Below are 115,343 nucleotides of genomic sequence, written 5' to 3' on the forward strand. Positions count from 1 at the left end.
CATGACAAATAACGTCTTAGTATTTATGCGCTACGCTGTTTGCAGGGCATAAATCGCTTGTTGACTAAATCTCAAATATGGCCGCTGCCACATCCAAGTCAATTGGTAAAAATGATGCTATAGGAATTTGCTTTTTTGCGATAGCGTTTTTTATGCAGTTTGATGGGTAATTGCTTGATATCGTTTTAGCTTTCTCATTCTTTTACGCTCACTTTCGACTCATTATTGACCTCGATTGATAGCATTTTAGCCCCGTATTCAGGCTGACACTCGTACCACATTTTCTCATTGGTTAGGGTAATTGCGGTTGATATCGAATAAGGCCAGAACTCTTTAGCATTACTAAAATTGGGTCAATGTTCTTATGTAGGAGTTAGCTAGATGTCACTTTGCCAACGACGAATGGGGCAATAGCTTTTAGCTAAACGAACAGCAGAAGTGTTAGTTAGGATCGGCATTGTTACAACAGTGACCGTTGACGGCATAGCCGCTCTTTCACATTAGACCCATAGGGATATGGGAAATGTCACTATGATGTCGGGAACATCATTGACCATGTGAACGTGGCATTTACACTTCCGTGTGCTGTAGATGCCGTCGCCGCTTTTCTAAGTGTTCGCTGTAATCGGTGAGTTCTTGCAACGTGCCCACAGGGCCATGAAATAATTTGCCAAACTCAGTGGTAAGTTTGAGCCAGTTATCATGGGGATATTTAATCTTGTCAGTAACTTGTCACTATTTCCACAGATGGGGCCACATTTATCTTTGCGAATGATTAGTCCTGTATCACCTAGCAGATCGCAAGCAGATCCTCAGCTAAAAGCATTATATTGATTAAGTCTGGATGGGTTTATTTTTCAAACTCTTGAAAATAATTATTTATTGTGTAAAGTAGCGACCCTTGTCATTTTGTAACAAAATGCTACAGAGTTAATGCTATCTTTGTCCAGTAATTGGATATCCCTTTGCGTATGTCGCCCGACACAGCTAACAGCAGTCTTGTTAGCTGTTTTTTTTGCCTAAAAATAATATTTGTTTGTTTTTTGCTCTACAGATCCAGAGGTTAACACTTAGCCTCTGGATAATTGCGGCTATGCTTAATCCAATAATAAGACGCGTGGAAAAGGGGCGTGAAATGAAGCGAGTATTAATTCGTTTGACCGGAAAAGTGCAAGGTGTGGGATGTCGGCATGCGACACTGACAAAGGCGAGGGCCTTAGGCGTGACAGGTTATGTGACCAATTGTAGTGATGGCAGTGTTGAGGTGTTAGCCCAAGGCAGTGATATTGCGGTGAATAATTTGATTGCCTGGTGCGAAGTGGGTGTGCCCTGCACCGAGGGACTCACAGTGACTGTGGGTGAAGATAAAGCCGATGATATCTACCTCGACTTTTCGATTGTGCAATCTTAGCTTGGTGTATTAGCCCGTTTTATTGCGAAATACACAGTGGAAAGTGCGAACAGGGATAGCCAGTTAACAACCTTGACTGCCATTGGCTATCCCACGTTTACATAATTAATACTGGACGGTTTGTGCCACTCCCGCATCTTGGCCAACGGGATTGCTCGGTTGTGCCATCTTACGAATTTGGATCACCATGCCCATTTCGGGATGATCTAAGTAATGGATTTCCTCACTCTTTACCCGACGATTTTGTTCGAGTGGGATCGCCATTAAATAAGGTGTCATCACCTTAGGCTGTGGAGTTGTGGCAGCCAAATCAGTATTTTCAACGGCCATTAATTTTCTGCCTTCTTTACGCAGATTTAAGGCGGTTTCGATATATAAATAATGATTTAAATAAATATTAAGCGTGCCATCTAGTTCCCAAACGGGTGATACCGTTGGTATGGGCATTGGGGTTCCGTCGGCATTTAACATGGGTTCGTTTAATGCTTGCTCCGCAATTTTGCGGCCATCGAAATGGTAGGTACCAGAGAAGTCTTTACCGGCAAATAAACGGATAGGCACTGCGCCACTCTTACTGCGCATAGGTTGTTGCCATGTCATATGCAATAGGCTGCGATTACCACGTTCCCTCGATAAACTACTGATGATGCTTGCAAATTGCCCTTTGCTGCTGGGGAGTAGTCGGGCATCAGCACCGGAGGACGTATTAGCCGTATTGTTGTTACCGATTTCCGATGGAATAGTCGATGGATAGCGGTATTCAGTGGCGGCTGTGTTTATCGCTGCAGGAGCCGATGTGCCATCGCTGTTGAAGTTATCCACAGTTGTGCCATCGGCGTTGAGTTGCTCTGCGCAGTGGCTATTGGCATCGGCATCAAACACGAGCGTGCAGGGGGGTGCTGCAGAACCCATAGGGGTGACAACTTGGGCAACAAGGGGAGAAATAAGGTCTATGGCATTATGGGTGTTGGTGGCAATGGGGGCATTTGGCCATTGCTCGGTTGTTTGGCTTTGGCGTTCAAACACATAGATTTCCACCTCGAACCAGGCTTCAGCGCGGGCAAGCTGGCTGTGTGAGAGCGCAATGAGTGTAGCGATAGAGACCGCGAGTTGACGTAACACTATTTATCTCCAAGACGATGTTGCGATTGATGTTGAGATAGTTGTTCGAGCAAGAGTTTGACTAAAGCGAGCCTATCCTTCGCCGTTTCAGCGGGAAGGCTGAACTTTAACTTATTCGGCCCTTCCATTCGATAGATTTGTGGCTGGCTTTGGAGTAATCCAATAATAAAGCCTGGGTCGATCACATGGTCATTGCTAAATTCGATACTACCACCCGTGGCATGCACTTCAATTTTGGTTGCGCCTAGGCGGGTTGCCTGATGCTTATAGAGGGTCATTTCCATCAGATTTTTAGTGGCCTCGGGCAGTAAACCAAAACGGTCGATAAGTTCGACCTTTAACTCGTCGAGCGCCGCCTCTGTTTCGCAGCCCGCGATCCGTTTATACAAGGATAGACGAATATTCACATCGCCCACATAAGCCTCTGGGAGTAGTGCTGGGATCCTCAGTTCTATTTCACATTGCTGATTCAGCATTTGCGCGAGCGACGGTTCTTTACCTTCTTTAAGTGCCTTGACCGCAGATTCAAGCATTTCCATATACAAGCTAAAGCCAATCTTAGAGATATGGCCGCTCTGCTCATCGCCTAAGAGTTCACCGGCGCCGCGGATCTCTAAATCTTGAGTGGCCAGCATAAAGCCTGCACCGAGATCTTCGAGGGCATCAATGGCTTCTAAGCGTTTACGCGCATCACTGGTCATACGTTTAGGGTGCGGCGTCATTAAATAGGCATAGGCCTGATGGTGCGAGCGCCCGACACGGCCACGCAGCTGATGCAATTGCGCTAGACCAAAGGTATCGGCGCGCTCAATAATAATAGTATTAGCACTGGGCACGTCGATACCAGTTTCGATAATAGTGGTACAGACTAAGACGTTGAATCTTTGATGGTAAAAATCTGACATCACCCGCTCAAGATCCCGCTCTCGCATTTGCCCATGGGCGACGACTACCCGGGCCTCGGGCAGTAAATCGATAATATCCTGGGCGCATTTTTCGATGGTTTCGACATTGTTATGCAGATAATACACTTGGCCACCACGGAGGATTTCCCGCAGTATGGCTTCGCGCACTGTGGCGAGATCGAATTCACGCACAAAGGTTTTGACGGCTAAGCGTTTGGCAGGCGGAGTGGCAATAATCGATAAATCACGCATGCCCGACATGGCCATGTTTAAGGTGCGCGGGATCGGCGTTGCCGTCAGGGTTAAAATATCCACATTGGCCCGCAACGCTTTGATTTTTTCCTTTTGGCGCACACCGAATCTGTGTTCTTCATCTATGATAAGCAAGCCTAAGTTTTCAAATTTCACTTGGGATTGCAGTAACTTATGTGTACCAATAACGATATCGACTTTGCCTTCTTCAAGTTGCTTAAGCACATGGTCTTGCTCTTTAGCCGTTCTAAAACGAGACATGACTTCGGTAACAACTGGCCAGTCGGCGAATCTGTCCTTAAAGTTTTCATAATGTTGCTGGGCAAGCAGTGTGGTCGGCACGAGGACAACCACTTGTTTGCCAGCATTGACGGCCACAAAGGCGGCGCGCATGGCCACTTCGGTTTTACCAAAGCCCACATCGCCGCACACCAATCTGTCCATGGCGGTTGGCGATTGCATATCCGCTAATACTGCATGAATGGCACTCTCTTGATCGACAGTCTCCTCAAAGGGGAAACCTTGGGCAAATTGGGCGTATTCCTCTTCGTCAATCGCGCAGCTTTCACCCGGACGAGCCTGACGCCGGGCATAAACGTCCAGCAACTCCGCCGCCACATCACGGATTTTTTCAATGGCTTTATTTTTTGCCTTGGCCCACGTCTCGTTGCCGAGTTTATTTAGGTGCGCATCGCCATCGGCCCCCATGCTGTAGCGACTAATAAGGTGCAGATTCGAGACGGGCACATAGAGTTTATCGCCCCCTGCGTATTCCAATTGCAGGTATTCCGCCACCAGACCGCCCGTATCTAAGGTGATAAGTCCTTGATACAAGGCCACTCCGTGCTCTAGGTGCACTATGGGCTGGCCTACTTTGAGTTCGGCGAGGTTTTTAATCAGGGCATCATTGCTGATCTGACGCTGTTTTTCCCGGCGGCGCTGCTGGGAAATGCGGTGTCCAAAAAGCTCGGTTTCACAAATAATGCTGACCGCATCCCTTGCATTGAGCTTAAGCAAACAGCCCCGTGATAGCGGCGAAACTATGAGTCCTAATTTAGCATCGCTTTGAATAAACTCATTAAAATGGCTAAATAAGGTGGGTTTAAGTTGGATTTTGCCTAAAAGTTCGAACAGAGCCTCACGCCGCCCTTCGGATTCGGCACTGAATAGAATGCGCGGTGCACTTTGAGCGTAATCCTGCAATGCCAATAGGGGTTGTTTTAATTTGTGATTGGCACTGATGTCGGGTAATAACTGGGCATCGATCATCGAGCCCTTATCGTCGATGGCTCCCAAACTGGGTGCAATAAACTGATAACGGGGCAGGGGTTTAAAGGCTGCAAATAACTCTTCTATCAGTAAATACAGCTCTTTAGGCGCAAGCAGTGGCCGCAAAGGATCGACACGTCTGTCTTGGTAGCGGGTTTCGACCTCCTGCAAATGGGCGCGAGCCGACTTTTCAATATCACCTAAGGTGACAAGCTGGGTGTCCTTGGGGAGGTAATCGAACAGGGTCGCAATGTCATCAAAAAATAGCGGCAGATAGTTTTCAATCCCCGCGGGCATCAGATTACGGCTCACCAATTGGTAAACGGATTCTGGCTCTTTGACTATGACTTCGAAACGGCGGCGGTATCTCTGCCTAAAACCTTCGATGGCGGCGCTGTCGGTGGGAAACTCTTTGGCCGGTAATAGGCGCACCGCATCGACAGGGGTGGACGAGCGCTGGGTTTCGGGATCGAAATGGCGAATGGTTTCCACTTCATCATCAAATAGCTCGATACGCAGCGGCATATTCACGCCCGTCGGGAAGATGTCTAAAATTGACCCGCGAATCGCAAACTCACCGTGCTCGTATACTTGCTCGACTAAGTGATAGCCTGTATCGGTTAAGTGTTGTCGTACATCTTGTAATTGATATTTATCGCCTTTTTTCAGCACAAAGACATTTGCACTCAAAAAGGATTTTGGCGGCAGTCGCATCATCAGGGTGCTGACTGGCACTATGACTACACTGTGTTCGGCCTGAGTGATCTGTGAGAGTGTCTCTAAACGCTGGGAGATCAGATCCTGATGGGGCGAAAAACTATCGTAGGGCAAGGTTTCCCTATCGGGGAATAAACGGACCTTAATACCATCGGCGCTCAGTAAATAGTTGAGTTCTGATTCTAGACTCAAGGCACTGGGCGTATCACTGCTGACGACAAGCGTTGTGCCTTTATGTTGGCGGACAACACTGGCCAGTGTTACGGCTTGGCAAACTCCCGCAATGCAGGACAGGGTTTGCACTTGAGTACTCTTTTTGACGACGGGTGGAGTTAAGGCTGAAATGTGAGTCATTGGTGTGGGATAAACGATTCATTCACAAAAAGTTGCAGACATTGTAGTGACTTAAAGGCCGAGGTGCCAGTGAAAAGTCTGTGCTTATTCGCGCCCATCCCTCGCTAATTTGCGAAGTTTTAGCTGCTTTTGTTGTACGGTAAGGCTGGCTTTAACCAGTTGCTCGACATCGGCGTCGAGGATCTTGCTAAATTCGAGGTCAATAAAATATTGCTCGGGTGCTGAGGGATTTGCGGCTTGATGAGTGCTATCCAGATGATTTGCCAAGACCTTTACAAAACATAAAATGGCGATCAATTCATCGTGAATAAAAAGCGTGGTTTTAAAATGCTCTCCAAGGGGAAGTGGGGTCGGGCTGATAAGCCTTATGCCACTGCCGCCAAATTGGCAGCCAAGCAATTTATCCCCATCTTGCACTTCTTTCTCGAGCACATGTTGTAGCACTAAGTCCACTTTGCGGGATTGCAACTTTAAAAAGTCCACCACGACCTTAGCTTCATTATCTAAATGGCGCAGTTGTAGCAGACAACTGGCCTCGAGTTCCTTGACTTCACTTAGCAGTTGTATTCCAAGGGATTGCATTGATCTTAATGCGATTTCACTGGGTAAAGGTTGATTTTGTGGCCAAGGGCTTAGGTAAGCCGTGAAGGGGTGAGGCACACTAAAATAGGGATTAGAGTCAGTGAACAAGGCTTGCCTCTTTATTTATAGGACTTAAACCCCTATTATCGTGCCCATCTTTATGATTTAGCAAGTTCATCACACAGGACGCAGCCCTCTTTCAATGGATCTACGATTTCCCTTCTACGTTGGTTACCGCTATTGGCGGGCCAGAAAGGCAAATGCCTTTGCTTCTTTCATTACAATATTTGCCGTGTCAGGCATTTTTTTAGGCGTGGCGGCACTTATTGTGGTCAGTTCGGTGATGAATGGTCTGGAGGGGCAATTAAAAGAGCGTATTCTCGGCGCTGTTCCTCAGTTAACTATTTATACTGAGGCGCCCTTAAGCGATTGGACGGTCCAAGCGACGGCACTGAAGACGCTACCGAGTGTGAAGGGCGTGACCCCCAGTGTGTCGACCCAAGCTATGGTGCAATCGGCCGCGAATATTCGCGCGGTGCAGGTCTTTGGGATCTTTCCCGAGCTTGCGCAAACCTTGTCTGCGGTCGCTAAGCATACTTATTCTGGCGCCTTTGATGAGCTGACGAGCGGACAATATAAAGTGATTTTAGGGGCAGAGCTTGCCCGTCAACTCAAGGTGAGCCCTGGGGATACCGTTAGATTATTGAGCGGCGATGGTGTGGTTTACTCGCCACTTGGGCCTGTACCGAGCCAACGTAAGTTTTTGGTCTCGGGTATCTTTGAAATGGGCTCACAGGTCGATGCGGGCGTGGCCTATATCCATTATCAGGATGCGAAACGCCTAATGCGTCAACCGAGCGATGAGATCAATCAACTTAGGCTCTATTTAGACGACTCTTTCACTGCCCCCGCCTTAGCGCCTAAAGTGCAGGATATACTCGCTAAACAAGGGATTAAGGCGACGACCAGCGATTGGCGCGACACCTATGGGCATTTATTTAGCGCAGTGAAAATGGAAAAAAACATGATGTCACTGATGCTGAGTTTAATTGTGGCCGTGGCCGCCTTTAACATTGTTTCGGCCCTAGTGATGATGGTGGTCGATAAAACCACCGATGTGGCGGTACTTAAGACGCAGGGGCTGACAACGGCCTCGGTGATGGGGATCTTTGTGGTTCAAGGTTCGCTCAATGCCGTATTAGGATTAGTGCTGGGCTTAGGTGTCGGCATTCTACTGACGCTCAATCTCAATGGCATAATGTCGAGCTTAGGTATTTCTATTTTAGGGGCAGGGCAAGTGTTACCCGTGAAGCTGGAGTTAGTGCAATTGTCGGCCATAGTGATAGGCACTTTAGCGGTAACTTTGTTGGCAACCCTCTATCCGGCGCTGCGCGCGGCCAGAGTGCAACCTGCCACGGCGCTACGATACGAATAATTGGATCTGGTTTAACTCGCCAAACCCTATTCCCAGAATTGATAGAGAGAATTTGAATGCAAGACGTGTTACTGCAAGTACAGAGTGTCAGTAAGAGTTATCACGACGGCGCCGTGACCACCCAAGTATTATCGAATGTGGATTTACAGGTGTTTAAGGGCGAACAGTTGGCGATTGTCGGCAGCTCGGGCTCGGGTAAGAGTACGCTACTGCATATTATGGGCACATTAGATGAGCCTACATCGGGTAAGGTGTTGCTGCTGGGTGAAGATTTGTACCGCGTCAGCAGTGCGCGTCAGGCGCAGATCCGTAATCAAGATTTAGGTTTTATTTATCAGTTCCACCACTTACTACCTGAATTTACCGCGCTGGAAAACGTGGCTATGCCTGCTTTTATCCAAGGCAAAGATCGCAAGCAAGCACTCGCCGATGCACAAGTCCTGTTAGAGCGGGTCGGGTTAGGTCATCGCATGACCCATCTTCCGGCGGAACTCTCGGGCGGTGAACGTCAACGGGTGGCGATCGCGCGGGCCCTGATCAATCAGCCTAAGTTGGTGCTTGCCGATGAACCTACGGGAAACTTAGATGCCAACAGTGGTGATGCTGTGTATGAACTTATCCGCGAGTTAGCCAATCAACTCGGCACGGCCTTTGTGGTAGTGACCCATGATCACAAACTGGCTGGGCGTATGGACAGACAATTGATGATGAAAAACGGTTACCTGCAATTAGCGGCGGAAACCCAAGTATGAAAGGACCGTTAGCCCTATCCATTGGTTGGCGTTTTTACCGTGCCCGTCAATCAAATAGTTTTATTAGCTTTATCTCCTTCGCTTCGACCGCAGGCATTGCCCTCGGCGTGGCGGTATTGATCGTCGTATTGTCGGCAATGAATGGCTTTGAGCGTGAGTTAGAGCAACGATTTCTTGGCGTAGTACCGCAGGCGGATATTGTTGGGGTGGACGCGCCGATTAGCGATTGGCAAAACGTTGTCAAAGATGCCGAACAGATTGAGGGTATTCGCGGCGCGGCGCCTTTTATTCGTATGCAAGGATTAGTGCAAAAGCCCGGTGGGTTTCAAGGCTTATCCGTGGTGGGGATTGAGCTGGAAGAAGAAATGAAGGTCTCAGCCCTGTCACAATTTATGAGTGATGAAAGCTGGCAGAGTTTAGGTCAGGATGCGAATAATATTGTCCTTGGCAAGAGCTTATTGAAAAAGCTAGGGCTTAAACTGGGGAATACAGTAGCACTCTATGTGCAGGACTCAGATCCAGATGCGGCGGGGAGTCTACGCGCGGCAAAAAGCCATAGATTTGTGGTGTCCGGCATTTATTCCCTCGGGGGAGAGCTTGAGTTAACGACCGCCTATATTCCAATGCGCTATGCAGCGCAGATCCTAAATATGCATAGCGGTGTGACGGGCGTGCGTATTAGTGTCGATAAAGTGTTTGAGGCGCCAGCCAAAGTGCGTGAACTGGGTTATGCGCAAAAGCAGTCGGTGTATATTAGCGACTGGACTCGTACTCAAGGGCATTTATATCAAGATATTCAACTGGTTCGCACCGTGATGTACTTGGTTCTCGTGTTAGTTATTGGTGTGGCTTGCTTCAATATTGTCTCCACCTTAGTCATGGCAGTGCGGGATAAAGCCTCTGAAATTGCTATTTTAATGACTATGGGCCTGAGCCGTTTGGCCGTGATGGGCATTTTTATGGTGCAGGGCGCCTTAAACGGGCTGCTCGGTTGTGGTCTTGGCGGCATTATTGGTATCAGCATGGCGCTGAATCTAAGTGATATCGCCAGTGCCATTGAGCGGTTATTCAGTATTGAGCTATTGTCAGCGGATGTATACTTTGTCGACTTTCTTCCCTCTGAATTGCATGGCTCGGATGCGGTGCTCGTAATTGCCATGGCATTTATGATGAGCTTGATTGCAACCTTATATCCAGCGTTGAAGGCCAGTCAAATTGCGCCAGCACAAGCCTTAGCGGGTAGGTAGTATGCTTTACAGCTAGGTAGTGTGCTTTAGCGAGTAGCATTGTTAGAGCGGGATAGTGACTAATAGTCTGATTGCTAAACAAAAGGCCAGTGACTTCTTAAAGAAGTCACTGGCCTTTTTAATCTTGGCGACTAAATGAAGATGGCGATGAAATTAACGCTTTAAACCTTCATTCAATAGTGGACGCATGATCTTTACTAATTCAGTGGTCACTTTAGGTGAGCCAGCAACGATATTACCTGAAACCAAATAGTTATGGTTGCCAGTAAAGTCAGTCACAGTACCGCCCGCTTCGCGGCAGATAAGATCGCCAGCGGCGATATCCCAAGGCTTTAAGCCGATTTCGAAGAAACCGTCTAAACGGCCAGCAGCAACATAGGCTAAATCTAAGGCGGCGGAACCTGCGCGACGTAAGTCAGCACATTGGCCGAAGACTTCGCCAAAAATAGCCATATAAGTTTCAGTGTGTTGGCGTGCTTTAAATGGGAAACCCGTGCCGATAATGGTTGGGGTTAATTCATTTACATTCGTGACGCGGATCCTAAAATCGTTGAGTTTTGCACCCTTACCACGGATAGCGGTAAAGAGTTCTTCACGGACAGGATCGTAAACAACGGCAACTTCAGTCTTGCCCTTGTATTGCAGTGCAATGGAAACAGAGAAGTGGGGAATGCCTCTAACAAAGTTGTTAGTGCCATCCAGAGGATCGACTATCCAAATATAGTCTTTGTTTTCACCGCGGTTTTCACCTTTCTCTTCACCCACAATTGTATGATCTGGATAAGATTTACGAATTTGGTACGTAATAGCCGCTTCTGCTTCCTTGTCTACACTGGTAACAAAATCATTGATACCTTTGGCACTGACTTCAACTCGGTCAAGTTCAGTGTAGGCGCGCATAATAGTTTGGCCGGCCGCGCGGGCAGCGCGAACAGCAATCGTCAGCATCGGATGCATTGCAATCCCCTGGATGTTAAAGAACGTTAAAATAGCGGGCGGCATTATACTCGATTTGATTGTTATATCAAATACCGATTTTCATATAAGCATTCGCCCACGCCTGTGATAATATTCGCCCCCAGTGTTTTATGAATTAAATTAAGTTGTTTCATGCTAAGTAATATTCGTGTGGTTTTAGTGGGGACATCGCACCCCGGCAATATAGGTTCCACCGCCAGAGCGATGAAGACTATGGGTTTATCAACCCTGTACCTTGCCGAACCTCGTTGTGAGGTTGATGGTCAATCCATTGCATTAGCCGCTGGTGCCTCCGACATTTTGAAACACTTAGTCAAAGTTGATTCACTCGCCGAAGCCATTGCCGATTGCAGTTTGGTGATTGCCACGAGTGCGCGCAGCCGAACCTTAGATTGGCCCATGCTTGACCCGCGAGAGGCAGGGCAGAAACTGGTCAGCGAAAGCCTAAGTGGCCCTGTTGCCATAGTGTTTGGCCGCGAGAATCACGGCTTAAGTAATGAAGAACTGCAGCAATGTACTTACCATGTTGCGATTCCCGCCAACCCAGAGTACAGCTCACTTAACCTTGCGCAAGCGGTGCAAATTATCTGTTACGAGACTCGGGTTGCCCATTTAGCACAAACAGAAGCTATAGCTGAGCCGACAGAATATCCCTTAGCTGCGGATCAAGAGCGTTTCTTCGTTCACCTCGAAAGTACGCTGTTATCAACGGGTTTTATTATTAAAAATCACCCGGGACAAGTAATGACAAAACTGCGCCGATTATTCAGTCGAGCGCGGATTGAGAGCCAGGAGATGAATATCCTTCGGGGAATATTGACCTCCATCGACAAAGTGGTCGGTGATAAACACAAATAGCCCAGTGCTTATCTGGCAAATAATAACGGGCAAACAATAATCAGTGCGAAGGATTGAGTGATGGGTGTGATAGCTAGGCTAAAAGAAGATATTGAATCTATATATCACCGTGATCCCGCGGCGCGTAGCGCCTTTGAGATCTTAATTAACTATCCGGGAATGCATGCCATTTGGCTGCACCGGATAAGCCATAAGTTATGGAAGTGCGATTGGCGTTTAACGGCCCGTTGTTTATCGACGTTTTCCCGTTGGTTGACTGGGGTTGAGATCCATCCCGGGGCAACCATAGGACATAGATTCTTCATTGACCACGGTATGGGAGTGGTGATTGGTGAAACCGCCGAAATTGGCGATGATTGCACCCTTTACCACGGCGTTACACTGGGTGGTACCACCTGGCAGGCGGGAAAACGTCACCCGACTTTAGCCAATAATGTGGTGGTTGGCGCGGGCGCTAAGATCCTCGGCCCTATTACTATGCACGATGGCGCCCGTGTGGGGTCAAATTCTGTGGTGGTCAAAGATGTGCCAAAGGACACGACTGTCGTTGGCATTCCTGGTCGCGTGGTGGCAACCCCGTCACCTCAGTCAAAGGAAAAGTCCGAGCGCCGCAGTGCGATGGCGAAAAAATACGGTTTCGATGCCTATGCCGTTTCGCCCGATAATCCCGATCCAGTCGCGAACGCCATTGGGCAAATGCTAGATCATATGCATTTGATGGACTCGAAAGTGCAGGATTTATGTCAAGCTATTCAACGTTTAGGCGGTGATGTGTGTACCGAAAAACTGCCGGAATTGGATGTGGGCGAGTTTAATGATGCCGAAAAAGCGGCGGCAGTGAAGCGTCAGAACAGCCACGATGAGTTTGATCCGGGGATCTAATGCATCCTAGTTTGAGGTTAAGTGACTGCACCCAAACAGAATAACTTGGCGGGTGCATCTCAACCCAAGATTTTGGTATTTTTTGCCGCAGCACTAAAGTTTCGTATTTTTTGTCGCTGCACTATTGTTGTCGCTGCACTAACTAACAGTGCAGTGTGACTATTTTGTGAGCCTTAGGGATATGCATTCGGTTTTCGCGGACCTTATCGTGCGATAGATCTCGATATCGGCTTTAGTGTGCCGATTAATTGCCGCTTTGGCATTGAATCTTAGGGCAGAAAAAGGTTAAATACCCCACCAAGATGAAAGGGTATTGGTTCGCACTACACTCATATACTTGAGTGTTTTAGTAGGTTTTATACTTGACTGATTTACTCGGGTATGTTGAAATAACCCCATACCTGTTTGGGAGCTATGGTAGTTATGAAACTTACATCAAAAGGTCGTTATGCAGTAACCGCTATGCTTGACGTGGCAATTCACTCGGCATCGGGACCGGTTCCCTTGGCGGATATCTCTGAAAGACAAGGGATTTCGCTTTCCTATCTGGAACAACTCTTCGCTAAGTTAAGAAAGCATGGTTTAGTCGCTAGTGTTCGCGGACCCGGTGGTGGTTATCGCTTAGGGCTAGAAGCCAACGATATTTCAGTCGGCATGGTTGTCCATGCGGTTGACGAGTCTGTCGATGCGACTCGTTGCCAAGGATTAGGCAATTGTCAGAGTGGAACTCGCTGCTTAACGCACTCGCTTTGGGGCGATTTAAGCAAACAAATTTCAGATTTTTTAAACGGTATCAGTCTTGCGGGCTTGATGCAGAAGCGGGATGTACAGTTTATCTCACTTAAGCAAGACACTATGCAAAAGGAACAAAGAGTCAGTTTGTAGGCTCCTTGTTATACGATAAAAATTATTTTTGTACGTTGTATGTAGCCTCGGCAGAGACTGCTCAGTACGGAGTGTGTTATGAAGCTTCCTATCTATTTAGATTATGCCGCCACCACGCCTGTCGATCCGAGAGTCGCGGAAAAAATGTTCCAATATATGACTATGGACGGCATCTTTGGCAACCCCGCCTCCCGCTCACATCGCTATGGCTGGCAAGCTGAAGAAGCGGTGGATATCGCTCGCAACCAAGTGGCTGACTTAATTAATGCCGATCACCGTGAAATCGTGTTTACGTCTGGCGCAACTGAGTCAAACAACCTAGCAATCAAAGGCGTTGCGCATTTCTATAGTAAGAAAGGCAAACACATCATCACCAGCAAGACCGAACACAAAGCTGTGCTCGATACCTGTCGTCAACTCGAGCGTGAAGGCTTTGAAGTGACGTATTTGGAGCCAGCGGCAAACGGTATCATTCCGATGGAACGTTTAGCAGCGGCCATGCGTGATGACACTATTCTTGTCAGCATTATGCATGTCAACAACGAAATTGGCGTGATCCACGATGTGGATGCCATCGGTGAGCTATGCCGCTCAAAGGGCATTATTTTCCATATGGATGCGGCGCAAAGCGCGGGTAAACTGCCTATCGACGTGCAAGCTACTAAAGTGGATTTGATCTCGATTTCTGGCCACAAGATGTATGGCCCAAAAGGGATTGGCGCTTTGTATGTTCGCCGTAAACCTCGCATTCGCTTAGAAGCGCAAATGCACGGTGGTGGCCATGAGCGTGGTATGCGTAGCGGTACTTTGCCGACGCACCAAATCGTGGGCTTAGGTGAAGCCGCCGCGATTGCCAAAGCTGAAATGGCCTCCGATGATGCGCGTATCGGCGCATTGCGTGACAAATTATGGAATGGCATCAAACATATTGAAGAAACCTATATCAATGGCGATATGACACAGCGTGTGAGCGGTAGTCTTAACGTCAGCTTCAACTATGTTGAAGGTGAGTCATTGATGATGGCCTTAAAAGATTTAGCGGTTTCATCGGGTTCAGCCTGTACTTCGGCGAGCTTAGAGCCTAGCTACGTATTACGTGCACTGGGTTTAAACGATGAAATGGCCCATAGCTCGATTCGTTTCTCAATCGGCCGTTTCACAACGGAAGAAGAAATCGATCACGCTATCGAAGTTATTACTCAATCTATTGATAAATTAAGAGAAATGTCTCCATTGTGGGAGATGTTTAAAGATGGCATCGACCTGAACCAAGTTCAGTGGGCCCATCATTAATTCGACCATTTACGATAGATAATTTTGGAGCAGTACCATGGCTTACAGTGAAAAAGTGATAGATCATTATGAGAACCCACGTAACGTTGGTTCTTTCGACAAAAACGACCCTTCAGTCGTCACGGGTATGGTGGGAGCACCTGCCTGTGGTGACGTGATGAAACTGCAGCTGAAAATCGGCGCCGACGGTATTATCGAAGACGCTAAGTTTAAAACCTACGGTTGTGGTAGTGCGATTGCCTCTAGCTCACTGGTTACCGAGTGGGTGAAAGGGAAAACAATCGAGCAAGCGGCGGCGATTAAAAACACCGATATCGCTGAGGAATTAGCCTTACCACCGGTAAAAATCCATTGTTCTATTTTGGCGGAAGATGCCATTAAAGCGGCGATAGACGAGTATAAATCGAAGCAAGCTAAGTAACATCTGGAGTTAAGATGGCGATTACTATGACCCCAGCGGCAGCGGATCGTGTCAGATCTTTCTTAGCAAATCGAGGCAAGGGCATTGGCCTGCGCCTCGGCTTAAAGACTTCTGGCTGTTCTGGTATGGCTTATGTACTTGAGTTTGTTGATGCGCTGAATGATGACGATGAAGTCTTCGATGTGGATGGTGTCAAAATCATCATCGATGCGAAGAGCTTTATTTATCTGCAGGGTATCGAGCTGGATTTTATTAAGGAAGGCCTGAACGAAGGTTTCCAATTTAACAATCCTAACGCAAAAGGTGAGTGCGGTTGCGGTGAGAGTTTCACTGTTTAATTGCCGAATTGACGCATGAATTATTTCGAGCTATTTAAATTTTCCCCCGCCTTCGATATTGACACCGCTGTGCTTGCAGAACGCTATCGCGAACTGCAACGGGCGGTGCATCCCGATAAGTTTGCCAATGATACCGAGCAGCAAAAATTACTGTCGGTGCAACGTACTGCCCAAGTGAATGACGGTTATCAAACTTTAAAAGATCCCATTCGCCGCGCCGAGCATATGTTGGCGCTGCGTGGTATCGATTTAAGTCATGAAACCACCACAGTGAAAGATACCGCTTTTTTGATGCAGCAGATGGAATGGCGTGAAGCCCTAGAAGATATTCGCCATAGTGCCGATCCCCAAGAGAGCATCGATGAGCTGTATCAATCCTTTGCGCAGTATCGCGCTAAACTCACCCAGATTTTGACTCAACTGCTCCATAGCGGTAAAGACGAAGATGGCTTGTTAGCGGCAGATCAAGTTCGCAAACTCAAATTTATGGCAAAATTACACGACGAGTTGACCAGAGCCGAAGACGCTCTGTTAGATTAATTTTCGTGTTGATGTTATTTAGCCGACTCAGTTTTAACGGAGTCGGCGTTACTAAGTTGGATAAATATGGCCCTTTTGCAGATAGCTGAGCCCGGTCAAAGTGCCGCGCCACACCAACATAGACTTGCCGTTGGCATTGATTTAGGTACCACAAATTCGTTGGTCGCCGCGGTTCGAAGTGGCGAAACGGCAACCCTGCCGGACGAAGATGGACAGCATTCATTACCTTCCATCGTGCGTTATACCCAAGACACAGTCGAAGTCGGCGCCCTTGCGGCCCAAAGTTCGGCGCAGGATCCGCAAAACACTATCGTTTCGGTGAAGCGTTTTATGGGACGCAGTCTTGCGGATATCCAAGCGGGCGAACAATCATTCCCCTACGAGTTTGCCGAAAGCGAAAACGGTTTACCTTTATTTGTGACGCCGCAAGGCCAAGTGAATCCCGTACAAGTGTCGGCGGAGATTTTACGTCCGCTGATCGCCCGCGCTGAAAAAACCTTAGGCGGCGAACTGCAAGGTGTGGTGATAACCGTCCCCGCGTATTTCGACGATGCCCAGCGTCAAGGCACCAAAGATGCCGCATCTTTGCTGGGTGTTAAAGTTCTGCGTTTATTAAACGAACCCACAGCGGCTGCGATTGCCTATGGCTTAGATTCGAAGCAAGAGGGCGTAATTGCCATCTATGACTTAGGCGGTGGGACCTTCGATATTTCAATTTTGCGCTTGAATCGCGGCGTATTTGAAGTATTGGGCACAGGTGGTGATTCGGCCCTTGGTGGCGATGATTTCGACCATTTATTGCAAGCGCATATGCAACAGGTTTGGCAGCTTAGCGACATCGACTCACAATTAAGCCGTCAGCTGTTGATTGAATCACGTCGAGTCAAAGAAGCCTTAACGGATGCTGCAGAAACTGAAGCAAAAGTGATCCTTGCCGATGGCACTGAACTCACGCAAATCGTTACTAAAGCTGAATTTGATGCCATGATTTCGGCGTTGGTAAAGAAGACCATTGCCAGTTGTCGACGTACCCTAAGGGATGCGGGCGTAACGGCTGATGAAGTGTTAGAAACCGTGATGGTCGGCGGTTCAACCCGCGTGCCTTTGGTACGTGAACAAGTCGAAGCATTTTTTGGTAAACCACCGCTGACATCTATTGATCCCGACCGTGTTGTCGCCATTGGCGCGGCCATTCAAGCCGACATTTTGGTGGGCAATAAACCCGAATCTGATTTGTTATTGCTCGATGTGATCCCGTTGTCCCTAGGGATTGAAACCATGGGCGGTTTAGTGGAAAAAGTGGTTTCTCGCAACACCACGATTCCAGTAGCTCGCGCCCAAGAGTTTACCACCTTTAAGGATGGTCAAACTGCCATGGCCTTCCATGTGGTGCAGGGCGAGCGTGAGTTAGTCGATGATTGTCGCTCACTCGCACGCTTTACGCTTAAAGGCATTCCCCCGTTAGCTGCGGGTGCAGCGCATATTCGGGTCACCTTCCAAGTGGATGCCGATGGTTTACTCAGCGTGACCGCGATGGAGAAATCCACCGGTGTGCAGTCGAGTATTCAAGTTAAGCCCTCTTTTGGTTTATCGGATACCGAAATTGCCACTATGCTGAAGGATTCGATGAAGCATGCGAAAGAGGATATCGGTCGTCGTATGCTGGCCGAGCAGCAAGTGGAGGCGGCGAGGGTACTCGAGTCTTTACACGCCGCGTTAGCTAAGGATGGCGACTTGTTAACTGCCGATGAGCGTGGACAAATCGATGCGACTATGGCCAATGTGGCACAAGTGGCCGCGGGCGATGATGCCGATGCCATTAAACTCGCGATTGAACAACTGGATGAGCAAACCCAAGATTTTGCTGCCAGACGTATGGATAATTCTATTCGAGTGGCCTTCAAAGGCCAGTCAATTGACAACATATAGGTGATGTGATGCCCCAATTAGTCTTTCTTCCCCACGCAGAGTTGTGTCCTGACGGTGCAGTAGTGGAGGCGAATGTTGGTGAGACCATTCTTGATGTGGCGCTGCGTAATGGCATCAATATTGAGCATGCCTGTGAAAAGTCCTGTGCCTGCACGACTTGCCATTGTATTGTGCGTGAAGGTTTTGATGAGTTAGAACCCAGTGATGAACTCGAAGATGATATGCTGGACAAAGCTTGGGGGCTTGAGCCCGAGAGCCGTTTATCCTGTCAGGCAAAAGTGGTTGATGCTGATATGGTAATTGAAATCCCTAAATACACAGTTAATATGGTTAGCGAAGGAAATTAATCTCCTATATCGCTGATTTTATCGTCAAAAACCAGTCCAAGTGACTGGTTTTTGACTTATGGTGTAGCGCAATTGCACAGACCATAGTCGCTGTGATTGATTTATCCCGGCGCAGGCGTATTATGCGCTCAAAATGAAATGGTTGTCGGAGACCAGAATGAGAATCGCGATCCTATCGCAAGGGCCTGAGCTATATTCAACTAAGCGACTCGTTGAAGCTGCGACATTAGCTGGTCATGAAGTACAAGTGATCAATCCGCTTGAATGTTATATGAATATCAATATGCGTCAGTCGAGTATTCATATTGGCGGCCAAGAATTGCCGCCATTCGATGCGGTGATCCCACGCATTGGCGCTTCTATTACTTTCTATGGCTCGGCTGTGCTACGCCAATTTGAAATGATGGGCGTGTATGTGCTCAATGATTCCGTTGGGATTTCGCGCTCGCGGGATAAATTGCGATCTATGCAGTTGATGTCCCGCCGTGGAATTGGTTTGCCTATTACCGGTTTTGCCAATAAACCCAGTGATATCCCGGACTTAATCGATATGGTGGGTGGTGCTCCTCTAGTCATCAAATTACTCGAAGGCACCCAAGGCATTGGTGTGGTATTAGCCGAGACCCGTAAAGCGGCTGAGAGTGTGATTGAGGCCTTTATGGGCCTGAAAGCCAACATTATGGTGCAGGAATATATTAAAGAAGCCAATGGCGCCGATATCCGCTGTTTTGTGCTGGGCGATAAAGTGATTGCGGCGATGAAACGTCAAGCTATGCCCGGCGAGTTTCGTTCTAATTTGCACCGGGGTGGCACGGCAAGCTTAGTCAAACTCACGCCCGAAGAGCGTTCGGTCGCGATCCGCGCGGCAAAAACGATGGGATTGAATGTCGCAGGGGTGGATTTGCTACGTTCTAATCATGGTCCTGTTGTTATGGAGGTCAACTCATCCCCAGGGCTTGAGGGCATTGAAGGGGCAACCACTAAAGATGTAGCGGGTGCCATCATTGAGTTTGTTGAAAAAAATGTGTCTAAAGTGAAGAAAATCACCCAAGCACAGGGATAGGTTATTTTAGGTTTTCACTGTATTGATTACACTCAGATCGCATAGGGGGGAACAATGAAATTAAAATGGATAGATTCCTTGGATATTGCATTGGAATTACTCGAGAAACATCCCGATGTTGACCCCCATAAACTGCATTTCACTGAGTTATATGAATGGGTGTTAGCCTTAAATGATTTTGATGATGACCCAAAGCATTGTAATGAACGTATTTTGGAAGCGATTCAGCAATGTTGGATCGAAGAGAAGTAGCGCGCAATCTTGGTTAAGTCATCTTGTCCAAGGGGTAATACAAGAGAGTGATTTATGTCACGTTTCGGGTTGATTGAAATGAGATTTTTGCGAGAGTTTGATCGTTATCAAATTCATTTCGAGTGAATAACGTACCTTGTTACTCATTGGTTAAGTTCGTTCATTGCTTAACTTATTTTTCGCTACCGCAAGGATGTTCACATGAAACTTTTGCTTGTATTGCTATTTACCCTATTACCTACAATGGCTTGGGCACATCCGGGGCATGGCGGCGTAGGTTTATTTCATCACCTACTCGATTTTGCACCTGCAATTATTTTAGTTGCGCTGTTGGCATGGGCCGGTGTGTGGGCTAAAAACAGAAAGTAATCTTTTCGGCATAAATTAGATTATTTTTATAACGCCAGCATAGGCTTAGCTTTATGCTGGCGTTTTTCGTGGGATCAAGCTGATTACAAATCAAGCCAATGTGCGCAATATCTCAGACTTATTTGCTATAAAGATAGGATTTAGTTTTGAAATTTCGTATAATCCGCGCGAATTTTTCAAACTTGCTGACAAAGGAAGCTAGTTATGGCGATCGAACGCACATTTTCTATTATCAAGCCTGATGCTGTTGCAAAAAACCACATCGGTGCTATCTACAATCGTTTTGAAACTGCTGGTCTTAAGATCGTTGCAGCTAAAATGTTACACCTGACTAAAGAACAAGCCGAAGGTTTCTATGCTGAGCATAGCGAGCGTGGCTTCTTTGGTGCTCTGGTTGCATTTATGACTTCTGGCCCAATCATGGTTCAAGTCTTAGAAGGCGAAAACGCTGTTTTAGCTCACCGTGAAATTTTAGGTGCAACTAACCCAGCTCAAGCGGCTCCTGGTACTATCCGCGCCGATTTCGCTGAAAGCATCGACGAAAACGCTGCACACGGTTCAGACGCTGTTGAATCTGCCGCCCGTGAAATTGCTTATTTCTTCAGTGCTGAAGAACTGTGTCCACGTACTCGTTAATCTGAGTACTAAGACTAAAGAAGGGAGCCTTATGGCTCCTTTTTTATTGCCTTGGGAAAGTTGATGGCAATCGGCGCTACCGACCCAGATAAAGTTAATGTTAGCGTGAATTATAATATACTGATTTGGTTGTAATTTTTATAGAGCGCAAAAATTTTTGTCATTTGACTTGAAATTCTACCTCCTGTCCTTATATCTGTTTTGGGATCGCTCGATGAGGCTCCCGATGTGAATTCTGTGCCGTAAGGACAGAAAGAGTAACAGGGCGAGACAGTATAAAAGTGTTTTCATTGTGAAAACCGTCCGCCGAATTTCCATATTGCTTAAGACAAGGATATGAATATGCGTAGCTATGATTTAACTCCACTTTACCGCAGTGCCATTGGTTTCGATCGTTTAGCACAGTTAGCGGAACATGCCGCAGCGAATAATGGTAACTCAGGTTATCCTCCCTATAACATTGAACTCCTTGGCGAAAATCGCTATCGGATCACTATGGCTGTCGCAGGGTTTTCGATGGAAGAACTTGAGATCAGCAGTGAAGGCGAAAAGTTATTGGTAAAAGGCAATAAAGCCGAAAGCCAAACCGAGCGTAAATACCTGTATCAAGGTATTGCCGAACGTGGGTTTGAGCGCACTTTCCAGTTAGCGGACTATGTCACCGTGCTGGGCGCAAGTTTAGAAAATGGTTTGCTGAACATTGACTTAGTGCGGGAGATCCCTGAAGCATTAAAACCACGCAAGATTGAGATCACTTCATCACGTTTATTAGATAACCAATCTTAATCGCTCGCGGATGGTTAATATGAAAAGGGGAGCTTAATGCTCCCCTTAATTTATGTTGATGTTTAACCTTAGGCTTTCATGGCTTTCTCGCCGCGGGCAAGGCCCACAACCCCCGAGCGTGACACTTCGACCACTTTAGTCACTTCACCCATGGCATGGATAAAGGCATCGAGTTTTTCGGTGGTGCCCACCAATTGGATGGTATAGAGATTGGCTGTGACATCGACGATTTGGCCGCGGAAGATATCAGCGGTGCGCTTAATTTCCTCCCTAAACTCACCTTGGGCACGGACCTTCACTAGGGCGAGTTCTCGCTCTATGTAGGCCGACTCTGTGATGTTGGATACCTTGAGCACATCGATCAATTTGTGCAGTTGTTTCTCGATTTGTTCGAGGACCATTTCATCGGCAACCACGGTAATATTAAGGCGTGACAGCGTATTATCATCGGTTGGGGCGACTGTCAGGCTTTCAATATTATAGCCACGTTGTGAAAATAGCCCGACAACACGTGAAAGGGCGCCGGATTGGTTTTCTAATAAAACAGATATAATTCGACGCATTAGCATTTCTCCGTCTTGCTGAGCCACATTTCATTCATCGCGCCACCACGGATCAACATTGGATACACGTGCTCTGTTTCATCTACCATGATGTCGATAAACACCAGTCTGTTCTTCATGGCGAGGGCTTCGGCCATCTTAGATTCAAGCTCGGCGGGATCGCTAATCGTCATGCCAACATGGCCATAGGCTTCGGCAATTTTGGCAAAATTAGGCACTGAATCCATATAGGAATGGGAATGGCGACCTGAGTAGATCATATCCTGCCATTGCTTTACCATCCCGAGGAAACGGTTGTTTAAGTTGATAATTTTAACTGGGATATCATATTGCAGAGCGGTTGATAGCTCTTGAATATTCATCTGGATTGAGCCATCTCCCGTGACACACACCACGGTTTCATCGGGCATGGCGAATTTTACGCCCATTGCCGCAGGCAAACCAAAGCCCATGGTGCCTAAACCCCCAGAGTTTATCCAGCGGCGCGGCTTATCGAAGGGATAGTAGAGCGCGGCAAACATTTGATGTTGGCCCACATCTGAGGCGACATAGGCATCGCCATTGGTGAGCTTGTATAAGGTTTCAATCACTTGCTGCGGCTTAATACGACCACTGTCTTTGTCATAGGCCAGAGATTGGCGAGCACGCCACTGGGCGATTTGCTGCCACCATTGGTTCAATGCTTCGGCGTCATTATGCTCATCGGATTCATCGAGGAGGGCTAGCATGCTGTCGAGCACACTGTCTGCGGAGCCGACAATGGGGATATCTACCCGTACGGTTTTGGAAATTGAAGACGGATCGATATCTATATGTAAAATAGTGGCGTTAGGGCAATATTTCTCGACATTATTGGTGGTTCTGTCATCGAAACGCACGCCAATCCCAAAGATTAAGTCGCAGTTATGCATGGTCATATTGGCTTCATATCGACCGTGCATACCAAGCATACCTAAGCTGTTTTTGTGGGTGCTAGGAAAAGCGCCAAGCCCCATTAAGGTGCTGACGACGGGGATGTTCAGTCTTTCTGCTAACTTAAGGATTTGTTTATCACTGCCAGAGATAATGGCGCCACCACCGACGTAGAGTACGGGCTTTTTCGCGGCGAGTAGGGCCTGTAACCCTCGGCGGATCTGGCCTTTATGCCCCGATGTGGTCGGATTATAGGAGCGCATTTTGACGCTATCAGGGTAAATATATTCGTGTAGCAGGGCCGGATTTAAACAATCCTTGGGTAGATCGACAACCACAGGACCGGGGCGACCAGTGGAGGCGATATAAAACGCTTTTTTAATGATCTCAGGGATTTGAGTCGGATCTTGTACTAAAAAGCTGTGTTTCACCACCGGGCGGGAGATGCCTATCATATCGCATTCTTGGAAGGCATCATTACCGATCAAATTGCTTGGAACCTGGCCAGACAAGACAACCAGTGGGATGGAATCCATATAAGCGGTGGCGATACCAGTAATGGCATTGGTGGCACCCGGACCTGAGGTGACTAATACCACGCCCACTTTACCCGTGGCGCGGGCATAGCCATCGGCCATATGTACGGCGGCTTGTTCATGGCGAACGAGTATATGTTCAATTCCGGGGATAAGGTGCAGGGCGTCGTAGATATCTAACACTGAGCCGCCAGGATAACCAAATATGTGCTTTACACCCTCGTCGATCAAGGATCGCACTATCATACTGGCGCCGGATAACTTTTCCATGTGGAAACTCCTATTGCTATAGTACCGTTACGGTAAACAGTATTGTGTTACAGCGACGGTAATCGCTCTAAAAATAAGCCTGAAGGGTAATTCAGACTCCGATTGCTGAACTTAGGCCATAAAGCGCTAAGTGACTCATCCCTTTGGATGCAGCAGCTGTTGCAATGAACAGATTTTCATCATATTCAAAAAAAACAACATATCAAGCCTTTTATGTAAAAAATAACCAACTTGAAACTTTTTCATCTTTGCATGACGAGGAACAAGCAGAAATAGCCAGGTAATTTAGAACGCTTGATAGTCTTATATTATATTTTTCATATTGTTAGATGCTTAAATAGCAAAAACGGCACTATAAGTGCCGTTTTTGCGTGGGATGCTAAATAAGTAGCGGCTTAATTAGTTGTTTGCCGTATCTTTTGGCTGTCTCTGGTGTTTTGGGCGATTAAATTGGCAAATCCCAACCAAGAGCACCGCACCTAACATCAATGCAGAGAAGGGCACGGCGGTGCCGTTATAAAACACCGCGAGTAAGGGGCCCGCAAGTGCGCCAAAGCCAAATCTTAGGGTTCCGATAACGGCGGTTGCTGTGCCTGTCTCTTGCTTAAACTTCATTAACACTATGGCATCGGCATTGACCGACATTATCCCTAGGCTTCCCATCAGGGGTATGAGCATAAGCACAGTAAAGTGATAGCTCATATCCAACAGGTTTACGGTTAATAAACCAACCCCTGCAATAGTCCCAAAGAAGGTCGAGACATGTAACATCCGCAGCGAACCATAGCGACTGACAATGCGGGTATTGATAATATTGGCTAGCATCAGGGCGCCAACATTGATGCTGAATAAAATGGCAAATAAGGACTTATCTAAGGAGAACACTTCCATATAAACAAAGGGGGAGGCGGTGAGATAGCAGAAAAATGCGAAGGAGGTCAACACTCCGCTGGCAATATTGAGTTTAACCCCGGGGCGGGAAAATACGGTCGCATAGGCCCCAAGAAAGGACTTTTGGCTGCGGGTATTGAGATCTTTATCACTGGGCATTTTCAGCAGAATTAGCACCAAAAATAATAGCAGCAAGGCATAGGCCGATTGAATGAAAAAAATCAGGTGCCATTCACCTAACTCTAAAATTAGGCTGCCAATACTCGGTGCGAGTAATGGGGCTAACATCATGATAAGGCTGACGTAAGACATGCCCTTAGCCGTGTTGTCGCCATAGACTTCTTTGATATAACCAGGCACAACGACTGTCGCAGCGGCACCGATAAAGGCTTGCAAAAAGCGCAGTACCAGAAATACTTCAACCTCCTGTGCTAATCCAATCAATAGGCTTATCAACATAAAGCCAGTCAGGCCCATAATGACCATAGGCCGGCGTCCAATACGGTCGGCTAATGGCCCAAAACACAACATACCTAGGGCATAACCGCCTAAATAGAGGCTTAAGGATTGCTGCACTGTCGTGATATCGGTGTGAAAGCTTTGCGCCAATGTCGCCATGGCGGGTAAATACATGTCGATAGCCAAAGGCGTGATCGCCACTATGGCGGCGAGCATAGGAATAAGCAGCGCGAGATGGGGAATAGGTCTGTTGCTAGTCGCAGAATGTGTTGGCTGTGATTGTGGGTCCACTGTTACCTCGGGTGGCGAAAGAATTGAAAGAGCCTGCTCTGTGTTGCGCCTTGTGTTCCAAATTGTACTAGGACAATCTACTCAATAGTCCATCCCCTTAAATAATTCGAATTTGCAATCCTTGTGACATTGCAAAGGGGTATTGGGATGGGGTTGAGTACAAAGAGGTGACTACTTCGATCAATATGTTGTGCATATTGCTAATGTATAACCAGCGTATATCACAAATGCATATCGCAGACGCATATCACGAAAGAGCTTAGGCAATAGCATAGTAAAGTGCTCGGACAAATAAACCAATCTTGATGACGGGATCTTTACACTTAAATTGTAACGAAAATAAATTTGGGCAAAAACTTTATGCCTTTATCGGCCTAGAACGTACCTCGGGCTTTATGATTTATGATGTGACTAACCCCTTCAATGTGCAATTTGTTGACTATGTGGTCAACCGTGACTTTGAGGTGGACTTCACCATAGATACTGACACTGGCGAAGTGAAAAGTGATGCGAGTTTAGCGGGGGGATTTAGGCCCAGAAGGGATGAAGTTTGTGAGTGCCGATAAGAGCCCGAATAGTCAGCCTTTATTAATCACAGGTAATGAAGTCAGCGGCACAACCAGTGCCTACCAGATTAAAGTGCAGTGATTATCAAGTGCAGTGATTATAAATTCAAAACGATCATAGATGTGGATTTCATAAGGTATGAGGTGTTGTTTACCTGTATCTAACTGCGATTAGTGTGAAACCAACGCCAGAGCACTTCTCTGGCGTTTTTATTGGTTGGTTTGAAACTGGTTGATCGCTAAAAATTACACCACTGAATAGGCATTTTGCATTAGGGTCTGGCAAGTCGATTCGATGCAATCTAATGCGTGTTGAAATTGGGCTTCATTTTCGGCGCCCCCTAGGCTTAAACGAATACAATTATCGTGACAGTTGAAGTCATCACCGTTGCGGATCAGCACGCCTTTGGCCGCGAGTGCAGTTACTAAATGATGGGCTTTCAGATCTTCAGGTAATTGCAACCAACCATTTAAGCCACGCCATCTCTGTGTTAACCCAAGGCGTTGCCCCATGGCGATGCAAAGGTTTTGCCGCTGACGCACTATGGCATCCCTATTGGCTGTGATCTGGCCCTTCTTAATCAGCAGGCAGGCAATTTCCACATTAAGGGGCGACACCATCCAGCACTGGCTGTGGATAGCCAATCGAATGGGGGCAATAAGGGCTTCTGGGACTAACATAAATCCTTGCCTTAAGCCTCCGGAGAACAACTTAGAGAGGCTTGAAATATAAATGACCCTTGGAATGTCTAAGTCCTTCGCCAATTGCCACAGCGGGGTATGCCATTCCTCGGGTAAGCAATAATTGACATCATCTTCAATAATATAAAATTGATATTGCTGGGCAAGATCTAGGAGTTTTAGCCTCTGTTCATCACTGTATTGGATGCAGGTGGGATTTTGATTATTGAGGGTGAGGTACACAAGCCGAGGTTGGTGAATTTGCACTAGAGCTTCAAAGCGTGCCAGTTCTAGGCCGTCAGTTGTGAGGGGGACACCAATGCTATTTATCCCTAATTGCTTCGCACAAATGCGCACCCCGGGATAACTATATTGCTCGTGCAATAACACATCGCCCTTAGATAACAAGGCGTTCAAGCAGGCGAAGATAGCCTGTTGACCGCCGTGGGTGAAGACAAGCTGCTCCACACTCTGCTCGATTCCCCGTTGATTGAGCCATTGGTGAAAAACCTGCTGGTGTTGATCCAATGGATTGGCGCGATAACCCAACAATTGGCTCAATTTAGTGGGATCTTTCGCTAATTGGCTAAGGCAATCACTTAGGGTACTGATTTGATCCGTAAGAGGTTGTTGGCAGGTCGCCATATTGAGCTGTGCATGGCCAAACTCTGTGACAGGGGAGGCATTGACATAGGTGCCATCGCCAATCCTCGCCTCTACATAACCCCGTTGCTCCGCGAGTGCGTAGGCGCGGGTGACAGTGCCAATCGTAATACCTAATGCATCGGCTAAGCGGCGTTGCGGCGGTAATTTGCAGCCGTGGGGCAAGTTTTTCTGCAAGATCCCTTGCTCTATCGCACTGACTAAGCGCTGATATTTAGGACCAGAAAAAGCGGTTAGGTCTGGTGTCCAAATTGTACCCATGACAATAAATCCATTGATCTCTAATATTCGCAGTATATTATTCATTGCATCGTTTCGTGTCAATTAATGTATGCATACAATTTTAAGGGTGACTATGGATTTTCAATTTTTATACCAAGCACAGCTCTGGACGTTAATGGCTTCTGCGGCATTGTTTTGCGCCACTATGACGATGACACCTGGGCCAAATAATATTTTGCTGGCCAGTTCAGGGGCGCATTTTGGTGTATTGCGAACTGTGCCCCATATTGCGGGGATCCGCTTAGGTTCAACCTCTTTGCATTTAGCCGTGCTCCTCGGGCTTGGCGCGCTGTTTGAAGCTTTACCCGTTTTACATCAAGTGCTTAAATATTTCGCCTTGGTTTATTTATTGTATTTAGCCTACCGCCTAGTGACCTCTCCGGTGAGCGCTGCCCATTTAGATGAGGGTCGCAAGCCGATGACTTTGATAGAAGCGGCCTTGTTTCAATGGATTAATCCTAAGTCTTGGATGTCGACTATTACTCTTTGTAGCGCATTCACATTAGGGGGCGATGGTTTTTGGTTGAGTGCATTGCTTGGCGTCGTCGTGTTTAATTTGGTTGGGTTTCCCGCTTCCTTTACATGGGTGTTTGTGGGCGCCGCGATCAGCAAAAAGTTGAATACAGATAAACGTCGCCGTGGTTTTAATTGGTTTATGGGGAGTTTATTGCTCGTCTCTTTACCGATGATTTTGCGTTAAGAGGGGGCTAACACCCTAAAAATATTATCGTAAACGGACTCGCGTAATGATTGGCTTTATGTCATAACCAACATAATATTGGTGGCTTTTTTACATGTTGGCCCTTAGGGTCTTCATTGTAGTGGTTATTGATACCCCCGAGGCTGGTTTTTCCTCGAGGCGAAGTATATGGAGGTTACCGCGTGAAGTTTCCCAGTTTAGACTCGGTCATGCCAGGTTTGGCGCAGATGCTGCAGTATGATAAGCAATGGCTTAGGGATGATGTGCGAGCGGGTTTATCGGTTGCCGCTGTGGCCTTGCCAGTGGCGATTGCCTATGCCCAATTAACGGGAGTGAATGCGGCGGTTGGACTCTATTCCTGTGTATTACCTATGCTGGTATATGCCCTTTTTGGGACTTCTAGGCAGCTGATTGTGGGCCCCGATGCGGCGACCTGTGCCGTGATCGCCGCCGTTGTGACACCGCTTGCCGCTGGCGACAGTATGAAGCACTGGCAACTCGTGATGACCATGACGGCGATGACGGGTTTTTGGTGTTTAATTGCGAGCCGTTTTAGGCTCGGTGTGTTAGCCGATTTTCTCTCTAAGCCGATTCTGATGGGACTGCTCAATGGGGTGGCGATCACTATTATTGTGGGGCAATTTTCTAAAATCTTTGGTTTTACCTTTGATGAACGCTACCTGATTGAGCGTCTTACTGGCGCACCTTCGTATCTGACTCAAACCCATTGGCCGACCCTATTGATGGGAGGGGTCACCCTATTAACCTATGGGTTAGTGAAGCGTTATCGCCCCCTCTGGCCCGCTTCAATGTGTGCGATGGCGATGGCGGCATTACTCGTATGGGGATTTAATCTTACGGCTTTTGATATCAATGTGGTGGGTGAGGTTCGCTCCGGCCTGCCATCGTTTCAAGCACCTGTGTTTGATTTAGGGATCACCCGTGAGCTTGTCGTACCTGCGCTTAACTTAGCCATGGTGAGCTTTGTGAGCATGATGCTGACGGCGCGGAGTTTTGCGGCTAAAAATGGCTATGATATCGATGTGGATAAAGAATTTAGAGCGCTCGGACTTGCCAATATTGCCTCGGCGTTATCCCAAGGTTTTGCGATCAGTGGTGCGGATTCCCGCACCGCAGTGAACGACGCCAATGGGGGAAAGAGCCAGTTGGTATCTATTATTGCGGCGGTCTTAATTGGATTGGTGGCCTTATTTTTTACTGCTCCATTGAAATATATTCCAAGCTCAGCCTTAGGCGTAGTGCTGGTCATTGCCTCAATCTCACTTATCGATATAAAAGCACTGTGGAATCTTAGGGTTCGGGACCGTTCAGCATTTTTATTGGCTTGTACTACCTTGTTTTCAGTGCTGTTTATTGGAGTAATCCCCGGTATAACCTTAGCGGTACTATTGGGATTATTTCAGTTTTTAGCGACGGTTATGCGCCCGACGGATCAAGTGCTTGGCTTAGATAATAAGGGGGTTATTCGCAGTGTCGACGATTCGGGTAAGGCTAAATCTGTTCCAGGAGTGTTTATCTATCGATTTAATTCACCGCTAACCTACTTTAATGCTACCTACTTTAAACGGCGTTTATTGGAAAGGTTTATCCGTGAACCTGAGCCTGTCGATTGTATTATTATCGATGCGGTACCTTGCTTTACCCACCTCGACTTGAGCGTGATGGCAATGTTGGCGGATTTACATCAACTGCTCAAAAAACGCGGTGTGCGTTTAGTGCTCGCAGGGCGAAAGCGCCAGATGCTAGGCTGGTTTGAACAGGCGGGGATGCAATCGGGTGAGGGAGGGATTTTAATCCGGCCCGATTTATATTTAGCCCTTAAAATGAACCAAAGCTATAAGCAAGCGTTAGCCGAAGGACAGGCTCCGGTGATACAAAAAGTCCCCGACGATTCAGTATTATTGCACAGCCATTTATAGGGTTGTTTTTGGCACAATTGCGCGCAGCTTAAGCTGCGCGTTTTTATTACAACACAATAATAGTATTAATCTTTTTGCAGTTTGTCTAAGGGGATAAGGCCATGGTAGCTGTAATAACCAAGGGGGCCTAAAAATAAGCTGAGTAGGCACCAGACACATTTTTTGCTGGTACTGAGTCGTGCAGGGCTCTTAAAGGCTCTCAGTGCAAATAAACAGTGCAGAATGAGTAAGCCAATAAGCATGGCAGTGATGTTAATATCCATATTATCCAACAGATTTATCCCTATGACCCATGACCTATGATTTAACCCTGAGTGATCTGGTTGCGGCTATTTTACCCAGATCGTCCACTTCTAAATAACTCACCTTACGCGATTATTTTACCGATTGCTACTGGGTAAAATAAAAATACCCTTTAAAACTTATTCACTTACATTACTACCTAACAAGCTTATCGGCGATTGGCCAGCTTCCCAGATCACATATTTGTTCATTGCTTGGGTAAATATTTCGCTGCTGGTGAGTTCAGTTAACCAAACCATAAGCCGCGGGTAGCTGAGATTGAGATCCCGCTTGGGATCCACGGCATTAAACTGGCGAATAAAAGGGACAATCGCATAATCCGCAAAACTTAACTGGTCATCTATCAAATACCTATGCCGATTAAGATGGATTTCAAGGGTGTTTAAAAATGCACTCGCAGACAGGAAATAATCGGTCTGCGATTGTGCTGGGTAGCGATCTGCGTATTTATATTTATCGAGCCAAGGTTTGAACTCGTGATCATTTTGATGGATAAGGTGTGCGATTAGCGTTTGTTCATCCACTGTTTGCCCAAGTAGAGGCGGGCAGGCATCTGCCTGTGGATGGGGTGATGACAGTGCCCAGCGCATGATCTCTAAACTTTCGCTGATCACTTGACCATCGCCGAGCACAAGTACAGGGACGGTTCCCTTAGGAGAGGCCTGAAGCAGAGCGTCGGGTTTGGCTTTCAGGGTAATTTCTCTGATCTCCACATTCCGTTGTCCTAGTAATAATCCTAAGCGGGCTCGTATAGCATAGGGACAACGGCGAAAAGTGTATAAGATTGGCAAGGGCATAGGTAAGGCTCGTATCGGTAAGCAACGCCATATTATGGAGCTAATGTCTGCAATAGTAACGGCTTATGGCGTGAAATGCTGCGAATAACAAGGATTTTTAGTTTGTGCTCGGTGATAAAAACATAATGACCTTAATTTTTATCAGTGTTTATTCGTCTGTGACTCAGGTAGAATTTCGCGCGATTTTACGACCTAGAGCAAAGCTTGTAGGTCATTCATAGATTTATGCACTGGAAATTAAGTTCCAGCCAGCAGATGAGGGTGTTATGTCTAAGGTTGTTGTGTGTGCGTTATATAAATTTGTTGCGCTGCCGCAGTTTGAAACGATCAGAGAGCCATTATTGGCTATGATGGAACAGGCGGAAATTAAAGGAACTTTACTGCTGGCCAGCGAAGGCATTAATGGCACAGTGGCGGGCTCACAGGCCTCGATCGAGGCGTTACTTGCATGGCTAAATGGCCAGAGTGGCTTAGACAACATTGTTTACAAGTTATCCTTCGACGATGAAATGCCCTTTTACCGCACTAAGGTCAAATTAAAAAAAGAAATCGTCACTATGGGTGTTGAAGGTATCGATCCCCTGAAAGTGGTGGGCACCTATGTTAAGCCAAAGGATTGGAATGCCTTGATTTCCGATCCCGAGGTGATCTTAGTCGATACCCGCAATGATTATGAAGTGCAAATTGGCACCTTTAAAAACGCCATCAACCCTGTGACCGAAACCTTCAGGGAATTTCCAGAATACGTGAAACAGAACTTAGATCCGGCCAAACATAAAAAGGTGGCCATGTTCTGTACTGGTGGTATTCGTTGTGAAAAATCAACGGCTTACTTAAAAGAACAAGGTTTTGAAGAGGTGTATCACCTCGAGGGCGGGATCCTTAAATATCTTGAAGAAGTGCAGCAGGAAGAAAGCCTGTGGGAAGGTGAGTGCTTCGTGTTTGATAACCGTGTTGCAGTCGATCATGATTTAAAGAAAGGGCAATACGATCAATGTAATGCTTGTCGCATGCCTATCACTGAAGCCGAAAAACAGAGCCCAGCTTATGTACAGGGCGTGAGTTGCCCACATTGTATCGACAAGATTTCCGATGAGCAGCGCAAGCGTTTTGTCGAGCGTGAACGTCAAGTCAATCTGGCTAAGTCACGTAACGAAGCGCATATAGGTAGCGATGTGAATCAAGTGATTGAAGCGCGCCGTGAGAAAAAAGAGGCGCAGCGACAGCTCGCCGCCCAAAAGAATAAAATGAAGCAAGCGGGTACGGTGTAACGAGGACACGGCCTAATGTGCTCTCACCCAAGGCGCGACTATCTCAGGCTTTGTCATTTTAAAAACGCGTGTCTGTGATGTATTGATAAAAATAGCCCGACTTGTTCGGGCTTTTTTATATCGAATTTATATCTTTAGCTTAAATTTATGATAACTTTCAACGCTTAGTGGTGTGAAACATCAGGGATCTATTTCCGGCAAGGTAGGCAAAACCCATGAGTATTTGGAAAGAGTTATACGATATATTCGATAAAGAGCGCAGCCGCTGGCAACAATCGAGCGCCAGTAAGCAAGTGATTGCCTTCGAGTTAAAGGCAAATTTAGGCTTTCTTGCCGATGCGCTCAGCAGTAACTTGCCCCAGACTGCCATGATTCAAGGACTGGAATGCACATTGTTTGAGGCAAAACTCAAAGAAGGTGTGACGCTTAGCCAGCTAAACCGACGAAAAGTGACATCGGCATTTATTGGCGAATTTGCCGAATTTGCGAAATATATTGGTAAAGAAAACGACTATCTAATCGAGAACGCCTATTCAAAAATCAAGTCGTTGCAAAAATTAGCCACGGCCCAGCCAGATAAAAATTACGATCGGAAGCTTAAATCTCTGTTCCGTTTTTTAGTGTTCTTAGTGGCTCACCTCGAAGAACGCCCCTTAAGTCGTCAAGCGGCCAGAAGGGCATAATGCTTGCCTTGGGTTGTGCTATTTTTTTACTCTCTGTCCATTGGTATCTATCACCACTTCACCGTCTTCCTTGGTAAAGGCGCCTAATTGGGGGTTAGGCAAAATATCCAATACCTGCTCCGAGGGACGACAGAGGCGGGTGCCTAATGGTGTAACGACTATGGGTCGATTAATTAGGATGGGGTACTCGAGCATAAAATCGATTAATTCACTGTCGCTAAATTTATCTTCGCTTAAGCCTAATGCTCCATAGGGCTCTACATTTTGCCGCAGTAAACTGCGCACTGAAATCCCCATATCCGCAATCAGTTGCAGCAGGGTTTGGCGATTTGGCGGAGTCTCAAGGTAGAGGATAATGGTTGGTTCAACCCCAGTATTGTGGATAAGGCCTAAGGTGTTGCGCGATGTGCCACAGGCCGGATTGTGGTAAATCCTGATGCTGCGGTGTTCTTCAAGACTGTGTTTTTCAAGATAGTTGTCAATGATATTGGCCATAATTTGTCTCTGAGAAAGAATCGCTTATCAATGTATCCATAGGCACTAATTAGATGATTAAGTGCCTATGGCCATAGATTAGAAGGAGAGGCGCAGTGCCAGTGCCGCTAGGGTGACAAATAGCACTGGTAGTGTCATCACTATGCCAACGCGGAAATAATAACCCCAAGTTATATTGATATTTTTCTGCGCTAGCACATGCAGCCATAGCAGCGTCGCTAAACTGCCGATGGGGGTGATTTTGGGGCCTAAATCGCTGCCGATGATATTGGCGTAGACCATGGCCTCTTTAATCACGCCAGTGGCCGTACTGCCATCAATAGAGAGCGCACCGACTAGCACGGTCGGCATGTTGTTCATAATGGACGATAAAAACGCGACTAAAAAGCCTGTGCCCATAGTGGCGACCCAAAGCCCTTGTTCTGCCAGGCTATTTAATACGCTTGATAGATAATCCGTTAAGCCTGCATTACGAAGACCATAAACCACCAAATACATACCCAGTGAAAACACCACTATCTGCCATGGCGCGCCGCGCAGTACCTTAGTGGTATCTATCGCATGGCCTTTTTTGGCGACTATAAACAGGATTAGGGCGCCCACGGCAGCGACTAAACTTACGGGCACGCCAAGGGGTTCTAAGCCAAAAAAGCCGACTAAGAGTAAGACTAAAACTCCCCAACCGGTTTTAAAGGTGTTGGGATCGCGGATAGCGGCCTTAGGTTCGCGCAATTTTTCTAAGTCGTAGGTGGCGGGAATATCTTTGCGAAAAAATAGCTGTAGCATGACTAAGCTGGCACCAATAGCGGCTATATCGACGGGCACCATCACGGCGGCATATTCGTTAAAACCTATCTTGAAAAAGTCCGCCGAAACGATATTGACTAAGTTAGAGACGATTAACGGTAGACTTGCGGTATCGGCAATAAAACCCGCCGCCATCACAAAGGCTAAGGTTGCTCCGGCGCTAAAGCCAAGTGCCAGTAACATCGCAATCACTATGGGGGTGAGGATCAACGCCGCGCCATCATTGGCGAATAAGGCGGCAACGGTAGCGCCGAGTAACACTATGTAAGTAAAGAGTAAACGGCCACTACCATTACCCCAACGGGCCACATGCAGCGCGGCCCATTCGAAAAATCCCGACTCATCCAATAATAAACTGATGATGATCACGGCGATAAAGGTGGCGGTCGCGTTCCAGACGATATTCCACACCACAGGAATATCCCCTAAGTGCACCACACCGAGCAGTAAGGCTAAAACGGCGCCCAAGGTAGCACTCCAACCTATACCTAATCCCTTAGGCTGCCATATCACTAACACTAGGGTGAGAACAAAAATTGCCCCTGCCAACCACATAAAACCTCCTAAAAGGGCAGCTACTGTCTGCCCTTAACCAAAAAAATGCCAGGAACGCGGTATGAATGTCGTTTGTCCCTTGGCTCAGTCGAATTATATTAATATATGAATTTCCATATATACTACCGCGAAAAAAATGCGAGTCAAACAACCGTTGGATGTTTATCGCCAAAACATCATTTCCATCACAACTTAAGGGATTGATCCCTAAGCATCAGCGAATCTACTACTCCTTGGCCGCTGTGAACGCCGCCCTCTGTAACCATGGCGGATTTGCTGCGAATTAAATAACCCGCATAGCTGGGGCAATCGGCATTTTCATTGACAGCGGGTAAGCCATCACAGTGAACGCTGAACATGCCAATTTCAGGGATCAAGTCATTGATAATTTGTATTTCACCGTTACGTATCACTAAGGCTGGTGTTGTTCTGGGTTGTGGATGTAAACGACGCATTAAGGACCATACTGGATATTGTGCGGGTTCAAGCTCGGCTAATTTGGGGAGAATATTGGACCCAAAAATACAATGACCGCCGCCTTCCCCTTGATTTTTCAATACCCAAGTATCTATTGGGTACTCGGCAATTAACTGGGGGCTCTCTGCGGTGACAGGGCGCATTTCACCGAGGAGTGACTTGACTATGCTGGCTTCTGGCAGGGTTAACCCAAACTGAGTCAAGGTCAGTTCATCCATAGAAGAGAGCAACATTTGTATCCTCTTACTGGTTGCCAACTGCTGGCCTAAGGTGGCATTGAGGGCGATGCGATGTTGTTCAAGTAATACCCGGATCCCCATCAGGGCTTGGTAGTCCCTGTTGCCATTGATGTCGACGGTTGCATAATCTGCAAATTGATAACCTGCACGCAGATAAACGGTATCAATAGTCCCCACGCCTTCGAGTCGCAGCCGATGTTTTGCGCCAGTGGTGAGTTGCCCTTGGAGCTCACTGAAGGTTCTGCGCAGTGTTTGTATTCCTTTTTGTTGCAGCGCGAGTTCGAGCAAATGCTGATCGAACACATTGTCTTCATTTTCTTGCACTACCATCAAAAATCTTGCCGGTCCTGAATCTTCAAATTCCTGTTTTATCTTAAAGGTTGCTGTTGCTATGCCGACGGATAATTGTTCAATAGCATGATTGTCAACAAGTTCCCCCATAGGCAGTTGATGCCATTGCTGCTGTAAATAGCGATGAAGTTGATGGGCCCGCTGACCAAAGGGGCCCATACCCGCCGCTATGCCATTAAATTCCACCAGTTTCGGCCCTAAGTCCCTATCGTCCATAAAGTCGCTACGCATAATAAGCAGTGGCATTCTTGGGGCTTTAGTGGCAGAGCCATGCAACTGCTGATGGGCCTTCAGTAGCGCGGAAAAGAAGGGATCACTTGCTGTGATGGGTTGAATTGCATCAACTAAAAAGGCATGTGCTTCAGAGACATAATGGATAAGTTTACCCAGTGGTTCTACCGCGGATGTTAGGTATTGATAGTGTTCTTTACTGATTAAACTTGGCGTTAGGGTAAATGGGGCATGGCGGGCAGAATATGCCGTTTCTTTAAAGGCCATAGCATGGGTTAGCGCCCATTCTATGGCATCATCTTTGGCTGTTAATGGCATAGTTAAACTCATGTTGATTCTCTTAAGTTGACAGCTTATCGGCAATACCTGTCATTGCATGTGTAGGATAGGGCCCTAAGGCACTCACTTTAAGGGCATATTGTGAGTGCCACATCGAACTAGATCATTATTTTGTGAGTTAGCTAAAGGCATAGTGATAAAGAAACCCCGCGCCCACAGCCATGCCTAAAATAACGCTGAGAAATGCGGCAATCATCTGACCTTTAAAGATAGCTTTGAGTAAAATGACTTCGGTCAAACTGGCCCCCGCACTCCCTATTATCAGGGCCATCACTGAGCCCATCGTCATCCCTTTTTGGATTAACGCAGCACTGAGCGGAATAACCGCTTCGGCGCGAATATAAAGTGGAATACCAATTAATGCCGCAATCGGGATCGCATATCATGTGGCTTCACCAGCATATTTAACGATTAACTCCGTTGGCATAAAACCGTAGATCATTGAACCCAATAGCACACCAATAAACAGATAGGGCAGCACTTGTTTGAAGTCCTTCCTCGTGGTGTGCCAAACCTTTATCCAGCGGCTCTGAGGCTTGTTTTTGGCTGCAGTTTGGGAAGGGCAACATGAGTTTGTAATGGATTTAGGTTGAGTAGAGCAACACGAGGTCACCGCGGGTGCGGTTTTACTATCACAACATGCGCTGGCAACGGGGGCTGGACTTACATCGCAACATGAAGTGACTGTGGCTGTCTGAGCATAGGCTTCTTGCCGCACATATTGTTCAAATCCGAGTTTTTCCAGCAAGTAACCTGCTATTACAGATACGCCCATAGAGACCGTAAAATAAAATAGCGCGATCTTAAACCCAAAGGTGACCACAAAAAGCCCGATAATCACCGGATTAAGTAATGGGCTGGCAAATAGGAATACCATCATAGGGCCAAATCCCGCACGGGCCCTGAGTAAACCTTTTAAGAATGGGATGGTGGAACAGGAGCAAAAGGGTGTGATAGCGCCAAGTAACGCTGCCACTATATAGCCTCGACCATGGCGGGAGCTCAATATGGATTGCACTTTTTGCGGGGTGATAAATTCTTGCAGCATACCGACGAGATAGCTTATGGCGAGAAATAACAAGGTTAGCTCAAACGCAAGAAAGACGAACATATTGGCCGTTTCTTTCAGCATAGTGATAGTTTCTGGAGTCATTTTTTATCTCTTTTGAAGTTATTTCGAATATTCCAGAATAATAGTGATTGAGTGGAGTTATTTCAATACTTAATTTCTGGAATTATGGAAATATATGATATGGAAATATGATGCGATCACCACATGACTTGTAGGCTAAGTTCCACCCTAAGCAGCTTGTCACTCACGTTGACGTCGCTTGGGAATAGGTATTTCTGGTATTATCGAATAAATTAACAATTGACTCTGAAATCACAGTACCGATATGAATACAGAAAATGCAGCTAAAGTATTGAAGGAGCTAGGGCATCCCACTCGTCTTGCCCTATTCAGAATATTGGTAAAAGGCGGCTATGGGGGGGTTGCCGTGGGGCAATTACAGGAAGCATTGCAGATCCCTGGCTCGACACTCTCGCACCATATTAGCGCTTTAATGTCCGCAGGAATTATCTCCCAGCGGCGTGAGGGCCGGGTGTTATACTGCGTACCTGACTATGAGTTATTACAGGGATTGGTGCATTTTTTACAGGATCAATGTTGTAGTGAACAATGAGCCGTTTATTAGGGGATGATAAATCCTTTGATATGGATATTTACATATATGATAATTCATATATAGTGACTGTATCTTGATGAAGGCCTATATCTTGATAATGGCACGATACACTGAAACCACGCGTGCGGTTTCTAAGTGTTGGGAGTTTGGCTCGTTCCAACTCGCTTACGCCTTGTTAAGTAAGGCGTTTAGTGTTGGTATGCAGCCAAAGCCAATAGCCGAACGAACCTTTACATTCTAAGGACTTTAATGATTAATCCGACTCAGTTTTTTAAATGTTTAGCCGATGAAACGCGCCTGCGTTGTTTGATGCTTATTCAGCAGGAAGGCGAGCTTTGCGTCTGTGAATTAACTGAAGCCTTGCAAGAGATCCAGCCTAAGATTTCACGGCATTTAGCCCAATTACGTAAATGCGGATTATTAGTCGATCGCCGTCAGGGACAATGGATTTTCTACCGGATCAGTAATGACTTACCCGAATGGAGTCAGTTAGTTTTGAGCGAAGTCACTAGTAAAAATACGGTATTCCTCGAAGAGAATATGCGCAATCTGTGTAAGATGGGCGGCCGTCCCGAGCGCACTAAAGCCTGCTGCTAGCGATTAACAGCAAAAAATTTAATCTAAAACATATGTTTTTTCATATGTTTTTGCATTCAAGGTACTTGCCGATACTAGGGTGGTGGGGTCATGTTGCAACTATTTTCCGATTTAGCGAGTTGGTTAACCTTTGGGGTGATGGGTCTTGCCCCCAATACTAAGCTTGCCGATGCGGTGCATTTTTTTATTGAAGATACCACTAAGATTTTTGCGCTCCTGCTGCTGATGATTTATGCCATCGCCTTAGTGAGGGCATCGCTCAATGTTGAGCGAGTGCGGGATTACTTAGCGGGTAAAAATCGCTTTATTGGGTATTTTATGGGCTCGGGCTTTGGCGCTGTGACCCCATTCTGCTCATGTTCGAGCATTCCGGTATTTTTAGGTTTTACCTCCGCGGGGATCCCCGTTGGGATCACTATGGCGTTTTTGATCACGTCACCGTTAATTAATGAAGTAGCCGTTCTGCTGCTGGTGAGTCTGTTGGGCTGGAAGTTCACTGTGATATACGTGTTGGTCGGTATGTCGGTGGGGATACTCGCGGGCGCCTTTTTAGACACGATCCGCGCCGAACGTTGGTTGCAGTCCTTTGCGGCAAAAGCTCTCGAACAAGGTCAGGCGCAGGCGAGTCAAAATAATAGTGAGGGTATGACATCATCCATGACCTTAACCGAGCGACATGAGTTTGCAAAAGGCGAGACCCTAGAGATTTTTGGTCGAGTGTGGAAATGGGTCATTATCGGGGTCGGGCTTGGCGCCGCGCTCCATGGCTTCGTCCCCGATGGTTGGATTGAAGCCCACCTTGGCGATGGTCAGTGGTGGTCGGTTCCTGCTGCGGTATTGATTGGTATTCCACTGTATTCCAATGCGACAGGGGTTATCCCTATCATGGAAAGCCTTATTACTAACGGTCTTCCTATCGGCACCACATTGGCATTTTGTATGGCTACAGTAGCTGCGAGTTTCCCCGAATTTATTTTACTAAAGCAGGTGATGCAATGGCGCTTACTGGCCATCGTTTTTGCCATTTTGTTGATTGCATTCACCCTGATAGGGTGGATATTTAATGCTATCAGTCCCATGTTATGAGGATTATAAAATGTTAAACATCAAAGTATTAGGTAGTGGTTGTACTAAGTGCACTAAAACCGCCGAGATCATTACCAGCATTGCGAATGAGAAGGGCATCAGTATTGCTCTGGTGAAGGAAACTAATCCCGAAGTCATTATGGGTTATAAGGTGATGAGCACACCCGCCGTGGTGATTGATGAAAAGCTCGTGCATTGGGGCTCAATTCCCCATAGAGACAAGATTGAATCCTGGTTGGTGGGATAACGCTTAATATCACATCCATTTGATATTTTGCCTTAACTAATGTGCATCAGCGCGGCTATATCGAACAGATAACGCTTTAATTTTAAAAATAATATAAAACACATACGCTAAAATTGAGTGTGAAGGAAACAGGAATGACAATCAAAATCGGGATCAACGGCTTTGGCCGTATGGGACGGTTAGCGCTGCGCGCCGCTTGGGGCTGGAATGACGTCGAATTTGTGCAAATTAACGATCCCGCAGGGGATGCGCCGACCTTAGCCCATCTGCTGACATTCGATTCTGTGCATGGCCGTTGGCAGCATGAAGCGAGCAGCGATGGCGATAACATCATTATCGATGGCAAGCGTATTTGTTGTACGCGCAATAAAACCATCGCCGAAACCGATTGGGCCGCCTGCGATGTGGTGATTGAAGCTTCGGGTAAAATGAAGACTAAAGCCGTGCTGCAAGCCTATTTAGATCAAGGTGTTAAACGCGTTGTGGTGACGGCGCCTGTTAAGGAAGAGGGTGTGTTAAACGTGGTCATGGGAGTGAATCATCAACTCTATGACAAAGCCATTCATCCGATTGTGACGGCGGCCTCCTGTACTACTAACTGTTTGGCGCCAATTGTTAAAGTGATCCACGAAAACCTCGGCATAGTGCACGGCTCGATGACGACCATTCATGATATTACCAACACTCAAACGATTTTAGATGCACCGCACAAAGATCTCCGCCGTGCGCGGGCCTGTGGTTTAAGCCTTATCCCTACGACAACAGGCTCAGCAACGGCCATTACCCATATTTTCCCTGAACTTAAGGGCAAGCTAAATGGCCATGCGGTGCGCGTACCTCTGGCAAATGCATCTTTAACCGATTGTGTATTTGAGGTGAGCCGTAAAACCACCGAGGTCGAGGTCAATCGCCTGTTAAAAGAGGCCGCAGAAGGGCCATTAAAAGGCATTTTAGGTTATGAGGAACGCCCATTAGTGTCGGTGGATTATAAAACCGATCCCCGTTCGAGCATTATCGATGCGCTATCGACCATGATCATCAATGGCACTCAGGTCAAACTCTACGCTTGGTATGATAACGAGTGGGGTTATGCCAATCGCACCGTCGAACTGGCCCGCATGGTCGGTTTAATGGATAAGGCATAAGCTTTCATATTTAAAGGGATACTATGGCTAAGCTGACAGGGTTCTTGTCCAACTTATCACCCGAAATTCGCCAGTATTTAATGATCACTGGCAATTATTGGGCCTTCACGTTTACCGACGGCGCACTGCGGATGTTAGTGGTGCTCCATTTTCATGGCTTAGGTTATAGCCCGCTGCAAATTGCCATGCTATTCCTCTTCTATGAAATTTTTGGAGTGGTAACGAACTTAGTCGGCGGCTGGCTAGGGGCGCGTCTAGGTTTGAATAAAACCATGAATATCGGGCTATTTATGCAGATTGTCGCCCTTAGCATGTTGCTCGTTCCCGCTGCCATGCTCACCGTTGCTTGGGTGATGGCGGCGCAGGCCTTGTCGGGTATCGCTAAAGATCTCAATAAAATGAGCGCTAAGAGCAGTATTAAGTTGTTAGTGCCTAAGGATGCCCAGGGTGAGTTGTATAAGTGGGTTGCTATGCTCACCGGCTCCAAAAATGCCCTAAAGGGCGCGGGGTTCTTCTTGGGCGGCGCCTTGCTGACGGTGTTTGGATTCCAGCAGGCCTTGCTGGGCATGGCGATGGGTCTATTGCTGGTGTGGGTTTTTAGTCTGTTAAGTTTGCGGCGCGATTTAGGTAAAGCCAAAAACAAACCTAAGTTTACCGAAATTTTCTCTAAAAGTTCGGCGGTAAATACGCTCTCTGCCGCGCGCATGTTTTTATTTGGCGCGCGGGATGTGTGGTTTGTGGTGGCTTTACCCGTTTATCTGTCCTCAAGCTTTGGTTGGGGCCATTGGTATGTTGGCGGCTTTCTCGCGCTCTGGGTGATAGGTTATGGCATAGTGCAAGCTTTGGCGCCCCGATTGACAGGGACAAAGCAGACGGGCAAAGGCCAAGCTAAGGTCCCTGATGGACGTAGTGCCCTAGCTTGGGCGGCGATATTGAGCATAGTGCCGGCAGGCATTGCACTGGCCATAAGTTATGATTTCCATGCCGCGAATATACTGATTTGGGGACTGATGCTCTTTGGCGCCTTATTTGCCATCAACTCTTCATTACATAGCTATCTTATCGTCAGTTATGCCGACGCGGACGGTGTGTCCTTAGATGTGGGTTTTTACTATATGGCGAATGCGATGGGGCGTTTGATTGGCACTGTACTGTCTGGCTGGGTATATCAAGCGTATGGCATGGCGGCTTGTCTGTGGATTTCGGCGGCATTTATTGGGTTAGCGGCACTGATCTCAATTAAACTACCAAGGCACTCTGTGGCTGGCACTTAGAGTTTGTGCTTAGTTCTTCTAACAGGTTATTTTATCTAATAAAAAAGACGCATTAGCGTCTTTTTTCATTGCATGGGCAGACTTGGCTGAATCATGTATGCCTAGGTATACATCATTCCTTATGCTGAGTTTTCTTGTCACTAGGAGGCTGCGCCGCTGACGATGGGTCTTGATTGGCCTCATCGTCAGCCTTGTCCGGCGCACTAGCTTGAGTCTCGCCGGTCTTAAGCTGCTTGTTCTTATCGTGCTGACCAAATTGCGGCAGCTTAAATTTTGCACTGTATTTCAATGCGGCAAGATTGCTGGCGATGACACCCAAGATCAAAATAATGATGATCCATACCTCTAAGGTTGACATATACAGCTCCTGTATTGAAAAACGGATTAAAGATTAATCAACCGCCAAACGTTGTTCACATTTGCGGATATCTTCTGGCGTATCAACTTCAATAGAGTCGAAGGCACTGATGGCGATTTTGATCCTATGGCCATACTCTAGTGCCCGTAGTTGCTCCAGCTTTTCCAGATCTTCGAGCCGGCCTAAGGGCAGGGCTGCAAAGGTCTGCACGAATTTACGGGTATAAGCATAAACCCCTAAATGCTTGTAAACCGGGTAGTCTTGGGTATCTCGGCCAAAGGGAATGCGGGCGCGGGAGAAATACAGCGCGTAATTGTTGTTATCGAACACCATCTTTACATGCATAGGGTCGTCAAGCTCGGCCTTGTTGACAATTTCAAAGCCTAAGGTCGCCATTTCAAACTCACCTGGGTGACGTTCGAACAGGCTGATCACTTGCTCTATGGACGTCGGATCGATAAGGGGTTGATCGCCCTGTAGATTGATCACTAAGTCATCATCCTTAAGCCCTAACTGAGTGATGGCATCATTGATACGATCCGTGCCCGATGCGGCATCTGGGCTGGTCATCACCACTTTGCCGCCAAAACCTTCAACGGCGCTCTTAATGCGCTCATCATCGGTAGCAACATAAATATTCGTCAGGCCTTTGGCTAGAGAGGCGCGCTCATACACATGTTGGATCATCGGCTTGCCGTTAATCGGGGCTAAGGGTTTGCCCGGGAAGCGGCTTGAACCGTAACGTGCCGGGATTAACAGAGTCACATTCATCGCATTTTCCTATTTTTTAATTTTGGTCAGTATAAAGAAAAAGGGCTCGCAAACGAGCCCTTGTCATATGCTTGAGAGCTTAAATGCGACGGAACAGAGCAGTCAACATTTCATCTGTGACTTTCTCTTCCCAACCCGCGCCATAAACGTTAGCCCATAATGGACCCATGCTCTTAGTCACGGCAACCATTTTAGCAATGGTTTCATCCGGCAGATCTTTACAGATGTTCTTCGGCAGAGTGATGTTATGTTTTTTCATCATCAGACGGAACTCTGCAACACCTTCTGGGTAGAATTCTTCTAACACATCAAAGGCGATACAGTTACCGATACCATGGTGGTAGCCGAGGATGTAAGACAGACCATAAGATACCGCATGGCATGCACCCACTTGGCTGTAAGCGATACTCATACCGCCCATAAATGACGCCATCATCAGCTTGTCGTCTTTTTCTGGGTGATCTTCTAAGTACACTTGGCGGCAAAGCTCCATGGCTTTTTCGGCGTATGACTTAGAGAATTCGTTTAAGAAAGTGCCTTCTAAGGATTCAACGCAGTGGATATAGCAATCCATACCTGTGTAGAACCATTGGTCAGTCTCAACACCATCGATTAACTCAGAATCCATGATGATTTGATCGAACACTGTGTAATCTGAGTTCAGGCCTAACTTACGCACTGGGCCACATAATACTGCGGTGCGTGACGCTTCGGCGCCGGTACCTGAAATCGTTGGAATACCGATATGGTGAACCGCTGGGTTTTTGATCAAATCCCAACCTTGGTACATGGCAGAGCCACCTGGGTTGGTCAGCATTAGGGATACCGCTTTGGCCACGTCCATAGTTGAACCGCCGCCGAGGCCGACAACACTGACAGGTAACTTGCCGTTAAAGGCTTGCACTTGTTCGGTCAGGGTATCGATTTGTATTGTGCTTGGCTCATCGTCAACGTTGACCCATATCAGCAGATCGTGGGCCTTAACAGGAACACGCGCTTCGAGTGGCTTGCCCTGGTGAACGTCATCGACTAAAAACACCACGAAATCATCGTCGGCTTTACGCTGGGCAGCTAAGACTTCGTCTAATTGGGCGAAGGAGCCACGGCCGAAGATCATCTTTTCAACTACTTTAAAATTCTTAAAACTCATTGCAAAACTCCCGTAGAATTATTGGGCAAATGCTTTTTTGATGTTTTCAATACGCTCGGCAATCTGAGCATCGGTCCAAGACAATTTAATGAGCATGGAAATGGTGCGGCTCATAATGGCATCAGATTTTGGCACAGAGATTTGAGTATAGTCAGGTCTGTCGGCGATTAATGTGATTGGTAACGCAGCAGATGCCTTAAGCTCCTGAATGTGTTTCCAGTTCTTCAGATAATGCCAGTTGTTCACATACCAGTAGAAGCAGCCGTCAACGCCATTTTCAGCCAGTTTTTTGCTGATCTCTTGGGTACGCGCTTCTGTGGGCAGCATAAAGGTTAAGAAGCCGGCTGAATCACCCTCTGGATCGGGGATTTCACGGAAGCTGACTTCAGGAATACTGGCCATCGCATCTTTAATGGCTTTTTTGTTTTTACGTTGAATATCGATAATGGTATCGAGTTTACGTAATTGGGCTAAACCTAAGGCCGCATTCATTTCAGAAATACGGAAGTTTAAGCCAATGATCGGGTGTGACTCTGCGCCGCGGTCTTTACCAATATGCTCGTGGCCGTGGTCGGAGAACATATGGGCGTTGTCATAGATTGCGGTGTTGTTGGTGATCACAGCGCCGCCTTCACCACAGGTGATGGTTTTGACTGAATCGAATGAGTAACAACCCACATCACCGATAGTGCCTAAGGCTTGGCCCTTGTAGCTGCCGCCGATGGCTTGGCAGGCATCTTCTAATAATACGAGATTGTGCTTAGCACAGACGGCTTTGATTTCGTCCATCTTGGCCATAGAGCCACACATGTGCACTAAGTTCACCGCTTTAGTGCGCGGAGTGATAGCGGCTTCAATGCCCTCTGGCGATAGACACAGGGTTTCATCGATTTCGGCAAAAATGGGGATAGCACCCGCCATAAAAATCGCTTCAACCGAGGCAACAAAGGTGAAAGGTGGCACGATAACTTCATCGCCAGCACCAATGCCTGCAGCCATCATGGCCGTTTGCAGCGCAGCAGTACCGCTTGATAACAGGTGGGCATGCTTAACGTTCATTTTCTCGCAGAGCAGTTGCTCCATATCGCGAGTCTTCCAGCGATCATTACGCATATGGTCGAAGTTATAACGGAAAGTAAAGCCATGCTCCATCACATCGGCGACTTCTTGTTTCTCTTCTGGACCAAATAATTCAAAACCGGGCATGGAAGGTATCTCCTTAGAATTTGTGGCGCATAGGTCGCGCTGCAATTAACTGGCGGATTATAACTGGGCTCATTATCCCTTGCGATGTTTTATTGATGAAAATTAATGGGGAAAAAGAAAAACCTACAGCCAGTGTAGGTTTTTTATGGGAAGCAATAGCGGCTTTGGTCGAATAATCAGCGGCAAAAGGGAATTAACGCTTATTCGCTAACCCTTGACTGCGATCGACGGTCACGTCTAAATCCGTTAACAAACCATTATCTATACCGTAGATCCAACCATGGACGGCGACTTCTTGGCCGCGATCCCACGCCTCTTGTACTATGGTAGAACTGGTCACATTGGCGACCTGTTCAATCACGTTTAACTCGCACAGGCGATCGAAGCGTTTTGCCTCATCCATCTGCAGTAATTCGTCTTGGTAGATACGGTAGATATCCCGCAAATGTCCTAACCAATTATCGATAAGCCCAAGGCGTTGTTGGCCCATGGCGGCGCGCACACCACCACAACCATAATGGCCGACGACCATAATGTGTTTGACTTTGAGCACATCGACGGCGTATTGCAGGACGGATAAGCAGTTTAGATCGGTGTGGATCACCATGTTGGCAATATTGCGGTGAACGAAAACTTCGCCGGGCATGAGATCGATAATTTGGTTGGAGGGGACGCGACTATCGGAGCAACCAATCCACAGGTATTCGGGGGATTGCTGTTTGGCCAATTGTTCAAAAAAATCGGGGTTCTCTTGGCGTATACGTCCAGCCCAGCGGCGGTTGTTGTCGAATAAAGGTTTGAGTAATTTCATTTTAACCTATTGTTTTGTTAGCGTATTTAAAGCTATTAATGATGCGGGTCACACACGTTAAGTAAGAGTATACCAGCAAATTTTCCCCTGCTGGTCTATCCAATGTGCAGCCTGTAACGCCTTCCTAACTGACTCATTTAAGTTAAGCCAAACGGGTGATGATTTTTTTACAGAACCCTTGTCAGAAATTGGCTTAAATGTTGGTTGATAACATCTGCTTGTTCTAGGGTCGAGATATGGCCCGCATTGGGAATATGCACTAACTCACTGCCATCGATAGCATCGTGCATTAAGTAACTCTCTAGTACGCTGCGGGCCTTATCTTCAACGCCGACCATAATTAAACAGGGGAGAGTGAATTGCTCGGCAAAATCCATAGTGTCGCGGCGGCCAAAAATCATCCGTCCAAGTTTAACAATGGTGGGGATTTTCTCTGCTGGGATAGCGGCAAGAGTGTGTTCAAAGCCCGCAACCAGTTCGGGCGTATTATTCGCAGCATTGTTTGCGAAGAATAACGGCGAAATCGCACCGATAAGCGGTGCTGGGATGGCCTTGGCGGCGGTTATCATATCCAGCATGCCATCATATTTTGCGCGGGTCACCTCGGGTTCGAAACCGATAAAGCTGTCGAGCATGATCAGTGCTTGCACGCGGCCCGGCGCCTTAAGCACCACTTCAGCCCCCCACATAGCGCCGACCGAGAGCCCAACAAGGCTAAAATGCGCAATTTGCAGGGTATCCATTAAGGCGAGCATATGATCGGCAATATCGAGCAGACTATGGCAATTCTCGGGCAAATTTCCCGATTGGCCATGTCCCCACAGTTCCGGCACTATGCAGCGATACTGACGACTCAACAGCGCAATCTGTGGCGCCCACATGTTGCTATCCCAAAGATAACTGTGTCCAAATAACAGGACTGGACCTGTGCCAATATCGAGGTAACTTAAGTTGCTACCTGCGATGTCTAATTGATGACGATGTGAAGAAAAATCCATAAAACCTACTTTTTAAGCTAAGCGCCGAGTGTTAGGCGCTATCAATTTGTTCAAATTTTGATAAAAACCTAAGGCTTGGCAATTCTATGTACATATTCAGCCACTAGCTCGGGTAAACGAGCGAGCACGGCCCCTTTAAGCAACATATCGCTCTGCTGGATAACCTGCGTTAAGGCCTGTACCTCAAATTGGGGTAACAGGGTTTGAGACTCGGGGAAATAGCTGATATGCCAAGGCTCGGCGCTGACTGCGCTTTTACCGCGTTGAAATGGAAAATAAAAACCAAACTCTTGGGCGTGATGGAGCAGCCACTGGTACAACTTGGCGCAGGGGCCAGCGTCAGTGTATTCGGCTTCCACTAATCGCAGGGATTTCACTTCGATTTGCTTTGCATCAAACACATCAATATCTGTGCCCCAATGGTGGCGTGATGCACCGGGCAGCGCCGACCAGAGTAAGATTAAATCAACAAGCTCATCATCTGTTAAGCCTTCGATATCAACAGCTTGTTCATTGGCATCTAGCACCGCCCGTTTTCCGCTTGCCTTAGCGTTCCATATCGCCAGTTGGCGATCAAAGGGGCGATAGGCGGAGCAGATGGCCAATTGAATGCCATCTTCCGCGGCCTTTTCAGCCATAGCTTTGAAGGCGATGGCGGTGTGGGGCTCCAGTAAAAAAACCGTGGTTTGGCTATGGTACGGGCTTAACACCTCAACTAAATCGTGGGGTTCTAGGCCGTAGAGGCGAGCGGTTGCGGGTGAGAGCAGGGCTGCATTTAGCACAGTAACTGTTCCAAAATCACTTCATAACATAGGGCTAGCTGTTCAAGATCATCGACCTTAACGCATTCATTCACCTTATGAATGGTGGCGTTGACTGGGCCAAGCTCGAGCACTTTTGCCCCTGTCGGCGCGATAAAGCGTCCGTCCGATGTGCCGCCTGTGGTCTGTGGATCTGTCTCATAGCCTGTGACTTGACGAATGGCAAATCGGGTCGCATCCAGCAGTGGACCATCGCCGGTTAAAAATGGTAATCCATTGAATATCCAGCTGATATCGTAATCAAGCTCATGGTTTTTTAATAAGGCTTCTACCCGTTCGATTAAGATCTCGGCGGTGACTTCGGTGGAGTAGCGGAAGTTAAACATCACCTCGAGTGCCCCTGGGATCACATTCGATGCACCGGTGCCGCCATTAATATTGGCGATTTGCATACTGGTGGGCGGAAAGAACTCATTGCCATTATCCCAGTGCATTTGGCTCAGTTCGGCTAAAAATGGCGCCGCTCTGTGGATTGGATTATCGGCAAGGTGTGGATAGGCCACATGGCCTTGAATGCCCTTTACGGTTAAGTTAGCGGTTAAGCTGCCGCGGCGGCCATTTTTGACCACATCGCCCAGTTTTAAAGTGGATGAAGGTTCACCGACTAACGCCCAAGTGATCTTCTCGTTACGGGCTTCTAAGGTATCAATGACTCTAGTGGTGCCATTAATAAAGGGGCCTTCTTCATCGCTGGTGATCAAAAACGCGATGGAGCCATTATGATCGGGGTGTTTTGCCACAAAGCGTTCGGTAGCGACGACCATGGCGGCGAGTGAGCCCTTCATATCGGCGGCGCCGCGGCCATATAGGTAGCCATCGATAATCGTCGGTACAAAGGGCGGCGTGTGCCAGCGGCTCACATCCCCGGTTGGCACAACATCCGTGTGGCCCGCAAAGCAAAATACGGGACCTTCATTTCCGCGGCGAGCCCACATATTGGTGGTGTCTTCGAAGACCATAGGTTCGATATTAAAGCCGATGGCGCTGAGTCTCTCGGCCATCAAGGTTTGACAGCCTTCATCTAAGGGGGTGACCGAAGGGCGCGCGATCAAGTCCTTGGTTAACGCTGTGACTGGAAAATTATCGGCGGTTATCATAGGGAAAACACCTTTTTATAGTCTGCTTCATTGAAGCCAACCACCACTTGTTCACCGACAACCAGCACTGGGCGTTTGATTAAGGTGGGATGGGCTAACATCAGCGCTAGGGCTTTAGCTTGATCTATATCGGTTTTATCCGCATCACTCAGGGCGCGAAAGCTAGTGCTGCGTCTATTGAATAGGGTTTCCCAACCTGCGGTGTGACACCACAATTCGAGGTCCTCTTGGCGTAGACCTTCATCTCTAAAATCATGGAAATGAACTGGAAGTTGATGATTTTCAATCCATTTACGTGCTTTACGCACTGTATCGCAATTCTTAATACCAAAAAGGGTCAAAATGATGCTCCAGTGTTTATGGGCGCTTGGCATACAAGCTTTGATTTTGCTCGCATTGTGGCATTGTGAGCCAGATGTCACAAGTAGGATCTCGTTGTGCCCTAGCGGGAAAAGGCATAAATAGCAGCGGATAGAATGGGCCGTTTGTTCACCTTAACATAACGTAAAGAATGACATTTTGGGCATAAAGTCAGTACTCAATTAGCGCAATCGATATTTATCACTTACCTTGGGCGAGATTTTGACTAGACTCAAAGCGTAGGGCTAATTAAGGGGAACACTATGGACTCAATAAAAATTCGCGATCATATGGACCGTCAACCCGTATTGTTGCGTGCAAATATGTCGCTTGCTACCGCCGTCGAAAAACTCTTAGATCACAATAAAATGGGCGCCGCCGTGGTCGACGATAATGGCAATCTGGTCGGTTTTTTATCCCAACAGGATTGCTTGGCCGTGATGCTAAAAAGCAGTTACCACTGCGATATGACTTCCGTCGTGAAAGATTGTATGCGCACAGAGGTGCTCTTTGTGGGGCCAGATGACAGCATTTTGCAATTAGCGGAGCAGATGCTGGGGCCAAAACCTAAAATTTATCCCGTGGTAGAGCAGGGTAAAGTGATTGGTACTATCAATCGCACCAATGTGTTGAAGGCCATGAACGTCTATATGCAGCAATGTTACCTTGCGCCAGCCTAGGTCATGCTCCTCTGTGGTTAACGGGTTAGTTTACGCCTGAAATTGCAGGGTTTAAGGCGCATCTTAGGTAAATTATCCATACCAATGCGCCACGTTCCTTGCTAGGATCGCCGTTTTTGATGCTAGCAATGGAATTTGGTTTTGAACTCTGACAAACATCCGCTATCGAACGCCTTTCTTAATCTTTGCTATCAGAGCGACGCGTCGCGGATCCGTCGTCGTTTATTTAAGCTCAATAAAGAAGCCGACTCAGATAAAAAGACTCAAATATTAGCCCAACTGAGTGAGCAAGCTAAGGCCGCCTTTGATAAGGCTGAGCAGCGTCGCCTTGCACGGCCAAAGATCCAATATCCTGAAAACTTGCCAGTTTCTTTAATGCGCGACGAGATTGCCCATGCGATTGCGGGTAATCAGGTCGTGATCATCGCCGGTGAAACGGGCTCGGGTAAAACGACTCAGTTACCTAAAATTTGTTTGGAACTCGGCCTAGGTTGCCGTGGCATGATTGGCCACACCCAACCGCGCCGTTTAGCGGCCCGCAGTGTCGCCAGCCGAGTCGCAGAAGAATTACAAAGTCCGCTTGGTGAAGTGGTTGGTTTTAAGGTGCGCTTTGCCGATGCGCTGAAGAGTGAGTCCTATATCAAGTTGATGACTGACGGTATTTTACTGGCGGAATTAACTTCAGATCGCTATTTAGATCAATACGATACAATTATTATCGACGAGGCCCACGAGCGTAGCCTCAACATCGATTTTATCTTAGGTTACCTCAAGCAAATTCTGAAAAAACGCCCCGACTTAAAGGTCATCATCACCTCGGCCACCATAGATGTTGAGCGTTTTTCTAAGCATTTCAACAATGCGCCTATTATCGAAGTCTCAGGCCGCACCTTTCCGGTAGAAACCCGTTATCGCCCCTTAGTGCAAGATAGCGATGCCGATCTAGATCAAATCGAAGGTATTTTTGCCGCCGTCGATGAGCTGGTGGCCGAAGGGCTTGGCGACATTCTGATCTTTATGAACGGTGAGCGGGAAATCCGCGATACCGCCGAGCAATTAAGCCGGCGTAATTACCGTGATACCGAAATTTTGCCGCTGTATGCGCGGCTTTCCTACGGCGAGCAGTCCAAGGTGTTTAGCAGTCACAGGGGTAGGCGGATTGTGCTTGCCACCAACGTCGCCGAAACCTCGTTAACTGTGCCTGGCATTCGCTATGTTATCGACCCAGGTACGGCGCGGATCAGCCGTTACAGTTATCGCACTAAGGTGCAGCGCCTGCCCATCGAACCGATTTCTCAGGCGAGCGCTAATCAACGTCAAGGGCGTTGTGGCCGCGTGGGGCCGGGGATTTGCATTCGGTTATACGATGAGGCGGATTTTAATAATCGTCCGGCCTTTACCGATCCCGAAATTCTGCGCACTAACTTAGCCTCGGTCATTTTGCAGATGCTTGCCATCGGCCTTGGGGATATTGCTGCATTTCCCTTTATCGAGCCGCCCGATCCACGCCATATCCGCGATGGCTTCTTACTGCTCGAAGAATTACAAGCGGTCGCGAACAAACACGGCAAGCTGGTGCTTACACCGCTGGGGCGCAATTTAGCGCAAATTCCGGTGGATCCGCGTCTAGCGCGTATGGTGGTCGAGAGTCAGCAGTTAGGTTGTTTAAATGAAGTGCTCATTATTGCAGCGGGTTTATCTATTCAAGATCCCCGCGAGCGACCTATGGATAAGAAGCAAGCCAGCGATGAGGCCCACCGCCGTTTTGCCGATCCACACTCTGATTTTGTCAGTTGGGTAAACCTGTGGCAGCACTTAAAAGATCAACAAAAAGAGTTATCTGCCAGCCAGTTCCGTAAAAAGTGCCGCGATGAATACTTAGCTTACCTGCGGGTGCGAGAGTGGCAGGATCTGTACGCTCAGCTTAAGCAAGCCGTGCACGATTTAAAGTGGCGTTTAAATGATACCCCCGCCAGTTACGATGCCCTGCACCGTGCGCTGTTATCGGGTCTGCTCAGCCATATCGGCTTTAAGGACAATAACAACGAATACTTAGGCGCCCGTAATCGTAAGTTTTTTGTGTTTCCAGGTTCGCCGCTCGCCAAAAAGGGCCCTAAGTGGATTATGGCGGCGGAGCTGACCGAAACCTCGCGCCTGTTCGCTCGCTGCTGCGCCAAAATTGAACCCGAATGGCTAGAGCCATTAGCGGCACATTTGATCAAAAAAAGCTATGTAGAGCCCCATTTTGAGGCAAAACCCGGCAGCGTTATTGCCCTTGAGAATCAAGTGCTCTATGGTTTGACGGTTGTACATCGCCGCAAGGTGCAGTATGGCCCTATCGATCCCGTTGAAGCGCGGGAGATTTTTATCCACAGCGCCTTGGCCGAAGGGCAACTGCAAACCCAAGAAGCGTTTTTTGTCGCGAATCAGAAGCTGCTCGAAGATATTGAATCACTGGAGCACAAATCCCGCCGCCGCGATATTTTAGTGGATGAGCAAGTGCTGGTGGATTTTTACGAGCCGCGTATTCCCCAAGGCATTTATAACGCCCAGTTGTTCTTTGGTTGGTGGAATAAGACTAAGCGTGAGCAGCCGGATTTACTGGATTTTAATAAAGCCCTGTTAATGCAGCGCAGCGCCGACCATATCTCGGCCTTGGATTTTCCCGATACGTGGCATAAGGGCAATTTACGCCTCAAACTCAGTTATCATTTTGAACCCAGTGCCGCGGACGATGGCGTGTCTGTGCACATTCCGGTGGCATTGCTCAACCAAATTGATGATACGGATTTTGATTGGCTGGTGGCGGGGCTAAGGGAGGAAAAATGTATTGCCCTGATCAAATCTCTACCTAAGAGTTTACGGCGTAAGTTTGTGCCGGCGCCGGATTATGCCCGCGCCTGTGTGCAGGCGATGCAACCCTTTAGCGCCAACTTGCTCGAGGCCATGTGCAAGCAGTTATTGCGTATGAGTGGCACGCGTATATCACCAGAAGACTTTGATTTAACGCAGATCCCTGTGCATCTGCAGATGAACTTTAAAATCGAGGATGATAAAAACAACTTAGTGGCCGAAGGTCGTGTGCTCGATACCTTAAAAGCCGAGTTGCAGGGCGTGGTCGCTAAGGCCATTCGTCAGGTGGCGGATAAGGGTATAGAGCAAGAAGCATTAACCGAGTGGTCCTTTGGCGAGTTGCCTAAGCAATATCAGCAGCAGAAGGGGAATTATCAGGTTCGGGCATTTCCTGCGCTGATCGATAATAAAGACAGTGTTGCGATCAAATTATTTGATGATGAATTTGAGGCACAGGATGCTCATCGCCAGGGTCTAAGACGTTTACTACTGCTTAATATCCCGTCACCGGTGAAGCATTTACAGCAAGCCTTGCCTAACAAGGCAAAATTAGCCATGTATTTCAATCCTTTCGGCCAAGTACAAATCTTGATTGATGATATTATTGCCGCCGCAGTGCAGCAGTTGTTGGATGAAAAGCAGCTAGATGTCCGGGATAAACACCAGTTTGAACAGGCAAAGGATTGGGTTCGCCAGGAACTTAATCCAACCGCCGAGCAAATTGCCCTGAAGGTTGAGCAGATTTTGACTCTTTATCAGGGCATTAAAAAGCGCCTCAAGGGTAAAATTAACCTAGATATTGCTTTTGCTATGAGTGATATTCAAAGCCAATTAGACAAGCTAGTGTTTAAGGGATTTGTCGAAGCCTGTGGTTGGAACCGTTTAGCCGATGTGGCCCGTTATCTAAAGGCGATTGAAACCCGTATCGATAAATTACCCGTCGACCCGACCCGCGATCGTTTGCATATGCAAAGCATCAACAAAGTGCAGGACGCCTTAGCGGCGCAATTAGCTAAGGTGCCGCGTTCTGTGCCAACGCCGCCGGCATTAATCGAGGCGCGTTGGATGATTGAGGAATATCGAGTGTCGTGCTTTGCACAGGTGCTCGGTACCGCCTATCCAATATCTGAAAAGCGGATTTTAAATCATATTCAACAGGCCTAATTGCCCAGCGTGATACTGAGCCATTAAGCGGCGGGTCTACCGTTTCCCCTCAAAATAGGGATGTGCTTATTTTGAGGGGAACAGCCAGTTTGCTTTATATTTGGCTAAATGGCCCCGTATTGCTTTGGTGCAGGGTGTTGCTTTGGTGCTGTGTATTCGTTTGATGCTGGGTATGGGTTTGGTGATAGTAACGTAAGTCATGCTCGGTGCGACGCCCCTCGCTGAAGGCAGAAACGCGTTTTAAATAGCCAATTACCCGAGTGCCATAATCGATATTTTTTGAACCGCATTGGTGACAATATTGCTGGGTACGTTTATCTATATGCTGGCAATCATTACAAATGGTGATTTTCACATTGATGCAGAAATAATTACAACCCGTGCGCGCGGCAATATTAAATAAATTGATGTAGTTTTGCTCCGAGAGTTTTTCATCCAAATTGAGATGTAGTGCAGAGCCGCCATCTAAATAGCGGGTCATTTGTTCGCCGTGTAATATAAATTTATCGAGATAATTGATATCGCCATCTTCAACGGGATAGAAATAACTGTTGTAACAATTTCTTGAGACACGATAGCCGTCTTTTTTATCCCACCGGGCATTTTTTATCCCTAAATTCTCGGCGGGAACAAATTCGGTATTAAACTTATAACCCCATTGCTCGGTTGCCTGTCTATTAGCATCGTAAATTATCTTTAAGTTATCCTCGATAAAAGACTGATATTCTGTATTGGTATTGGCCGTTAAGCCTAAATATTCGGCGGCCTCGACCATACCGTTAATGCCTATGGTCAGGAATTGTTTGTCGAGGGAGATAAACCCTGCGTCATACACAGGTAACATGCCATTTGCTAAATGATCTTCCATCAATTTTCGATAGGCGATTTGGTACTTTTGAACTTTGACTATTTCAGTGTGCAGATCCCGTTTATCTTGAATTAATCTATTCATATTAACGGTGATCACATTGATTGACCCCGTTGCGACGCCTCCCGCGCCTAGACTGTAGGAGAATGAGTGATCGCTGATCTCATTACGTAGCCGGCAACAGGAAGCCAGCGAATCGGCATTTTGTGATTGATAAACAAAGAAGGCCCCACCTTCACTCATATTTTTGGCGCAGATCTGAGCAAAATCAGTATCTTTTACCTTACCCTGATCCGTGAGCATTGCGGCGGTGATCACCGGGAAGGTGAGTACCGCTTTGCTTCGCTCACGGTTAAACCAGTCCAAGAAAAAGGCTTGTAATTCACGGATGGAATGCCAATCTGGTGAAGTAAAGTCGGGGAACACAAATTGGCCAAACATAGCCTCAAAATAATGTTTATCATAAACTGAAATATTCCAGAAGACACTTTGATATCCCCTTGCCGCCGCGGGTTGATTTAATGCATAGACGACATGCTGAAGATGATTTTCTATCGCGTGTCTATGATCGTTAAGATAATGTTCGCCATAGTCTTTACGGGCAAAATAGTCGAAATAAATTAAAAATTCGACCGTTGCTATTGCGCCTGCAAATTGCGCACTGATAGCGAAGACTAAGTTAACAAAGCTGCCACAAAAGGATTCTAAGTGTTGAGGTGCCTTAGATTCGCCCCCAAGTTGGGTTAGGCCATTTAATAAAAAAGGGTACATTGAAATCGAAGCACAATAGGGTTTTAGGCTGGTTTCATCGTGTACGTATATTTCATGTTCCGTAATTTGACGGATATATTCTTCAGCTAAGCCATCGTCAAAAAGATCCGCAATTTTTTGTTTTACTAGGGCGCGATTAATGTCGATGAAATAGTCTTTCATTAACTCAGTTTCTAAGGTGGCGATGTTTTTGTGGGTGACATTCGCATTCGCATCTAAAGGGGAGGCATCGGCGGCATTGTTGGCCTGTTGGTAGTGTTTGATAAAGGCGATTTTTTGCTGTAGTTGCTGAGGATTAAGTGCTGACATTCTGCTATTCCCTGAATTTATAGTTGAGTAAGTTTCCTGTTTTTAAATCCATAAATCTTTGATTCGTTGTTGGTTTCTCTAAACCTCCCCGTGTTGGCAGCCAAGCCCCTGTTTTGAGAAAATCCAGTTGCTGGACAATTTTCTGTGGGACTTTTTCTTTGCCTGTGTATAGGCAGGTTTTAAGCCCCATCGTTTTGGCAATTAATAGTTTTTCAATCAGTGCTTGGGGATTCCATTCTCCACCAAAAAATAAGATGCAACTCACAAGACCCTGATAACGATGTAAATAATCCTCGAATGCCAATCTATTCAACTCAATGCCAATCTGTGGATCCCAGCTATCTTGGCTATGGCATCCTTGGCAGCGTAGCGGGCAGCCAGTAATGGTGAAGGCGAGCGCTACCTCATCGGGCACTTCTTGGAAACAGACCTGTGGTTGGAAGCTGTTAAAGGTTAAAATTCCCATATGTTGTGCTTAATTTTTTATTTAGACACTATATATAGATTTATAGTAACCGGGACGTCAAATCTTGATTTGATCAAGATCAACTTTTTGTGCTTTGCGCCGGAGATTGAAATGGCAGGGAGAAGAGGGCGTGTTAGCAGCCCAAATAGCGGGATCTTAGTTCAGTTTAGAGGGAGACGTGTGCAGTGTTGTTTGATAGATATATTGTAATAAGCGGTAGCTATCTGCCAGATCACAATCTACTTGCTCTTGTTTTTTATAGCCTAATTGAGTGAGTTCGATATGCCATGTGGGGGTGATTTTTTGCAGTGCTAAGCTTTGCTTAACGCAATTGAGTTTGCAGCCATCCAACGCCAATATGGGCCGCCCAGACTGAGCGAGTTTGACGATAGATTTAATATTTCCGCCCACTCCCGCAATACATGACATCTGCATCACACCTGTGCGGTCTAAGGTTAAGGCTACATCATTGGCTAATTGCGCCACATTCGAGCAACCTGAGCAGGCATAGACTAAGGGTTTATCGGTCGATAATGTTGACATTGTGCCACCTTTTTTAACAAGTTCATTTATCTTGTAGGCACACAGAATATACCGTGTGCCTACAATGAGTTAGCTAATGTTTAGCAAGTGATTTCCGCACGGGGACGGGCGTAAAACCACCAGGTTATCGCGACACAACTGGCATAAAAGACGATGAATCCATAGAGGGCGGTGTCTACCGCGCCAGTTAAACTCATCGATGTGCCATAGGCCTTAGGGATAAAAAATCCGCCATAGGCCGCTATCGCTGAAATAAATCCGAGTACCGCGGCGGATTCTCGGTTTCCTTCGATTTCTGCCTGTCTTTCCATGCCTTTACCTAATGCTCTTTGCCTTAGGGTCAAGAACATCACTGGCACCATGCGGAAAGTAGAACCATTGCCTATACCTGTGGTGATAAATAACAGAACAAACATGGCGAAGAAGCCGAAGAAATTGCCACTTTCACCCGAATTGGGGAGGAAAAATAATACCCCACAGACCCCAATCGCCATAAAGAGAAAGTTGACTAAGGTTACCCTAGCGCCGCCGAAGATATCCGCCAGTTTACCGCCGACGGGTCTTGCCAGTGCCCCGGCAAGTGGGCCAATAAAGGCAAATTTTACTGGGTCCACCTCAGGGAATAACATCCCAGAGAGTAGGGGGAAGCCCGCGGCAAAACCGATGAAACTGCCAAAGGTGCCCATATATAACCAGCACATAAGCCAAGTATGTCGGCGCTTAAATACCACTGCCTGTTCTTTAAAGGAAGATTTGGCATCGGTAATATCATTCATGCCAAACCAAGCGGCGATAGTGCCGATAATAATCAGCGGCACCCAGACAAAGGCCGCGTTTTGCAACCAAATAGTCTGATTTTCGCCATTTGCCATGACTTGGGTCAGCGGTGCTCCCTCTAGGCCACCAAAGACGCTGGCAGAAATCACCAACGGGGCAAAGAGTTGCATGCCCGAAACCCCTAAATTCCCCAGCCCGGCGTTTAGCCCTAAAGCAGTTCCTTTTTCCGCCTTAGGATAAAAGAAACTGATGTTGGCCATACTGGAGGAGAAGTTACCGCCGCCTAAACCACATAACAAGGCTAAGATCAGCATGATAAGGTAGGGCGTTTCGGTGTTTTGAAGGGCAAATCCCATCCATAAACAGGGGATCAATAATGAGGCTGTTGACAGTGCTGTCCAGCGGCGACCACCGAATATAGGTACCATAAAACCATAGAAAATGCGCAGTGTGGCACCCGATAATGCAGGCAACGCCGCAAGCCAGAACAATTCATTCGGACTGTAGCTAAACCCGAGTTTGGGCATTTTGACGACCATAATGCTCCAAATAGACCAGACCGCGAAGGCGAGAAATAGGTTAGGAATAGAGATCCACAGATTACGTCTGGCGATTTTTTTCCCTTTGTTTTCCCAAAAGTCTTTATTCTCCGGTTGCCAATCGTGTAGCACAAAGGCATCGGGCGTGGCCATTTCAGGTAGGTTTTTAACGGTTTGGCCAATGGCCCACTCCATTTTCTCCGCTTTACGGATAGCAGAATGCATCCACGCAAGGGAGATGGCGCAGATGACGAACAGCAGCATAAAGCAGCTTTGCCAAATGCCAATCACATCATTGAGCATACCGAAGGTCAGCGGCAGTAAGAAACCACCTATGCCACCCACCATACTTACCAGACCACCGACTACGCCGACGTTACCCGGAAAATAGGTAGGTATATGCTTGAATACTGCGGCTTTACCTAAGGACATAAAAAAACCTAGGGTAAAGATAAAGAGCACAAAGACAGGTAAAGAAATGTGAAAATTAAATTCATAGATGTGGTTAACCCCAGTGACGCTATAGTGGGTTGGGGGGTAACTCAGTAAAAAAGTGCACAGGGTACTGACCCCGAGCGTCCAATACATGATCCGGCGGGCGCCGTATTTATCCGACCAAAATCCCCCTAAAATCCTAAACAGTGATCCTGGAATAATATAAAGCGAGGTGAGGATACCCGCAGTGACCAGTGAAACGTCATACACATTGATCAGGTAATGGGGCAGCCAGAGGGCGAGGGCAACAAAGGCACCAAAAACGAAAAAGTAATATAAAGCAAAGCGCCAGATCCGAATATCATGCAGTAATGCCAATTGCTCGCTGAATTTTGGCGGGGTGAAATTGCCTAGGCGACGGGGCTCGGTTTTTGAGAAAACAAAATAAAGGGTGGCAAAGATGGCAATGATCACACCATAGATTTGCGCCGTTTCTTGCCAGCTAAAATGGCCCAATAAAAAGGGGGCGCCAAAGGTGGTTAATGCTGCCCCTACATTACCTGCACCAAATATCCCGAGGGCCGCGCCCTGTTTTTGGGTTTCGAACCAGGCGGCGACGTAGGTCGCACCAACGATAAAGCCGCCCCCAGCAAGCCCGAGCCCAACCCCTGCGATCAGTAGCATATTGTAGCTATCTGCGATGCTGAGCCAGTAAGCGGATATGGCGGCAAGGTACATTAAGGTACTAAAAACAATGCGTCCTCCCCATCGCTCGGTAAACATCCCGAGCAGAATGCGGCTGAGGGAACCACTCAATATAGGAATGGCCATTAACAGCGCCATTTGTGTTTCTGTTAACGATAACTCTGTTTTAATTTGGATCCCTAAAATGGAGAAAATGGTCCAAATGGCAAAACAGAGTGTAAAGGCAATGGTCGTAAGCCATAGGGCCCGGTATTGCCCATTCCTTACGTTTAGTGCTTGACTACTCATTTGAATACTCCGACATGACTAGCATTGTATTAAGTATCTAATTTTATTGTTTTATTAGAGAAGTGATTGTCGATTTGTGTCGAAGTCATAGCCATCAATCGTTGCGGCATCGATCAGGGTTTGAATATATTGGGCAATCGCTTTTTGACAGACTTTCTCATTCAAATATTGGCTAATTTTGGCTTTAACGGCTTCGATAGGTAGGGGTAATCCATCAATTTTATTTTTTATATCAACAACATGAAATCCATAGCGACTTTCAATCGGGTAAGGCTGTAGGCCCGTTGTTGCACTGAGCAGTTGTCGTTCAAATTCTGGGACTGTTTGGCCACGGCTGAGTTGGCCTAAATTGCCGCCGGTCGTTTTTGACGGGCAAACAGAAAACTGCTGGGCGAGGGTGGCAAAATCGGCCTGCTGTTTGAGTTGCTCTATGATTTGTTCGGCTAACAGCTTAGCTTCTACTCTGGCCTTGGCATCATCGGTTGCGGCGGCAATCAAGATATGATTGGCTTCGATCAGGGGAGATGTTTTAAAACGCTGTGGATTTTGCTGGAAATACTGTATGCACTCTTCTTCAGTCGCTTCTGGAATGATGACTTCACGTTCAATGAGTTGCTCGAGATAATCTTCCTTACCGCTGGTTTCGTCGAGGGATAAGGGCAGGGAGAGTGCCGCTGCACGTTGGCGCAATAACTCGCCAATCACTAAGCTTTGGGCCGCATCTAACATGGCTTGTCGTTGGGTTGCTGCGGGGAAATATTGCATTTCCATCAGGACTTGTTCTTCGGTGATATCTGTGTGGTTGACTCGGATCATGGTGTTGTTCTCTACTTATGCAGATTCAGGCAAGGCGCAGTACCCTGGCATTGGGATGCCAGGGTACGTATTGAGTTAGCGACTCACTTTACGACGAACGATTTGGTGCTGACGGCCAATATACTGCAGTGGTGCGCTGAGCATGTGCACCAAGCGGCTAAATGGAAAGACAACAAAGAGTGTCATACCAAGTATCACGTGCAGTTTAAAGATGATGTTGACATCATCAATCGCTTCAACCGCAGCCATACTATTGAATGTCATGATATTTTGGGCCCACGACATTAATTTAAGCATTTCGGCGCCATCGAGGTGACCGCTTGACACCAGAATCGAAATTAGCCCGAGGATAAGCTGCGCATATAACATCAATAAAATGATGATATCCATAGGCTTACTGGTCGCCCGTATTCTTGGGTTATATAAACGGCGGCGAATGAGTATGGTTAATCCCGCAAAGCAAATTAACCCAAACAGACCACCAGCACCCATAGCAAGGAGTTGTTTAAACTCAGTGCTCACGCCGAGGACATGCCAGACTGCCTTTGGGGTTAATAGGCCCACAAAGTGGCCGAAGAAGATGCCGATAATCCCCAGATGAAACAACACACTGCCAAGGTGGAGTTGTCGTTTTTCCAGTAATTGACTCGAACTCGTTTTCCAAGTGTATTGCTCACGGTCGTAGCGTATCCAACTGCCGATAAACATCACCGCCATGGCGATATAGGGATAGATCCCGAAGGCAAAGATTGAAAAGTGACTCATTGATGCGCTCCTTACAGTCGTTCACTATGGCCGCTTGGGCGCAATAGCTCTGTGTTCAGTGGAATATGTTGATCCCGTCGTTGGGCTTCGGTCGGGCGCTGGGTGGCGCAGCTGTTTTGGGCGTTATCCATAAAGTTGACCATTTCTTCTTCCCAGACCTTATCGAGCTCTTTGGGGGTGTTATCGGGCTTTTCGTCAACAATTTGCTCACGTAAGTCATTAAGATCTAAAGAGATCTCGGTTAAACTCAGCAGGGCATGGAACAAATCCGCATAGCTCGATTGGTGTTTTTCGAGCCTGCAAGCCAACAGAGCAAAAATATGAGCTACCTCTTCCAATCCATAACGACCATTTTCGCTGCCTTGGGTCGACATAAACTCAAGGTATAAGGGAATGTAGTCGGGCAGTTCTTTGGCACTAATATCGAGTCCAGCCTGATGATATTGGGCGAGCAGATTGACCATAGCTTGGCCCCTATCGCGGGACTCGCCATGGATGTGTTCAAATAACAGCATGGAGAGGGAGCGGCCGCGTTCAAATAAACCGTCATATTCAGCTTGCCAGTCCATCAGATCGCTGTTGAAGCGTTGCTCAATAAATTGATTAACCGCGGCTTTATGCTGTGCATTGAGCTGTGATTGGTTAATCACCTGCACTAATTCGCCCCGAGCCTCAATCAGCTCGGGCTGCGGATAATCGAGTAACATTGAAATGACACTTAATATTTTCATTTTTACTTCTCCAGTGTCACAGGGATAACTTGGCGTACGCTTGCGGCTTTGGCGCCAAATAAGTTGACCCCATTGTTGCCATCGCCACAGCCATTACCGAAGCTAAAGCCACAGCTACTCTTCATATCGTAGGCATTTTCGGCATAGGCTTTATGGCTGGTTGGCACCACAAATCGGTCTTCATAATTGGCAATTGCCATGTAGCGATACATTTCTTCGACTTGAACTGGCGTGAGTCCGACTTGTTTTAACACCTCCAAGTCTTCCACTTTGTCGACCTGTTGTGCGCGTTTAAAGGCGCGCATTGCCAGCATGCGCTCGAGTGCCACTACCACAGGTTTTTCATCGCCAGCGGTTAATAGGTTGGCGAGATAACGCAGTGGGATCCGCAATGATTTCAGATCGGGGATTTCACCGTTCATGCCAATATGGCCAGCTTCAGCCGCCGTTTGTATTGGTGACAATGGTGGCACATACCACACCATTGGAAGGGTCCGATACTCAGGGTGTAACGGCAGCGCGACTTTCCAATCGATCGCCATTTTATAGACGGGCGAGCGCTGGGCGGCGTTGATCCAATTATCACTGATCCCTTCCTTACGGGCGGCTTCAATCACCTTAGGATCATTAGGGTCGAGGAAGATATCTAATTGTGCTTTATAGAGATCTTTATCGTTTGGCGTGTTAGCGGCTGCTTCGATTTTGTCGGCATCGTAGAGCAATACCCCAAGGTAACGAATACGGCCTACGCAGGTCTCAGAACATACCGTTGGCTGCCCGGCTTCGATACGTGGGAAGCAGAAAGTACATTTTTCTGATTTGCCTGATTTCCAATTGAAGTAGATTTTCTTGTAAGGGCAGGCGGAGACACACATGCGCCAGCCGCGACACTTATCTTGGTCAATGAGCACAATGCCATCTTCTTCACGCTTATAAATCGAGCCCGATGGGCAAGAGGCGACGCACGCTGGGTTTAAGCAGTGTTCGCACAGGCGTGGCAAGTACATCATGAAGGTTTTTTCAAATTGACCGTAGATGTCTTTTTGCAGCACATTGTCAAAGTTTTTGTCTTTCTTACGTTTTTCAAACTCAGTGCCGAGAATTTCTTCCCAGTTTGGACCCCAATCGATTTTTTCCATCCGCTGACCGGTGATCAGTGAACGTGGTCTGGCGACCGGTTGATGTTGGCTATCGGGCGCGGTGTGCAAATATTGGTAGTCAAAATCGAATGGCTCATAGTAGTCATCGATTTCCGGCAGATCCGGGTTGGCGAAGATCTTGGCCAATAATCTAACTTTGCCGCCGATTTTGAGTTCTAACTTACCTGCAGAGTTACGCTTCCAGCCGCCATTCCATTTATCTTGGTTTTCCCATTCTTTAGGGAAACCAATACCCGGTTTGGTTTCGACGTTATTAAACCAAGCGTATTCAACCCCTTCGCGGGAGGTCCAAACGTTTTTACAAGTAATGGAGCAAGTGTGGCAACCGATACATTTATCGAGGTTGAGTACCATGCCTATTTGGGCTCTAACTTTCATAACTTATTCCTTGCTCAAATCTTATTTAGTGTCTAACCAGTCGACGTTGTGCATCTTACGTACAACAACAAATTCGTCGCGGTTACAACCGACAGTACCGTAGTAGTTAAAGCCATAGGCTTGCTGGGCATAGCCACCAATCATATGGGTAGGTTTCATCACGGCGCGGGTGACTGAGTTGTGGATCCCGCCACGGGTGCCGGTCATTTCTGAACCTGGTACGTTTACGATACGTTCTTGGGCGTGGTACATCATGCTCATGCCTTCGGGGACTCGCTGGGAGACCACGGCGCGGCAAGCAATCGCCCCGTTAACGTTGAAGACTTCAATCCAGTCGTTATCTTCGATACCGGCAATTTTGGCGTCGGTTTCGCTCATCCAGACGATGGGGCCACCGCGGGACAGGGTCAGCATCAACAGGTTGTCCGAGTAGGTGCTGTGGATCCCCCATTTTTGGTGTGGCGTGATCCAGTTAAGGACGATTTCCTTATTGCCGTTGGGCTTTTTGTTTAGTACTGGAGCGACGGTTTTTAAGTTGATCGGCGGCTTATAGGTACAAAGCTGTTCACCAAAATCACGCATCCATTGGTGATCTTGATAAAACTGTTGGCGGCCAGTAATAGTGCGCCAAGGTATTTGCTCGTGTACGTTGGTGTAGCCCGCGTTATAGGACACATGTTCATCTTCTAAGCCAGACCAAGTGGGCGAGGAGATGATTTTCCGTGGTTGGGCGACAATATCGCGCCAGCGAATTTTTTCTTCTTCCTTGGGTTTGGCGAGATGGGTGTGATCTAAACCGGTAAATTCACCGAGTGCTTCCCAGGCTTTTACGGCAACTTGGCCGTTGGTTTCTGGGGCGAGTGCTAGGATCATTTCACAGGCATCGATAGCGGTATCTAACTTAGCTAACCCTTTATTAACGCCTTCATCCGTATGGGTATAATTGAGTTGACGTAGGAGTTTGACTTCATCCTTAGTATCCCAACTAATGCCTTTGCCGCCGTTACCTATGTTTTCCAGTAATGGCCCTATGGAGGTAAAACGGGCATAGGTATTAGGATAATCGCGCTCAACCATAGTCAAGTGCGGCATGGTTTTACCCGGAACAGGTTCACATTCACCTTTCCACCAGGCTTTCACATCATAGGGTTGGGCTAATTCCCCTGGGGTATCGTGGTGCATTGGGATAGTGACCAGATCTTGCTCTACACCTAAGTGGCCTTTACAGGCCTTAGAAAATGCCTTGGCAATACCCTTGAAGATGTCCCAATCCGAGCGAGCTTCCCACACAGGGTCAATAGCGGCCGAAAGAGGATGAATAAAGGGATGCATATCCGAGGTATTCATATCATCTTTTTCGTACCAAGTTGCAGTAGGTAAGACAATATCTGAATATAAACAAGTGGTTGACATACGGAAATCTAAGGTTACCCACAGATCAACTTTGCCTTCTGCACCTTGTTCTTTCCATTCAACGTCTTCAGGCTTATTACCGCCAAAATCACCCAGATCTTTACCGAGTAAGCCATGCTTAGTGCCGAGGAAATGGCGCAGCATGTATTCATGGCCTTTACCGGAGGAGCCCAGCAGGTTAGAGCGCCAAATAAACATATTGCGGGGGAAGTTTTTCGGATCGTCCGGTTGTTCACAGGCAAATTTCAGATCGCCCGTTTTAAGCTGGGATACTACATATTGTTCAACCGTTTGGTTTGCCGCTTTTGCGCTGGCAGCGAGGTGCAGCGGGTTAGTGCCTAACTGTGGCGCAGAGGGTAACCAGCCCATGCGTTCGGCGCGGCTGTTGAAATCGATAATGCTGCCACTCCAGTTTTCCTTAGGTGCAAGTGGCGAAATGATTTCGGACATGTTCAGTTTTTCATAGCGCCATTGGCTGGAATGGTTATAGAAAAACGAAGTGCCGTTCATATGGCGGGGAGGGCGTTGCCAATCGAGAGCAAATGCCAGTGGTGTCCAACCCGTTTGTGGTCGCAGTTTTTCTTGGCCGACATAGTGGGCCCAGCCGCCGCCGGATTGACCGACACAGCCACACATCATCAGCATGTTGATCAGGCCGCGGTAGTTCATGTCCATGTGGTACCAGTGGTTAAGCGCGGCACCCACAATCACCATTGAACGACCCTGGGTTTTATCCGCATTTCTGGCAAACTCAGTGGCGACACGGATCACATCGGCACGTTTCACGCCTGTGATCACTTCCTGCCAAGCGGGGGTGTATGGCACGTTGTCATCGTAGGAGCTGGCGCGCTGGTCATCACCAATACCGTTATCTACACCATAGTGGGCCAACATAAGATCATATACGGTGGCCACTTTGGCTTGGCTGCCATTCGCCAGTTGCACCGTCTTGACGGGCACCTTGCGTAACTGGATGTCGCTGTGTTCAGTGTGTTGAAAATATTGATACTCGTGGGGCGCGCCGCCGAAGTAGGGGAAGGCAACTTGAGCAAATTCATCATGTTGATCTTTAAGGGTCAATAGCACATCAATATCGCCATGGCGATCTTTCTGCTCTAAATTCCATTTGCCTTTTTCGCCCCAGCGATAGCCGATAGAACCATTAGGGCTGGTCATTTTTCCTTGGCTATCAATTGCAATAGTTTTCCAATCAGGATTGTTTGTTTCGCCAAGATTATCAACAAGATCGGCGGCTCGCAGGAAGCGGCCACTGGTGAGGTGCCCATTGCTTTCTTCAAGCATGACCAAGATGGGCATATCGGTGTAATGTTTAACATAATCAGTGAAATAGGTACTAGGGTTATTCACATGAAATTCTTGCAAAATCACATGGCCAAACGCCATCGCCAGCGCGGCATCTGTGCCTTGGCGCGGTGCTAGCCAAGTATCACCGAACTTAGAGGCTTCGGAATAATCCGAAGTGATAACGCAGGTTTTGGTGCCCTTGTAACGCACTTCACTCAAAAAGTGAGCATCGGGGGTACGGGTTTGAGGCACGTTTGAGCCCCAAACTATGATGTAGTTGGAGTTATACCAGTCGGCGGATTCTGGCACATCGGTCTGCTCGCCCCAAACCTGCGGTGATGCTGGGGGTAAATCGCAATACCAATCATAGAAGCTAAGACAGTTCGCACCGATTAAGGAAAGGTAACGAGCACCCGCCGCATAGGACACCATAGACATCGCCGGAATGGGCGAGAAGCCTGCGATACGATCCGGACCATAGGCCTTAGTGGTGTACACGTTAGAGGCGGCAATGATCTCATTGACTTCATCCCAACTGGCACGAATAAATCCCCCTAGACCGCGGCGCTCTTTGTAGCTTTTTGCCTTAACGGGATCATTAACAATCGATGCCCATGCATCGACGGGATCGGCATAGCGCTGCTTTGCCTCCCGCCAAAGTTTCATCAGTTGTTGGCGGATTTTAGGGTATTTCAGTCGGTTAGCGCTATAAATGTACCAAGAATAACTCGCGCCTCTTGGGCAGCCACGGGGCTCATGGTTGGGTAAATCGGGACGGGTGCGGGGGTAATCGGTTTGTTGGGTTTCCCAGGTGACTAAGCCATTTTTGACATAGATTTTCCAGCTACAGGAACCGGTACAGTTAACGCCGTGGGTGGATCTTACAATTTTATCGTGCTGCCAGCGTTGTCGGTAACCCTGCTCCCAAGTTCTGTCTTGCTCAGTCGTAACGCCATGGCCGTTGGCAAACGGTTCCTGACGGGTCTTAAAAAAACGCAATTTATCGAGTAAGTGACTCATTTTATTAATAAACTCCTGATGCGATACTGCTCTCAACAGAGAATGCTAATTGACGCAAAAGCAATACTCGTTGCCTGACTCTATGGATAGATTTGGTGTTGGTTAAAAACCATTTCTAATTGTTTAATTTTTGTGTTTTTTCTGGCTGATTTTGGTTGGATTTGTGCACAAAGTCTGACGCTAGTCACATAGGCGAATGTTGATCGCGATCAATAAATAATTGTTTTTGTGAAGAATATCCCTTTGTGAGTACCTAGGGGTTGCGTCATATCCATAGCGCAATTTCAGTGACTTAGAAGGCTCGAATATCGGTACTTGTATAGATATTAATCATGGCTTTAATCGGTTGCTGGGTAGGGTGTGAACTGGGTGACTTTGTGTGAATGCCGTTTGTGGATCGAGATCACGCTTATAGGCAAATACCTACTTAGAGGAAGAGGCTTTTCTCTTAAAGTCTCCTATGATGATAAAAGCTAAAGCAATGTGACAAAAATGTGTTTGATTTTGTGCTTCAAAATTGGCTCGTGTTACATCGATTTTAAGGGGGATTTACGGTGGAACGAGACAGTTAAGTGGATCGCAGCCGCGTGGATAACAGCATGTTTATGCAGAAATTTGGGAGAGATTATGACAACTCAAACCAGTGATGAAGCAAGTGATAGTAAGCGCTTAGAATTAAAAATTTTCCTCTTTTTAACTGTGCTATTAGCACCGATATTGTCCGTATTACTGGTCAGTGGCCTAGGTTTTGCGATTTGGTTCAGCCAAATTCTTACTGGCCCACCGGGTGCTGGCTAAGCCAAAAACAACAATAACAATGCAATAGAGTGGAATGTCGGATGAGCAAAGAACTTCATATCACCAGTTTAGTGGTGCAAGTATTGCCGCAGAAAATGGCAGACGTTAGGCAACACATTATGACGATTGAAAACGCCGAACTTTCCGTAAATAACGATGTGAAATTGGTCGTTGTACTTGAAGGCGATTCCCAACGCGCCTTGATGGACGGCATAGAAAAGATCAATGCCATTCCTGGCGTCCTATCCGCCACTATGGTTTACCACCAGAGTGAAACGCTCGAAGAGGGTGAAGAATGAACATGAACAGACGCGATTTTATTAAAGCCAACGCGGTGATCGCCGCGGCCGGTGCCGCAGGCTTAGCCTTGCCCGCGGGCGCAAGCAACTTAATTACCAGCTCAGAACAAACTAAACTCGAATGGAACAAAGCGCCTTGCCGTTTCTGCGGCACGGGTTGTTCCGTGATTGTCGCCACCCGCGATGGCAAAGTCGTGGCCACCCACGGCGATGCCAACAGTGAAGTTAACCGTGGCTTGAACTGTATCAAGGGTTATTTCCTGTCGAAAATCATGTACGGCAGCGATCGTCTGACTACGCCTATGCTGCGAATGACCGATGGCAAATACGATAAACACGGCGAATTCTCACCTATCAGTTGGGATAGCGCCTTTGACATCATGGCGCAAAAGTGGAAAGAAACCATCAAAGCCAAGGGACCAACCGCAGTCGGCATGTTCGGCTCGGGCCAGTGGACAGTATGGGAAGGTTACGCCGCCGTTAAGTTGATGAAAGCGGGCTTTGGCTCGAACAATATCGACCCTAATGCGCGCCACTGTATGGCGTCGGCCGTGGTCGGTTTTATGCGTACCTTCGGTATCGATGAGCCTATGGGTTGCTATGACGATATGGAAGCGGCCGATGCCTTCGTGCTGTGGGGCTCGAATATGGCCGAAATGCACCCTATCCTCTGGAGCAGGGTGACCGATCGCCGTTTGAGCGCACCCCATGTTAAAGTGGCAGTGCTGTCTACCTTTGAACATAGATCCTTCGATTTAGCCGATTTGCCGATCGTATTCACTCCGCAAACCGACTTAGCTATGTTGAACTTTATCGCTAACTATATTATTCAGAACGATAAAGTGAATTGGGACTTCGTTAAAAAACACGTTAACTTCCGCCAGGGCACCACAGACATAGGCTACGGTTTACGTCCAACCCATCCGCTTGAACAGAAAGCCAAAAACGTCAAAACGGCGGGGGATTCAACGCCAATCGATTTTGATACATTCAAGGCGTTTGTGGCCGATTATACGGTAGAAAAAGTCAGTAAACTGTCCGGTGTTCCAGAGGATAAGTTAATTGAATTGGCGAAGCTGTATGCCGATCCAAATACGAAAGTGACTTCGTTTTGGACCATGGGCTTTAACCAGCATACCCGCGGTGTATGGTGTAACAATCTGATTTATAACATCCACTTACTGACGGGTAAAATATCTACCCCGGGTAACAGCCCATTCTCATTGACGGGCCAACCCTCAGCCTGTGGTACGGCCCGTGAAGTGGGAACTTTCTCCCATCGTTTACCCGCCGATATGGTGGTCACTAACCCTGAGCACAGAAAACACGCCGAACACATTTGGAAGATCCCTAGCGGTATCATTCCACCTAAGCCCGGTTACCACGCCGTCGAGCAAAACCGTCGCTTAAAAGACGGCGACTTGAACTGCTATTGGGTGCAAGTGAACAACAATATGCAGGCCGGCCCTAATATCAATGAAGAAGGGCTACCAGGATATCGCAATCCTGCCAACTTTATTGTGGTATCGGATGCCTATCCAACGGTCACTACTCAAGCGGCGGATCTGATCCTGCCAACGGCGATGTGGGTCGAGAAAGAGGGCGCCTATGGTAATGCCGAGCGCCGTACCCAGTTCTGGCACCAAATGGTGCAGGCACCGGGTGAGTCCCATTCGGATCTGTGGCAATTGATGGAATTTTCCAAGCGTTTTACCACGGATGAAGTCTGGCCGAATGACGTGCTTGCCGCTAACCCTGAGTTTAAGGGCAAAACCCTGTTCGAAGTGTTGTACCAAAACGGTAATGTTGACAAGTTCCCATTGACGGATACCGATCCTAAGTATCTGAACAATGAAGCGAAACACTTTGGTTTTTACGTGCAGAAGGGCTTATTCGAAGAATACGCAACCTTTGGCCGTGGCCATGGTCACGATTTAGCCCCCTTTGAGGCTTACCACGAAGCCCATGGATTACGTTGGCCTGTGGTCGATGGTAAAGAAACTAAGTGGCGTTTCCGTGAAGGTACGGATCCCTATGTTAAAGCGGGTAAAGGCTTTGAGTTTTATGGGCATGCCGATGGCCGCGCGGTGATTTTTGCGCTGCCCTATGAGCCAGCCGCAGAGTCTCCGGATGAAGAATATGATATTTGGTTATCCACAGGTCGTGTGCTTGAGCACTGGCATTCGGGTTCTATGACCCAACGTGTGCCCGAGCTTTACCGCGCTTTCCCTGATGCCGTGTGTTTTATGCACCCAGAGGATGCCAAAAAACGTGGCCTTCGCCGTGGCGATGAAGTGCGAGTGGTATCACGCCGTGGTGAGATCAAGACGCGAGTCGAAACCCGTGGCCGTAATAAACCGCCCGTTGGCCTGGTGTTTGTACCTTGGTTTGATGCTAGCCAGCTCATTAATAAAGTCACCTTAGATGCGACAGATCCCTTGTCAAAACAAACTGACTTTAAGAAATGTGCGGTGAAGATCGTCAAGGTATAAGGAGTACGGAATGAAAACATTCAAATTAGTCTCAACATTAGGCTTACTCGCACAGGGCTTAGTCTTTATGGCCAGCGTCTCGGCAGCCAGTGTTCCCGATGAGAAAATCGATACCCTGCGTCAGGCGCCGATCGATGTCGAGCTTACGCCACCGGCGATGCAAACAGTACGCAACACAGATGTTAAAGAGGTGCGTAATTACCCGATGCAGCCGCCAGTGATCCCCCATAAAATTGATGGCTATCAATTGGATCTTAAAGTGAATAAATGTATGGCCTGCCATGCGAGAAGCCGCACCGGTGACTCCCAAGCGCCTATGGTCAGCGTGACACACTATATGGATCGGGATAATAACTTTTTAGCCGAGCTCTCTCCGCGTCGTTATTTCTGCACTCAATGCCATGTGCCGCAGTTAGATGCCAAACTCCTAGTCGAAAACGACTTTGTAGATATGGAACATCTTATTAAAGCCAACACCGAGCAGAAAAAACACTAGGAGTCAGCATGTTAGATAAACTGAAAAAAATCTGGCAAGTACTCAATCGCCCGAGTGTGCACTACAGTCTAGGTTTTTTAACCTTAGGTGGTTTCGTGGCGGGGGTGATTTTTTGGGGGGGCTTTAACACCGCGCTTGAAGCCACTAACCAAGAAGCTTTCTGTATCGGTTGCCACGAAATGGAAAATAACGTCTACCAAGAGTTACAGACGACTATCCATTTCACTAACCGCAGTGGTGTGCGTGCGACTTGTCCCGATTGCCATGTGCCACACAATTGGACCGATAAGATCGCCCGCAAGATGCAGGCATCCAAGGAAGTGTGGGGCAAAGTGTTTGGTACTATTAATACCCGTGAGAAGTTTGAAAGCAAACGTCGTGAACTGGCGGAGCACGAGTGGGAAAGGTTAAAGGCAAACGACTCTTTAGAGTGTCGAAACTGCCATAACTTTACCTATATGGACTTTACTCGCCAATCACCTCGGGCGGCGCAGATGCACTCCACCTCGCTGGCGAGCGGAGAAAAAACCTGTATCGACTGCCATAAGGGTATTGCTCACCACCTCCCTGATATGAAAGGGGTGGAAGGCTTCTAACCTTGCCAGATTGATCATCGCCCTAAGGCCAAGTGCATTCCACACTTGGCCTTTTTATTGGGGCCACAGTTATAAAAGGACTTAACACTTTGTTGATCCCATCGAGCTTTCTCCCCTTAGGTTCCTGTTAGCATTCATCATTATAAATCCCTGTTTTGTCCGTGAGTAATCCATGCAACTCGATATTAACGGTTTAACCCCCGCAGCGTTTTTAGCCCAGTACTGGCAGAAAAAGCCACTGGTGATCCGTCAAGGATTTAAGCATTTTCAAGATTTAGTGTCCCCAGAGGAATTGGCGGGCTTAGCGATGGATGAGTTAGTCGAATCGCGGCGAGTTTATCAGCAGGCGGGGCAATGGCATGCGGAGTTTGGCCCCTTTGACTCCTATGACAAACTCGGTGAGCGGGATTGGACTCTAATAGTGCAGGCGCTGAATAACTGGCTACCCGATGCCGAAGCATTAATACAATGCTTTGATTTTATTCCCCGTTGGCGCTTCGATGATGTGATGGTCAGCTATGCGACTCCAGGCGGTGGTGTCGGGCCGCATATCGATCTCTACGATGTATTTATTTGTCAGGGTTCAGGACGTCGTCGCTGGCGAGTGGGGGATCGTGGCCCGCACCGTGAGTTTGCTGCCCACCCTGCGCTACTGCACACCGAAGCCTTTGAGCCGATAATCGATACCGAGTTATTACCCGGCGATATTCTCTATATTCCCCCAGGGTTTCCCCACGATGGAATAACACTCGAAGAATCACTAAGTTTTTCGGTGGGTTATCGTACTGCTTCGGCAAAGGATATGGTCAGTGCATTAGCGGATCATTTATCTGAACATGATTTAGGTGCCCAGCAGATTGAAGATCCTGACCGTCAAGTATCAAATCGTAGTGGTTGTGTCGACAAGGCTGATCTGACGCGTTTACGGTCACAACTTATCCAAGTATTGAATGATGACCTGGTCAGTGAGTTTTCCGGTCGCTACTTAACCCAGTCAAAATGTGCCTTAGATTTACCCGATGAGCCGCTGGATATCATCCTGGATGAGGTACTCGCTTGGCTAGACGAGCAGCCACTTATTCGCCTGGGCGGTTTACGTTGTCTGTATTTTGAGATAAGCCTTGGGCAGGGAGTTGTGTTTATCAATGGTGAACGCTACCAACTCCCCGCTGAATTGGCTGACGTCATCCCGCTACTCTGTGATGGCAATCTGTTAAGTAAGGCTGCGCTTGCACCTTGGTTAAACAATGCCGAATTTAGAGCACAACTGACTGAATGGGTGAATTTAGGCTACTGGTATTTTGACGATTTGAGTGACGGGGAGGATGAATAGCCTGATCCAACAATAAACCCAACAAAATAGATAAGGGCGCAAATATGTGCGCCCTTTACAACTGTTTATGCTTCCACGATGGAGAATTAAAGCTGTACCGTAAAGATCACATCTTTGCCAGCGGTCACGCTTCCCTGGGCTTTATCTAGGTATTTTACGTCTTCCATATTGGCGAGCACTACGGGGGTGAGCAAGCTATCCACTTGATCTTTTAGATAATCAATATCGAATGACAGGATAGGATCGCCCACTTTGACCTGCTGACCTTCCTCGGCCAAACGCTTAAATCCCTTGCCCCTGAGTTCAACCGTGCCGACACCAAAGTGGACGAACAATTCTAAACCTTGGGGTGACTCTATGCTAAATGCATGGTTTGTTTCGAAAATTTTACCAATAGTGCCATCAATTGGCGCGAGGATCAGTTCGCCTTTAGGGGCGATGGCTATGCCGTCACCGACAATTTTTTCGGCAAAAACCACGTCGGGGACTTTTTCAATCGCCACTATATCGCCACTCACGGGGGCATAGACCATGATGCCGCCGGCCAAATGGGCCTGTCCCGATACCAATCGCCTTATTCGGCTTAGAAATCCCATGATGTTGAGCCCCTTTTGCTTGTTTTTGTCATTGTTCTTTTGGTTTGTGAAGCAGCATAACGAATAAATTTCAATATTTATAGCTTGTTATACACTGCTGTAGGCTTGCAATGCGATCTTGTTGCAGCGCGGTGTGCGCCAGTTCTGAAAATTGTTCAAAATGACCTTGGCAAATGGCGGCCTTCACTTCTAGCAGTGAGTTTAAATTGACACTGAGTTCATCGAGCCCCATGCCGAGTAACAGCGGGATCATCATGGGCGAGCTGCCCAGTTCACCGCAAAGGGACACTTTTACACCCGCTTGCTTAGCTTGGCTAATGGTCATCTTGATTAAGGTTAAAATGGCGGGTGAGAGCGAAGGATAGTCCCGGGTGAGTTGTGGATTGGTGCGATCCGCCGCCATGGCGTATTGGGTTAAGTCATTGGTGCCAATACTGACAAAATCGAGTCTAGGTAACATAGAGGCCAGATTGAGCACGGCCGCGGGTGTCTCAACGACGATACCGTAACTCAGCTCGCCGTAGCCTTTTTCTTCCTCCTCGAGGGCATCTTGGCATTCGGCGATAAGCTGAAAAATATGATCGAGTTCTTCTACTTGGTTCACCATAGGAAACATTAGCCGGATAGGGCCGTGGTTGGCGGCCCGCAGAATCGCGCGGATCTGGGTTTTAAATAGCTCCGGGTGAGCTAAGGTGTAACGCACGCCACGCAGACCTAAGGCCGGATTGTCTTCAATCTCTTGGCACAGGCAGGGTAATTCTTTGTCTGCACCTATGTCTAACGTCCTGATAGTAAATGTTTTTCCACCTAAGGCATGCAAGGCCTCACAATAGAGGCTGTATTGGGCTTTTTCATCGGGTAGGGTGCTGACGTTCATCAACATAAACTCGGTACGAAATAAGCCAATACCGTCGGCGCCGACATCACTCACATGGGTAATGTCGTTTAGATTACCAACATTGGCGAGAAGCCCGATTTGATGGCCATCAAGGGTCTTAGCGGGAACATCCCGATAGGTCTGTAATGCGGCGCGTCTTGCCTGTTCATGGTGCAGGGTGACTGTTAAGCGTGCCTGTTGCTCTGGATTGGGGTTAACGCATAGTTCGCCGTTGAGCGCATCGAGCACTAATGGCGTGCCATTGGGGATAAACTCGGCATCAAACTGACAGCTTAAAATCGCCGGAATACCTGCAGCCTTCGCCAAAATGGCCGTGTGACTGGTTAAGCCACCGGTTTTAAGAACGATACCGCTAATATGCTCCTTGGGTAATAGGGCAAATTCGGCGGGGGTGAGGTCCTGTGCCAGCAGAATCGTCGGCGCGGTGAGTTTTTCAAGCCCTTGATCTAATCGGCCATTAATGGCCGCGACCAGGCGTTGCCCTAGGCAGCGGACATCCTGTGCACGGTTGGCAAGGTAAGGATCGTCCAGTGACTCTAACTCGTTGGCTTAATGCGCAAAAATACGCTCTACCGCGACACTTGCCGATAATTGCAGGGTCCGGATAGCCTCTTTGACTTGATCGTGGAGTTCTTCATCCTGCAGCAGTAATAAATCGGCCTCGATCAGTTGAAAATTTTCACATTCACTTTCGAGTTTGGCTTGGCTGTGGCTGAGTTGCTGTTGAAGTGCCTGTAATGCTTTGACAAATTTGCTTTGTTGTTGCGGGATCCGTGAAAGGGGAATAGGGCGATAATCGAGGTGATTTTCGGTGTGGTTAAGGTGCAGTGCCTGTCCAAAGGCAATCCCCGATGACACTATAATCCCCGTAATCGACATATTTATTCCTACTTTATTCCTACAATCGAGTCTTAGCTGCCAGTAACAGCAAAGTTTAACTTAAGGTAATTAAGAGCGCTGATACTTTTTCAACGGCTTCCTGTGCCTGCTCGCCATCGGCAAACACTCTCACAGTAACCCCCTGGTACAAACCTAAGGTTTGTAATTTAAACAAGCTTTTAGCACTGGCTTGTTTACCATTGCATTCCACTAATACATCGCAATCAAAGGTCTTAGCTTCTTTAACTAAGAGTGCCGCTGGGCGGGTATGGATACCATGTTTTGCGGTGATAGTGACAGATTTTTCGTACATATTGGATAGACTCTTATGGGCGTGTTACGGCGCTGCTTCTGGCTCGATAATTTGGTAGCCCTGTTTTTTTAAGGCGGCAATCGCGCTGGTTAAGCGATTCTTTTTCACGAGAATATAATCGGTATCGAAGGTCGAAAGCGCAAAAATACTGATTTGTACGTCCGCTAGGGTGCCAGAAACTTTAGACAGAATGCCAGTCATTGAAAATCCCAACGGCCCTAAAACCTCTAAACAGCACCAGTTTGGCTCCTGTTCGAGACTGTCGAGTTCAATGTCGCTGGAAATCACTAGAGTAAGGCCTTCCTCCGTCTTGCCGATAAAATACACTTCCTCTGCAAATACCTCACTGGGTAATTGAGCATTAGGGCTAAAGCTATGGATAGTGTATTGCCGCGTGTGGACGGCTAAGGTCATGCGCATTGATGGTTCCTCAATCGGCACTGCAAGTTAGGCAGCCTAGTTTGAATGGGTTACAGCATACCTTATAACATAAACGCCAAGATAGGCAGACGTGCGCCACAGTGTAAACTAAAAGAAGGCGTCCTTAAACGCCTCCTTTTGCTGCATAGCTGTGTATTGAGTACTGCGGTTTAGATTTTGAATTGGCCTAAGGTATGCGACATATCTTGGCTAATATCTTTGAGTGATTGGGCGGCGCGGCTATTGCCTTCGTTCGCCGTGACCGACACTTCGGTCAATTCTGAGATATTACAGATGTTGCGATTAATTTCCTCGGTTACAAGGGACTGTTCTTCAGTCGCACTCGCAAGCTGGGTGTTCATATCGCTGATATGGGCAATAAGCTGCAAAATCGCCGCCATGGCTTTACCAGCTTCGCGGGCCTGGGCCTGGAGTTCGTCGGATTGATGCTGAGTTTGACTATTACTCTTCATCACTGAGCCGACACCGGTTTGGATTTCGGTGATGATTTTTTGAATTTCATTGGTCGAATCCTGGGTGCGATTGGCCAGTGCGCGCACTTCATCGGCGACCACCGCAAATCCTCGGCCATGGCTGCCCGCCCTTGCGGCCTCAATGGCGGCATTGAGTGCTAACAGGTTAGTCTGGTCTGCAATACCCCGGATCACATCGAGAATGCTGCCAATTTGTTCAGATGCAACCCCCAGTTTTTGGGTGATGGCCTCTGAGGCTTTAAGTTCAATGGCGAGTTTTTCAGTGTTGCGCACAGTGTTATCGATAACCACTTGGCTCTGCTCGGCTTGATCCTTAACGCTGGTGGCGGCATCCGCGGCTTGCTGCGTATTGCTTGCCATCTCATGGGTAGTCGAGAGCATTTGGTTGACTGCAGTGGCAACGCTACCGGTTTCACGGTGAATATGCTCAGCGCTCTGGTTCGAGGCTTCAACGGCGAGCATAAGCTGTTTGGCGTCGTTATCGAGGGATTGGCCTAGGGGTTGTAAATGGCCCACCATATCACCAATTTTTTGCGCGAAAAGATTGTAGGCGAGGGCAAGGTGAGCAATTTCATCTTTACCTTGGGTGCTTATGCGTTGGCTCAAGTCGCCTTCACCTTGGGCGATATCTTCTAGCGCGTCGATGGCAGCATTAAGGGGCGAGGTAATTGAGTGATTCAGCACAAGGAAAAATGCAAAAATAGGCACTGAAATTAAAAACATAATAATCAGATAATCAACAATTACCGCACTTAAGCTTTGCTTAACATCACTCAGATATGCCCCGGTGATAATAGTCCAGCCCCACTGTGGATAATAACGAGCAGTGGCCAGTTTATCCTCAACGACCTTAGTCACAGGGTTAGCGATGGGATATTCTAAGGAGGTTTTTGACTGACTGCGGGCTAAGGGCAACATAGTTGCTAACGGATTGGTGCCATTGGGTAAGCGATAATTGAGCGCCGATGTCCCGATAAGCTCGCGGGTTTCACCATGGGCCAATATTTGATTGGTATCATCAATCACAATAAAGTAACCGGCGCCAGCATAGCGGGTTTGATTGATAAGCTCAGCGGCGGCTTTTTTGGCCTCCTCCTCGGTGGTTTTACCCTTAAGTGCATCCTGACGGTATACATCAACAATACTTAAGATGCTGCCTAATTGGCCATCAATTTGCAGCCATTTTTGATCGATTAAATTGCTGTACTGTTCTTTAATCGAGAAACTCGCAAAACACACAGTGCCAATGGCTGCCATGACTAACATCATCATCAGCCGTTGCAGTATGGTAAATCGACGCAAAAATGTGATCATTTGAGTTCCTTAGACGAGCAAGATATTGCGCCACAATATACCTGCGAATGTTTTTTAAGAGAATCGCGTATGTTCAAATTTCGTGTAAAGCTGTTAGGAATATTAGTATTTTTTGATCTTAAGCAGGATATTGATAAGGCGAGGGTGATGGAATTGATTGCCAAGTCACCTCCCTTGTTATTAAGTGAGCGGTAACCGACCCTTTGTTGTTTGGTGAATGATTAAATATCAATGGGTTATAGCATTGTTAAGTTAAAGTTCGAGCAAAATTCAGCTAATCAATTGTTTTAGTTTTGATTTTTTAGGTATTTACGCGCAAGATTAATTTACTGTTTAGTTTGAGAATCGATTATGACTACAAATACAATTGTCACTTCGGATGATATTTTACTGAAGTTATGCCACTCGGTAGCCCATGTGCTATCCCATACCAGTGCTAGCCATGTGAGCCATGCGGGTATGGTACAAAGCATCACGCGTACCCGCCTTAAACCCGATCTTGGCTGCTTTTCTATTTTTGATGGTGGATTTTCAGGCCTAGTCGTTATCAACTTTTCCGCCTCCGCCGCGATTGAAATTTACCGTCGTTACATGCTGAACATGGGGATGCCGGAAGCGGAATTAGCGTTTTCCCACACCTCCGATGAAGTTGGCAACGTGATGGGGGAGTTGATGAACCAGATCCTCGGTGATTTTATTAATAAAATCTCTAAGGAATTGCAGACGTCAATCAGCCAGAGTCAGCCAAAAATGTTGACTATTAATAAAGAGTTGACCATTTCAATCGACGCCAATCTCGACGATCCTGTGGCGAGGCGAGTGTCTTTTAAAACCGAGAATAACCATATTTTTTACCTCGAATTCGCCATGGATAAAACTGAATTTATTAAGTTAGATGAGTTTGAATACGATGAAGAATTCGACCCAGATAGCCTGTTGGAACAACATGGTCAAAATGGGAATCAGACCGCCACATCAAACACAGTTTCACCCTGGACTAAGATGGCCGATAAGCCCGCAATCGCCAGTCAATTACATGATGTTGACGCCGATGATCTGCTCGATCAGTTGGGCATTTAAGCAGATAAGTGCTTGTAAGACGAATGTTAAACCATTCGTCTATACAAGTTGATTGAACTGTTTTAGTATCGTCGCAAAATAATAACTAAGGTTAAAAACCCGCTATGGCGTCGAAAGCGACCTCTATCGATATTGCTTATCGTGCTGGTGTATCCCAGTCAACGGTTTCCCGTGCCCTGAGAAACAGCCCGTTAGTCAATTTAGAGACTCGTCAGCGAATTCAAGCGATTGCGAAGGAGTTGAACTACAAAGTCGATAAAAATGCCAGTAATCTTCGCACCCAAAATAGCCATACATTGGCGCTGCTATTATGTGAAGATCCCACCAATGATGACTCGTTAATCAATCCCTTTTTTCTGTCGATGCTGGGGTCGATCACTCGGGCAACCGCGCAGCAAGGATATGATTTACTTGTTTCTTTTCAACAGTTATCCAGCGATTGGCACGCCGATTACGAGGACAGTAATAAGGCCGATGGTATTATTCTGCTCGGCTATGGCGATTATATGGACTACGAGCAAAAGCTCGAACGGTTATTGGCCCAAAACACCCATTTTGTGATTTGGGGGGCTGAACATAATAATAAGTCTGTATTGTCAATTGGTTGCGATAACCATCAGGGCGGTTTAATCGCAACAGAGCATTTGATTTCCCTTGGACGTAAAGCATTTGCCTTCTTAGGCGATGCATCTAGCCACAGCCCCGAGTTTAGGGATAGGTACCTTGGGCACGTTAAAGCCTTACAAGCGGCAAATATTCCCGTTGATAGCAATAAACAAGTGTCGGCCATCAGCACGGAAAGCTCGGGTTATGATGCGGCGATATCATTGTTGGAACGGGGAGCAACATTTGATGCGATTTTTGCCGCCAGCGATTTAATTGCCATCGGCGCCATTCGGGCACTCAAAGAAAAGGGAATCGCGGTACCGGAACAGGTTGCCGTGGTCGGCTATGACGATATTCCCGTTGCCAGTTTTGCCAACCCGCCATTGACGACCATTAAACAAAATACCCAGTTAGCCGGCGAAATTTTAGTGGAGAGTGTGCTTAAGCTGATCCGCGGTATCGAAGTCAGCCCACAAGTTATTCCAACCACATTAGTGGTCCGTAGTTCCTGCGGCATAGACAGTACGCCAATAGAGGCACTATAAATCTATTTTTAATCAAAACTGCTAGATGATTAATTATGCCGATACTGCCATATTTAAGATTTAGTAAACAAGCGATTGATGCCCTGCAAATAGTGCAGCACATAAATACTAAGACGTTAGCCAGTAGGAGGCATTTTGCTCATCATTGCGTCATTATTACTTATCTTATGTGGTTTAGTTCATTCGATCCTTGGTGAACGCTACATTCTGATCCGTTTGTTTAAGCGTGATAATTTGCCACATATTTTCGGAAGTGATCAATTTACAAAAGGTACTCTTCGGTTTGCATGGCATATAACAAGTTTTGCTTGGTTTGGTTTTGCGGCACTCTTAGTGTTACTGCCTGATTCGAGAATATTACTTTTTACTGTCAGCATTATATTTGCTCTAAGTGGCGTTTTTTCTGCTTACTACACCAAAGGTAAACATTTATCATGGTTGGTGTTTTGGATTATCAGCGCATTAACACTAGCGAGTGCGGTTAATGGCTAACAAATGCCTGCACAATGCACCTTCTGCGCTCGACTCGCAACGAGTTGCGCGCGCGTGACGGGTGTTATGCCTCTTGTAGATGTATAACAAGTTGCCCAATTTTGCCGCAAACAGGATCTATATCAGTCTTCGCACTTCTTTCGCTCTTCTTGAATAAAGGATTATTTGTGTTAAATAGATTTTTTATGGTTGGAAGCCTTTTTATCTTAGGCTCTTGTGCTCTTAACTCAGCACCTACTTCACATCAAGAGCCGAATGAAGTGTATTTGTCTGATGGAAGAATTATCTATTTAGGTGAAATTACCCATGAAAAGAATGAGCAAGTATTTTCACTTTTTAAGTCGAACACTCATGTCACACTACTCGAAATAAGCTCTGTAGGTGGGGATGTGTTAGATGGTATGGAATTAGGCTCTTGGATAAAAGATCGAAACTTAGACGTGCAAGTCGGTATGGTATGTGCGTCGTCCTGTGCAAACTATGTATTTTTAGCTGGAAATAATAAATATCTACAGGAACAATCAATATTAGTATGGCATGGAAGTTCATATCAACCTGACATCGATATATTAGTTAAATCCGGACATGAGTTTACCAATCGATGGCGTGAACAAGAGACAGCCTTTTTTAAACGTGTAGGTGTTAATTATCAAATTACCACCTGTGGAATTACACAGGTTCCAACTGGATTGTCTATTTTGCATTTCCTCAATATTACTAATATTAAGGGATTTGACTATTCAATAGAGGATATGGAACGGTTTGGAGTAAAAGGAATTACTTTTGTTGATAGTCACTGGTTAGGTTCTCCACATTTAGATTTGCAAGGAGTATTTAGGGCTAGTTATTGCGAATAAGATGAAAAGCTTGAAGTCCCATCTTAATGGTACAGTCATTTACACCCGAATGAATTTTGCCTTTATTCCCCTATAAGGGCCCTACAAGGGAGCCCTCACTTTTATGAACGGGTTTATTTTCCCCCGTATTGACGCAAAAACTTGGGTACATCCGCTTTTGCTTTTTTAGCTAGGGTTTGCAGTAAGCTAAATGGCGGTGCAGAAATAGCGTAGTCTCGTTGTAAGTCATCGAGCATGGTGAGCCACAGATGGCCGGTCATCTGCGCATCGGCTAAGGCGCGGTGAAAGGTGCCGTCGTTGGGGATTTGTTTATAGCGAACTAAGGTGGCAAGTTGATGATTGGTGGCTAAGGGATATAAACGCCTCGCCACCAGCAAAGAGCAACCAAATTGCCCCGCATATTGATGGCCTATATGGGCAAATTCGGCATCGAGAAAGCGTTGGTCAAATGCCGCGTTATGGGCAACTAGATGATGATTGCCGATAAAGTCAGCAAAACGGGCCATCACTTCGTGATTGGGCGCCGCATGCTTAAGCATCTGATTGCTGATCCCCGTGTAGTCCTCAATAAAGGCGCTGATCTTAAATCCTGGGTTCATTAACTCTGAAAATCGATCGGTTATCACACCTTGTTCTATGAGCACAGCGCCGATTTCGATGGCGCGATCCCCTTGATTGGGAGACAGGCCAGAGGTTTCAAAGTCGAGCACGACTAAGGTATTTGCGGGACTAAATGTGGGTTTTTTAGGCATAAATCTGTCTTAGGTTCGCTATTTTACTCAAGTGTTTGGCCCTTTAATGGACCAAAATGGATGCTAAGTTGTCTGCAATTATCAGAGCTTAAATATCATAGTGCAGATCCATACTTATTCTAAGCCCTAAGTTATAGGCATGATTTTGATGTAAATACTCCATTAATTCAGTATCCAGAAGCTGCGCTAGGGTGATGGGTCTTGCTTCCCAACGCGGCGCATGGCCCGCATCGTTAAAGTATGTAAGGTATAAGCGCCGCTGACTTTGGTTGATACCAAAATAGGTCATATTGCAGCGTTCGGCGATGGAGAGATAGGGTTCAAAATCGAGGGCATAGACCTGCATTGCATCGAATGCTGACCAGGGAATATACCGAGTCTTATCATAGTATTCTGCGGGCAAAATCGCCTCGGGCGCTATGGCGTCAAATAGGGCGATAACCTGCTGTAAATTTTGAAGTTTAATTATGCCGTTATTGTTCAATGTTGCTCCTTATTCCCAAAGCCTAGCAGCAAGTCCTGATGCCCTTTGGGTGATTTGGCTGCTGGCACGCTCGAAAACGGGCTGGGTGCCTAGGCAGGTAAAATGCGCTTTTGCGCGGGTGATGGCGGTGTAGACTAATTCCTTGGTGAGTAACTGCCACTGGGCTAGGCTGGGATTAGGCGGCAACACTAAGGCTACCTGATTAAATTCACTGCCTTGGCTTTTATGCACTGTCATTGCGTAGCAGGTTTCATGGCGCGGTAAGCGCGCGGGCAATACCTTAAGTTGGCTGCCGTCGGCCTTAATAAAGTGGGCCATTAATCGCTCGGGTTTGTCTTCGTCTTGTAAAATCAGTCCAATATCGCCGTTAAATAGCCCTAAGTTATAGTCGTTGCTTTGGATAATGATGGGTCTACCGAGGTAAAATTCCTGCTGTGGCTGGATAAGTTTCGCCTTGGCGAGGGCCAAAGTGACATAGCCGTTGATCCCTTCGACCCCATAATTACCCGAGCGCATGGCGCATAAAATACGGTATTGGTTAAAGGATTCGATAATATCAAAGGTGCTTGGGCGGGCGCCTTGGAGTAAGGGATTGAGATAATTGCCATAGAGACTCACCGCTTGTTCAAGCAGAGCATTGAGTCCGCTGTTGTTTTCAGGCTCACTGATTTTGGTCTGGGTCGCATTAGTGTCCATCCCATGCTCTAACCAGTTAAGTTCGGCAAATCCCCGTTGCCATACCTGTAATATCCCTGGCAAATCGGAGCGATTGACCGCGCTGGCGAGCAGTCCAATTCCCGCATCGCCCTTAAATCTATGGCTGTGCATTAACATGCACAGGCTGTCGCCAAGTTTGGGCGAGTCGCTGATATAGGGACTTAAATCGAAACCCGTTAAGCGGCTAAGCAGATTTGCCTGCTCCTTGGAATAGCGCATTTGCCAAGGAATGGCTTGCTCGCCAAACGGCTGATCTTCAACCTTTAGCCCGGCGCAAATATCGGCGAGTACGGCTCCGGCTTCGACGGAGGCGAGTTGGTCCTGATCCCCAAGCAAAATTAAGCTGGCGTGTTCGGGTAGGGCGCTGAGCAGTTTATCCATCATAGGTAAATCCACCATAGAGGCTTCATCGACAATCAAGAGGTCGAGCCTTAGGGGATTGCCTGCGTGGTGGCGAAATTGGGCGGAATTGGGGATCACCCCCAGTAATCTATGCAGGGTTGAGGCTTCCTCGGGGATCTGATCTAGGGCCCTTAACAGTGCCTCGTTATCCTTTAAGTCCGCTGTGCTGGCGTTAGGCAAAGTTAGCAGTACCTTGGCAAGGCGAGCCTTAGAGGCCTTAATGGATTCACTTAAACGGGCGGCTGCTTTGCCCGTTGGCGCGACGAGGCGGATTTCCCCAGGCTTAAGCATTTGTTGCAATAACAACAGCTTAGTTACTGTGGTGGTTTTACCTGTGCCCGGGCCGCCGGTGATCACCGCCAGCTTTTTACCGAGCGCCGTTGCCGTGGCGACTTTTTGCCAGTCGATGGCGTGGCTTCCCGCTGTCGCTGGGAACAATTGATCTAAATACTGCCCTAGATTGCCACTGGGATCCTGTTCATTCTCAAGGCTCGATTGCTGCGAGAGCCGCACTAATGCCGCCGCGACTTTGGTTTCAAACTGGTAATAACGTTGTAGATACAACCTGCCATTATCGAGGATTAGTGGCTTATTACTGCCCGCATGACCAACCGCATCAAAGGCTTGCAATCTGTCGTTGAGCTCCGCTAGGCTGAGGATAAGTTTACAATGGCTATATTGTTCAGCCAGAGGATTGAGTGGCACTAGATGGGCCAGCACTAGGCAACTGTGTTGGGAGGATAATTGCTGGCTCAGTAGGGCGCACAGCAGGATAAACAGCGGATCCTGTTGATCCTTAGGGTGTAACTGGGCCATTTCGAGGGCAAAATGGCGATCGAGTGGTGTCAGCAGCCTTTCTAACTCCCAGCGTTTGAGCAGTTCCTCGATAGGGGCGGTCAGTTGCACTGCACCATAGTCAAGCCAGTTTTCGGCGGTTTTAGCGTGGATGATACCCCGGTTTGAGGCTAGATTTGGCCCAAGTGTGGTGTTCATGCTATGGCTCCTGCCGCTTTTGGGGTTAATTGACTGCGCTTAAACAAAGCATCAAGGGCGAAAATAAGTGCCTTGGGCGGCTTATCATAATAGACGCCAAATCCCGGCTGCTGCGCCGACATTCCCCGTAAAAACAGATAGTAACAACCACCAATATGCATATCGTAGTCGTAGTCTGGTAGACGTAAAGCGAGGTATCTGTGCAGAGCCAAGGAATAGAGAATGTACTGCAAATCGTACCTATGCTCGGCTATCGCCTGTTGCAGAGCTCCCTGATGGTAGGCGTGGAACGAGTCACCTAAATGATTGGATTTATAGTCAGCAATATAGAACTTGCCTTGATATTCAAAGGTTAAGTCGATAAATCCCTTCAGCATTCCCTCAAGCTCGTCAAACTTGAGGTTCGATTCGTAGCCATACTGCAGCAACAGCGTATTGAGCTCTGTATCCTTAAGCGCGCTTAAGGGCAGGTAAAACTCCATCTCGACTAAAGTGTCCCGTGGGGCGAGCTTGGCAAGGCAGAGCGAAGAAGCGCTTGCATCCGATGGTGCAGTTTCATTCGGGGGCAGTGTGAGCGGGGCGTGCAACAAGTCCAAATACCAAGCCTGCAGCACGGCTTGCCATTCTGGGGCAATAGCGTATTGCAGCATCGCCTTAGGCAAATGCTGTGCTAAATCGATTTCAGCCTTTGTAAAATCAATGAGTTCTAACACTAAATGCATAAAACTACCCGCATTGGCGCCGCGCTCGAAGTTAAAGCGGTTCAAGGCGAGGGGATCTTGCTCTCCAATTTGAGGATCGCTGGCGACTTCCCCTAATAGATTCAGCGTCGCTGGGCCCAATGCGGCGCCATTTAGCTCAAGTGCTCCTAGGGCTTCATCATCGGCCCCGGGTTTGGCCTTACCTTGGCCAGTATTTTTGACTAAGCCGGAATAACTGCCGACCCGCCAGGGCGTTATATAGTGGCGGGTCACGGTTTTAGCGCTTAAGACCTGCGCCTCATCTTGGCTTGAGGGCAGTGAGCTTAGGTCGATATGCTCGGGCACTAGGGTAAAATTAATCGCATCAAGGTCTTGAGTAAGATGCTGCACCGCTTGGCATAGGCGGCTAAAGTCACAGTTGTCGTCATCAATGCCCAGCAGATAGCCTATGGCGGTTTCATGCAACTGACTCTTGAGCCCGTTTTTAAGTTGGCGACTGTGATTGGCAACCGATAAATAACAGAGGTAAACGGGGCGGGTGAGCGCCACATATAAGAGGCGCAGATCTTCGGCTAAGGTTTCCTGCTTGGCCTGCTCCCAGCCTTCGTCCGTACCCTCAATATCCCACACCAATTCTTGCCCACCTTGGGCATTGGTCCTGTGGTAAAGCATAGGTGAAGGTCTGCGACGATTGTCCCGCGCAAGGCTGACAAAGGGGATAAAACAGACGGGGTACTCAAGGCCCTTACTCTTATGGATAGTGACAATCTGTACTAGATTCTGCTCACTCTCTAGCCGCAATTGCTGCTCATCTGTGCCTGTATTATCAATCAGTTGTTGTTCATACCAATTGAGTAAGGCGCTTATGCCATCCAGCTCAGTGGATTTTTGCTGTAATAGCTCGGCAAGGTGACGAAAATCGGTTAAACGCCGTTCGCCGTCGATATTGTCGGCCTGGGGATTGTCTTGCCCATCTTCGATACTCGTGTTGCCTGCGGCTAATAGGCGTTCGATAAGATGAGTGCTATTGGCGAGGCTTAATAGGGCGGGCATGATGCCGCGTTTTTGCCACATTTGATGCAGATTAAAAAACTGCTCCAATAGTTGCTGCCGCTGCTCTTCATCTTGATTAAATGTATGAATTTGCTCTGCGCTATAGCCTAATAATGCAGTTGCCAGCGCGCTGCGTAGGGCGCGCTCATCCTTAGGATCGGCCAGTGAGCGCAGCACTAACACCATTTCCCGCGCCTCTAGGGTGTTAAACACGCTGTCACGGCTTAAAAACACCGCGCCAATATGGCGTTTATTTAAGGCGGTTTTCATCACCGCCGCTTCGTTACGGTCCCGCACTAGGATGGCGATGTCCTTAGCCACTAATGGTCCCTTAGGGGTGAGACACTCGCCATTGGCCGCATCGGTCAATAATCGAGTGATTTCTGCCGCCGCATCCTCCGCCAGTATTTGCCTCGCTAAGGTTTTATTGAGGCCATTTTCGGTTTCACTGAGCAGCCTTAATCTGAGGGATGCCGCAGTCGGTATTTTCTCAGTTAAGACTTTGTTCTTGGCTGCACTGGGTGTGTTAACCGCCTCAAAGGGGATGGAATCACTGATAAAGGGATTTGGATGCTGGCTAAACAGATGATTCACCCCCGCGACCATATTGGCGCCCGAGCGATAATTCGTGTCTAAGTGATAGTGCTCGGCCGTGGCCCTGCGGGCCTCGATATAGGTATGGATATCGGCGCCGCGAAAGGCATAAATCGCCTGCTTAGGGTCGCCTATCATCAGTAGGCCAAGTGGCTTATCTGCCGCTGGGGTATCCTTGGAATGTTGTGAGCCATCTAGTTGGTAAATTTTTGAGAAAATTGAAAATTGTAATGGATCTGTATCCTGGAATTCATCGATCAGCGCCACCGGGAAGCGGCTCGCCACGGCCCTAGGTAAAGTCTGATGGTTGGCGCTCAGCGCCGCCTCAAGGCTCGTCAGCAGATCATCCGGGGTCAGCACATTTTTTTGCTGCTTTTGCTTGGCAAAACGCGCGCTTATCCCCTGTTTGGCACTGTATAGAAACGCCGGTTTGATCTCGGCGATAAGAGTGGCGAGCTGTTCTATATGCGCCATTAACGGCGCCTCTTCTGCGCTTGGGATCACGCCGCCCTTATTGAGTTTTAGCTGTGATAGGGATAAAGCCTCTAGGGCTTTTGGCGATGGCAGCCCACGACCCGAGGCGAGCCAGTTATCTAGGCTATCGAACATCTCGGCAAGTTTGGGGTATTGATCGCTTGCCTTACCAAATCGGGTGCCATTTAAGGGCAAGCTGTGGAGCAATTCGAGCAAGCCATCGCGGCCACGGGGCCAGGCCAATTTAAAGCGCGCTAAACTTTGCTGCAGTGATTGGGCTAAGGTGGCAAATTTTGCCGTGGGCACCAGAGGCGTCGCTTGGCTCGCCCCGAGTAGTGGGCGCAACTGTTTGACTAAGTTATCGGGATCCGTAAATGCCTTGGCAATGATTTCGGCTAAGTCATCGGGCAGGGGGTAACAGGTTTCACGCCAAAAATCCCGCACCGCATGGTGCAAAAACTCGCTGTCGTCTAAGGTGAAGTCCGACTCGAACAGGAGGGAAGACTCAAAGGCGAGATCCGCTAAAATCCGCTGACAGAAACCATGGATAGTAAAAATCGCCGCCTCATCGAGGGACTTTAATGCTAAATCGAAGCGCCTTAGGGCAATAGGTCGCTGATCCTCTGGAGTATTCTGGTAAAGCACTTCAACGAAGGGATCGTCCACACTTAAGCCTAAAAAACACTTAAAGGCGACTTGAATACGGCGGCGAATACGATCCCTTAGCTCCTCGGTGGCGGCATTGGTAAAAGTCACGACTAGGATTTGCTCACAGGTGAGGGGCGTCGTGTCGCCGTTACCGGACCCATTGATATCCCCTAGGAGTAATCGCAGATATAGCCCTGAAATAGTGTAGGTTTTCCCCGTTCCCGCGCTGGCTTCGATCAGGCGGCTGCCACTAAAGGGCAAAGTTAAGGGATTAAGGGTCTGTGGCTGTTTATGGGAGCCCAAGCCTATAGGTTGACTCATGCCTGTGCTCCTTCTTCACTGCTGGAATTGGTTACCGCTAAGTTCATACCTTCGTTAAGGGCAAAGTCCTCCAGCTCCGCTAAGGTACCCTTGTGATATAAGCTCACCATAGGTGCATAAATGCGTAGCGCCAGTGCCCCAAAGCGGGCTTGGGTAAAGTCCTTGGGGAACTGAAACAGTCTTTGATAGTGCGGCTCTGTGCCTTCGCCGATTTCGCCCTGTTCATCTAGCCATTCAGGCTCGGCCTCCTTCAATTTGTCAGCATGTTCGCCCTCGGCTTGGGCGTAGGCGAGGGAGGTTCTGGGCATAAAGCACAGGGGATGTTGCTGCCCCTCGAAGAATAAGTGCAGTAAATCCCCTAAAAGTGCGTGGGCCTGCTCGGGATGAATGGGGGACAGTGCATGGAAATGCCCCATATCGAGCAGGTAGCTGGCGTTGGTGTGGCCCATCGCCATCAAGCATAAATGGCGAATATACAGGCGCAGCAGATCGCGGCCATGGGCACTGCCGGGACGGTAATTGACCAGTCCCTTAGGACTTATATCGTCGATTCTGCCCTCGAGGAGGAATGTGCGTATTTGGCCTAGGGGATTATCGAGGTCAAAGTGGAGCTTAATATCCCCATGGCGACTCGGCTGCTCTCCCTTAAGGAATAAGGTTCGGCCAATTAACGGTGAAATATCATGTTGATATTGGCGTAACAGGAGTTCATCGAAGGGACGCATGGGGAGATTCCCCTTGGCTTTAAGGCGTTCAATAAAATCGATATCGGCGGTTGTTATGCCTTGGCTAATGTTATGGTCCAGTAACTCGGCCTGTAGCTGGTAGCGTTCGAGGGAATCTAATCCAAAGGGTTCATCGTTATCATCCGCTTGAATACGAATGCTTAAATCGACTTTCAGGCTACGGTTAAAGAAGTATTGCGCCGGATTGCGGAAAAAACGGATTAAAGCAGAGACATCCACATGGGCTATCTCTAGATGGGCCATATCCACGGCGTTGTCGGTATCGGTAGGCAGGTATTCCAAACTGTGGATCAGGGTATCGGCATCAATAAAGTGCTGACGAGGCAACAGCTTATTGGGTGGACACCATTGTTTGCTGTAGCTCTGTTTTATGCCGGCATCATTCGGATGTTCACTGCTCGCTGCGCGATACAGGCGAGGATCGAAGGGCTGCAACGGCTGGTGGCTGACAATCGCGCCGTATAGGGCGGCTTCTGCAGCTTCTGCTGTAGTGGTCTCAAGCTCGGGTAATAGGTTTTCTGGTAGGTAACAAAGCTGACAATACTCAATTAGCTCAGAGACTAACATAGAGGCTATTCGCTCCGAGTTGTCTCGCTCACTGCGGCCTATATAGCTGATATAGAGCTGCTCGCGGGCGGATAACAGGGCTTCTAAAAACAGATATCTATCATCGAGGCGGCGGGATCTGTCGCCCTTACGCGCCCCAAAGTGGGCCATTAAATCAAAGCCCACAGGGTGAGTCATCCTAGGATAAACCCCATCGTTCATTCCCAGTAAACACACCACCTTAAAGGGAATCGAGCGCATCGGCATTAAGGTGCAAAAATTCACGCTCCCGGCGAGGTAGCGTTGGCCCACACGGGACTCGGTTAAGCGTTGATTAAACCATTGCTGCAATACCTCAATGTTCAGGGTGAGTGTATTGGCGATAGGCTGCCCCACTATTGTTTCTGACGACAGTGTCTTTGACAACAGGGCCTCTGGCGGCTGGGCGGCTGGGGCGGCACAGAGCAATTCCTGCTCTAATGCAGCGATGGCATCGCGGATTTCCTGTAATTGCTCGCGCTCATCCTCATCGGTGGCGTAGAAGTCGTCAAGCATCTGGCTTAACTCGGCTAAACGTGCCGTCCCTGTTTGGGGTCGTTCAAATTGTTGCGCTGTGTTATCGAGGACTTCGATAAAGTTGAGTAACTTGCCGAGTGCTTGGGCCGATTGACCTTCAACGCCCGTGACCACTAAGTTATCCAGATAGAGGGGCGCATCGTCACTGAGGGCATAGCCTAAAATTAACCGCCGGATCCCAAAGGCCCAGGAGTTTTGTTCGAAGGCGGGAACACCTTGTTTAAGGCGACTGTGCTGATCCCGCCCCCAACGGACTCCGGCATCATCCAGCCAGCGGCGGATCAGTTGCAGCTCGTCATCATCGAGTCCAAAGCGGCGCAGAATCGCAGGCACTTCCAGTATGCTCAGAATATCGGTCAGGCCGAAGCGGCTCTGGTTGATGCCCAGTAGATTTAAAAAACTGTTGATCAGCGGGGATTCCTGGGCGGCGCCACGGTCGGCAATGGCGTAGGGAATGTACTCTAACCCTTGCTTGGCGGCAAAGACGGCATCGATATAGGGGGCATAGGCGGCGACATCGGGCAGCATCACCACAATGTCTTTAGGTAATAATGGGTCTTTAGGTAATAGCGGCGCTTGGTCTTGGCTTAGGTTGTGGTTGTGGCGGTCGAGTAGATCGAGCAAGTGATCGTGCAGGGTTTCGACCTCCCGCAGTGGGCTGTGGCAACTGATGATACGAATCGATTCATCGTCCCGTTTGAGGATGCGCCGCGCACGGGTATTTTGATAAAGCTCGGTATCTGGGCCTAGCACTCTATCTAAGGTTTGCATCTCTAAAATATCGTATTGCACCCCGTGGAGCATGCTGGCCCGACTCTGGGGATCATTCGGATTATGACAGGGCTCACAATAAACATCATGGCCAAAATCACAGTGTTCGCTTGGCAGTTCGAGCAGCATATCGAGCAACTCGCGGCCCATTTTGCCGTTATTGGCGAGCAGTGGATTGCCCACCTCAAGTTTGTCTTCCCATTGCTCCGCCAATTGCCGTTTACCGGCATATTGCACCGCCATACGGGCGCGGTGACGGGGATCGACTATATCCCCCCAATAGTGCTGACAGGGGCTGAGCCCTAGGATGACCACATCGATTCGGCCTGCCAAATGATAAAGCACTTCAAGGGTTTGTGGCGCCATTGAAGAAATGCCAAACACAAATAAGCGTTGGGGTAACTTGGCAAAGGAAGTCGTGGGATCCTCAAGTTTAGCAATTAAGTCAGCGTGCAGGTTGGCCCTGTGGTAATGGCTTTGCTTGAGTTCATCACGGTTAAAGGCCACAAGGGCGCGCCACAACAGTGGCTGCCACGCCTGTTCTTCGGTGAGCTTAATGTCTTCGGACTGGGTATTTTGCTCCCACGCTAACATCCAGTCGGGACGGTAGACTAAATATTGGTCGAAGATATCGGCGATACGGCCACAGAGCTGGTAGAGCTTGATCTGATCTAAGGGATTATCGGTTTGAGCATGTGTTTCAGTGTTCGGTTGCGTTAATTCAGGGAAACTTGAGGCTAAATAATGCCTTAAAGGGCCAAAGGCTTCATCGGCTAATCGCTGTGGCAGCAGTTGCATCAGTTTCCAGGTCATGGCCGCCTTGGTAAAAGCATTATCCTTGGGCACATTGGGCAATAGCTCGTGGCAGAGCTGCCAGGTAAAGCTCGAGGGCAAAGGGAATTCCAGTGCAGCGGCGACCCCATTCTGCTTGGCTATTTCGAGGCGCAGCCAAGTTGACATGCCGGGGCTTTGCACCAAAATATGCTCGCTTTGCAGTAGGCGTGCACTTGGTACGCGCTGGCGAAGGTATGCGGCTAAATGGGCGCAGAGCACTTCCATTTGATTGGACTGGATTAACGTTAACATGTTCAACCCGTGATCTTGTGTCACTCAAAGGGTGACAATAGTGATGAATGTGTGCTTAACCACAATTCTATGTGTTTGATTTATAAGATTCAACAAGCCTTCGCCCCTAGGTTGAATTAAGCGCTTATTTTAAGTGCTTATTGGGGCGCATCAGCAGCCAATGAAGTGCTTTGGCTTTGGTTTTAAATAGGGCTAATTGCTGCTGGTAAACCTGAGCCGGTAAGTCCTGGTATTTTAAGGCAACGTAACTCTCGGTTAACTCGCTAAACAGGGAGCACAACTTGGGCGCTTTATGCCGATAGTCGCTTAGGATTTGCGCGGCAAAGTGGTTGGGGCCTTGGTTCGGGCTGCGGCGGATCCCGTGTTTCGCTAGGCGTTTGCAAATGCCTTGGTAACGCTCGCTGATGGGATCTTGTCCCTGTTTAACCCGGAATAACCCCACACTGTAGGCAATGTACAGTCCGATCAGGCCGATACATAGGCTCATAAAGACGGCGACCTTAGTCTTAGTGACATCTCCGAGCAGATTTCTCAATACCTTATTTTGCCGTTCTTGGTTAAAGCCAAGCACCCATAGGCTCCAGTAATAATCTATGCTGGCAAACCGCTGCCTTAGCTCATTCAGCCATGGGAGTGACTTTAAGCGCAGAGGGCTAAATGGGCTTTCTTGCAGGTAACTCTGCTCAGGATCAAACTGGGCATCAAAACCCAATTCGATACGATTAGGAGCCACCATGGCGGTGGGATCAAACCGCACCCAACCTTCGCCCTCTAGCCAAATTTCTGCCCATGCATGGGCCATATATTGGTACACGCTTAAATATCCCGCCTGGGGATTGTATTCACCGCCCTGATAACCTGTGACCATGCGGGCGGGTAATCCGGTTGCCCGTGCCATAAAGATCAAGGCCGAGGCATAGTGCACACAAAAACCCGCCTTATTTTCAAACAAAAAATCATCTATCTGTTGTGGCCCTAGTGGCGGCAGTGTGAGGGTGTAGAAAAAAGGTTGGCTATTGAAATAGCGCATCATGGCCCCAAGGCGCTGCTTAGGAGCGGGGTACTGGCTGTTAAATTGCTGGGCGAGGGCCAAGGTGCGGGGATTGCTGTCATCAGGGAGCTTAAGGTTGAGTTCTCTTTGCCGTGATGTGAGCTGAAGATCCATGCGTGCATTGGGCCAAGACTCGACCCGATAGCTGATACGTTGATCGACATTCCGTAGGGCGTAGAGGCGGTAATCGGGTAGGTTGACTATGCCTTCATCCTGGCTGTAGGCCAGATCTAAACCAAATAACCAAGGTTGGTGGCTGGGTTCGGCAATCACTTGATAGCGATAAACTTTTGTCTGTGGGTTAGGGGAATACTGGGACGGGGCGGCTGAGTTTACCTTAGGATCCTGTGCCAATTTTGATTCTGCTGAGGTGAATTGCTCGGCAGGGTTGGGCCGAGAAGGGGATAAAAAAAACGCATCCTGCTGCAGTTTTTTGATGCCGACTTCTTGGCGCCACGTCAGGCCATCATAATCTTCCAATACCAGTGCCCGCCAGTAGAGCTCGGCATTACGCGGACTGTTTCCTTGAGAATTGTTGGTTTGAGAATTGGCCCCTTGAAAACTGTTTCCTTGAAAGCTGGCTCGAAAGGCCAATTCAGTTGAACGGGTCAGCTTAGTAATATCCCCCACGGACACAGTATCGGATAATCCGGTTTGCGTCTCTTTCATATTGGGCACCAACCACAGCGGTGCAAAGCGTGGCAGGACTAAAAATAATAACAATGCTAGGGGCGCACTCTGCAGCAGTAATTTGCCACTCATCCAGGCTGTATGTTGCCATGACTGCTTGGTTTGATACAGGGTCACCAGTACGCAGGTGTTGATCACTGTGACCCCCAGTAAATGCACTGTGTTGAGCATAGATTGGTGATCGATAAAGCTCAGTGCGATCAAAAAATAGCCGACAATGACGACGGCGCGTACATCTCGAAGACTTCGCATCTCAATGTATTTTAAGGCATAACCTAAAATAAGCAGATTAACTAAGGCATTCAGTAACCCAATTTCCCCAGAAACCAAAGCGAGGGTGGTTGCAGCTCCAATGGCAAGACTAGTGACTAAAAACCGCGGAGGTTTAGCGACTTTTCCCACATAAATGCCGATGCGCCACACAAGGCAAATGGCGCAGATCCCCAGTGTCCAAGGCGTGGTTTTATCAAACAGAGGGCTCAATACCGCCAGATTGGTTAACAGCAACCAAAAGAGGGTTTGGCGGCTGATATTCTCTCCGGTCTGTGGCGAGCCTAGGTTGCTCAATATCTCCTGTTTCTTCGTGGACACTTTCTTGGTGAACATCTTGGTGAACATTAGGACACCTCCTCCACCGTGGGGATATCACGTCTTTTGCTAAATATTTTCCCGATAGGATGAATGGTACCGCCAGATGGTTTGAATAGGACATCGATCTGGGGGTAGAGGGCCAATGCCTTTTGGCAGGCCACCCTATGGCTATTGCCTACGGCTGGGGCGAGGAGAATGTCTTCCCCTTCAAGAGTGTGTAGCAGGAGACCAAAATACTGTTCGAGTTGCGAGAGTTTATTGACCTGCCAGCTTAATTGACTCAATTGGGATTCGAGCCGTTTGGGATCGGGCCTTAATCTTAACCAAACGGGTTCGCCCTGTGGCTGCTCAAACTCCTTAGTCAATAACCCGCGTCCCTGTGCCCATTGTTTCCATGCCACTTGCTTTAAGGACTCACCGAGCACATAGGGTTTAAGCCCTTTAAATTCATCTATGCCGGCAACATGTTTCCCCGCAAATTCGGGAAGGATGTCTTCGGGTTGATTATTTGTCGCCTCGAGGTGAACTGGCGCTTCTATGGGCGCGGCATACACTAAGTGCTCTGTATCGAGATCGATATGTGACCAAGCCCGGCACAGTCCGAGGGGATAGAAAGATTCAATCTTAAGGCGTCCGGGGTTGAGTCGGCCGCGCTTCCCATGCTCGAAGGGAACCAGTGCCTGAACTTCGTCCGCACCGACTTGTTTGATCATGAAGCTGAGATTCTGTGGATAGCTCAAGTTCACGTTATGACTCATGTGATTAGAACTGAGTAACACGGGAAAGGTGATGGTTTCCCCGGCGTAGACTTCAGGCGGCGCCATGGCCCGTAAATGCAATCCTGCGAGATTTTTATAGCTGTAGAGGATACACGTATTAAACAGGCTCAAGAGCAAAATACTTAACCCTATCACTAAATTGTTCTGATAGTTGGTGCCAAACAAATACAAGAGCAGCACAAGTGCCAGCCAAATCAGGCCAAAGCCGCTGGGCAGAATAAAGATGCTGCGGTGACTGAGGGTGATCTCAGTGCTCGGAGGCAGGCGCCGTGCGAGCCAGCGCTGCCATATTGGCGCCATCAATCGTTTCACTCTGGTTCACCATCTGGCTTAACCATCTTGGTTTCCTCCGATGATTTACGATTGCTACAAAATGGGATTGACGCTAGCGAGGATCCGCTCCGAAATTGCTTCTCCCTGCAGTTGGCTGCTGGTTCTGAGCCTATGTTCGGCTACGGCGCAAAACACCGCCTGTACATCTTCTGGAACCAGATAATGTCTGCCCTCTAAAAAGGCCCAGGCCTTGGCGGCTTGTAATAGTGCCTTGGTCGCTCGGGGTGATAAGCCAACACTTTCAGATTGTGTGCGGGAAAAACTCACTAGGGCCAAAATATAATTGAGCAGGGCATCGGATGCGCTGATCCTGTCGCATTGCTCCTGCAACTGCATCAATGCCATAGGTGTTAAGCATTGGGGCAGTTGATCGAGTGCGAGGTGTGAATGCTGATGCTTAAGCATGGCAAACTCCGCATCGTGGCTAGGATAACCGATGGAAAGCCGCATCATAAAACGATCTAACTGGGATTCTGGCAGTGGAAACGTGCCCGATTGATCCGTGGGGTTTTGCGTTGCAATCACAAAAAAGGGATTCGGCAGCCTGTGGGTGGTGCCATCGACGGAGATTTGTTGCTCGGCCATCGCTTCGAGTAAGGCGCTTTGGGTTTTAGGGCTGGCGCGGTTGATCTCATCGGCCAAGATCATCTGTTTAAATATCGGCCCAGGGTGAAAGACAAATTGCGCTTGATGCTTATCAAAAATCGATACCCCGAGAATATCGGCGGGTAACATGTCGCTGGTAAATTGCACCCTTTGATAGCTTAAACCTAAGCTTTGGGCGATGGCGTGGGACAGGCTGGTTTTGCCCATACCGGGCAAGTCTTCAATCAACAGATGGCCACGGGCGAGGATACAGGCCAAAGCCAAACGGATCTGCCGAGGTTTACCCAGCAATACTTGTTCAAGTTGTTGTAATAGTTCGCTGATCCCAGTTTGTGCCACGGAGGACTCCTTGTATCGTTCGCTTTATGACTACCACATTAGCACTATTACTCTCATTAAATAACAGTTCTTAATGATGCTACATCGCAGGGTATCGCACGCAGGCACGCCGTTAACTCTTCCCTGAGGGCTCCACCGCGCCATCCATGGCGCAGAGGGCCTGCTTACCGATACTCTGCTCGCCCTATAAAGTAATCTCAATTCAAAACGTCTATTTAGCACTCAGATGAATACTATCACTATGGTGGAATATACCGCGCTTATCCAGCGGATTTGTGTCCGTAAAGAATGGGTTTTTGGTCCCGAGGTGCGTTGGTTAGTCTAAACACAGCACCTGCGTAGCGCTGGGGCGGATAAACCAAGGTTTAAATAAAAAGCCTTGCACAAAATCAACCCCAATGGATTTGGCGAAGGCGAGTTGTGCCTCGGTTTCTATGCCCTCCAAAATGGTTTGTTTGCCGGTACGTTTGGCAAACTCCACTAAGGCCGCGATCAGTTGGATCCCCTTGGATTGCTCGATAAGGGTTAACCAATAGCGATCAAATTTGAGGAAGTCCACATTCAGCATCAAATCGATTGACAGTAGGGAATGAGGCGCCCCTATATCATCGAGGGCCACCTTAATATTTGCCTCTTTGAATTGGCGAAAGAGTTGATTGGCAAGCTGTGCATCGCTAATGCAGGTATTTTCAATAATTTCAACGGTAATGTGTTGATAGCCTGATAAGAGCGTGAGTAATTTTTCGGTATATGGGCCATTCACTGCATGGGGATCGACATTGATAAACAGTCGTTGCTCACTTGGGGCATGTTGCAGTTGAAAGGCTTTGGCCTGATATTCCACCGCGGCTAAGGTCGCGCTCGACTCATGCAATTGTTCAAATACCAGATTAGGGGCGATCGCTTGACCATTGGGTAAATAAAAGCGGGCGAGGGCTTCGTAGCCATCGATGCTTTGGTCCTGCGGATTGACAAAGGGTTGATATTCACAGCTTAGGGTCAGAGAGTGGAGATTGATCATTGCCAGATACAGAGATGTAATCCATGGATCGCTAATTAATTACATTTATTCCGCAGCAGTGCAATTAAGTTTACCTTAATGTTGTTTGATTGCTGCTTTAATGTGCGTTTTTATAATCAATTGAATTATATTGACTAATGTCAAGTATTTGACTCTAAGACAGTGGGGGATTTAGGCCGCTTAGCGTTTGAATTTAAGGTGGCCAAGGCCACCTTAAATGCGGATCTTCGGGTTGGGTTAATAGCTAAAATTAAGCTCTTTATCACTAAAGAGTGGCTGAGGCTTTTGCTTTTGCGCCTCATAGATCAAACGATAACTCAATACGGCTTGTACATATTCCCGGGTTTCTGTGAAGGGGATAGATTCGATAAAGCTCATGGTATCTAGCTTACCATTCGATTCAGCCAACCAGCGACGAACGCGGGAGGGGCCGGCATTATAGGCCGCCGTTGCGAGTATGCGGTTTTGGTTAAACTCCTTTAATAACTGAGCGTAATAGGCGCTGCCCAAGTTTAAATTTAACTCTGCACTATATAAGTCATCAGGATCTTTATACTTAGCCCCGTGCTTTTTGGCGGTTGCCTTAGCGGTTGCCGGCATGATTTGCATTAAGCCGCGGGCGCCGACCCCCGATGTGGCGTAGAGGAAAAATGCACTCTCGCGGCGGCTGATCGCGCGAATTTCATCGACATTGACCCTATGCTTTTTACTGGCGTGCTCAAAGCCACTTTGGTGTGCCATGGGGAAGCGTAGGGGGATGTCGTCCCACAGCTTACCTTGAATACTGGCTTCGACCCCAAAGTCATACCAGCCCTGCTCGTGGGCATAACGGCCATAGCGGGCGCGCATTGCATTATCACTGCGCTTGAGTAATGACATCCATTCATAGCGGGCATCGAAGTAGCGATCTAATGCCATCAGCTCTTTAACGCGCACAAAACCGAGATCATCCTCGAGTTTGCTGCTATTACCATCGACCACTGGCTCAGGGCTTTGGTTGAGTGATACGGGTTTATTTAATAATTGCGATGCCGCAAATCCATAAAAATTGCGTTCATTGCTGATGGTTGCTAAGGCCTTAGTGGCACTTTCAGGGGCATTTTTTGCATTGGTTCGGTATAGCCAATATTGCCAACGTTCCTTAGCGAGGGTTTCTGGCGTCAGCAAGTTCAAATAGCGGGCGATATGGCTGTGATCTTGTTCCCGTATTGCCCACCGTAGGCGGCGTTCAAACATGTCATCGCTTTTCATATCGGGTAGTACGCTATCGATAAAGTCCTTAAAGTTATTGTCTTGCTCAATCAGCACCCGACGGACAAGGAACTTTTGCAGTTGCTGTTCTTGGGGCGTAGTGAAGCGTTTAGCTTTTTGATACCGAGTATATAAATTGATGGCTTGGTCGAGATCCTTGCGCGCCAGGCGTTTTAACCCCGCGGTGACAATATCGCCAACGATGGGATTTTTATCTTTAAATTTCTCGGTATGGCGTAGGCTGTTGGGATCCTTAAACACGGCGACTAAGCGTTTGGCTTCGTTGCTGTGACTGGTGATCTTCTGGGATAAATAACTGAGCAGACTGGTTTCACCCTCATCGAAACTCAGTAGCATGCGGGCCCAAATGACTTCCTGTGTGCGTTTTCCGGCCTTGGTCCAAGCGTTAAACAGGGGATCGCATTCCTTTGGACGGGAGCCACCATAGACCCACAGCGATTGCGCTGCATTGTAGGCTAACTGTGTTTCCCCCTTGGCGAGCTTGGCTTCATAAAAATAACATTGCAGGCGCACATCCGTTGGCGCGTCCTTGGCGAGAGTAAGAAAATCATTCCAGCGTTTTTGACTGCCCGCATTGACTAAATACTTGGCGCGCAGGCGCTGGTACATGGGCGTGGTTTGATATTTATCGATAAGCGCTTTAGCCGCCTCGCCACCGAGGTCGTTGAGCCTGCCTATGTCAATATCATGATCTAGATAGATCGCCAGCGGATAATCACCCAATTTGGCGCGTAGGGGTTTATAGACTTCATAATTTTGTTTCTTCAAGGCTTTTTCAGCATCGAGAAAGGTTTTTTGCGTTGGGGTTAAAGCCCAAGCTGCAGAGGCATTAAATGCCCCTGCTATGACTATCGCGCTAGATAAAACCATATGTATTAATGGTTTGCACATGCAGTTTTTGCCTCCGGGCATCAAGGTCACAATCGACATTTCCGTATCGATTCAAGGTGAAAGAGATTCAGTTTTTAACGTATGTGCTTAATAGTGTTCGAGTGCTACGGCATCCTTAGGTTCAAGGGTTTGGGCTGTGTCCTGCTCTCTTTGATTGTGTTCGACTCTTTGGGTTTGTTCGAGATTGTTTTCTTCGACATCGTTTTCTTCGACATCGTTTTGTTCAATATCATTGTCGTCCAATGCCTCGTTGAGAGCCTTCTCAAGCAACATTTTATCCAATTGTTTGCTGGTATCTACCCCTAATTGCTGCATCAAGTGGGCTTGGCGGACTAAGTTCCCTTTACCTGAAGCCAACTTATTCATCGCACTATGATAGGTTTTTTCGGCGTTATCTAGGGCTCGGCCCAGTTTTTCCATGTCTTCAATATAGCCACAAAGCTTATCGTAAATACGGCCCGCTTGTTTGGCTATCGTCTGGGCGTGTTGGTTTTGGTATTCGTAGCGCCAGATATTGTTGATGGTGCGCAGGGCGACCAATAGATTCGTTGGGCTCACCAGCATGATGTTTTGCTCTAGGGCAAAGTTCACTAGGCTTGGATCGTGCTCTAACGCCAATAAGAATGCGGGTTCAATCGGAATAAACATCAGCACATAGTCTAGGCTTTTAAGCCCGTGTAGGCGTTGATAGTCTTTCTGGCTCAGCCCTTTTATATGGTTACGAATAGAAAGCACATGTTCGTTGATCGCCTGTTGACGCAGTTGCGGATCTTCACTGTTAAAGTAACGCTCGTAGCTTAGCAGCGACATTTTGGCATCGATCACCACATCTTTATTCTCTGGCAAATGCACTATGACATCGGGTTTAAAGCGCTTGCCATTATCATCCTTGAGATCCTGCTGGGTATGATACTCATGGCCCTCACGTAGGCCACTTTCCTGCAGTACTCGGTCTAAAATCACTTCGCCCCAGTTGCCCTGTTGCTTATTATCGCCTTTGAGCGCTTTGGTTAAGTTGATAGCGTCTTGGCTCATCTTAAGGTTGAGATCGCGCAGGTGTTCGAGTTGGTGTTTAAGGGCGCTACGTTCGGATTGTTCGTGGGTATAGGATTCACGAATTTGCTGCCTAAAACCTTCTAATTGCTGCTTAAGTGGCCCAAGTACTCCCTCTAATTGGCTGGCATTTTGGTGCTTGAAATTCTCACTGCGCTCCTCAAATATCCGATTAGCGAGGTTTTCAAACTGGGTTTGCAAACGCACTTCGGCGGTTTCGAGTGTGACAATTTTTTCCTGTAGGGAGGCGTGCTGTGCTTCGGCTTTTGCCTGAATGGTTTGCTGCATAGCATTGGATTTTGACAGGGCTAACTGTAGCTCTAACTGACGGCGCTGGCTGTCATTGACCTGTTGCTCTAAACTGGGGACGCGTTCGGCTAAGGCTTCGGCTTTGCCCAGTTGCTCAATCTTCTGCTCAAGTCTTTGCTGATACTGGCGCAGTTGGCTGTCTTTATCGTCGACCAATATTTGTTGTTGCGCGAGGGAAAGTTCAGCGTCTTCATTCACTTGACGCATTTCCTGTTCGAGTTCGTCCTTAAACTGTTGCCAGCGTTGGCGGGTTAAACGTTGATTGAGTAGGGCACCGATCAATAACCCCAAAAATGCGACGGCGAGAAGGCCGATGATGTCGGCAACGGAAAAAGATTGAGAAAATGGCATGGTCACTAGCACTCCTTTAGCTTTGGCGCTTAGGGTCGCATGCTCCCTAAAAGGCTTCAAGTGCTTTAATGAACAATCTGTTTGCCCGCTGGCTTGAATGAGCAAGTCTTATACATTTAAATCTTCAGGTTGTTTGGGTATAAGTGACAATGAAAGATTTTCCCGCATTCCACTGTCTATACCATAGAGGTTCATAGTGGCTTTAGTTGAGTGCGCTACACATGCTATGTACTCATCCTAGGGCCGACGTGAGCATAATGCAGTCGCAATAATGATAGAGGTGTCAATTGGCTAATCATTCCCGTTTTACACAAGGTATTCTTAAAAAAGCGCAGTGGCATCTGCAGGATAACCAAGTGACGCCAGAGTCGGTATTTCGTGCGCGTAGGCAAATCGTCAAAGCCATGGGCTTAGGGGCAATTGGGGCGAGTATTCCAGGTTATGTGCAGGCGGGACTGTTCGACCTCTTTGGTGAGCAACCTAAGTCCTCCTTTATTACCACACCGCTGACCTTTCAACCCAATCAGCGTTACGGCAGCGGTGAAGTGTTAACGCCCTTTGATAAAGTCACGACCCATAATAATTTTTATGAGTTTGGCACGAGCAAGCAAGATCCCGTTGATAACGCGCAACACTTTAAGGTTGATCCTTGGCAATTGCGGATCGAAGGCGAAGTTGAGCGACCAATGACGCTGGACTTTGATGATCTCACCAAACTGTTCCCTCTAGAGGAGCGAACCTACCGTTTACGGTGTGTCGAGGCCTGGTCCATGGTGATCCCTTGGGTCGGATTCCCTCTGGCGGCATTACTTAAAAAAGTTGGAGTGACCCCAAAGGGCAAGTATGTTGCCTTTGAAACCGCCTTCGATCCCGAGCAAATGCCGGGACAAAAAAGCCGCTTAATGGGCGGTGGTATTCATTATCCCTACGTTGAGGGTTTAACATTAGCCGAGGCAATGAACGATCTGACTTTGCTGTCTGTGGGCTTATATGGCAAAACCTTGCCCCCACAAAATGGCGCGCCGATACGCTTAGTGGTGCCTTGGAAATACGGTTTTAAAAGCATTAAGTCCATAGTGCGAATTCGAGTGATGGATAAACAGCCTCCCACCAGTTGGAATCAATTAGCCCCCCATGAATATGGTTTTTATGCCAACGTTAACCCCGCCGTCGATCATCCCCGCTGGTCCCAGGCGAGTGAACGTCGGATAGGTGAAGGGGGACTCTTTTCGGCGAAGCGTATCGATACCCAACCTTTCAATGGCTATGGCGAGTTTGTCGCATCGCTCTATGGTGATATGGATTTACGTAAATTCTATTGAGAGTGATGAGTTGATGGAAATGACCTATGTTTAGATTGACAGCTAAGCAGCTGATTTTGCTTAAAACAGTATTTCATCTCGTGGGGTTATTGCCCCTCGTTTTGCTCGTATTGAGTGTTATGGCAGGGCGGGCCGGTGGCGATCCCGTGCAGTACATTATTCATTTTACGGGAATAGGCGCCCTCAATGCCTTAGTGGCAACCCTACTGATTTCGCCCGTCGCTAAGGCGTTTAAGCTGGGTTTTTTAATGCAGACTCGCCGCCTCGTTGGTTTATATGTGTTTGCCTACGCCAGTTTGCATATCGCGGCTTTTTTCAGTTTAGATTTGCTGTTTGCATGGGAATTGCTGCTGAGTGAAGTGGTAAAACGTCCCTACATCTTAGTGGGAGCCGTGGCTTACCTGATAGTCACAGCCTTAGCGGTCACGTCTTTTAAGGCGTTGATGCGTAAGATGGGGCGCCGTTGGCAAACTCTGCACAATGGGGTTTACCTTGTCGCATTACTGGCGCCTATCCATTTTTATTGGTCGGTAAAATCAGAGATTATTGAGCCTAGCCTGTATCTTTTGGGCTTGAGCCTGTTGCTGTTGTGGCGTTTACCAAATTGGCATAAGAAACGTCAGACTCGCCCGGTAGATATGATAGCTAAAGAACCTAGAATCTAGATTCTCAAGCTAACAGTAAATTATCCTAGCCCTTGGGTGGCTGATTTCATCTGAATAAATTCAATTTTGTAACCATCGGGATCCTCAACGAAGGCGATCTCCGTGGTGCCACCCGCAACTGGGCCAGGGGCGCGGGTGACTTTACCACCCGCTGCCGCAATGGCTGCACAACGGGCATAAATGTCTTCATCGCCAATCGCGAGATGGCCAAAACCTGTGCCTAAATCATATTTTTCTGTCCCCCAGTTGTAGGTCAGCTCGACGACGGCTTGGCCGGTTGACTCCTCACCATAGCCAACAAAGGCTAAAGAATATTTGTACTCTGGGTTTTCTGAGGTGCGTAGTAGTTTCATGCCTAGCACTTGGGTGTAAAAAGCGATACTGCGTTCTAAGTTACCGACGCGGATCATAGTGTGTAACAGTTGCGACATGGAATTATCTCGGTAAATGAATGGCGTGCGGAGTATATCAAAGATGTGTACCCAAACAACCTGAAGATGCAGGATTCGGCGGCTGATGTTTGTGGGTTACCCCGTGGTTAACCTCACGATTTTTGAATGAATAGGGTTAATAGCGAGTGATAATTTAGCTGTTGCTCACAAAACGCATAGACAAACATGGGCTTTTATCACTAGGTTGATAATAATGTCATCATACCCACTAGGAGAGTGAATGATGAACACCGAACTTAAAATGGCGCTAGGTACTACACTTGTAATTGCTTTATTTTTCAGTGCGTTCTTTGTCTCTATCTTTTAATCTATGTTTATTGTCGACCCTTGGGCAACTCAGCCTTAGGGTATAGCTACGATTGTGGCACCATAACAATTGTGGAGATGTCTTCGCAATTGCTCCCTAACAAAAAGCCGCAGCAGCGGCTTTTTGCTTATTTATCCTTCCCATCTGACCGCGCCGTAAATCGCGCTTTTAGGCCCATTTCCCTAAAGGCAGCGTTCCTTTAGTGGCAGCATCCATAAATAGCTAGGAGAGGCTGGATGGTAAAAATTAGTTTGATTTTTAACTAATTTGATATTCATATATTTTGATTTTCAAACTATAATCCGATTGAGAGTCTACCATCAGGTATCCAATTTTGTGCCGTGTAGGGAAAAATATAATGAAATCAGAGCACGCTAGACAAGAAACCGCATATCACTCAGGTCTTGGTCACTCGATTGCCCAGTGGCAACATGGCCATGGTTTTTCGAACCAAAATACCGAGGGTGAAAAAAATACCCGCTATGTACTTTATCTGACCGTGATCACTATGGTGGCCGAGATTGTCGCTGGGACCCTATATGGTTCAATGGCGCTCCTTGCCGATGGTTGGCATATGGGAACACATGCGGCCGCTTTTATGATCACACTCTTTGCTTATTCCTATGCCCGTAAACATGCTAACGACCCAGCATTTGCCTTTGGCACGGGCAAGGTGAGTGTGCTCGGCGGTTATACCAGTGCGATAGCCTTGGGATTGGTAGCCTTAATTATGTTGATTGAATCGGGAATGCGCTTAATTAACCCGGAGCAAATTCATTTTAACGAAGCGATTTTTGTGGCGGTTATAGGCTTAACTGTCAATGTGCTCAGTGTGTTTTTGCTCAAAGATCATCATTCCCATGAGCATGGGCACCACCATGGACATCATGACCATGACGACCATGAGGATCATGATCATAGCCATTGCGGCCAGCAAGATACTCTCCATAATGCAGAGCATGAGCATGAGCATGAGCATGAGCATGAGCATGAGCATGAGCATGAGCATGAGCATGCGCACTCTGCCCATAGTCACGGCGGACATGACCACAACCTACGCGCCGCTTATTTCCATGTTTTAGCCGATGCCTTAACTTCCGTGCTGGCGATTGCCGCCTTACTCTTTGGTAAATATATGGGATTAACTTGGCTCGACCCAGTTATGGGCATAGTGGGCGCCATCATTATTAGCCGTTGGTCCTGGGGGCTCATTCAGCAAACGAGCCCCATTCTGTTGGACGGTGGGGTGAAAGCCTCTTTGCAACGTCAGGTCAGAGAAACCATCGAAGCCGTGCCCGATCACCAAGTGGCCGACTTGCATATTTGGCGTGTGAGTGCCGATCACCATGCTATTATGGTGTCAATCGTGTCCCACTCACCGAAAGAAGCCAGTTATTTTAATCAGTTACTGGCTAAATTCCCTGAGTTATCCCATATCACCATTGAGCTGCATACTTGCCACCAGCGCGAGTGTGTCACTAAGGATGACAAATGACTGTTGAGCAATTGCATGTAAGCGAGCCGCATTTAGCTTCGGCGCATTCAACCGATCAGGCGCTGAACCATGTGATTATTGAATTTTACGAAAAGCTGTCCTCTTGGGAGCATGCCATCGTCCGCGATAAAGGGTTTAGTTTATCCCAGGTACACACGATAGAACTCCTCGGTGTACACGGGGCGATGCGGATGAAGGAACTGGCCGATAAAATTGGTGTGACGACAGGTACGTTAACAGTGCAAATCGATAAGATGGTCGAAGCCCAGTGGGTGGTTCGCCGCCCCCATGAAAGTGATCGACGCTCAATATTGGTGGAGTTAACCGATAAAGGCCAAGCCTTGTTCCTCGAACATGATGCGCTGCATTTACAACTCACGACGGATTTGACCGCCAAAATGAACAGTGAAGAGCGCATAGTGCTACTCAATTTGCTTTCGCGCATGAATAGCGAGTTTTAATCTGTTTTTAAACAGCGCCCTCCATGGGCGCTTTTTTATGGTGCATTATTTATGGTGCATAGTGTCGAATTCTTTAATTTATTCTCGGTTAATCATCAAACAAGGGAACTTAATCCACTGGCGTTTGCCTACTTATCACAGCGATTAGGATAATTTTTACCTTTTAGACACAAGATGCTTACAAATTGATGGTGCAACCGAGCAAGTCCCTATAGGTTGGGGAGCAAAAAACGGTCGAATTTTCAGATATTCGGCCGTTTTTTTAGCTTGTTGCTGATCCGTTAATTGTAGCTATGATCATTTGAGCCATGACGAGCGGCTTGATACTATGGCGCAAAAAAATATAGCCGTAAGATTATCTTAAGGTATATCAGTTAGCTTCGGCCAACTACTAATTTGAGAGAGCGTTATCAGTGTTAGCGAGATTTAAGACTCTGTCGGTGAATCGATTTACTTTCATCACTGCATTATTTTACGTGTGTATTTTTAATATTTCCCTCTTCGAAGTCATTAAAAAAGGCATTGAAACACAGCCGCAAGTCGATCCGATTTTTATTGCGACCATGCCTTTGTTTCTGGCATGTGCACTGAGTTTTGTATTTTCACTCTTTACGGTTAAGTATTTGATAAAACCGTTTTTTATCATACTCACCCTGTTGTCATCGAGCGTCTCTTTTGCGGCTCTGCAATATAATGTCGTATTCGATTACGGCATGATAGAAAACACCTTACAGACTAATAGCGCCGAAGCTTTGATGTATGTGAATTTTGCTTCGATTGCCAATATGTTGTTGACGGGGATCTTACCCTCATACCTAATTTATAAGGCCGATATCCAATACAAGCCTTTCTTTAAGGAGTTGCTGCATAAAATCGTGTTTATGCTGGCCATGCTGCTCGGTGTTGGGCTGATTGCCTTCTTTTATTTCCAAGATTACGCCGCCTTTGGCCGCAATAATGACCAAATCAAACGTTATATAGTGCCAACCTATTTTATTGGCGCCGCGGCGAAATACATTAATGTACACTATTTGCAAACACCCATTGAATATCAACAGCTTGGGCTAGATGCAAGCAATGTCAGCACTAATGCCAACGGTAAGCCCAATCTACTGGTGCTGGTGGTGGGAGAGACGGCGCGCTCGATGAACCATCAATATTATGGCTATGACAAACCAACGAATGCCCATACCCAGGGCCAAGGGTTAATCGCCTTTAAAGACACCCATTCCTGCGGTACCGCCACCGCGGAGTCTCTGCCCTGCATGTTTTCCAGAATGGGGCGGGAAGATTACGATGCTCGCCGTGCCTACGCCCAAGATACGGTAATCGATGTGCTCAACCATGCAGGCATTAAAGTGCAATGGTTTGACAATGATTCGGGTTGCAAAGGGGTGTGCGATCAGGTCGAGAATATCACCATCGATTTGAATAGTGATCCTGAGCTGTGCTCGGGTCAATACTGTTTTGATCAGGTTCTGCTCAATAAATTGGATGAAGCGTTAGCTAAGGCCGAGAGCAAAGATACAGTCATCGCCCTGCATATTATCGGCAGCCATGGGCCAACGTATTTTCTGCGCTATCCTGAGCAGCACCGTAAATTTACCCCAGATTGTCAGCGTAGCGATATTCAAAACTGCAGCGCCGAAGAGTTGATGAACACCTACGATAATACGATTTTATATACTGACTATATTCTTAGCGAAGTCGTGAATAAACTTAAACATCAGCAAGATAAATTTGATACCGCCATGTTATATCTTTCCGATCATGGCGAGTCTTTGGGGGAGTCTGGCATGTATTTGCACGGCGCACCTTACAGCATCGCACCCATAGAGCAAACGAGTATTCCAATGCTTGCTTGGTTGTCGGATGGATTTAACCAAGATAACCATTTAAATCAAGAGTGTTTGGCTAATGAGGCCGCTAAGGGCGGTTTTTCCCACGATAACCTGTTTGACAGCCTGCTCGGGTTAATGAATGTGAAGACGCAGGTTTACCAAGCAGAATTAGACATATTTGCCCGCTGCCGAACCTGATCCCCTGATGTGCCGTTAAGACTGGCGCGGCTAGGGAGGTTAAGCGCTTAACGGCCAGATTTTAAAGGGGATGGTGACATCCCCTTGGCTATTTTGCGCCTTATCATAATATTTGATTATTCCCATATCCAAATCGCAGCAGTTGAGTTAACTTAGTTTATACAAAAACATAACAACTAGATGGTTTGCGATTTATGTCATCTCCTGCAGAAAATACTGAACTCGATGCAGCCGCTCAGATCCTGCGTTTAGCTGTGCCACAAATGTCTGCACTCGGTATTCCCGTCACTCCCGAAAACTATACAGTCTGGTATGAATATTTTTCGGGCATGAATCTCGACTTAAATCGTGCCATCGATGGTTTTATAGCTAATCATGTGCTGTTTACTAAGGAAGTTAATACCAGCCTCTATAAAAACTTTATCCAAGAAAAGTCTCCAGAAGTTATTGAAAATGTTCAGATTGAAACACAGATTTTGATCAACTCCCTACTCAGTAAAATCGCGCAATTGAACCAAGGTACTGTGGCCTTTTCGGGATCTTTGGCCGAATTTGGCATTAAATTACAGTCAAGCCCAGATCTGAATACCCTAAATCAATTAGTCGATGGCGTGATGGATGAGATGCAAAACCTACTGCTTAATAACCAAAATATGGAGCAGAGCCTGAATGTGATGGGACAAGAAGTACAGAGCCTCAAATCTGAGATGGAAAATTTAAGTCTGGCCGCGATGACGGATCAACTGACCTCTTTGCATAATCGCCGCGCCTATGAGTTTGCCATCCAAGACTATGTGCACTGTGCTAAGGAGCAACATACCCGTTGCAGTTTGTTATTGATTGATATTGATAAATTTAAACTTTTCAATGATACCTATGGGCATCAAATTGGCGATAAAGTGCTCGCCTACGTGGCGTTGGCCTTAAAACAATGTGTACGGGGAGATGACTTTGTGGCTCGCTATGGGGGTGAGGAGTTTGTGGTACTTTTGCCCAACACCCATTTTCACGATGCGTTGCAGGTGGCTGAAACCTTAAGGGAGCGGATCTCTGAGCGGCGGTTAACCATAGGTAAAGATAAAAAATTATCTTTAGGCGCGATAACGGTTTCCATCGGGCTTGCATCTCTACAGGAAGGGGACGATGCCGAAACCTTGTTTAGCCGCGCCGACAAAGCCCTCTACGAAGCTAAATCCGATGGTCGAAACTGTGTTAGGGGCTAAAGCTGCGATTTGTGAGCAGCAAAGCCCATTCTGGATTAGGGCTTTGCCTGCTCGGTATTAACGGCTAAGCCTCTTTGGGCGGATTTTCCTTTAAGTCCATATGCATTTTGATTAAATGCTCTTCCATATCGAAACTCACTTTGAACCCTAAACTCTTGGCGAGGCTGGCCATGTTGCGGTTCTCGAACATGGTAAAGCCAGTGAGCACTTGGGTGTCATTGGCTTGATAATATTTGATGAGTTTTTCCAGCAATAGCTTACCTAAACCTATCCCTTGGTGATCACCACGCACCGCCATGGCAAATTCGGCCTCGGTATTATCGGGATCGATGGATGCACGCACCGCGCCCAATGTGATGTCATCTCCATCAGGACCTTTGGCTGTGGCGATAAATGCCATCTCACGGGCATAATCGATTTGGGTTAATACCGCCATTTCCTCATGGGTCATTTTCGAGCGCACCCCAAAATAGCGTTTGTACCTGTCTTCATCGGAGAGTGAATTATCGAAGGCTAAATGTTTAGGTTCATCCTCGGGCAGAATGGGGCGCAGCATGACCTTAAGGCCATTTTTGAGCTCGGCGATTTCTTCTAATTCCTTCGGATAGGGCATGATAGCCAGACGCGATGAATTATCGGCGTTGGCATCATGCAGCCGAATATTCACATCGAGCAGGGTGATGTGCTCGCCCGCGGCCAGTACGGGGTTTAAATCCAAGGAGGCGATTTCGGGACAATCGATAATGATGTGGGATATTTGCGTGAGCATCACGCACAGGGCGTTCATATCTAGGCCCAGCGGTAAATGTCGGTCCTTGAGTTTGTGGGTCTTTAATGCCTGGATCACCATATAGCGGGCCAGCGCCATATTCAGCGGCGGCAGGGCAACGGCGGCATCATTCGTCGGGTCCCATTCTGAGCCGCCTTCACCTAAACAAATGGCGGGCCCAAAGACAGGGTCGCTTATCACGGCCACGCGAATTTCCTGTGCACCTGCGGTTAGGGCCATTTTTTGTACTATCATGCCCTCGATAATCGCTTCGGGATTGGCCTGATGTACCCTTTTAGTAATCGCATTGGCAGCGTGGCGGATATCTTCGGCCGAGGTTAAATTGAGCATCACCCCGTGCACATCGGATTTATGTAAGATATTCGGCGATTGCACTTTTAACGCTAAGGGATAGCCCGCCTCGTTGGCAATGGCGACCGCTTCATCGGCATCTTTCACAAACCAAGTGTCTATAGTATTAAGGCCGTAGGCCCGCAAAATGGGGCTGGCTTCGTGGGTTTCCAGCACTGATTTACCTTTAGCCTGGGCCGCCTGCAGTAATTTGCGGGCGGTGAGGCTATCGGTGGGAATATTATCGGGGATTGATTGCGGCACTTCCTGCAGCAACTTTTGGTTACGGCGATATTCAACCATATGCATAAAGGCACCAACGGCCCCTTCTGGGGTACGGTAGGTGGAGATCCCACCCTTAGTAAAGCGTTTGCGGGCCTGATAGGCTGAGTCTTCGCCGCTCCAATTGGTTAAAATATTAAGGCGATTCTTTTTGGGGTGGGCATGGATGACTTTTATCAGCGCATCGGCAATCTCCACACTTTCCCCTAAGGCTGAGGGGGAATGCAGCACCAGAATCGCATCCAACTCATCGCAGTCCATTAAAATGGTGAGTGCTTTGGCATAACGAGTTGCATTGGCATCGCCGATAATATCGACGGGATTTTGCCTTGACCAGGTATTGGGCAGCACAGCGTCCAGTTGGGCTATGGTGTTTTCCGATAATTCCGCCAACTTACCACCCCGTAGGATCAGCTCATCTACGGCGAGTACTGCAGGGCCACCGCCATTGCTGATAATGCCCAATCGTTCACCTTGCAGGGGATTGGAATGGGCGAGGCTTTCCACCGCGGCAAAGAGTTCAATCAAGTCGTTCACCCGCAGCATACCCGCACGGCGAAATGCGGCTTCATATACGGCATCATTCCCACCTACGCCACCCGTATGCAACTTAGCTGCTCGAGCTCCTTCGGGGCTGCGGCCCGATTTAATTACGAGGATGGGTTTATTGCGGGAGGCAGCGCGGGCGGCTGATAAAAAATGGCGTTTTTCATTGACTGAATCGATATACAACATGATGGCACTGGTGCGACTGTCGCGGCCAAGATAATCGAGTAATTCGTCGAAGTTAATATCGGTGGCGTCACCGAGGGAGATAAAAGATGAAAACCCAATGCCTTTGTTATTGGCCCAGTCTAACACTGTGGTGCAAATGGCGGCCGATTGGGACACGAAGGCAATTTTGCCGGGCAGGGCGCTGGCATGGGCTAAGCTGGCATTTAATCCCAGTGGTGGCAGTAACATGCCTAGGCTGTTTGGCCCTAAAATTCGCATGCCGTAACGCTTAGCATGTTGCATGGTAAGGTCGAGCAGACTCACACCCTCCTCATTAAATTCCTGCGCCATGCCAGAAGCCATAATAATGGCCACCTTACAACCAAACTGGGCCAAGGTTTCAACAATCGCGGGCACTCGGCTGGCGCGGGTACAGATAACGGCCAAATCCGGTTTAATCGGCAGGGCTTCGATATTGGGATAGGCGAGCACCCCCATCACAGCGCGATATTTTGGTGTGACAGGCATAATGGGCCCTGAAAAACCGCTGGAGAGCAGGTTTTTCATCAACACATTGCCTGCACGTTTGTCGGTGTTCGAGGCGCCGATAATGGCAACGGAAGTCGGTTTAAATAAGGAGTTTAACGTACGTTGACTCATAAGCGATCCCATCCCAATCAATGACTCTGACAGTGTAACCTAGGGTTTGCTGGCTGCACAGCTAAGTTTATGTATCTACTAAGACTATAAGATGAATTGAGTCGGTTTTACTGAATGAAGTTACCCGAGTGGATAATAGGTTTGATAAACTCAGCGTCGATGATATCCAAATCCGTTTCTAATACATTTGGCAGTGGTAATCAATGACAGGATTTTACGAGTTTTTTAGTTTACCCGATGAGGTTGAGGTTGTTTGTCCCTTATGTGATGGTTGTGCTACTTTCACCTATGCTCATGTTTTAAAAATAGAAAAAAAAGATGCCCATTTATTTGAAAACGGGCAGTTTGAGATCAAACAATTTAACCAAAGATTTGCTCATAAATGGCCCGGCGTGCTGTTTTTTCCTCCCTTATTCGGTGCCGTGTCTTGGCGGGAAAAATTGCCAGAAAAATACCAAGGTGCTTCGACTTGGGAGCATAGAGCAAATAGTGCTTTTACGGACGGCACAGATCTTGGCCTTATTTGTTGTCATCAATGTATGGCAAAACAGAAACATCAACTTGAATGGCCACAAGATGCATTTTATTCAATTGAATTTAAAGGCCATTTACTTTGGGCATTTAATAAATTGATGATGCAGCAGATCCGTGATTATATTCAGGCTAAAGATCGCGACGCGGTATTTGCGTCTGAGCCAATCGCCATTCGACATTTGCCAACGGTTTTTAAACTGGCTAAAAATCGCGAGGGATTAGTCAAAAAAATCAATAAGCTCATTTACCGCCCATAGTTTATGAAAATGGCTCGGTAATGTTGATAACGGGCTGTATTAATAAGAAAGCCATCATTGGTTATCCAATGATGGCTTTTTAATGTGATAACCCAGCGTTAATCGATATGAGTGAGTCGCGCGATACTAAGCGCGCTGTTTTGCCATAATGTCAGCTTGGCTTGAAAGATATTCATCGAATGTGCCTTGGAAGTTAATCAATTTTTTATCTTTAATATCAATGATCCGCGTTGCCAATGATGAAACAAATTCACGGTCGTGGCTGACGAATATTAAGGTGCCTTCAAAGTCTTTGAGTGCATTATTTAAGGCTTCAATGGCTTCCATATCCATATGGTTGGTGGGTTCATCCATGATGATGACGTTGATGTCTTGCATCATTAACTTACCGAAAATTAAACGGTTTTTCTCACCGCCAGAACAGTTGCGGGCTTTTTTATTGGCGTCATCTTCGGTAAACAGCAGGCGACCAAGCATGGCGCGGACCATTAGGTCGTTATGCTTAGGTTGGCGCCATTGGTCCATCCATTCCATGATGGTGAGATCGTTATCAAAATCTGAGGTGCTGTCCTGTGGGCAATAACCGATAGAGGCATTTTCGGACCACTTAATCACGCCTTCATTGTGGATGAAT

General features: G+C 47.6%; 96 protein-coding genes and 4 pseudogenes (1 of these 100 running past the window's edge). 48 read left to right on the top strand and 52 right to left on the bottom strand.

Going from position 1 to position 115,343, the window contains the following annotated elements; translation table 11 throughout:
- Nucleotides 1-570: 570 nt before the first annotated feature.
- Nucleotides 571-800 (bottom strand): annotated as a pseudogene (locus MJO46_RS01280) (transposase); the annotation flags it as partial.
- A gap of 335 nt (nt 801-1,135) precedes the next feature.
- Here MJO46_RS01280 and MJO46_RS01285 point away from each other — a divergent pair.
- Nucleotides 1,136-1,411, top strand: a complete 276-nt coding sequence (locus tag MJO46_RS01285) for an acylphosphatase (protein ID WP_253987770.1) — start codon at nt 1,136-1,138, stop codon at nt 1,409-1,411.
- Between the two features lie 105 nt (nt 1,412-1,516).
- On the opposite strand, the gene MJO46_RS01290 is transcribed toward MJO46_RS01285, so the two are convergent.
- The 3 genes from MJO46_RS01290 to MJO46_RS01300 all read right to left on the bottom strand — a co-directional run bounded on the left by MJO46_RS01290 (nt 1,517) and on the right by MJO46_RS01300 (nt 6,720).
- On the bottom strand, nt 1,517-2,533 hold the full coding sequence (locus MJO46_RS01290; protein WP_253987771.1) for a peptidoglycan binding protein CsiV: 1,017 nt from the start codon (nt 2,531-2,533) through the stop codon (nt 1,517-1,519).
- Nucleotides 2,533-6,030: a transcription-repair coupling factor gene (gene mfd, locus MJO46_RS01295; protein ID WP_253987772.1), complete on the bottom strand. Its 3,498-nt coding sequence runs from the start codon at nt 6,028-6,030 to the stop codon at nt 2,533-2,535. The genes MJO46_RS01290 and mfd overlap by 1 nt, the downstream gene beginning before the upstream one ends.
- An 84-nt stretch (nt 6,031-6,114) precedes the next feature.
- Nucleotides 6,115-6,720 (bottom strand): hypothetical protein, encoded by a 606-nt coding sequence (locus tag MJO46_RS01300; RefSeq protein ID WP_253987773.1) that lies wholly within the window; start codon nt 6,718-6,720, stop codon nt 6,115-6,117.
- 94 nt (nt 6,721-6,814) lie between these two features.
- Here MJO46_RS01300 and MJO46_RS01305 point away from each other — a divergent pair, with 94 nt between their 5' ends.
- Genes MJO46_RS01305 through lolE form a run of 3 tightly spaced genes read left to right on the top strand, consistent with a single transcriptional unit; the run spans nt 6,815 to nt 10,046 of the window.
- The gene (locus MJO46_RS01305; RefSeq protein WP_253987774.1) at nt 6,815-8,047 is read left to right on the top strand and encodes a lipoprotein-releasing ABC transporter permease subunit; all 1,233 of its coding nucleotides are present in this window, start codon (nt 6,815-6,817) and stop codon (nt 8,045-8,047) included.
- 56 nt (nt 8,048-8,103) lie between these two features.
- Nucleotides 8,104-8,799 carry a lipoprotein-releasing ABC transporter ATP-binding protein LolD gene (gene lolD, locus MJO46_RS01310; RefSeq protein ID WP_198783269.1) on the top strand — a complete coding sequence of 232 codons (696 nt, stop codon included), beginning with the start codon at nt 8,104-8,106 and terminating at the stop codon, nt 8,797-8,799.
- Complete coding sequence (lolE, locus tag MJO46_RS01315; protein ID WP_253987775.1) at nt 8,796-10,046, top strand: lipoprotein-releasing ABC transporter permease subunit LolE; 1,251 nt, start codon at nt 8,796-8,798, stop codon at nt 10,044-10,046. The genes lolD and lolE overlap by 4 nt, the downstream gene beginning before the upstream one ends.
- 153 nt (nt 10,047-10,199) lie before the next feature.
- Here the strand turns inward: lolE and suhB are convergent, their stop codons facing one another.
- Nucleotides 10,200-11,003, bottom strand: coding sequence for an inositol-1-monophosphatase (gene suhB, locus MJO46_RS01320; RefSeq protein WP_198783271.1), 804 nt, complete (start codon nt 11,001-11,003; stop codon nt 10,200-10,202).
- A 153-nt stretch (nt 11,004-11,156) separates the two neighbouring features.
- Between suhB and trmJ the strand changes: the two genes are divergently transcribed.
- The 14 genes from trmJ to MJO46_RS01390 all read left to right on the top strand — a co-directional run bounded on the left by trmJ (nt 11,157) and on the right by MJO46_RS01390 (nt 21,623).
- Nucleotides 11,157-11,882 (top strand): tRNA (cytosine(32)/uridine(32)-2'-O)-methyltransferase TrmJ, encoded by a 726-nt coding sequence (gene trmJ / locus MJO46_RS01325; RefSeq protein WP_253987776.1) that lies wholly within the window; start codon nt 11,157-11,159, stop codon nt 11,880-11,882.
- 60 nt (nt 11,883-11,942) lie between these two features.
- Nucleotides 11,943-12,764, top strand: coding sequence for a serine O-acetyltransferase (gene cysE / locus MJO46_RS01330; RefSeq protein WP_253987777.1), 822 nt, complete (start codon nt 11,943-11,945; stop codon nt 12,762-12,764).
- Nucleotides 12,765-13,187: 423 nt separating this feature from the next.
- Nucleotides 13,188-13,649, top strand: coding sequence for a Fe-S cluster assembly transcriptional regulator IscR (gene iscR / locus MJO46_RS01335; protein ID WP_198783274.1), 462 nt, complete (start codon nt 13,188-13,190; stop codon nt 13,647-13,649).
- Nucleotides 13,650-13,727: 78 nt separating this feature from the next.
- Nucleotides 13,728-14,942: an IscS subfamily cysteine desulfurase gene (locus MJO46_RS01340; RefSeq protein WP_253987778.1), complete on the top strand. Its 1,215-nt coding sequence runs from the start codon at nt 13,728-13,730 to the stop codon at nt 14,940-14,942.
- Between the two features lie 37 nt (nt 14,943-14,979).
- A complete protein-coding gene (iscU, locus tag MJO46_RS01345) occupies nt 14,980-15,363 on the top strand; it encodes a Fe-S cluster assembly scaffold IscU (protein ID WP_011072277.1) in 384 nt (127 codons plus the stop codon).
- A gap of 14 nt (nt 15,364-15,377) precedes the next feature.
- Nucleotides 15,378-15,701 carry an iron-sulfur cluster assembly protein IscA gene (gene iscA / locus MJO46_RS01350; protein ID WP_037458609.1) on the top strand — a complete coding sequence of 108 codons (324 nt, stop codon included), beginning with the start codon at nt 15,378-15,380 and terminating at the stop codon, nt 15,699-15,701.
- Nucleotides 15,702-15,716: 15 nt separating this feature from the next.
- Nucleotides 15,717-16,241 carry a co-chaperone HscB gene (gene hscB / locus MJO46_RS01355; protein ID WP_253987779.1) on the top strand — a complete coding sequence of 175 codons (525 nt, stop codon included), beginning with the start codon at nt 15,717-15,719 and terminating at the stop codon, nt 16,239-16,241.
- Between the two features lie 66 nt (nt 16,242-16,307).
- A complete protein-coding gene (gene hscA, locus MJO46_RS01360; RefSeq protein WP_253987780.1) occupies nt 16,308-18,170 on the top strand; it encodes a Fe-S protein assembly chaperone HscA in 1,863 nt (620 codons plus the stop codon).
- A gap of 8 nt (nt 18,171-18,178) precedes the next feature.
- On the top strand, nt 18,179-18,517 hold the full coding sequence (gene fdx, locus MJO46_RS01365; RefSeq protein WP_037458606.1) for an ISC system 2Fe-2S type ferredoxin: 339 nt from the start codon (nt 18,179-18,181) through the stop codon (nt 18,515-18,517).
- A gap of 157 nt (nt 18,518-18,674) precedes the next feature.
- Nucleotides 18,675-19,580, top strand: coding sequence for a 30S ribosomal protein S6--L-glutamate ligase (rimK, locus tag MJO46_RS01370; protein ID WP_253987781.1), 906 nt, complete (start codon nt 18,675-18,677; stop codon nt 19,578-19,580).
- 54 nt (nt 19,581-19,634) lie between these two features.
- Nucleotides 19,635-19,832, top strand: coding sequence for a Fe-S cluster assembly protein IscX (gene iscX / locus MJO46_RS01375; RefSeq protein ID WP_198783278.1), 198 nt, complete (start codon nt 19,635-19,637; stop codon nt 19,830-19,832).
- Between the two features lie 201 nt (nt 19,833-20,033).
- Complete coding sequence (locus MJO46_RS01380; protein WP_198783279.1) at nt 20,034-20,201, top strand: hypothetical protein; 168 nt, start codon at nt 20,034-20,036, stop codon at nt 20,199-20,201.
- A gap of 204 nt (nt 20,202-20,405) precedes the next feature.
- Nucleotides 20,406-20,837 (top strand): nucleoside-diphosphate kinase, encoded by a 432-nt coding sequence (gene ndk / locus MJO46_RS01385; protein WP_011789197.1) that lies wholly within the window; start codon nt 20,406-20,408, stop codon nt 20,835-20,837.
- 342 nt (nt 20,838-21,179) lie between these two features.
- Entirely contained in the window at nt 21,180-21,623 is a 444-nt protein-coding gene (locus MJO46_RS01390) for an Hsp20 family protein (RefSeq protein WP_198783280.1), read from the top strand.
- Between the two features lie 68 nt (nt 21,624-21,691).
- On the opposite strand, the gene ilvN is transcribed toward MJO46_RS01390, so the two are convergent.
- From ilvN to MJO46_RS01405, 3 genes are all read right to left on the bottom strand, one after another.
- Entirely contained in the window at nt 21,692-22,186 is a 495-nt protein-coding gene (gene ilvN / locus MJO46_RS01395; protein ID WP_007648174.1) for an acetolactate synthase small subunit, read from the bottom strand.
- The gene (locus tag MJO46_RS01400) at nt 22,186-23,904 is read right to left on the bottom strand and encodes an acetolactate synthase 3 large subunit (protein ID WP_253987782.1); all 1,719 of its coding nucleotides are present in this window, start codon (nt 23,902-23,904) and stop codon (nt 22,186-22,188) included. The genes ilvN and MJO46_RS01400 overlap by 1 nt, the downstream gene beginning before the upstream one ends.
- Before the next feature lie 399 nt (nt 23,905-24,303).
- Complete coding sequence (locus MJO46_RS01405; protein WP_253987783.1) at nt 24,304-25,545, bottom strand: multidrug effflux MFS transporter; 1,242 nt, start codon at nt 25,543-25,545, stop codon at nt 24,304-24,306.
- A gap of 347 nt (nt 25,546-25,892) precedes the next feature.
- Between MJO46_RS01405 and MJO46_RS01410 the strand changes: the two are divergent.
- Nucleotides 25,893-26,193, top strand: a pseudogene (locus MJO46_RS01410) (alkaline phosphatase); the annotation flags it as partial.
- A 164-nt stretch (nt 26,194-26,357) separates the two neighbouring features.
- Here MJO46_RS01410 and MJO46_RS01415 read toward each other — a convergent pair.
- Nucleotides 26,358-27,716 (bottom strand): PLP-dependent aminotransferase family protein, encoded by a 1,359-nt coding sequence (locus tag MJO46_RS01415; RefSeq protein ID WP_253987784.1) that lies wholly within the window; start codon nt 27,714-27,716, stop codon nt 26,358-26,360.
- 94 nt (nt 27,717-27,810) lie between these two features.
- Between MJO46_RS01415 and MJO46_RS01420 the strand changes: the two genes are divergently transcribed.
- Together MJO46_RS01420 and MJO46_RS01425 are read left to right on the top strand one after the other, a co-directional pair.
- Nucleotides 27,811-28,437: a LysE family translocator gene (locus MJO46_RS01420; protein WP_253987785.1), complete on the top strand. Its 627-nt coding sequence runs from the start codon at nt 27,811-27,813 to the stop codon at nt 28,435-28,437.
- A gap of 182 nt (nt 28,438-28,619) precedes the next feature.
- Entirely contained in the window at nt 28,620-30,377 is a 1,758-nt protein-coding gene (locus tag MJO46_RS01425) for a SulP family inorganic anion transporter (RefSeq protein WP_253987786.1), read from the top strand.
- A 65-nt stretch (nt 30,378-30,442) separates the two neighbouring features.
- On the opposite strand, the gene MJO46_RS01430 is transcribed toward MJO46_RS01425, so the two are convergent.
- Nucleotides 30,443-30,640, bottom strand: coding sequence for a hypothetical protein (locus MJO46_RS01430; RefSeq protein WP_198783287.1), 198 nt, complete (start codon nt 30,638-30,640; stop codon nt 30,443-30,445).
- 159 nt (nt 30,641-30,799) lie between these two features.
- Complete coding sequence (locus MJO46_RS01435) at nt 30,800-31,477, bottom strand: glutathione S-transferase (RefSeq protein ID WP_253987787.1); 678 nt, start codon at nt 31,475-31,477, stop codon at nt 30,800-30,802.
- Between the two features lie 266 nt (nt 31,478-31,743).
- Here MJO46_RS01435 and MJO46_RS01440 point away from each other — a divergent pair, with 266 nt between their 5' ends.
- Together MJO46_RS01440 and MJO46_RS01445 are read left to right on the top strand one after the other, a co-directional pair.
- Entirely contained in the window at nt 31,744-32,748 is a 1,005-nt protein-coding gene (locus MJO46_RS01440; RefSeq protein ID WP_253987788.1) for a rhodanese-related sulfurtransferase, read from the top strand.
- Nucleotides 32,749-32,963: 215 nt separating this feature from the next.
- Entirely contained in the window at nt 32,964-33,431 is a 468-nt protein-coding gene (locus MJO46_RS01445) for a hypothetical protein (RefSeq protein ID WP_253987789.1), read from the top strand.
- Nucleotides 33,432-33,449: 18 nt separating this feature from the next.
- On the opposite strand, the gene arsC is transcribed toward MJO46_RS01445, so the two are convergent.
- From arsC to MJO46_RS01465, 4 genes and pseudogenes are all read right to left on the bottom strand, one after another.
- Nucleotides 33,450-33,926 (bottom strand): glutaredoxin-dependent arsenate reductase, encoded by a 477-nt coding sequence (gene arsC / locus MJO46_RS01450; protein ID WP_253987790.1) that lies wholly within the window; start codon nt 33,924-33,926, stop codon nt 33,450-33,452.
- Nucleotides 33,927-34,004: 78 nt separating this feature from the next.
- Nucleotides 34,005-35,288, bottom strand: a complete 1,284-nt coding sequence (locus MJO46_RS01455) for an arsenic transporter (protein ID WP_253987791.1) — start codon at nt 35,286-35,288, stop codon at nt 34,005-34,007.
- A 185-nt stretch (nt 35,289-35,473) separates the two neighbouring features.
- The gene (locus tag MJO46_RS01460) at nt 35,474-36,916 is read right to left on the bottom strand and encodes a glutathione synthetase (RefSeq protein ID WP_253987792.1); all 1,443 of its coding nucleotides are present in this window, start codon (nt 36,914-36,916) and stop codon (nt 35,474-35,476) included.
- A gap of 127 nt (nt 36,917-37,043) precedes the next feature.
- Nucleotides 37,044-38,078, bottom strand: a pseudogene (locus MJO46_RS01465) (permease).
- A gap of 244 nt (nt 38,079-38,322) precedes the next feature.
- Between MJO46_RS01465 and MJO46_RS01470 the strand changes: the two are divergent.
- From MJO46_RS01470 to arsJ, 6 genes are all read left to right on the top strand, one after another.
- Nucleotides 38,323-38,610 carry a helix-turn-helix transcriptional regulator gene (locus MJO46_RS01470; protein WP_011717268.1) on the top strand — a complete coding sequence of 96 codons (288 nt, stop codon included), beginning with the start codon at nt 38,323-38,325 and terminating at the stop codon, nt 38,608-38,610.
- A gap of 252 nt (nt 38,611-38,862) precedes the next feature.
- Nucleotides 38,863-39,210, top strand: coding sequence for a metalloregulator ArsR/SmtB family transcription factor (locus tag MJO46_RS01475; RefSeq protein WP_253987793.1), 348 nt, complete (start codon nt 38,863-38,865; stop codon nt 39,208-39,210).
- 90 nt (nt 39,211-39,300) lie between these two features.
- Entirely contained in the window at nt 39,301-40,296 is a 996-nt protein-coding gene (locus MJO46_RS01480) for a permease (RefSeq protein WP_253987794.1), read from the top strand.
- A 10-nt stretch (nt 40,297-40,306) separates the two neighbouring features.
- Nucleotides 40,307-40,543 carry a thioredoxin family protein gene (locus MJO46_RS01485; RefSeq protein WP_253987795.1) on the top strand — a complete coding sequence of 79 codons (237 nt, stop codon included), beginning with the start codon at nt 40,307-40,309 and terminating at the stop codon, nt 40,541-40,543.
- A gap of 134 nt (nt 40,544-40,677) precedes the next feature.
- Complete coding sequence (locus MJO46_RS01490; protein ID WP_253987796.1) at nt 40,678-41,688, top strand: ArsJ-associated glyceraldehyde-3-phosphate dehydrogenase; 1,011 nt, start codon at nt 40,678-40,680, stop codon at nt 41,686-41,688.
- Between the two features lie 23 nt (nt 41,689-41,711).
- Nucleotides 41,712-42,962: an organoarsenical effux MFS transporter ArsJ gene (arsJ, locus tag MJO46_RS01495; RefSeq protein ID WP_253987797.1), complete on the top strand. Its 1,251-nt coding sequence runs from the start codon at nt 41,712-41,714 to the stop codon at nt 42,960-42,962.
- 112 nt (nt 42,963-43,074) lie between these two features.
- Here the strand turns inward: arsJ and MJO46_RS01500 are convergent, their stop codons facing one another.
- From MJO46_RS01500 to MJO46_RS01540, 9 genes are all read right to left on the bottom strand, one after another.
- Nucleotides 43,075-43,320, bottom strand: coding sequence for a DUF2897 family protein (locus MJO46_RS01500; protein WP_253987798.1), 246 nt, complete (start codon nt 43,318-43,320; stop codon nt 43,075-43,077).
- 33 nt (nt 43,321-43,353) lie between these two features.
- A complete protein-coding gene (gene kdsB / locus MJO46_RS01505) occupies nt 43,354-44,091 on the bottom strand; it encodes an 8-amino-3,8-dideoxy-manno-octulosonate cytidylyltransferase KdsB (protein ID WP_253987799.1) in 738 nt (245 codons plus the stop codon).
- A 79-nt stretch (nt 44,092-44,170) separates the two neighbouring features.
- On the bottom strand, nt 44,171-45,241 hold the full coding sequence (gene kdnB / locus MJO46_RS01510; protein ID WP_253987800.1) for a 3-deoxy-alpha-D-manno-octulosonate 8-oxidase KdnB: 1,071 nt from the start codon (nt 45,239-45,241) through the stop codon (nt 44,171-44,173).
- An 18-nt stretch (nt 45,242-45,259) separates the two neighbouring features.
- On the bottom strand, nt 45,260-46,447 hold the full coding sequence (gene kdnA, locus MJO46_RS01515) for an 8-amino-3,8-dideoxy-alpha-D-manno-octulosonate transaminase KdnA (RefSeq protein WP_253987801.1): 1,188 nt from the start codon (nt 46,445-46,447) through the stop codon (nt 45,260-45,262).
- Nucleotides 46,448-46,640: 193 nt separating this feature from the next.
- Entirely contained in the window at nt 46,641-47,258 is a 618-nt protein-coding gene (gene can, locus MJO46_RS01520) for a carbonate dehydratase (protein ID WP_253987802.1), read from the bottom strand.
- A gap of 167 nt (nt 47,259-47,425) precedes the next feature.
- Nucleotides 47,426-48,256, bottom strand: a complete 831-nt coding sequence (locus tag MJO46_RS01525; protein WP_253987803.1) for an alpha/beta fold hydrolase — start codon at nt 48,254-48,256, stop codon at nt 47,426-47,428.
- A 68-nt stretch (nt 48,257-48,324) separates the two neighbouring features.
- Nucleotides 48,325-49,038, bottom strand: coding sequence for a M15 family metallopeptidase (locus tag MJO46_RS01530; RefSeq protein WP_253987804.1), 714 nt, complete (start codon nt 49,036-49,038; stop codon nt 48,325-48,327).
- On the bottom strand, nt 49,032-50,174 hold the full coding sequence (gene dapE / locus MJO46_RS01535) for a succinyl-diaminopimelate desuccinylase (protein ID WP_253987805.1): 1,143 nt from the start codon (nt 50,172-50,174) through the stop codon (nt 49,032-49,034). Before dapE ends, MJO46_RS01530 begins: the two co-directional genes overlap by 7 nt.
- Nucleotides 50,171-50,515 carry an arsenate reductase gene (locus tag MJO46_RS01540; protein WP_253987855.1) on the bottom strand — a complete coding sequence of 115 codons (345 nt, stop codon included), beginning with the start codon at nt 50,513-50,515 and terminating at the stop codon, nt 50,171-50,173. Before MJO46_RS01540 ends, dapE begins: the two co-directional genes overlap by 4 nt.
- 282 nt (nt 50,516-50,797) lie before the next feature.
- On the opposite strand from MJO46_RS01540, the gene MJO46_RS01545 reads away from it, so the two are divergent.
- Both MJO46_RS01545 and hrpA read left to right on the top strand, forming a co-directional pair.
- Nucleotides 50,798-51,214, top strand: a complete 417-nt coding sequence (locus tag MJO46_RS01545; RefSeq protein WP_198783311.1) for a CBS domain-containing protein — start codon at nt 50,798-50,800, stop codon at nt 51,212-51,214.
- 135 nt (nt 51,215-51,349) lie between these two features.
- Complete coding sequence (hrpA, locus tag MJO46_RS01550) at nt 51,350-55,231, top strand: ATP-dependent RNA helicase HrpA (RefSeq protein WP_253987806.1); 3,882 nt, start codon at nt 51,350-51,352, stop codon at nt 55,229-55,231.
- Nucleotides 55,232-55,325: 94 nt separating this feature from the next.
- On the opposite strand, the gene nrdD is transcribed toward hrpA, so the two are convergent.
- The 9 genes from nrdD to MJO46_RS01595 form a co-directional block, all read right to left on the bottom strand.
- The gene (nrdD, locus tag MJO46_RS01555) at nt 55,326-57,179 is read right to left on the bottom strand and encodes an anaerobic ribonucleoside-triphosphate reductase (protein ID WP_253987807.1); all 1,854 of its coding nucleotides are present in this window, start codon (nt 57,177-57,179) and stop codon (nt 55,326-55,328) included.
- Between the two features lie 4 nt (nt 57,180-57,183).
- Nucleotides 57,184-57,645: an anaerobic ribonucleoside-triphosphate reductase activating protein gene (nrdG, locus tag MJO46_RS01560; protein WP_253987808.1), complete on the bottom strand. Its 462-nt coding sequence runs from the start codon at nt 57,643-57,645 to the stop codon at nt 57,184-57,186.
- Between the two features lie 156 nt (nt 57,646-57,801).
- Complete coding sequence (locus MJO46_RS01565; RefSeq protein ID WP_253987809.1) at nt 57,802-58,188, bottom strand: putative zinc-binding protein; 387 nt, start codon at nt 58,186-58,188, stop codon at nt 57,802-57,804.
- Between the two features lie 80 nt (nt 58,189-58,268).
- On the bottom strand, nt 58,269-60,932 hold the full coding sequence (locus tag MJO46_RS01570) for an MFS transporter (protein ID WP_253987810.1): 2,664 nt from the start codon (nt 60,930-60,932) through the stop codon (nt 58,269-58,271).
- A gap of 54 nt (nt 60,933-60,986) precedes the next feature.
- Nucleotides 60,987-61,748: a peptidylprolyl isomerase gene (locus MJO46_RS01575; protein ID WP_253987811.1), complete on the bottom strand. Its 762-nt coding sequence runs from the start codon at nt 61,746-61,748 to the stop codon at nt 60,987-60,989.
- Nucleotides 61,749-61,823: 75 nt separating this feature from the next.
- Nucleotides 61,824-62,513, bottom strand: a complete 690-nt coding sequence (narI, locus tag MJO46_RS01580) for a respiratory nitrate reductase subunit gamma (RefSeq protein WP_253987812.1) — start codon at nt 62,511-62,513, stop codon at nt 61,824-61,826.
- Nucleotides 62,514-62,524: 11 nt separating this feature from the next.
- Nucleotides 62,525-63,244 carry a nitrate reductase molybdenum cofactor assembly chaperone gene (narJ, locus tag MJO46_RS01585; protein WP_253987813.1) on the bottom strand — a complete coding sequence of 240 codons (720 nt, stop codon included), beginning with the start codon at nt 63,242-63,244 and terminating at the stop codon, nt 62,525-62,527.
- Nucleotides 63,245-63,246: 2 nt separating this feature from the next.
- Nucleotides 63,247-64,782 carry a nitrate reductase subunit beta gene (gene narH, locus MJO46_RS01590; RefSeq protein ID WP_208658852.1) on the bottom strand — a complete coding sequence of 512 codons (1,536 nt, stop codon included), beginning with the start codon at nt 64,780-64,782 and terminating at the stop codon, nt 63,247-63,249.
- 21 nt (nt 64,783-64,803) lie between these two features.
- On the bottom strand, nt 64,804-68,520 hold the full coding sequence (locus MJO46_RS01595; protein ID WP_253987814.1) for a nitrate reductase subunit alpha: 3,717 nt from the start codon (nt 68,518-68,520) through the stop codon (nt 64,804-64,806).
- Between the two features lie 627 nt (nt 68,521-69,147).
- Between MJO46_RS01595 and MJO46_RS01600 the strand changes: the two genes are divergently transcribed.
- The 6 genes from MJO46_RS01600 (at nt 69,148) to MJO46_RS01625 (ending at nt 74,534) form a co-directional block, all read left to right on the top strand.
- Nucleotides 69,148-69,318 (top strand): periplasmic nitrate reductase, NapE protein, encoded by a 171-nt coding sequence (locus tag MJO46_RS01600; RefSeq protein WP_198783319.1) that lies wholly within the window; start codon nt 69,148-69,150, stop codon nt 69,316-69,318.
- Between the two features lie 41 nt (nt 69,319-69,359).
- Nucleotides 69,360-69,617, top strand: coding sequence for a chaperone NapD (locus tag MJO46_RS01605; RefSeq protein ID WP_007648114.1), 258 nt, complete (start codon nt 69,360-69,362; stop codon nt 69,615-69,617).
- A 2-nt stretch (nt 69,618-69,619) separates the two neighbouring features.
- Entirely contained in the window at nt 69,620-72,109 is a 2,490-nt protein-coding gene (napA, locus tag MJO46_RS01610; RefSeq protein ID WP_253987815.1) for a nitrate reductase catalytic subunit NapA, read from the top strand.
- A 10-nt stretch (nt 72,110-72,119) separates the two neighbouring features.
- Nucleotides 72,120-72,605, top strand: a complete 486-nt coding sequence (locus tag MJO46_RS01615) for a nitrate reductase cytochrome c-type subunit (protein WP_253987816.1) — start codon at nt 72,120-72,122, stop codon at nt 72,603-72,605.
- Between the two features lie 8 nt (nt 72,606-72,613).
- Nucleotides 72,614-73,201: a cytochrome c3 family protein gene (locus MJO46_RS01620; RefSeq protein ID WP_198783322.1), complete on the top strand. Its 588-nt coding sequence runs from the start codon at nt 72,614-72,616 to the stop codon at nt 73,199-73,201.
- 172 nt (nt 73,202-73,373) lie between these two features.
- Nucleotides 73,374-74,534, top strand: a complete 1,161-nt coding sequence (locus MJO46_RS01625) for a cupin domain-containing protein (protein ID WP_253987817.1) — start codon at nt 73,374-73,376, stop codon at nt 74,532-74,534.
- 86 nt (nt 74,535-74,620) lie between these two features.
- Here MJO46_RS01625 and crr read toward each other — a convergent pair whose 3' ends face one another.
- From crr to MJO46_RS01650, 5 genes and pseudogenes are all read right to left on the bottom strand, one after another.
- Complete coding sequence (gene crr, locus MJO46_RS01630) at nt 74,621-75,130, bottom strand: PTS glucose transporter subunit IIA (protein ID WP_198783324.1); 510 nt, start codon at nt 75,128-75,130, stop codon at nt 74,621-74,623.
- A gap of 70 nt (nt 75,131-75,200) precedes the next feature.
- Nucleotides 75,201-76,907, bottom strand: a pseudogene (ptsP, locus tag MJO46_RS01635) (phosphoenolpyruvate--protein phosphotransferase).
- Between the two features lie 55 nt (nt 76,908-76,962).
- Nucleotides 76,963-77,220 carry an HPr family phosphocarrier protein gene (locus tag MJO46_RS01640; protein ID WP_198783326.1) on the bottom strand — a complete coding sequence of 86 codons (258 nt, stop codon included), beginning with the start codon at nt 77,218-77,220 and terminating at the stop codon, nt 76,963-76,965.
- Nucleotides 77,221-77,244: 24 nt separating this feature from the next.
- Complete coding sequence (locus tag MJO46_RS01645) at nt 77,245-77,640, bottom strand: ACT domain-containing protein (RefSeq protein ID WP_198783327.1); 396 nt, start codon at nt 77,638-77,640, stop codon at nt 77,245-77,247.
- A gap of 170 nt (nt 77,641-77,810) precedes the next feature.
- The gene (locus tag MJO46_RS01650; protein WP_253987818.1) at nt 77,811-79,448 is read right to left on the bottom strand and encodes a methyl-accepting chemotaxis protein; all 1,638 of its coding nucleotides are present in this window, start codon (nt 79,446-79,448) and stop codon (nt 77,811-77,813) included.
- A gap of 351 nt (nt 79,449-79,799) precedes the next feature.
- Between MJO46_RS01650 and MJO46_RS01655 the strand changes: the two genes are divergently transcribed.
- The 4 genes from MJO46_RS01655 (at nt 79,800) to MJO46_RS01670 (ending at nt 83,028) form a co-directional block, all read left to right on the top strand.
- The gene (locus MJO46_RS01655) at nt 79,800-80,528 is read left to right on the top strand and encodes a DUF3334 family protein (RefSeq protein ID WP_253987819.1); all 729 of its coding nucleotides are present in this window, start codon (nt 79,800-79,802) and stop codon (nt 80,526-80,528) included.
- Between the two features lie 104 nt (nt 80,529-80,632).
- Nucleotides 80,633-81,679 carry a LacI family DNA-binding transcriptional regulator gene (locus MJO46_RS01660; protein WP_253987820.1) on the top strand — a complete coding sequence of 349 codons (1,047 nt, stop codon included), beginning with the start codon at nt 80,633-80,635 and terminating at the stop codon, nt 81,677-81,679.
- A gap of 135 nt (nt 81,680-81,814) precedes the next feature.
- Nucleotides 81,815-82,171 carry a hypothetical protein gene (locus tag MJO46_RS01665; RefSeq protein ID WP_253987821.1) on the top strand — a complete coding sequence of 119 codons (357 nt, stop codon included), beginning with the start codon at nt 81,815-81,817 and terminating at the stop codon, nt 82,169-82,171.
- A 167-nt stretch (nt 82,172-82,338) separates the two neighbouring features.
- Entirely contained in the window at nt 82,339-83,028 is a 690-nt protein-coding gene (locus MJO46_RS01670) for a hypothetical protein (RefSeq protein ID WP_253987822.1), read from the top strand.
- Between the two features lie 113 nt (nt 83,029-83,141).
- On the opposite strand, the gene MJO46_RS01675 is transcribed toward MJO46_RS01670, so the two are convergent.
- From MJO46_RS01675 to rmuC, 11 genes are all read right to left on the bottom strand, one after another.
- A complete protein-coding gene (locus MJO46_RS01675; protein ID WP_253987823.1) occupies nt 83,142-83,780 on the bottom strand; it encodes a PolC-type DNA polymerase III in 639 nt (212 codons plus the stop codon).
- A gap of 88 nt (nt 83,781-83,868) precedes the next feature.
- Nucleotides 83,869-84,264, bottom strand: a complete 396-nt coding sequence (locus tag MJO46_RS01680) for a hypothetical protein (protein WP_253987824.1) — start codon at nt 84,262-84,264, stop codon at nt 83,869-83,871.
- Nucleotides 84,265-84,273: 9 nt separating this feature from the next.
- Nucleotides 84,274-86,376, bottom strand: a complete 2,103-nt coding sequence (gene recD / locus MJO46_RS01685; RefSeq protein WP_253987825.1) for an exodeoxyribonuclease V subunit alpha — start codon at nt 86,374-86,376, stop codon at nt 84,274-84,276.
- On the bottom strand, nt 86,373-90,167 hold the full coding sequence (gene recB / locus MJO46_RS01690; protein WP_253987826.1) for an exodeoxyribonuclease V subunit beta: 3,795 nt from the start codon (nt 90,165-90,167) through the stop codon (nt 86,373-86,375). Before recB ends, recD begins: the two co-directional genes overlap by 4 nt.
- Nucleotides 90,164-93,892, bottom strand: a complete 3,729-nt coding sequence (gene recC, locus MJO46_RS01695; RefSeq protein ID WP_253987827.1) for an exodeoxyribonuclease V subunit gamma — start codon at nt 93,890-93,892, stop codon at nt 90,164-90,166. The genes recB and recC overlap by 4 nt, the downstream gene beginning before the upstream one ends.
- A gap of 124 nt (nt 93,893-94,016) precedes the next feature.
- Nucleotides 94,017-96,239, bottom strand: a complete 2,223-nt coding sequence (locus MJO46_RS01700; RefSeq protein ID WP_253987856.1) for a DUF3488 and transglutaminase-like domain-containing protein — start codon at nt 96,237-96,239, stop codon at nt 94,017-94,019.
- An 11-nt stretch (nt 96,240-96,250) separates the two neighbouring features.
- Complete coding sequence (locus MJO46_RS01705) at nt 96,251-97,303, bottom strand: DUF58 domain-containing protein (protein WP_253987857.1); 1,053 nt, start codon at nt 97,301-97,303, stop codon at nt 96,251-96,253.
- Nucleotides 97,304-97,369: 66 nt separating this feature from the next.
- Complete coding sequence (locus MJO46_RS01710) at nt 97,370-98,281, bottom strand: MoxR family ATPase (RefSeq protein WP_253987828.1); 912 nt, start codon at nt 98,279-98,281, stop codon at nt 97,370-97,372.
- Nucleotides 98,282-98,597: 316 nt separating this feature from the next.
- Nucleotides 98,598-99,302 carry an EAL domain-containing protein gene (locus tag MJO46_RS01715; RefSeq protein ID WP_253987829.1) on the bottom strand — a complete coding sequence of 235 codons (705 nt, stop codon included), beginning with the start codon at nt 99,300-99,302 and terminating at the stop codon, nt 98,598-98,600.
- A 237-nt stretch (nt 99,303-99,539) separates the two neighbouring features.
- Nucleotides 99,540-101,465, bottom strand: coding sequence for a transglycosylase SLT domain-containing protein (locus tag MJO46_RS01720; RefSeq protein WP_253987830.1), 1,926 nt, complete (start codon nt 101,463-101,465; stop codon nt 99,540-99,542).
- An 87-nt stretch (nt 101,466-101,552) separates the two neighbouring features.
- A complete protein-coding gene (rmuC, locus tag MJO46_RS01725; RefSeq protein ID WP_253987831.1) occupies nt 101,553-103,178 on the bottom strand; it encodes a DNA recombination protein RmuC in 1,626 nt (541 codons plus the stop codon).
- A gap of 287 nt (nt 103,179-103,465) precedes the next feature.
- Here rmuC and msrP point away from each other — a divergent pair, with 287 nt between their 5' ends.
- Together msrP and msrQ are read left to right on the top strand one after the other, a co-directional pair.
- The gene (msrP, locus tag MJO46_RS01730; protein WP_253987832.1) at nt 103,466-104,500 is read left to right on the top strand and encodes a protein-methionine-sulfoxide reductase catalytic subunit MsrP; all 1,035 of its coding nucleotides are present in this window, start codon (nt 103,466-103,468) and stop codon (nt 104,498-104,500) included.
- A 26-nt stretch (nt 104,501-104,526) separates the two neighbouring features.
- A complete protein-coding gene (gene msrQ / locus MJO46_RS01735) occupies nt 104,527-105,165 on the top strand; it encodes a protein-methionine-sulfoxide reductase heme-binding subunit MsrQ (RefSeq protein ID WP_253987833.1) in 639 nt (212 codons plus the stop codon).
- Between the two features lie 20 nt (nt 105,166-105,185).
- Here the strand turns inward: msrQ and gloA are convergent, their stop codons facing one another.
- Nucleotides 105,186-105,596 carry a lactoylglutathione lyase gene (gene gloA / locus MJO46_RS01740; RefSeq protein ID WP_253987834.1) on the bottom strand — a complete coding sequence of 137 codons (411 nt, stop codon included), beginning with the start codon at nt 105,594-105,596 and terminating at the stop codon, nt 105,186-105,188.
- A 686-nt stretch (nt 105,597-106,282) separates the two neighbouring features.
- On the opposite strand from gloA, the gene MJO46_RS01745 reads away from it, so the two are divergent.
- From MJO46_RS01745 to MJO46_RS01760, 4 genes are all read left to right on the top strand, one after another.
- Entirely contained in the window at nt 106,283-107,419 is a 1,137-nt protein-coding gene (locus MJO46_RS01745; RefSeq protein WP_253987835.1) for a cation diffusion facilitator family transporter, read from the top strand.
- The gene (locus tag MJO46_RS01750) at nt 107,416-107,880 is read left to right on the top strand and encodes a MarR family winged helix-turn-helix transcriptional regulator (RefSeq protein WP_253987836.1); all 465 of its coding nucleotides are present in this window, start codon (nt 107,416-107,418) and stop codon (nt 107,878-107,880) included. The genes MJO46_RS01745 and MJO46_RS01750 overlap by 4 nt, the downstream gene beginning before the upstream one ends.
- Before the next feature lie 413 nt (nt 107,881-108,293).
- Complete coding sequence (locus MJO46_RS01755; RefSeq protein ID WP_253987837.1) at nt 108,294-109,919, top strand: phosphoethanolamine--lipid A transferase; 1,626 nt, start codon at nt 108,294-108,296, stop codon at nt 109,917-109,919.
- A gap of 194 nt (nt 109,920-110,113) precedes the next feature.
- On the top strand, nt 110,114-111,142 hold the full coding sequence (locus MJO46_RS01760; RefSeq protein ID WP_253987838.1) for a GGDEF domain-containing protein: 1,029 nt from the start codon (nt 110,114-110,116) through the stop codon (nt 111,140-111,142).
- A gap of 64 nt (nt 111,143-111,206) precedes the next feature.
- Here the strand turns inward: MJO46_RS01760 and MJO46_RS01765 are convergent, their stop codons facing one another.
- Entirely contained in the window at nt 111,207-113,918 is a 2,712-nt protein-coding gene (locus MJO46_RS01765; RefSeq protein WP_253987839.1) for an acetate--CoA ligase family protein, read from the bottom strand.
- 203 nt (nt 113,919-114,121) lie between these two features.
- Between MJO46_RS01765 and MJO46_RS01770 the strand changes: the two genes are divergently transcribed.
- Nucleotides 114,122-114,709 (top strand): hypothetical protein, encoded by a 588-nt coding sequence (locus tag MJO46_RS01770; RefSeq protein WP_253987840.1) that lies wholly within the window; start codon nt 114,122-114,124, stop codon nt 114,707-114,709.
- A 126-nt stretch (nt 114,710-114,835) separates the two neighbouring features.
- On the opposite strand, the gene MJO46_RS01775 is transcribed toward MJO46_RS01770, so the two are convergent.
- On the bottom strand, nt 114,836-115,343 hold the 3' portion of the coding sequence (locus tag MJO46_RS01775) for an ABC-F family ATPase (protein WP_253987841.1). The gene runs 1,103 nt beyond the window's last position; the window shows 508 of its 1,611 coding nt (coding positions 1,104-1,611); its start codon lies off the right edge, out of view — the gene reads right to left on this strand; it ends in the stop codon at nt 114,836-114,838.

Origin of the sequence: Shewanella sp. KJ2020 (genome assembly GCF_024197625.1) — a bacterium.
Lineage (GTDB): Bacteria > Pseudomonadota > Gammaproteobacteria > Enterobacterales > Shewanellaceae > Shewanella.

Bases quoted from the DNA above. Each gene is read 5' to 3' on its own strand.
- MJO46_RS01470 (WP_011717268.1), top strand. From the start codon at position 38,323: ATGAATACAGAAAATGCAGCTAAAGTATTGAAGGAGCTAGGGCATCCC.
- trmJ (WP_253987776.1), top strand. From the start codon at position 11,157: ATGCTAAGTAATATTCGTGTGGTTTTAGTGGGGACATCGCACCCCGGC.
- iscR (WP_198783274.1), top strand. From the start codon at position 13,188: ATGAAACTTACATCAAAAGGTCGTTATGCAGTAACCGCTATGCTTGAC.
- MJO46_RS01575 (WP_253987811.1), bottom strand. From the start codon at position 61,748: ATGATCCGAGTCAACCACACAGATATCACCGAAGAACAAGTCCTGATG.
- MJO46_RS01400 (WP_253987782.1), bottom strand. From the start codon at position 23,904: ATGGAAAAGTTATCCGGCGCCAGTATGATAGTGCGATCCTTGATCGAC.
- MJO46_RS01545 (WP_198783311.1), top strand. From the start codon at position 50,798: ATGGACTCAATAAAAATTCGCGATCATATGGACCGTCAACCCGTATTG.
- MJO46_RS01650 (WP_253987818.1), bottom strand. From the start codon at position 79,448: ATGATCACATTTTTGCGTCGATTTACCATACTGCAACGGCTGATGATG.
- MJO46_RS01525 (WP_253987803.1), bottom strand. From the start codon at position 48,256: ATGGATTTTTCTTCACATCGTCATCAATTAGACATCGCAGGTAGCAAC.
- dapE (WP_253987805.1), bottom strand. From the start codon at position 50,174: ATGATAACCGCCGATAATTTTCCAGTCACAGCGTTAACCAAGGACTTG.
- MJO46_RS01750 (WP_253987836.1), top strand. From the start codon at position 107,416: ATGACTGTTGAGCAATTGCATGTAAGCGAGCCGCATTTAGCTTCGGCG.
- MJO46_RS01430 (WP_198783287.1), bottom strand. From the start codon at position 30,640: ATGGATATTAACATCACTGCCATGCTTATTGGCTTACTCATTCTGCAC.
- recB (WP_253987826.1), bottom strand. From the start codon at position 90,167: ATGAGTCAACCTATAGGCTTGGGCTCCCATAAACAGCCACAGACCCTT.
- MJO46_RS01745 (WP_253987835.1), top strand. From the start codon at position 106,283: ATGAAATCAGAGCACGCTAGACAAGAAACCGCATATCACTCAGGTCTT.
- nrdD (WP_253987807.1), bottom strand. From the start codon at position 57,179: ATGTCAGCACTTAATCCTCAGCAACTACAGCAAAAAATCGCCTTTATC.
- MJO46_RS01415 (WP_253987784.1), bottom strand. From the start codon at position 27,716: ATGGGTACAATTTGGACACCAGACCTAACCGCTTTTTCTGGTCCTAAA.
- can (WP_253987802.1), bottom strand. From the start codon at position 47,258: ATGAAATTACTCAAACCTTTATTCGACAACAACCGCCGCTGGGCTGGA.
- arsJ (WP_253987797.1), top strand. From the start codon at position 41,712: ATGGCTAAGCTGACAGGGTTCTTGTCCAACTTATCACCCGAAATTCGC.
- MJO46_RS01605 (WP_007648114.1), top strand. From the start codon at position 69,360: ATGAGCAAAGAACTTCATATCACCAGTTTAGTGGTGCAAGTATTGCCG.
- msrQ (WP_253987833.1), top strand. From the start codon at position 104,527: ATGTTTAGATTGACAGCTAAGCAGCTGATTTTGCTTAAAACAGTATTT.
- MJO46_RS01765 (WP_253987839.1), bottom strand. From the start codon at position 113,918: ATGAGTCAACGTACGTTAAACTCCTTATTTAAACCGACTTCCGTTGCC.
- MJO46_RS01420 (WP_253987785.1), top strand. From the start codon at position 27,811: ATGGATTTTCAATTTTTATACCAAGCACAGCTCTGGACGTTAATGGCT.
- MJO46_RS01615 (WP_253987816.1), top strand. From the start codon at position 72,120: ATGAAAACATTCAAATTAGTCTCAACATTAGGCTTACTCGCACAGGGC.
- MJO46_RS01435 (WP_253987787.1), bottom strand. From the start codon at position 31,477: ATGCCCTTGCCAATCTTATACACTTTTCGCCGTTGTCCCTATGCTATA.
- narJ (WP_253987813.1), bottom strand. From the start codon at position 63,244: ATGAAAATATTAAGTGTCATTTCAATGTTACTCGATTATCCGCAGCCC.
- MJO46_RS01715 (WP_253987829.1), bottom strand. From the start codon at position 99,302: ATGATCAATCTCCACTCTCTGACCCTAAGCTGTGAATATCAACCCTTT.
- MJO46_RS01440 (WP_253987788.1), top strand. From the start codon at position 31,744: ATGTCTAAGGTTGTTGTGTGTGCGTTATATAAATTTGTTGCGCTGCCG.
- hscB (WP_253987779.1), top strand. From the start codon at position 15,717: ATGAATTATTTCGAGCTATTTAAATTTTCCCCCGCCTTCGATATTGAC.
- rimK (WP_253987781.1), top strand. From the start codon at position 18,675: ATGAGAATCGCGATCCTATCGCAAGGGCCTGAGCTATATTCAACTAAG.
- MJO46_RS01720 (WP_253987830.1), bottom strand. From the start codon at position 101,465: ATGTGCAAACCATTAATACATATGGTTTTATCTAGCGCGATAGTCATA.
- MJO46_RS01460 (WP_253987792.1), bottom strand. From the start codon at position 36,916: ATGAGTTTAACTATGCCATTAACAGCCAAAGATGATGCCATAGAATGG.
- MJO46_RS01475 (WP_253987793.1), top strand. From the start codon at position 38,863: ATGATTAATCCGACTCAGTTTTTTAAATGTTTAGCCGATGAAACGCGC.
- gloA (WP_253987834.1), bottom strand. From the start codon at position 105,596: ATGTCGCAACTGTTACACACTATGATCCGCGTCGGTAACTTAGAACGC.
- napA (WP_253987815.1), top strand. From the start codon at position 69,620: ATGAACAGACGCGATTTTATTAAAGCCAACGCGGTGATCGCCGCGGCC.
- kdnA (WP_253987801.1), bottom strand. From the start codon at position 46,447: ATGCCCGGTTTTGAATTATTTGGTCCAGAAGAGAAACAAGAAGTCGCC.
- MJO46_RS01640 (WP_198783326.1), bottom strand. From the start codon at position 77,220: ATGTACGAAAAATCTGTCACTATCACCGCAAAACATGGTATCCATACC.
- MJO46_RS01595 (WP_253987814.1), bottom strand. From the start codon at position 68,520: ATGAGTCACTTACTCGATAAATTGCGTTTTTTTAAGACCCGTCAGGAA.
- narH (WP_208658852.1), bottom strand. From the start codon at position 64,782: ATGAAAGTTAGAGCCCAAATAGGCATGGTACTCAACCTCGATAAATGT.
- fdx (WP_037458606.1), top strand. From the start codon at position 18,179: ATGCCCCAATTAGTCTTTCTTCCCCACGCAGAGTTGTGTCCTGACGGT.
- rmuC (WP_253987831.1), bottom strand. From the start codon at position 103,178: ATGCCATTTTCTCAATCTTTTTCCGTTGCCGACATCATCGGCCTTCTC.
- MJO46_RS01445 (WP_253987789.1), top strand. From the start codon at position 32,964: ATGAGTATTTGGAAAGAGTTATACGATATATTCGATAAAGAGCGCAGC.
- iscU (WP_011072277.1), top strand. From the start codon at position 14,980: ATGGCTTACAGTGAAAAAGTGATAGATCATTATGAGAACCCACGTAAC.
- hscA (WP_253987780.1), top strand. From the start codon at position 16,308: ATGGCCCTTTTGCAGATAGCTGAGCCCGGTCAAAGTGCCGCGCCACAC.
- MJO46_RS01700 (WP_253987856.1), bottom strand. From the start codon at position 96,239: ATGTTCACCAAGAAAGTGTCCACGAAGAAACAGGAGATATTGAGCAAC.
- MJO46_RS01500 (WP_253987798.1), bottom strand. From the start codon at position 43,320: ATGTCAACCTTAGAGGTATGGATCATCATTATTTTGATCTTGGGTGTC.
- iscX (WP_198783278.1), top strand. From the start codon at position 19,635: ATGAAATTAAAATGGATAGATTCCTTGGATATTGCATTGGAATTACTC.
- MJO46_RS01645 (WP_198783327.1), bottom strand. From the start codon at position 77,640: ATGCGCATGACCTTAGCCGTCCACACGCGGCAATACACTATCCATAGC.
- MJO46_RS01565 (WP_253987809.1), bottom strand. From the start codon at position 58,188: ATGTCAACATTATCGACCGATAAACCCTTAGTCTATGCCTGCTCAGGT.
- crr (WP_198783324.1), bottom strand. From the start codon at position 75,130: ATGGGATTTCTAAGCCGAATAAGGCGATTGGTATCGGGACAGGCCCAT.
- MJO46_RS01570 (WP_253987810.1), bottom strand. From the start codon at position 60,932: ATGAGTAGTCAAGCACTAAACGTAAGGAATGGGCAATACCGGGCCCTA.
- MJO46_RS01620 (WP_198783322.1), top strand. From the start codon at position 72,614: ATGTTAGATAAACTGAAAAAAATCTGGCAAGTACTCAATCGCCCGAGT.
- MJO46_RS01485 (WP_253987795.1), top strand. From the start codon at position 40,307: ATGTTAAACATCAAAGTATTAGGTAGTGGTTGTACTAAGTGCACTAAA.
- ndk (WP_011789197.1), top strand. From the start codon at position 20,406: ATGGCGATCGAACGCACATTTTCTATTATCAAGCCTGATGCTGTTGCA.
- iscA (WP_037458609.1), top strand. From the start codon at position 15,378: ATGGCGATTACTATGACCCCAGCGGCAGCGGATCGTGTCAGATCTTTC.
- MJO46_RS01480 (WP_253987794.1), top strand. From the start codon at position 39,301: ATGTTGCAACTATTTTCCGATTTAGCGAGTTGGTTAACCTTTGGGGTG.
- MJO46_RS01455 (WP_253987791.1), bottom strand. From the start codon at position 35,288: ATGTGGTTGGCAGGGGCAATTTTTGTTCTCACCCTAGTGTTAGTGATA.
- MJO46_RS01305 (WP_253987774.1), top strand. From the start codon at position 6,815: ATGGATCTACGATTTCCCTTCTACGTTGGTTACCGCTATTGGCGGGCC.
- MJO46_RS01625 (WP_253987817.1), top strand. From the start codon at position 73,374: ATGCAACTCGATATTAACGGTTTAACCCCCGCAGCGTTTTTAGCCCAG.
- MJO46_RS01675 (WP_253987823.1), bottom strand. From the start codon at position 83,780: ATGCCTAAAAAACCCACATTTAGTCCCGCAAATACCTTAGTCGTGCTC.
- MJO46_RS01340 (WP_253987778.1), top strand. From the start codon at position 13,728: ATGAAGCTTCCTATCTATTTAGATTATGCCGCCACCACGCCTGTCGAT.
- lolE (WP_253987775.1), top strand. From the start codon at position 8,796: ATGAAAGGACCGTTAGCCCTATCCATTGGTTGGCGTTTTTACCGTGCC.
- MJO46_RS01705 (WP_253987857.1), bottom strand. From the start codon at position 97,303: ATGGCGCCAATATGGCAGCGCTGGCTCGCACGGCGCCTGCCTCCGAGC.
- MJO46_RS01600 (WP_198783319.1), top strand. From the start codon at position 69,148: ATGACAACTCAAACCAGTGATGAAGCAAGTGATAGTAAGCGCTTAGAA.
- narI (WP_253987812.1), bottom strand. From the start codon at position 62,513: ATGAGTCACTTTTCAATCTTTGCCTTCGGGATCTATCCCTATATCGCC.
- MJO46_RS01390 (WP_198783280.1), top strand. From the start codon at position 21,180: ATGCGTAGCTATGATTTAACTCCACTTTACCGCAGTGCCATTGGTTTC.
- nrdG (WP_253987808.1), bottom strand. From the start codon at position 57,645: ATGGGAATTTTAACCTTTAACAGCTTCCAACCACAGGTCTGTTTCCAA.
- kdsB (WP_253987799.1), bottom strand. From the start codon at position 44,091: ATGAATGTGACTCTGTTAATCCCGGCACGTTACGGTTCAAGCCGCTTC.
- ilvN (WP_007648174.1), bottom strand. From the start codon at position 22,186: ATGCGTCGAATTATATCTGTTTTATTAGAAAACCAATCCGGCGCCCTT.
- mfd (WP_253987772.1), bottom strand. From the start codon at position 6,030: ATGACTCACATTTCAGCCTTAACTCCACCCGTCGTCAAAAAGAGTACT.
- arsC (WP_253987790.1), bottom strand. From the start codon at position 33,926: ATGGCCAATATCATTGACAACTATCTTGAAAAACACAGTCTTGAAGAA.
- MJO46_RS01655 (WP_253987819.1), top strand. From the start codon at position 79,800: ATGACTACAAATACAATTGTCACTTCGGATGATATTTTACTGAAGTTA.
- MJO46_RS01660 (WP_253987820.1), top strand. From the start codon at position 80,633: ATGGCGTCGAAAGCGACCTCTATCGATATTGCTTATCGTGCTGGTGTA.
- cysE (WP_253987777.1), top strand. From the start codon at position 11,943: ATGGGTGTGATAGCTAGGCTAAAAGAAGATATTGAATCTATATATCAC.
- MJO46_RS01770 (WP_253987840.1), top strand. From the start codon at position 114,122: ATGACAGGATTTTACGAGTTTTTTAGTTTACCCGATGAGGTTGAGGTT.
- MJO46_RS01760 (WP_253987838.1), top strand. From the start codon at position 110,114: ATGTCATCTCCTGCAGAAAATACTGAACTCGATGCAGCCGCTCAGATC.
- MJO46_RS01285 (WP_253987770.1), top strand. From the start codon at position 1,136: ATGAAGCGAGTATTAATTCGTTTGACCGGAAAAGTGCAAGGTGTGGGA.
- suhB (WP_198783271.1), bottom strand. From the start codon at position 11,003: ATGCATCCGATGCTGACGATTGCTGTTCGCGCTGCCCGCGCGGCCGGC.
- recC (WP_253987827.1), bottom strand. From the start codon at position 93,892: ATGTTAACGTTAATCCAGTCCAATCAAATGGAAGTGCTCTGCGCCCAT.
- MJO46_RS01380 (WP_198783279.1), top strand. From the start codon at position 20,034: ATGAAACTTTTGCTTGTATTGCTATTTACCCTATTACCTACAATGGCT.
- recD (WP_253987825.1), bottom strand. From the start codon at position 86,376: ATGAACACCACACTTGGGCCAAATCTAGCCTCAAACCGGGGTATCATC.
- kdnB (WP_253987800.1), bottom strand. From the start codon at position 45,241: ATGAGTTTTAAGAATTTTAAAGTAGTTGAAAAGATGATCTTCGGCCGT.
- MJO46_RS01490 (WP_253987796.1), top strand. From the start codon at position 40,678: ATGACAATCAAAATCGGGATCAACGGCTTTGGCCGTATGGGACGGTTA.
- lolD (WP_198783269.1), top strand. From the start codon at position 8,104: ATGCAAGACGTGTTACTGCAAGTACAGAGTGTCAGTAAGAGTTATCAC.